We start from the raw sequence: 105388 nt of genomic DNA on the forward strand, positions 1-105388 counted from the left end.
TTGACCACCGTAGTGTATGCGCGGAGTTAAACGTTTGCTTTTTTGCGGCCCCCCTGGCGCTGCGATTCGGTACATGGAGATCGCGTTTAACTGGCAGTGGACGGTCCACCACGCATATCAACGAACGATAAAAATTTTCAGGGGAAGTTTTCTATGTCTACGCCTTCAGCGCGTACCGGCGGTTCATTGGACGCCTGGTTTAAAATTTCGGCGCGCGGCAGCACCGTGCGTCAGGAGATTGTTGCAGGTCTTACTACCTTTCTGGCGATGGTGTACTCCGTCATCGTGGTGCCGGGCATGCTCGGAAAAGCGGGCTTCCCACCGGCCGCGGTGTTTGTCTCGACCTGTCTGGTAGCGGGCGTTGGCTCGCTGGCGATGGGATTATGGGCGAATCTGCCGATGGCGATCGGTTGCGCTATCTCGTTGACCGCCTTCACCGCCTTCAGCCTGGTGCTGGGGCAGCAGATCAGTATTCCGGTAGCCCTCGGCGCAGTATTCCTGATGGGGGTCCTGTTTACGGTGATCTCGGCAACCGGCATTCGCAGCTGGATCTTGCGTAACCTGCCGCAGGGCGTGGCGCACGGTACCGGGATCGGCATTGGCCTGTTCCTGCTGCTGATCGCCGCCAACGGCGTTGGTCTGGTGATCAAAAACCCGCTGGACGGTTTGCCGGTGGCGTTGGGCAACTTTGACAGTTTCCCGGTGGTGATGTCGCTGATTGGCCTCGCGGTGATCATTGGTCTGGAAAAAATGAAGGTGCCGGGCGGCATTCTGCTGACCATTATCGGCGTGTCGATTGTCGGCCTGATTTTCGATCCCAACGTCCATTTCTCCGGCATTTTCGCTATGCCATCCCTGAGCGATGGCCAGGGTAATTCCCTGATCGGCAGCCTGGATATCGTCGGCGCGCTCAACCCGGTCGTGCTGCCAAGCGTGCTGGCGCTGGTGATGACGGCGGTCTTTGACGCCACCGGTACCATCCGTGCCGTGGCTGGCCAGGCGAACCTGCTGGATAAGGACGGACAGATCATCAACGGCGGTAAAGCGCTGACCACCGACTCCCTGAGCAGCGTCTTCTCCGGTTTAGTCGGGGCGGCGCCGGCGGCGGTTTATATCGAATCGGCGGCGGGTACCGCGGCCGGTGGTAAAACCGGTCTGACCGCGGTGACGGTCGGTGTCCTGTTCCTGCTGATCCTGTTCCTCTCCCCGCTCTCTTATCTGGTGCCGGCCTACGCGACCGCGCCGGCGCTGATGTACGTTGGCCTGCTGATGCTGAGCAACGTGGCGAAAATCGATTTCAATGACTTTGTTGACGCGATGGCTGGCCTGATCACCGCGGTGTTTATCGTGCTGACCTGTAACATCGTGACGGGCATCATGATCGGTTTCGCGACCCTGGTTATTGGCCGTCTGGTCTCCGGCGAGTGGCGCAAACTGAACCTCGGCACGGTGATTATCGCTGTGGCGCTGGTGGTGTTCTACGCCGGCGGCTGGGCGATTTAAACCCTTCGTGCTCCTCACGGGCGGCTCAGGCCGCCCGTTTTATTTTTAAGCCACATCCTGTTTCCATTTGCGTTAATCTGGGTAGCGTATGATTCACAGGCACGACGCCTTACAGGTATAAAAGAAAACGCAGCAAACAGGGAACACATGGAAATATTCTTTACCATCCTCATCATGACCCTTGTGGTCTCACTCTCCGGGGTAGTGACGCGCGTACTGCCCTTTCAGGTTCCACTTCCACTGATGCAAATCGCCATTGGCGCGCTTCTGGCGTGGCCGACCTTTGGTTTGCACGTTGAATTTGATCCAGAGCTGTTTCTGGTACTGTTTATCCCGCCGCTGCTATTCGCCGACGGCTGGAAAACGCCAACCCGCGAATTTATTGAACACGGGCGCGAGATCCTCGGCCTGGCGCTAGCGCTGGTGGTCGTGACGGTGGTCGGCATCGGCTTTCTGATCTACTGGATTGTACCGGGCATTCCGCTGATCCCGGCGTTCGCGCTGGCGGCCGTGCTGTCGCCGACCGACGCCGTGGCGCTTTCGGGCATCGTTGGGGAAGGGCGGATACCGAAGAAAATCATGGGCATTCTGCAGGGGGAGGCGCTAATGAACGACGCCTCCGGCCTGGTCTCGCTCAAGTTTGCCGTCGCGGTGGCGATGGGCACCATGGTCTTTACCGTTGGCGGCGCCACCGTAGAATTTCTGAAGGTGGCGATTGGCGGCGTGCTGGCCGGGTTTGTGGTGAGCTGGTCGTATGGCCGCTCGATGCGCTTCCTCAGCCGCTGGGGCGGGGATGAACCCGCCACGCAGATTGTCCTGCTGTTCCTGCTGCCGTTTGCCTCCTATCTGATTGCCGAACATATCGGTGTCTCCGGCATCCTGGCGGCGGTAGCGGCGGGGATGACCATCACCCGTTCCGGCGTGATGCGCACCGCGCCCTTGGCCATGCGCCTGCGCGCCAACAGCACCTGGGCAATGTTGGAGTTTGTCTTCAACGGCATGGTCTTCCTGTTGTTGGGCCTGCAGCTGCCGGATATCCTCTCCAGTTCGCTGGTGGCGGCGGAGGCCGACCCCAACGTTGAGACCTGGATGCTGTTTACCGACATTATCCTGATCTATGCCGCGCTGATGCTGGTGCGTTTTGGCTGGCTGTGGTCGATGCGTAAGCTCAGTCAGCGCTTCCTGAAGAAGAAGCCGATGGAGTTTGGCTCCTGGACTACGCGCGAGCTGCTGATCTCCTCCGTTGCCGGGGTGCGCGGGGCGATTACCCTCGCCGGTGTGCTCTCCATTCCTCTGCTGCTGCCGGACGGGAATGTCTTTCCGGCGCGCTATGAACTGATTTTCCTCGCCGCCGGGGTGATCCTGTTCTCGCTGTTCGTCGGGGTGATTGCGCTGCCGATCCTGCTACGTCACATTGAATCGAGCGATAATGTGCAGCAGCGGAAAGAGGAGCGTCTGGCGCGCGCGGCAACGGCTGACGTGGCGATTGTGGCGATCCAGAAGATGGAAGAGCGTCTGGCGGCGGATACCAAAGAGAATATCGATACCCAGCTGCTGACCGAAGTCAGTTCGCGGGTGATCGGTAACCTGCGCCGGCGCGCCGATGGGCGTAACGACGTGGAAACCTCTATGCTCGAAGAGAGTCTGGAACGCCGCTTCCGCCTGGCGGCGCTGCGCTCTGAGCGCGGCGAGCTGTATCATCTGCGCGCCACCCGGCAGATCAGTAACGAGACGCTGCAGAAGCTGCTCCACGATCTCGACCTGCTGGAAGCGCTGTTAATCGAAGATCAATAACCTGTAATCCGGATAGCGCGACGCTTATTCGGACTACTGGCGAGACTGCAGTAAATGTGTAGCCCCGGTAAGCGTTAGCGCGACCGGGGGAAACCCGGGCAGCGGCGCAAGCGCCTGACCCGGGCTACCCCTTCCCTTGCGGAACGCGTTGTCACCAGGGAATTATTCCAGCCAGAACGCTTTGCTGCACGCCAGCCAGGCCTCAGCGCTGCGCGACATATATACGCCTTCCCGCCAAATCATCCCCAGCTCCCAGCGCAGCTCGCTTTGCAACGGGATCCAGCAAAAATTCTGCCGGTCGAGACGCTGGCAAATCGGTTCCGGCAGGATCGCTACGCCAATGCCCGCCTGCACCATGGCGGCGAGAAAATCCCACTGGCCGCTGCGCACTGCGATACGTGGCTTCACGTCATGCTCGGCAAACAGCCGCATCAGCTGCTGGCTAAGGGCAAATTCCTCGTTGTAGATAACCAGCGGATGCGACGCCAGCTCGGCCGGCGAGAGCGAGGTTTTACCTTCCCACTCCGCGGTCCTTGGCGTCAGGACGCACAGCGGGTGATTGAACAACGGCAGAATGGTGAGGCTGCTATCCTCCTCGACAGGCAGGGCGGTCATCGCCATATCAAGTTCGCCATTGCTGACCGCCTGCTGGACCGTCAGGCCGCCAAACTCGGCGATCTTCAGCTCGACGCCCGGATAGCGCTGGCGGAAGCGACTGATCGGCTCGGCCATCAGCATCCCGACCATCGGCGGAATGCCAAGCCGCAGCACCCCTTTATGCAGGTGGTTGATATCGCTCAGCTCTGACTCCAGCTGGCTGAACTCGCCCAAGATCGCCTGGCCGCGTTCAAAAACGACGCGCCCGGTATCGGTGAGCAGTAGTTTGCGGCCGTCGCGGATCAACAGCGTGCAGTTCAGCTCATCTTCGAGATTCTTGAGCATCTTGCTGATGGTGGGCTGTGTGACAAACAGCTTTTCCGCCGCGCGAGTAAAACTCTGCTGACGAACCACTTCAACGAAATAGCGCAGCGTTCGGATATCCATAATTATTCCCTGAGACTATACCTGCGATGATTTTAATTCATTTCTGTCCGCTTCGGCGGCTCTCTATACTGCTCGCCTGACTTCTTTTTTTCAGGACTATCGCACATGGCCTTCGCGCCAGCTCGCGTTGCCCCCGCCGTGGCGCAACGACTTCAGATCCCGGTACAGGTACTTCTCTACGTCGGGTTATTCATCTTCGCACAATATCTGGTGAACAGGTGGCAGGTACCGCTGCCGGCTAACCTGGTCGGCATGGTGATGCTCCTGCTGCTGATCGTCTGCCGGGTGATACCGGTAAGCTGGGTGCGCGCCGGCGCCCGCTGGCTGCTGGCGGAGATGCTGCTGTTTTTCGTCCCGGCAGTGGTCGCGGTGGTGAACTACGCCCAGCTGTTGATGGTCGATGGTTGGCGGATTTTTCTGGTGATTGCCTTAAGCACGCTGATGGTGCTAGGCGCCACCGCCTGGGTCGTTGACAAGGTCTATCGTTACGAAGTGGGCAGGTTAAAAAAATGAGCGATGCCGTACTGAGTATCCTGTGCCTGGTGGCGACGCTGGTCCTCTATTACGCCAACAAAAAACTGTATCGCCGTTTTCATAAACTCCCTCTGATGCCGCTGGTGTTCACGCCGATCCTGCTGGTGCTGATTCTGGTGGTAGGCCACATCTCTTATCAGAGCTATATGGGAGAGACCCACTGGCTGCTGTGGCTGCTGGGCCCGGCGACCATCGCCTTTGCCGTTCCGGTGTATGAAAATGTCGCGGTGATTAAACGCCACTGGATGTCGCTCAGCGCCGGGGTGGTGACGGCGGTAGTGGTGGCTGTCACCAGTTCCGTATGGCTGGCGCGCGGGTTTATGTTGTCTGATGAAATTCAGCGTAGCCTGGCGGTGCGCTCGGTGACCACGCCCTTTGCGCTGGCGGCGGCGAAACCGCTCGGCGGACAACCCGATCTGGTGGCGCTGTTTGTGGTGATCACCGGCGTGTTTGGCATGGCGGTGGGAGATATGCTGTTCTTACGTCTTGCTATCCGGGAGGGGATGGCGAAAGGAGCCGGGTTCGGCGCGGCTTCCCATGGTGCGGGAACGGCGCGCTCGTATGAGCTGGGCCAGCAGGAGGGCGTGGTGGCCAGCCTGGTGATGATGCTGTCAGGCGTAGTAGTGGTGCTGGCTGCGCCGGTCGTCCGCTGGCTGCTGTTTTAACATTATCGCCAGAGTGAATGTTAATAAATATTGAGGAGAGGAATAGCTATCGGCTATTCCCTGTTTTTGTTATTGATGCATTTAACGGTTCATCATAAAAGATTAAGCCAATTCTTATATCAGCACTGACTTTGTAACTAAATGTTTCTCTGCATGCCCGTATTTAATTATGGGGTAAATATTATATAAATATCCAATTATCTTTGCGAATTTTATAACTTTATAACTATTTGATTTTTATGGTTTTGAGTATGGCCACGCATGCGTTGCGATGTTATGTCGCAAAAAATCAATTTTTACATTAATAATTGAGTTCTTACCTCATGCTAGTTATTATTTTTACGCGAGCTTGTATTATTGAATGGATTCAAATGCTGGTCGTTTATTTATGAATAATATTAATTGTCATAAACCATATGTCATGTAAATACATGCATGACGCCGCGCTGCTTGAATTTCATTCTCTAATATCGCTGCATAAAGCAATTGACGGACTGATTGTCGTTTATAATGGATATGGGAATAAATATGAAGATGAGTAAAAAATTTCTGGCGGGTGCCCTGATTTTCTCTGCCTGCAGCGCGCTGTCTACCGTTGCGCAGGCTGATAACACCATTACCTTTAATGGTATTGTTTCCGATACCACCTGTACGGCGACCATTGATGGCGGTGTAACGGCTATTGATATGGGCACCACCTCAGTGGCGGATCTGAAAGCGTATACCTTCGGCGCTGCCAAGAACTTCTCCTTTAGCTTAGCTGATTGCCCGACCGCGGAAGAAGGTGGCAACAGTATCGCCCGCGTCACTTTTGGCGGTGTTTCCGATACCGCGAACAGCGATTATTTTAAAAACCAGGCAACTGATGAGCCGGCAACCGGCGTCGCTGTGGCCCTTTTCGACGAAGCGGGCAATGTGATGAAGAATAACGAAGAGGGTTCTGATGTTGATATCTCTTCGGGTGCAGCAACCATTCCGTTCACCGTAAAAATGGTGAAATCGGGTGATGCCGATCCGACGAAAGGTACCGTTCAGACAACCGTGACTTATAACGTGACCTATCATTAATTCGGCTTCTTGTTGAATGGAGAAAGGGGAATCGCCTGCTATTCCCCTTAAATTAAACATATGAGATATCCTTTTTTTGCGATCGGTTTATTGCTGTCTTCTTCCTTCGCGCAGGCCAGCGTGGTCGTTGGCGGTACGCGTCTGGTTTTTGATGGTACGAAAAATAACGCTGTAATAACGGTTGAGAATAAAGATCAGAACAGCAATATCGTTCAGTCCTGGCTCTCGGTGGTTGATGCAGCCTCACCCGCCAAAGACGCATTTATTATTACGCCGCCGCTGTTTCGTCTCAAAGCCGGGGAGAAAGGATTTGTCCGCGTAGTTCGATCAGGAAAGAAATTACCCGACGATCGCGAGTCGATGTTTTGGCTCAATATTAAAGGGATCCCGGCAACAGAATATGTACCTGATAAAAATGTCGTACAGTTTGCGATTAATTCGAAAATAAAATTGATTTATCGACCCGCTGCGTTAAAAGGTAATACACCGGAAGCGTACGCTGAAAAATTACAGTGGGGGAAAGAGGGGACGTCGGTGACGGTAAAAAATAACTCACCGCTGTATATGAATTTCTCACAGGTTAGCCTTAACGGTAAAAATATTTCTGGCGCATGGTTTGCTGCCCCGTTTTCCACCTTAAAAATACCCGTGCAGAGTAGCCTGTCGGCGACAGGAAAAAAAGAGATCACATGGAGCGTGATTAATGATTATGGTATGTCAGGGAAGAAATATACCGCTATCATTCAGTAGCGTTGAGCTGCTATTTTCAACTAAAAGTATCTGCGTCGCTATTATTCTGTGCCTAAGTACTCTACCCTCTCGCGCGGAGGCCGGCGAATATTTCAACCCAAATTCACTCGAAGTCGCCGAGAGTCCTGCGGCTTCGGTTGATCTATCCTATTTTTCGCAAGATGGCATACCGCCGGGCACCTATCACCTGGATGTTTACATCAACGATAAGTACGTCAGTTCAGACTCGCTGACTTTTCAGGAAATTAGCCATGACGCAGGCGCGACTGCTTCTCCCTGCCTGTCCGCGGAGTATCTGAATTCATGGTTGATTAATACCACCGGCTATCCGCAGTTGTTCGAGGCAGGGGAAACCTGCGCCCGGCTGTCGGCGATCCCCGGGATGACGTTCTCGGTATCTCTTGCCCAGCAGCGCATTGATTTTACCGTGCCGCAGGCCGCCATGCTGAATCGCCCCAGAGACTATATTCCCGAGAGCCAGTGGCAACAGGGGATCAATGCCGGTCTTCTCAACTATAGCGTCACCGGGCAGCGTAATGCGCCGCGGCATAACGGCGCCACTATCGACAGTCAGTTCGTCAGCCTGCAGCCTGGGCTGAATCTGGGACCATGGCGCCTGCGCAACTACAGCACCTATAGCCACAGCGATAACAACAGCCGCTGGGAGTCGGTTTACTCCTATCTTGCCCGCGATATTCACACCCTACGCAGCCAGCTGGTGGTCGGTAATACGTATACCTCTTCCGGCATTTTCGACAGTTTGAGTTTTACCGGTCTGCAGCTCAGTTCGGACAAAGAGATGCTGCCGGATAGCCTGCATGGCTTTGCGCCGACGATTCGAGGGATCGCGCGCACCACCGCGGAGGTCTCGGTTTATCAGAATGGTTACAGCATTTATAAAACCACCGTCGCTCCCGGCGCCTTTGAAATTAACGATCTGTACGCCACCGGCAGCGCCGGCGACCTGTACGTCAACATTAAAGAGTCTGACGGCAGCGAGCAAAACTTTGTGGTGCCTTTCGCGTCGCTGGCGATCCTGCAACGTGAGGGCCAGCTGGACTATGCGCTGAGCAGCGGCAGGACGCGATCGGGTAGCTCCGACGATAAAGAATATAACTTTATTCAGTCTTCCCTGGCCTATGGCGCCACCAGCAACATCACTCTTTATACTGGTTTCCAGCAGGCGGAAGATAAATACACCAACCTGTTGTTAGGCGCTGGCTTTAACCTCGGTACTATCGGTGCGCTGTCGTTTGATGGCTCTCAGTCGTGGGCCGACGTGAAAACCAGCGATACGGCCTCGTCAACCAGTAAAGAGCAAGGGCAATCGTATCGCGTCCGCTTCAGTAAAAGCTTTCTGCAGACGGGCACCAGCTTTTCCGTGGCCGGTTATCGCTACTCCACCTCGGGATATTATTCGTTTCAGGACTTTGTCGATAACTCTTCCACACAGCGCGACTGCTGTACGCAGAGCGGCAGAACGAAAGGCCGGTTTGACGCATCGTTGTCGCAGACGCTGTTTGGCTATGGTTCGCTCTCGCTTTCGTTGGTCAATGAGACCTACTGGGACAGTTCGCGTATGGAATCGGTGGGCGTGGGCTATAGCGGGTCGATTGGCAAGGCCTCCTACTTTATTAACTATTCCTATAACCGCAATGTGCAAAGCACCGATGACAGCAGCAATAACCGGCCGGCCAGCGATACGGTCGTCTCCCTGACGTTAAGTATTCCGCTTGGCGAGACGCTCTCGGCAAATTACACCATGAACCATGGTCGGCATAACGATACCACGCACAGCGTGGGGCTCAACGGCTCGGCGTTTGAGGATCGTTCCCTGAACTGGAGCGTACTGGAAGGGTACAACACGCAGGATAAAAGCACCTCCGGCAACCTCAGCGTCAACTACCAGGGCTCGAAAGGGGATGTGGCTGGCGGCTATGGCTACGACCGCTACAGCAATCACTACAACTATTCGCTGCGCGGGGGCATGGTCGCCCATACGGGCGGACTCACGCTATCACGCTTTCTTGGCGAGAGTTCTGCGCTGGTCGAAACGCCTGGCGTCAGCGATGTGACAGTGCGCGGTCAGACAAACGTGACGACGGATGCCGCCGGATATGCGGTGGTGCCTTACGTCCGTCCGTACCATCGTAACAGCCTGGCGCTGGATGAACAGGAAATACCTGGCGCTGAAGTGGATAACGTCGCCAGAACGGTGGTTCCGACGCGCAATGCGATCGTCAAAGTGAAGTACGACACGCGAATTGGCTATAAGGCGATGCTCACCCTGCGTACCCGCAATGGCGTGGTGCCTTTCGGCGCGCTGGTGACCCTCGATAATGATCACGGTAGCGCGTCGCGCAGCAATATCGTTGGCGATGAGGGGCAGGTGTATCTAACGGGGCTGCAGAAAAAAGGCCAGCTGTTAGCGCGCTGGGGGGAGAAAAGCAGTGAGCAGTGCACCGTTCATTATGACTTCTCCGGCATGGCCCTTGGCGACGATATTCTGTTCTATCAGGCCGAATGTCGGTAATGGATGCAGGTTTTCAACATGGAAGAGGGGCTGATATGAATATGCGAGACGGCAGCACAAGGGGCCTCCTGGTGGCCATTTTGCTGCTCTCCCTTCCGGCGCTGGCTTATGAGGGCAGCAGCACGGTCAATTTTAACGTCACGGGCACCATCGAAGCGCCTTCCTGTGAGGTGGCCGTGGAGCCGTCGAACAGTATCGATTTAGGCACCGTCTCCTCGCAGACGTTCTCCGGACATGCCGGGGCGAGCGGCGCCAGCGTGCCGGTTAAGCTGGTCTTTTCCAGCTGTTCCGCCGATGCGTCGGCGGTGACCATCGCGTTTAGCGGCACCAGCTTCGATAGCACCCACGCTTCAATCTATAAAAACTTCCAGACTGGCAGCAACGGTGCCAGCGGCGTCGGTTTGCAGCTGCAGAGCATGGCCGACCAGCAGCCCCTTGGCCCCGGCGACCAGTATCTCTATACCTTTGGGGACGATGCGGATATCCATACCTTTAATATGGTGGCACGTATGTTTTCGCCTTATGGCCAGGTAAGGTCCGGGATGGTCGGGTTTACCGCCACGTTCGATGTGGCTTACAAATAACGTTTCGACAGGGATGGGTATGAAAAAACTGATCTTATTGCTCATATTGGCACTGTGTCCCGTCTATAGCTGGGCGGCCTGCACGGGAACCAACTATGGCGATGTCTCGATGACCAACCTGCCGGAAAAGATCCTGGTCAATGCCGGGAGCTATACCGCAGGGACGGTACTGTATGACTCGGGGAAGATTACGCGCTCGCAAACGGAATTGCTTAACTGTGAGGGGAGCACCTACGCGGTTTTTGCCTGGTCCTCGAACAATGCCGGGGCACTGATAGGGGATAATATCTATGCCACCTCGGTGCAGGGGATCGGTATCCGCGTCAAGGTGTGGCTCAATATCAGCGGTGAATATGGCGATGACACCGATGATTTCAGCCCCGACTCGCAGGTGCATTATATTGGTGATGTGAATTATTACCTCGGAAAGCCGACAGGTCTTTTCGACTCTTTCGCGTCGACTCATTATACCCCGGCGTATCAGCTGCAGCTGGTGGCCACCGGCGGCGCCATCGCCAGCAAGAGTCAATTATCGTTCAGCGACCCGGTGGCCACGGTATCGGCCAAGGATAAAAAGGGGACCATCGCTATTTCACAACTGCACATCAGCGGCACAACCAGCATCCAGCTAATCCCGATGGGGTGTATTGTCGGTAGCAATAATCTCAGTTTTTCCATGGGCAGCATCAATGCCAGTGAGTTTAATACCGCGACGAAGGTGGGTAGCGCGCGGCAGTCTCTGAGCCTCTCCTGCGAGCCGGGAACTAACGTTTCGATGCGTGTGGCGGCTGCTTCTGCAAGCGGGGATAACCCTGACAATACGGTGATGGCCCTCACGGCGGAACAGAATGCCGCCACTGGCGTGGGAGTGCAGTTAAATTTGAATGGCAAAGCACTGCCGTTAAATACCGATATCAGCCTCTATACTTCGAGCCGCACGACGGTGACCAACAGCGGCGCGGACGCCAGCTACAGCTATTTCACCAATCCCGACAGCCCCGGAGGCGCAGCGGCCATGCAGACGCTCGCTTTATCCACTAACTATTACAGGACGGGGAGCGCGGTGACCGCGGGGACAGCCAACGCCACCGGGGTGATCACCTTTACTTATAACTGAGGGGAGAATCCCTTCCCCGAACGATGCCGGGGAAGGGAGAGGACGATTAATGCGCCTGGCCGCGTTCGATACCGATCCCGGTTTGTGAACGGATAAACTGGGCGCGGAACTGCTCGCGCTCGCGCATCCCTTCCGGTGAGTTATCGGTGGCGGAGAAGACCCAGATGCCAATGAACGCGATGGCAATGGAGAACAGCGCCGGATATTCATACGGGAACAGCGCTTTCTCATGGCCGAGGATCTGCACCCAAATGGTGGGGCCGAGGATCATCAGAATGACCGCAGTCAGCAGGCCCAGCCAGCCGCCGACCATCGCGCCGCGGGTGGTCAGCTTCGACCAGTACATCGACAGCAGAATAATCGGGAAGTTACAGCTGGCGGCGATGGAGAAGGCCAGGCCGACCATGAAAGCAATATTCTGATTTTCAAACAGAATACCCAGCAGAATGGCCACCACCCCAAGGATCAGCACGGTGATCTTGGAGACCTTCAGCTCCTGACGCTCGGTCGCGCCCTTGCGGAAGACGTTGGCGTACAGGTCGTGCGACACCGCTGACGCGCCGGCGAGGGTCAGGCCCGCCACCACCGCCAGGATAGTGGCGAAGGCTACCGCAGAGATAAACCCGAGGAACAGGTTGCCGCCAACCGCATCCGCCAGGTGCACCGCCGCCATGTTATTGCCGCCGATAAGCTGTCCGGCCGCGTCTTTAAACGCTGGGTTCGCGCCGACCAGCATGATTGCGCCGAAGCCGATGATAAAGGTCAGGATATAGAAATAGCCCATAAAACCGGTGGCGTAGAAGACGCTTTTACGCGCTTCTTTGGCGTCGCTCACGGTAAAGAAGCGCATCAGAATATGCGGCAGGCCAGCGGTACCGAACATCAGACCCAGACCCAGAGAGAGCGCGGATATCGGATCTTTCACCAGTCCGCCGGGACTCATAATCGCCGCCCCTTTCGGGTGGACCGCCATCGCCTCGGTAAACAGGTTATTGAAGCTGAAGCCGACGTGCTTCATGACCATAAAGGCCATAAAGCTGGCGCCGCACAGCAACAGAACCGCTTTAATAATCTGCACCCAGGTAGTCGCCAGCATGCCGCCGAACAGGACATAGAGCACCATCAGCACGCCAACCAGCACTACGGCGACATGGTAATTAAGGCCGAACAGCAGCTGGATTAGCTTGCCGGCGCCCACCATCTGGGCAATCAGATACAGGGCCACCACCACCAGCGAACCGCAGGCGGAGAGGGTGCGGATCGGCCCCTGCTTCAGGCGGTAAGAGGCGACATCGGCAAAAGTATAGCGGCCAAGATTGCGCAGACGTTCAGCAATTAGAAACAGGATAATCGGCCAGCCGACGAGAAAGCCCAGCGAGTAGATCAGCCCATCGTAGCCGGAGGTATACACCAGCGCGGAGATACCGAGGAACGACGCCGCTGACATAAAGTCGCCGGCAATCGCCAGCCCGTTCTGGAAGCCGGTAATATTGCCGCCGGCGGTGTAGTAATCGCTGCGCGAACGCACCCGTTTTGAGGCCCAGTAGGTGATGTACAGCGTTAGGGCGACGAAAATCAGGAACATGACAATCGCCTGCCAGTTGGTCGGCTGGCGCTGTACCGCGCCGGTAATAGCGTCTGCGGCGTGAGCGCCGAGGGGCAGCAGCGTGGCGGCGAGCGCCGTCAGGACTCTCTTGATCATGCTTTTACCTCGTTGAGAACGCTTTTGGTCAAACGGTCGAATTCACCGTTAGCTCGCCAGACATAAATACCGGTCAGGATAAACGAAATGACGATCACGCCAATGCCGAGCGGGATCCCGCGGGTGACGCTGGTTCCGGCGTGCAGCGGGGTGCCGAGCCAGCCGGGTGCAAAGGCGATAAGCAAAATAAAGCCCACATAGATCACTAACATAATCACTGACAGAATGGCGGCAAACCGTTGCCGTGATGCAACTAACTCCCTGAAATGCGCACTATTTTCTATCCGCTGACAAAGTTGTTCATTCATCTTAGCGTCTCCAGAGGTCTCCCTTTCGTCATCCACTCGGCGGACGCTGGCGACAGCAACCCCTCCGGCGACGGAGCCGGGACAGGTGTTGCTGACGGCGTTCCTGCGAGTGAAATCCTGGGGGAGGGACTTATTTTTATCCTCTCCCCGGAAGGGGAGAGGGTGTAGGGAATCGGTCCTTACTTACGATGGCATGGTAATGGCCTGCTTCTCTTCGAGCAGTTTTTCCACGACGCCAGGATCGGCGAGGGTCGAGGTATCGCCGAGGTTGCTGGTGTCGCCTGCGGCAATCTTACGCAGAATGCGGCGCATGATTTTGCCCGAGCGGGTTTTCGGCAGCGAATCGGTCCAGTGCAGCACATCCGGCGTCGCCAGCGGACCGATCTCTTTGCGTACCCAGTTACGCACTTCGGCATACAACTCCGGCGTCGGTTCTTCGCCGTGATTGAGCGTCACGTAGGCATAGATGGCCTGGCCTTTGATGTTATGCGGGATCCCCACCACCGCCGCTTCGGCGATTTTTGGGTGCGACACCAGCGCCGATTCGATCTCGGCGGTCCCCAGACGGTGTCCGGAGACGTTCAGGACGTCATCCACCCGGCCGGTGATCCAGTAATAGCCATCTTCATCACGACGCGCGCCGTCGCCGCTAAAGTACATATTTTTGAAAGTGGAGAAGTAGGTTTGCTCAAAGCGCTCATGGTCGCCGAACAGGGTACGCGCCTGGCCGGGCCAGGAGTCGGCGATGGCGAGGTTGCCCTCGGTGGCGCCATCCAGCGGCAGGCCTTCGTTATCCACCAGCACCGGCTGGACGCCGAAGAACGGACGCGTCGCGGAGCCGGCCTTCAGCTCAATCGCGCCCGGCAGCGGAGTGATCATAAAGCCGCCGGTTTCGGTCTGCCACCAGGTGTCCATCACCGGGCACTTCTCGTTACCGATCTTCTTCCAGTACCACTCCCAGGCTTCCGGGTTAATCGGTTCGCCGACCGAGCCAAGAATGCGCAGCGAGGAGCGGTCTGTGCCTTCGATAGCTTTGTCGCCTTCCGCCATCAGGGCGCGAATAGCCGTCGGGGCGGTATAGAGAATGCTGACCTTATGCTTATCGACGACCTGGCACATGCGCGCCGGCGTAGGCCAGTTCGGCACCCCTTCGAACATCAGGGTGGTGGCGCCGCAGGCCAGTGGGCCGTACAGCAGATAGCTATGGCCGGTGACCCAGCCCACGTCGGCGGTGCACCAATAAATATCGCCCGGATGGTAGTCGAAAACGTATTTAAAGGTGGTGGCCGCATAGACCAGATAGCCGCCGGTGGTGTGCAGCACCCCTTTCGGTTTACCGGTGGAGCCGGAGGTATAGAGGATGAACAGCGGATCTTCGGCGTTCATTTCGACGGGCCGGTGTTCGGCGCTGGCGTTTGCAATCAGGTCGCTCCACCACAGATCGCGGCCTTCCTGCCAGTCGATATTGCCGCCGGTGCGTTTCAGGACCACCACGTGCTCAATGCTTTTCACGTTCGGGTTTTTCAGCGCGTCATCGACGTTTTTCTTCAGCGGGATGGCGCGACCGGCGCGCAGCCCTTCGTCAGCGGTGATCACCAGGCGTGAGCTGGAGTCGATAATGCGTCCGGCCACCGCCTCCGGCGAGAAGCCGCCGAAAATGACCGAGTGGATTGCCCCGATGCGGGCGCAGGCCAGCATCGCCACCGCGGCTTCCGGCACCATCGGCATATAGATAGCAACCACGTCGCCTTTTTTAATCCCGAGGTCGAGCAGCACATTGGCGAAACGGCACACGTCGGCATGCAGTTCACGGTAGGTGATGTGCTTGCTTTGGCTGGCGTCGTCGCCTTCCCAGATGATGGCGGTTTGACCGCCGCGTTCGGCGAGGTGGCGGTCGAGACAGTTAGCGGCGAGGTTCAGGGTGCCATCTTCATACCATTTGATGGAAATATTACCCGGTGCGAAGGAGGTGTTCTTTACACGGGTATAGGGCCGCATCCAGTCAAGGATCTTGCCCTGCTCGCCCCAAAATGTATCAGGGTCGGTTATGGATTGTTGGTACTGCGCCTTGTACTGATCCGGGTTAATCAGGCAACGTTCCGCAATATTAGCGGGAATAGGGTGTTTGTGAATTTGGCTCATGGCTTTTTTTCTCCTTTGAACTTGTTAAATATATGTCAAACAAACGTTAAGAGTAGGGGTTTTGACAGCTTTGTTTGTTAATTGGGGGGCAGATCACGCAATGATTAAACTGGGTGAAATTTCATCAAATGAAACTTTGAAGCGAAATAATTACGCAAATGAATTTATAGAAACGGAAGCTGTGAAATTTTTTTTATTACAAATACTTATGCAATATAACTGGGGGAAATTCGCTGCTTTATGCATAAAAGCAGAGGAAAGCCCTGTTCTTAAAGGCTTGCGCAGCATGCCGTGCAAATGATACTGATATTGCGCGTTAAATAACCCCACAAAGCAACGCAACACAATTCATACCCCCTGCAGTGGGTACCATGACGAAAAGGAATGGTGCCTTTCATTGAGGAAGTCAGTAGTGAAGAAAACAAAAAAAGTCAGTCTGGCCTGGCAAATTTTGCTAGCCCTGGTGCTGGGTATCCTTCTGGGCAGTTATCTGCATTACCACGCTGAAAGTCGCGATTGGTTAATTAGCAATTTGCTGACGCCGGCGGGCGATATCTTTATCCATCTGATTAAAATGATCGTGGTCCCGATTGTCATTTCGACCCTGGTGGTCGGGATTGCCGGCGTGGGTGACGCCAAACAGTTAGGGCGGATCGGTGCCAAAACCATTATCTATTTCGAAGTGATCACCACGGTGGCGATTGTGCTGGGTATCACCCTGGCCAACGTCTTCCAGCCGGGGACGGGCATTGATATGTCGCAGCTGGCGGCAGTTGATATTTCGAAATATCAGAACACCACCGCCGAAGTGCAGAGCCATGCGCACGGCCTGATGGGCACCATCCTGTCGCTGGTGCCGACCAATATCGTGGCATCGATGGCGAAAGGCGATATGCTGCCGATTATCTTCTTCTCGGTGCTGTTTGGCCTGGGGCTCTCCTCGCTGCCGGCGACCCACCGTGAGCCGCTGGTGACGGTCTTCCGCTCTATCTCCGAGACCATGTTTAAAGTCACCCATATGGTGATGCGCTATGCGCCGGTCGGGGTATTCGCCCTGATTTCGGTAACCGTCGCCACCTTCGGTTTCGCCTCGCTGTGGCCGCTGGCCAAGCTAGTGTTGCTGGTTTACTTTGCGATCCTGTTCTTCGCGCTGGTGGTGCTGGGGATTGTCGCGCGCCTGTGTGGTCTGAGCATCTGGATCCTGATCCGCATCCTGAAAGATGAGCTGATTCTGGCTTATTCTACCGCCAGTTCGGAGAGCGTACTGCCGCGCATTATTGAGAAGATGGAAGCCTACGGCGCGCCGGCGTCGATCACCAGCTTTGTGGTGCCGACCGGTTACTCCTTCAACCTCGATGGTTCAACGCTGTATCAGAGCATCGCGGCGATCTTTATCGCCCAGCTGTACGGTATTGACCTCTCTATCTGGCAGGAGATTACCCTGGTGCTGACCCTGATGGTGACCTCGAAAGGGATCGCCGGCGTGCCGGGCGTCTCCTTCGTGGTGCTGCTGGCCACCCTGGGTAGCGTCGGGATCCCGCTGGAAGGGCTTGCCTTTATTGCCGGCGTCGACCGTATCCTCGACATGGCGCGTACCGCGCTGAACGTGGTGGGTAATGCGCTGGCGGTGCTGGTTATCGCCAAGTGGGAGCATAAGTTCGATCGCAAAAAAGCGCTGGCCTATGAACGCGAAGTGCTGGGCAAGTTTGATAAAACCGCCCAATAAAACACAAAGCCCGGCGCGATAGCGCCGGGCTTTTTCTTATCCTTTACTAATCCGGTCAAACTCTTCGCAGCCGGTATCAAACCCCTCCAGGCAACTGACGTTGAGCCAGTGCAGCGCCTTCTGCTTATTCGGTTCGATAAAGCCTTTTTCTCCCTGCTGGAACATCATCCCGGCCCAGTATTCGGCATAGCCGGTGCGGGAAAGTGATGAACTGCCTTTGAAGTATTCACTTGCTTTCACATCATCCTCCGGGCCGTGTACGCCGCTGGCGTAGATCAGCCCCAGCAGCATCTGGGCATCTACCGCCGCATCGCTTTCGCTATCCCGGGCAGCATCCTGCAACAGCGTGATGGCGTGCGCTACGTCGGTGGCGCCAGCCTGACGGTTGACCAGCACCCGCGCGAGGACGATCTCTCCGGATTTACTGCCGGCCTCGACGGCTTTTTCCGCCAGCTGGCGGGCCTGCGGATAGTCCGCCTGTTGGGGGTTACGGATTTTGAGCTGCGCCAGCAGCGCCAGCGCATCGCCATCGCCCTGGGCGGCCGCCTTCTGCGCCCAGTATTCGGCTTTTTGATAATCGCCGGAGCTGACCCAGGTATCGGCAAGGTAATATTGCGCGCGTCGATCGCCGGCTTCGGCCTGCTGTTGATACTGACTGCCAGGTTCGGTGGCCACCGCTGCGCCGCTGGTGAAAACCAGTAGAAATAAAAAGAGGTATTTCATTTGTATTTATTATCAGTAAGGAACATAGCGCGCAGTATAAAGGGAGGCGAAAAAGAAGAAAATGGCAGGTATCGGTAGGTAAGGCCGATTTGCGCTACCTGACCGTAGGCCCGCGCAAGCGCAGCGCCGCCGGGCGACAGACTGTGGACACGGAGCCGTTTATGTGCCGGGTGGCGGCTGCGCCTGACCCGGCCTACGCATCGCGCGAGCCGGGTCAGACCGCCGAACCTTAACCCATCGCGCTTTCGCGCAGGCGGGATTTCAGCTTGTTGTACTCGTCGATCACGTACTGTTCCGCGGCGCGCTGATCGGCAATCCGCTCAACGTTGACCGCGCAGTACTTGTACTCCGGCGTTTTGGTTATTGGACTCAGGTTCTCTGAGACCAGCTCGTTACAGGCGCCGATCCACCACTGGTAGGTCATGTACACCGCGCCTTTATTCGGCCGATCGCTGACCTGCGCGCGGGTGATGATGCGCCCCTTACGCGAATTGACCCATACCAGCTCTTCATCTTCGATGCCTAGCCGTTCGGCGTCGGCGGTGTTGATTTGCGCATAGCCTGGTTCATCCGCCAGCGCCGCCAGCGCCGCGCAGTTACCGGTCATTGAACGGCACGAGTAGTGGCCGACCTCGCGCACCGTCGACAATACCATCGGGTACTCGTCGGTAAGCTTATCGATCGGCGCGACCCAGTCGCAGGTGAAGAACTGCGCCAGTCCGTTCGGGGTATCGAACTTCTCTTTAAACAGATACGACGTTCCCTGATCGGCGTCGGACTCATCGCGGCACGGCCACATGACATAGCCGAGCTCACCCATTTTCTCGTAGGTGGCGCCGTAGAAGTCCGGGCACAGATGCCGCAACTCGTCCCAGATCTCCTGGGTGTTGTTGTAATGCATCGGATAGCCCATCCGGGTGGCGATTTCGCTGATGATCTGCCAGTCGGTTTTCAGGTCCCACTTCGGCTCCACCGCTTTAAAGAAGCGCTGGAAGCCGCGGTCCGCTGCGGTATACACGCCTTCGTGCTCGCCCCACGAGGTGGACGGCAGGATGACGTCGGCCGCGGAGGCGGTTTTGGTCATGAAAATGTCCTGGACGATAACCAGTTCCAGATCGTCGAACGCTTTGCGGACCGCCGAGAGTTCGGCGTCGGTCTGCAGCGGATCCTCACCCATAATGTACGCCGCCCGCACTTCACCGTGCGCCGCGCGGTGCGGCAATTCGCTGATGCGATAGCCGGTATGCGCAGGCAGGCTTTCCACGCCCCAGGCTTTGGCGAATTTCTCGCGGTTCTCCGGGAACTTGACGTACTGATAGCCCGGATAGGTATCCGGTAGCGCACCCATATCGCAGGCGCCCTGAACGTTGTTCTGGCCGCGTACCGGGTTGACGCCGACGCTCGGCTTGCCGAGGTTGCCGGTGAGGATCGCGAGGCTGGTCAGCGACCGCACCGTCTCCACGCCCTGGTAGAACTGGGTGACGCCCATGCCCCACAGGATGGCGGCGGATTTGGCGCTGGCATACATCCGGGCGCAGGCGCGGATCTCCTGGGCGCTGACCCCGGTGATCTCCTCCACCGACTCCGGCGTATAGCCTTCAACGATTTTGCGATACTCCTCGAAGCCTTCGGAACGGCTGGCGACGAAGGATTTATCGTACAGATCCTCTTCAATAATCACGTGGCCAATGGCGTTGAGCAGCGCGATGTTCGAGCCGTTCTTCAGCGCAATGTGCATATCGGCGATGCGCGCGGTTTCAATTTTGCGCGGGTCGCAGACGATAATTTTCGCCCCGTTGCGTTTAGCGTTAATGACGTGATTCGCCACGATAGGGTGGGAATCCGCCGGGTTGTAACCGAAGATAAACACCAGATCGGTGTTATCAATCTCCGTGATGGCATTACTCATGGCGCCGTTACCGACCGACTGGTGCAGACCTGCAACCGAAGGGCCGTGTCAGACGCGAGCGCAGCAGTCGACGTTATTGGTACCAATAACGGCGCGCGCGAATTTTTGCATCACATAGTTGGTTTCATTACCGGTGCCGCGGGAGGAGCCGGTGGTTTGGATCGCATCCGGGCCATATTTGGCTTTAATGGCGCTGAGGCGGGTGGCGACGTAATCCAGCGCCTCGTCCCAGGAGACGGCTTCCAGCTTGCCGCCGCGTTGACGGCGGATCATGGGGGTTTTCAGGCGCGGCGTTAGGATCTGGGTATCGTTAATGAAGTCCCAGCCATAATAGCCCTTCAGGCACAGGGTTCCCTGGTTGGTTTTCCCCTGCGCCGCTTCAGCCCGAACGATTTTGCCGTTATCGACCACCAGGTTGATTTTGCAACCTGATGCGCAATACGGGCAAACCGTGACGACTTTTTTCATCGGTCTTGCTCCAGTTATTCAATGGGCGCGTTTGCGCTATCGCGCCGTCACTATGCATCTTCTATGCCATATTTTCATTGTGGGTATTCCTTGATGATACGCGGGTTTTTTGGGCGGAATGCTGACGAAAAACAGCCTGTCGACAGATTTGACGTGTCGATACCCTGGAGATGTGACGGCGCTTGAAAAAATGTCACCGGGAGAGGAATTTGTCGGCGCAGGCTTGCAGAATCGATCAGACTGACACTAATTCCCGGCGGGCAGAGGCAAAAATGAAACCAGTCATTTTAGTGGTGGATGATGACAGGGCAATGGGCGAGCTGCTCAGCGATGTGCTCGGCGCGCACGCGTTTGAAGTGCTTGTCAGCCAGACCGGCAACGACGCGCTGGCGACGGTGGCGCAGCGGGCGGATATTGCGCTGGTCTTACTGGACATGATCCTGCCGGATACCTATGGCCTGCAGGTGCTCCAGCAGCTGCAGCGCACGCGGCCTGAGCTGCCGGTGGTGATGCTCTCCGGTCTGGGCAGTGAGTCTGATGTGGTGGTGGGCCTGGAGATGGGCGCCGATGATTACATCGCCAAACCGTTCAGCTCGCGGGTGGTGGTCGCCCGGGTGAAAGCGGTACTGCGACGCAGCGGGGCGCTGGCCGGCGAGGCGTCGGGCGCCGGTGCTGGCCTGACGTTTAACGGCTGGCGGCTGGATACCACGCGCTGTGAACTGTATAACCCGCAGCAGCAGGCGATCCCGCTGACCCAGGGAGAATATGGCCTGCTGCTGGCGCTGGCGCAGAACGCGCGCCGGGTATTGAATCGCGAACAGCTGCTGGCGCTGACCCATAACGAAAGCACCGAGGTATTCGACCGGACCATCGATGTGCTGATCATGCGCCTGCGGCGCAAAATTGAGCTCAACCCGCATCAGCCGACGTTGATTAAAACCCTGCGCGGTCTGGGCTATGTCTTTTCCGCCGACGTGACCCACAGCGAGAAGGCGGCGTAGGGCGGGTTTGCTGCCAACCCGCTGTTGACTTTATTTGGCGCAGGGAGTTTACTTTTTTTATTAAAGTGACACTCTGGGTTAATCTATGGCAACAAAATTAAACTGGCTGCTGCAAAACAGCGCTCCCGGAGATGTGATCCTTCAGTCCTGGTTAAGCCAGCATGCCATCTCTCCCTCTCTGGCCTTTAAATACGCGCAAAGTGGCTGGTTAAAAAAAAGAGGCAACGGCGTATATGCGCGTGCGGGACGTGAGCCGGAGTGGAACGATGCATTAGCATGTTTGCAAAATCAGCTTGCCGCTCCGGTGTATGTTGCGGGGCTCAGTAGCTTAGTCTGGCAGGGCCGTTCACACTATCTACAGCTAAAACAAAACCAGTGCTGGCTTAGTGTGGAAAATAAAGCGCTGCTGCCGAAATGGTTCAGGGAATTCCCGGGTGTGGAGTGGATAGTCATATCGGGGAAAAAACTGCCGGTGCTGGATGATAGATACCGTGTAACGCTTGATATAAAAGGGAAAAAACTCATCGGCAGTGCGCCAGAACTGGCTGCTTACGAGTTGCTGAGCGCGGTGCCGGGGACCCTCTCATTTAACCACGCTGCAGAGCTTTTCCAGGGGCTGGTTAATCTTAATCCTCGTAAAGTAGAGTATCTTCTTTCCGTCAGCCAGTCCGTGCAGGCCAAGCGTTTGTATCTCTTCTTCGCCAGTTTTTACGAGCATGGCTGGCTCAAACGAATCGATAGCCAAAAAATCGATCTGGGAGCGGGCAAGCGGCAAATCGTGGAAAATGGAAAGTTCAATGCTCAATACCAAATCACAGTGCCTGAACGCTTTCAAAAGGAATAAAAAATATGGATATACAGGCGCCTTATTATCGGCAGGTTGCTCTGCTAATGCAGGTTTTACCCTATGTTGCTGTCGAACGGGAATTTGCGCTGAAAGGTGGCACTGCCATCAATCTCTTTATCCGCGATTTCCCTCGATTATCGGTGGATATCGACCTCGCCTGGGTGCCCCTGGAAAGCAGAGCCATCGCTTTACCTCATATACGGGATGCGCTTGCACGTATTGCCGCCAATCTGCAACAACAGGCAGGTATGAGCGCTGTATTACAAGCTAATCGTTCAGATGAGATGCGTGTCATTGTTACTACCGATAGCGCGCAAATAAAGATAGAGGTTTCACCGGTCGCCCGGGGAACATTATATCCACCACAGGAGCGAGAAGTGGTGGGGGCGGTAGAGGACGTTTTTGGCTATGCCAGCCTTCCAGTGGTTTCGTTGCCTGACCTCTACGGTGGAAAATTATGCGCGGCGCTGGATCGCCAGCATCCCAGAGATTTTTATGACGTGAAATTACTTCTTGATGCGCAGGAGCTTGACCGTCCCATTTTCAATGGGTTTATCGCGTATTTACTGAGCCATAATCGGCCTCTGGCTGAAGTGCTGAATCCTCGCTGGAAAGATATTGCTGAACCTTTTTACCGTGAATTCAGCGGGATGACATTTGAGACGATAGCCCTGGAGGAACTGACAGCAGTCCCCAACAGGATGATTGCTGCGTTAAAATCCTGTTTCACACAACAGGATGTCGATTTTTTACTGTCATTTAAACGAGGCGAACCAGACTGGCGTTTAGCGCCGGAAATGCGTATTCAGGATTTGCCTGCCGTGCAGTGGAAATTGCGCAATATTCATCAGATGCCAGCGATAAAACGCGCTGAGTCATTAGATAAACTGGAAAAGGTGCTGGCCGAGTGGCGCAGTTAGTTACCTGGCCCGCCCTTGTTGAACTCAGCGTAAAACAGGCGTGATTTGAATAAACCGTATCCCTTTTCTCGCCATGACACGCCGTTCTCCTGTGGCATCGCCCTGATAGCGGGATCTACTCGATCTAAACATTCTGTAACTGAATAAACGCCTGCAGCTCAGGGAGCGTTTTGGCGCCGTCGATCGCATTGGCGGCCTGCAGGCTGGCGCGGGCGCAGGCGTGAGCCAGCTGCAGACTGGCGGTTAACGGCCAGCGTTCGTGGCTGCCGTACAGCAGGCCGGCGCAGAAGGCGTCCCCCGCGCCGACGCTGCCGATAATCTCCTCCGGCGGTAGCCGCCATGACGGTACCCAGCGCCCGGCTTCGGTACGGGAGACGCCCCATGCCCCCTCCGGACAATGGATCACTACCCGCTGGCGTACGCCGGCGTCAAGCAATGCGCTGGCGGCGCGGGCGATATTGGCGACGTGCGGCTCGCCGTTGGGTAGACGAATCTCCAGCCCGCTAAACTCGCTGGCTTCCAGTTCATTGATGGTCAGGTAGTCAAGATGCTTCAGCGCCGGCAGGACCAGCGGCCGGTAGCGCGGGTCGCCCTTGCGCGACACCAGATCGAGGGACACCTCATAGCCTCGCTCGCGCATCTGCGCCAGCAGTCGCGCGCTGCGGGTGCCGTACACTTCATCGGGGCGATCGAGGCTTTCGAGCAGCAGCAGATAGCCGAGATGGAAAATTTTCAGCGGCGCATCCAGCGGCTCAAAAGCCGGGAGATCAAGCAGGCGGTTGGCGCCGGGAGAGTGAAAGAAAGTGCGCTGGCCTTCGGCGTCGGTCATCACCTGGGTCATCGAGGTGGGGGCGGAGCTGGTGCGCTGTACGAGCTGGCGATTGATATGGTACTGATCGAGCATGGCGGTGATGTAGTCGCCATCGTTATCCTCGCCAATCAGGCCGACCGCCTGCAGCGGCAGCCCGGCGTGCATTTTGGCCAGGGTCAGCAGGACATTCAGCGGCGCGCCGCCGGTGGCGCGTTCGCTATGGACAATTTCCACCAGCCAGCCGCGCTCCGGCCACTGCCCGATCTGGTGGACATGATCGACCAGCATGTTGCCTGCGGCAATAATGCCTTTCCGTTCCATGATTGCTACTCCGCGCCGTCATATTCGTTAAGCGTAGCGCACAATCGGCGGAACGATTGTGCGCCTGGTTGCGCTTATTTCACGGTCCAGCCTTTGTAAGAGCTGACGTTATTTTTGTCGATCATCGTCACCGGGATCAGTACCGGCGCGGTCGGCGCAGGTTTGCCCTGCAGGATGTCGTAGCCAATCTCCACCGCCTTCGCTGCCATCACCTGTGGGTCCTGCGCTGGGGTGGCGACGAACAGCGAGTTCTTACGCTTCAGCGCCTCTTCGCCGTCCGGGCTGCCGTCGACGCCGACGATGAAGAACTCGCTGCGCTGCGCCTGTTTCGCTGCCAGATCGGCACCAATCGCCGTCGGATCGTTGATCGCGAACACGCCGTCAATCTTCGGATTGGCCGCCAGCAGGGAGGTCATCACCTCCAGGCCGCCTTCCCGGCTGCCTTTGGCGTTCTGGTTGGCGGAGAGGATTTTAATGTCCGGGTGTTTTTTGAACTCCGTTTCGCAGCCTTCGACGCGGTTTTGTACGGCGGAGACCGGCGGCCCGTTGATGATCACCACGTTGCCTTTGTTGTTCAGGCGGTCGCTAATGTATTTACAGGCCAGCTCGCCCGCCTGGGTGTTATCGGAGGTGATGGTGGCGTCGGCCCCTTCGGCGGCGACGTCAACCGCCACCACCACGATCCCGGCCTCTTTGGCCCGCTTCACCGCCGGGCCAATGCCTTTCGAATCGGCGGCGTTGAGGATGATCATATCGACTTTGGCGGCGATAAAGTTATCGATCTGCGCCACCTGCTGGCCCAGATCGTAGCCGCTGGAGACCAGCGTCACTTTGACGTTATCCCCCGCCAGTTTGCGGGCCTCCAGCTCCGCCCCTTTGGTGATCTGTACAAAGAACGGGTTGGCAAGGTCGCCCACCGTCACGCCAATCGCTTTCAGCTCTTTGGCCGACGCAAAAGGGGAGGCGGCCAGCAGCGCGCCAGCACACAGCGCGGTGACTATCGGTTTTAAACGCATTCGCTTTTCCTCGCAGGTAAGATGTTGTTGTTATGCACTTTGATGATGTCGGGTACGGTATTTGTCGATCAGCACCGCAATGATGATCACCGCCCCTTTGATCACCAGTTGCCAGAAGTAGGAGACCCCCATCAGGGTCATGCCGTTATTGAGGGTGGCGATAATTAGCGCCCCCACCAGCGTACCGGTGATGGTGCCGATACCGCCGACGAAGCTGGTGCCGCCGAGAATGACCGCGGCGATGGCGTCCAGCTCGTAGCCGACGCCGAGGTTGCCGTTGGCGCTGTACAGCCGCGAAGCGCTCATCACCCCGCCAAGGCCGGAGAGCAGGCCGCTCATGCCATAGACAAACAGCAGCACCAGCCAGACTTTGATGCCGGTCAGCCGCGCCGCCTGCATGTTGCCGCCCACCGCGTAGATATGCACCCCAAGGGTGGTGCGGCGCAGGATAAACCAGCACACCGCGATCACCGCCAGGGCGATGACTACCAGCCACGGCACCGGGCCGAGGTAGTCATTGCCGATCCACTCGAAGCTGATATCGGAGTTGATCACCGTGGTGCCGTCGGCCAGCAGATAGGCGGCGCCGCGCAGCGCCGTGTAGGTGCCGAGGGTGACGATAAACGGCGGCAGCCCGGCGAAGGCGACCAGCGCGCCGTTGAACAGGCCGAGCAGCAGGCCGAGCATCAGCGCCGCCGGAATCGACAGCAACGCAAACTCCGGGATCAGCGACACCACCATCGCGGCCACTGCGGTGGTGCCAAGGATGGAGCCGACGGAAAGGTCAATGCCGCCGGTGAGGATGATGAAGGTCATTCCCGCCGCCAGCACAATGTTGATCGAGGCCTGGCGGGTGATATTCAGCAGATTGCTTTCCGTGAAAAAGTTGGGGGCGATAAAGCCGAAAACGGCGACGATCAGGATGAGGATCGGCAGAATGCCGACGGTCTGCATCAGGTCGCCCATCAACATTTTTTTCGCCGAAGCGGATTTCGCGACCGGCGCGGAGTTCTCTTTCGGTATGCTCATAGTTGCCCTGCCTTAAGGTGAGAATCGGTCACGCCGGTGGCCAGCGTCATGATACTTTCCTGGCTAATATCACCGGCCTGTAGCTCGCCGGCGATAACGCCCTCGCGCATCACATAGACCCGGTCGCTCATGCCCACCACTTCGGGCAGCTCGCTGGAGATCATCAGAATGGCGACGCCCTGGCGCGCCATGTCGTTCATGATGCGGTAAATTTCGCTTTTCGCGCCGACGTCGACGCCGCGGGTGGGTTCATCAAGGATTAGAATGCGCGGGCCAATCGCCACCCAGCGCGAAATTAACAGCTTCTGCTGGTTGCCTCCGGACAGTCCGCCGGCGCGCACCTGGGCGTGCGGCACGCGGATGTTAAGCAACTGGATGGCGTCATCGGAGATGGTTTGCGCCTTCCGGCGGTTGAGCATCCCCCAGGTCGCGTCGCGCTCCAGCGTCGCCATGGTGATGTTTTCCTGGGCTGCCAGTTCGAGAAACAACCCCTGTTCTTTGCGGTTTTCGGTCAGAAAGCCGATCCCGAGGTCGATGGCTTCCCGCGGCGAGTGGATCACCACCGGCTCGCCGTCGATCTCAATCACCCCGGCGGTGGCTTTGCGCACCCCGAAGATCAGCTGCGCCAGTTCGGAACGCCCGGCGCCGACCAGCCCGGCGAGGCCGACGATTTCGCCGGCATGCACCACCAGGCTGCTGGGCTTAACCTTGCCGCCATCGGTCAGATCCTCGACCCGCAGGCGCGGCTGGCCGCGGGGAATGTCCCGTTCTTTATTGAAGAGATCGCTGAGCGGCCGACCGACCATCATGCGCACCAGCTCCGGCGCGTTGAGCTTGTCGCGCACCAGGCTGCCGACATACTGCCCATCGCGCAGGACGCTGACCCGGTCGGAGAGCTCATACACTTCCGCCATGCGGTGGCTGATATAGATGATCGCCATCCCCTCATCGCGCAGGCGCAGGATGAGCTCGAACAGGCGCTGGGTTTCCCGCGAGGAGAGGGCGGCGGTGGGTTCATCCATCACCAGAATGCGGCTTTGACGGTGCAGGGCGCGGGCGATCTCCACCTGCTGTTGTTCGGCGATGGTCAGGGTCATCACCCGGTCGCTGGCTTTGAACTGGGCGCCGAGACGGTCGATCACCGCCTGCGCCTGGCTGAGCATGGCTTTGCGCTGCACCAGACCACCGCGCGCCAGCTCGCTGCCGAGGAAAATGTTTTCCGCGACGGTCAGGTTCGGCGCCAGCTGCATCTCCTGGTAGATCAACGTGATCCCGGCGGCCAGCGCGTCCTTGGGGCCGCGGATCGTTTGCGGTTTTCCGTCGATCAGGATCTCGCCGCTGGTGGCGGTATAGGCGCCGGCGAGGATCTTCATCAGCGTGCTTTTTCCGGCGCCGTTCTCCCCCATCAGGGCATGGATCTCGCCGGGCCAGACCGTCAGGTCGACGCCCTTCAGCGCGTAGAATTTGCCAAAAGCTTTGGCGATATGGCGCATTTCCAGTACCGGGGTGGCGGTCATCGCGGCGCTCCTGTCTGTAAGAACAATAGCTGCAGTCCACCACCGGAAAATAAATGCAGAATGTCAGAATCCATTCATATTTGTCATAGTGATAAATAGTTAACCGCGATCACAGTTACGCGGCGTCATTTTCTGCACCGTCACGCTTATCTGCCGACCGATCCTTCACCGGAGTTGTTATGACCGCTCGCCGACACCCGTTTTTCACCAGCGCCCGTGGCCGCCTGCTCTCCTTTAATCTGCTGATGGGCGTGGTCACCCTGTTGGTCAGCGGCGTGGCGGTGTTCGGCTTTCACCACGCCAGCCAGCTGCAGGAGCAGGTGCAGCGCCAGACTCTCAACGACATGCGCGGCAGTATGGATCTGGCGCGGGACACGGCGAATGTCGCCACGGCGGCGGTGCGCCTGTCGCAGGTGGTGGGGGCGCTGGAGTACAAAAGCGAAGCGGAACGGCTGCTGGCGACGCAGCAGGCGCTGAAGCACTCGCTGGCCCAGCTGGCGGCGGCCCCGCTGGCGCAGCAGGAGCAGGCGCGGGTGGCCAATATTATTCGCCGCAGCAACGCGCTGCAGCAGAGCGTGGCGGAGATGCTGGAGCGCGGCCAGCGCCGCCATCTGCAGCGCAATGCGCTGCTGAGTTCGCTTTACCAGAATCAGAGTAACCTGCGCCATCTCGCCGATCTTAACGATCGCGGCGGGGATAAGGCGATCGATCCGCGCCGGCTGGCTGAGATGGACCGGCTGATCGTGGCTGCGATCCATACCGTCACGCCGCGGTCGATCGTCCTGCAACTCGACCAGCTGCGCGGCGCCCTGCCGACACGCAGCGCCGATCCCGCGCTGGCGTTTGTCCTCCCTGATGTGACCCGCGAACTGGCGACGCTGGCCCCGCTGTCGGCCCAGCTGGAGGAGAGCGACCTGACGATCAGCTGGTACATGTATCACATCAAAGCGCTGGTCGCGTTGCTTAACGAAGATATCAATCAGTACGTGACCCGGGTGGCGGAAGCCTCAGAGCAGCGGGCGGCGCAGAGCCATCGGGAGCTGCGCTCCATCAGTATGTTTATTCTGCTTTCCGCGCTGCTGGCGCTGGCGATCACCGGCTGCGCCGGGTGGTACATCTACCGTAATCTCGGCTCGAACCTGACCGCCATCTCGCGGGCGATGTCGCGGCTGGCTCAGGGAGAGCCGAACGTCTCGGTGCCGGCCCTGCAGCGGCGCGACGAGCTGGGGGAGCTGGCGCGGGCCTTTAACGTTTTCGCCCGCAATATGGCGTCGCTGGAGCACACCACCCGGCTGCTGAAAGAGAAGACCAACCAGATGGAGATCGATCGGATTAAGCGCCAGGAGCTGGAGGAGGCGCTGCTGCATAGTCAGAAGATGAAGGCCGTCGGCCAGCTGACCGGAGGTCTGGCGCATGACTTTAACAACCTGCTGGCGGTGATTATCGGCAGCCTTGAGCTGGTGGAGCCGGATGCGCGCGATGCGCCGCGCCTCTCCAGGGCGCTGAAGGCGGCGGAGCGTGGGGCGCTTCTGACCCAGCGGCTGCTGGCCTTTTCACGCAAGCAGGCGCTGCATCCCCAGGCGGCGGCGATGGCGCCGCTACTGGAGAACCTCAGCGAGCTGATGCGTCACTCCCTGCCGGCGACCTTAAGCCTGGAGATTGAGGCGCAGTCGCCGGCGTGGCCGGCATGGATAGACGTTGGCCAGCTGGAAAATGCCCTGATCAATCTGGTGATGAACGCCCGCGACGCCATGGCGGGGCGCGACGGGGTCATCAAAATACGCACCTGGAATCAGCGGGTCACCCGCAGCAGCGGCCAGCGGCAGGATATGGTGGCCCTGGAGGTGATCGATCATGGCAGCGGGATGTCGCAGGCGGTGAAAGCCCGGGTGTTCGAACCTTTCTTCACCACCAAAGCCACCGGCAGCGGCAGCGGCCTGGGGCTGTCGATGGTGTATGGCTTTGTGCGCCAGTCTGGCGGCCGGGTGGCGCTGGAGAGCGCGCCGGGGCAGGGGACGACGGTGCGGCTGCAGCTGCCGCGAGCGTTGACCGAGGTTGAGAAGGAGGTGGCGCCAGCGGTGGACGAGCCGCCCCCGGCGGGCGAGCGGCTGGCGCTGGTGCTGGAAGATGAAGAGGATGTCCGCCAGACGCTATGTGAACAGCTGCATCAGCTGGGCTGGCTGACGCTGGAAACCGCCAGCGGTGAAGAGGCGCTGCAGCTGCTGGAGGCCTCGCCGGATATTGCCCTGTTGATTAGCGATCTGATGCTGCCCGGCGCCCTGAGCGGCGCCGATGTGATCCATACCGCCCGACGCCGCTTTCCGGCGCTGCCGGTGCTACTGATCAGCGGCCAGGATTTGCGTCCGGCGCAGAACCCGGCCCTGCCGGAGGTTGAGTGGCTGCGTAAGCCGTTTACCCGCGCCCAGCTGGCGCAGGCGCTGAGCGCGGCGTACGCGAGGATTTGAGATTCCTCCGCTACCCGGGTTTCATGCGGATGATTAAGGTAGCGGCAGGACTCTGATGAGATTGGCCCCGATGAAACGTTACGCAACCGCACTGCTCTTTTGCACTCTGTCGCTGACCAGCCTGGCCGCTCGCGCCGATATTATCGATGACGCGATCGGCAATATTCAGCAAGCCATTAACGACGCCTATAACCCGGGCAGCAGTCGCTCCGATGACGACGACAGATACGATGACGATGGCCGGTATGATGACGGGCGCTATCAGGGGAGCCGTCAGCAGAGCCGTGACAGTCAGCGCCAGTATGACGAGCGGCAACGCCAGCTGGACGAGCGCCGCCGCCAGCTGGATGAACGCCAGCGTCAGCTCGACCGCGATCGTCGTCAGTTAGAAAGCGACCAGCGTCGGCTGGATGATAGCTACTGATCGCCCCCCCGCAGGCCAGCGTTTAATCCAGCGCTATTTCCATCCCGTCATAGCCCGCTTCGAAACCTGTCGGCAGCGGGTTATCCATCATCCAGACGTCAAACTGGTGGCTGATATGGGTGAGGATCACCCGCTGACAGCCAATGACCTGGTTAAGGCTGCGGACGGTGTTTAGATCGTTATGGTTACGCGGGGTCTGCGCGCGCGGCTCATGACTGCAGTCGATGATCATCGCCTGCGGGCGGTTATTGAGCAAAAACTTCAGCGTCTTGTCCGGCAGCCCGGCGGTATCCGAGAGCCAGGCCAGCCGGCTGTGGGCCGACTCCAGCAGATAACCAAAGGTCAGCTTCGAGTGATTAAGGGGTAGGGGCGTCACCCGCAGCCCCTGCAGGTTAAACATCACAAACGGCGTGACGGTATGGCTAAAGTCAAGCAGACCGGGGTGTTTGAGCAGATCGTCGCAGCCGGCGTCATCCGGCGGGCCATAGACCGGAATCGACGCGCCGACTCCCCAGCGCAGCGGAAACAGCCCCTGCACATGATCCAGATGGTAGTGGGTCAGCAGCACCTGTTGAAAGCTGCCGGCGGGATGATGTTCCATCAGATCCGGTCGTCCGGCATCGAGCAGCGTCACGGCGCTGTTGAACGTGACCACTCCGCTACAGGGGCGGCGGCGGTGATTTTCCTCGCGGCGAGCGCGGCGGCAGGCCGCGCAGTCGCAGCCGAAGACCGGCACCAGCTGAGCGCCGCCGGTGCCGGTTAAGCGGAGGGTCAGGCTCATCGTGTCACCTTTTGTTTATACCAGTTGATCCGCTTCGCGCGCCGCGTGGCTGCGCAGCAGGCGGAAAAATTCATCGACCGATTGTCGGAGACTGCCGTCGTTATTCAATGTCAGGCAGTTGTCCGGCTTATAGCGCGCGGCGCGGTCCAGACGCTGGGCGATTTCCAGCGCATTTTCCCGGCCGCGCTGCTCCAGCCGCTGGCGCAGCACCGGCGGCGAGACGGCGAGACAGATCGGCACCAGCACCTCGCCGTAGCGTTCCCGGGCCAGCGCCAGATGGGCGCGGGAGCCGTTGGCCACCACGTCAAAGCCGGCGTGCAGCCAGAGGTCGATCTCCACGCCAATGCCATAGTAAGTATTGTTGGCGTGCCAGCTGAGAGCAAAAAGATGCTGCTCGGCGCGGGTAAAAAACTCATGTTCGCTGAGGGCGATATGATTCTCGCTGCCCGCGTTAAACGGGCGGGTTATGTAACGATGGGCCACCAGCAGCTGCGGGTGCTCGCGCTGGCGCAGCGCCGCCAGCAGGCTATCTTTACCGGAGCCGGAGGGGCCCACCAGCCAAATCAGTTTTCCTGGCATTAAAAGACCCTCTTTCCCTGGCGCCAGACATGGTCGATCTGGATATGTTCGCCGCGACGGTGCGCCAGCACCAGGTCGGCGCGTTTCCCCTCGGCGATGACGCCGCGATCGTCAAGGCCCAGCGCCTGCGCCGGATGCTGACTGACCAGACGGATCGCCTGTGGCAGGGTGAAGGCATTGTCCTCGGCGTCGGCGATGCGGAAAGCGGCATCCAGCAGGCTGGCGGGGTAATAGTCAGATGAGAGGATGTCCAGCAAACCGTGGCTCGCCAGCTGGTGGGCGGCGACGTTGCCGGAGTGGGAACCGCCGCGCACGATATTCGGCGCCCCCATCAGGACGTGCATCCCGTGCTGACGTGAAGCCTGCGCCGCGGCCAGCGTGGTGGGAAACTCGGCGATCACGCTCCCTAGCTGGTGAGATTCGGCCACATGCGCTTCGGTGGCGTCGTCGTGGCTGGCGAGGGCGATACGGCGGGCGCGGCACATGGCGGCGATGGTCTGGCGATTGGGCTGCGACCAGGTGGCGGCCAGAGCCATCTGCTCGGCTTCAAAACGGTCCATTTCGTCATGCGTCAGATGATATTTGCCCTGATAATAATCGCGGTACTTGCTGCGATCGGCGTACTGACGCTGGCCCGGCGAGTGGTCCATAAGAGAGACCATGCTCACCGACTCGCGATCGATCAGCTTTTCAAACAGCGGCAGCGTGGTGTGATGCGGCAGCTCGCAGCGCAGGTGCAGGCGGTGTTCGGCGCGGTTGAGACCGCGCTTTTGCGTCTCCTCCACGGCATTGACCATCTTCTCCAGATTCTCAAGACGATCGCCGCCATCGCGCACGTCGCCAATCGCCACGGCGTCCAGCACGGTGGTGATGCCGCTGGCGACCATCATGGCGTCATGGCTGCTCATCGCCGAGTGGGCCGGCCAGTCTACCTTCGGCCGCGGGGTAAAGAACTTGTCGAGGTTATCGGTATGCAGCTCGATAAGGCCCGGCAGCAGCCAGCCGCCTTCCCCATCCAGCGCCTGCGGCAGCCGGCTCTGGCTTTCGGCGAAGGCGAGGATGCGACCGTCATGGACTTCCAGCGAACCGTGGACCACCTCGTCGTCGAGAACCAGTTTTACGTTATTGATAATCATGCTGTCATTCCCATAGAGTGCAGTCGGTCGGCGACCTGACGGCGTACCCCTTCGTCATGGAAAATCCCCACGATGGCCGCGCCGCGCGCTTTGGCATCGTGGATCAGGTTGACCACGGCAGCACTGTTTTTGCCATCCAGTGAGGCGGTGGGTTCATCAAGGAGCAGGATCGGATAGTCGACCGCAAAACCGCGGGCGATGTTGACCCGCTGCTGCTCGCCGCCGGAAAAGGTGGACGGCGCAAGGTGCCACAGGCGTTCCGGAACGTTGAGGCGGGTCAGGAGCTGGGCGGCTTTGGCGGCGCTCGCTTCGCGCGGCGTCCCAAGATCGAGCAGCGGCTGCATCACCACCTCCAGCGCCGAAATGCGCGGGATCACCCGTAGAAACTGGCTGACCCAGCCGATGGTGGTTTTGCGCACTTCCAGCACCTTGCGTGGGGTGGCGGTGACCAGGTCCACCCATTCGTCGCCGTGGCGGATATGGATATGGCCGCTGTCCGGCAGATAATTGGCGTACAGCGAACGCAGCAGGGTCGATTTGCCGCTGCCGGAGTGACCGTGGAGCACCACGCACTCCCCGGCGTTAACGGTCAGCGAGGCGTCGGCCAGCACCGGCAGACGCACGCCGTGCTGCTGGTGCAGAACAAAGGTTTTATGGACGTTTTCAACGCGGATCATGTTAGCTCTCACGAGGTTGAGTTGCCGGGTGGCGCTTCGCTTACCCGGCCTACGAATAACGCACCTGTGGGCCGGGTAAGGCGCAGCCGCCACCCGGCAAAACAGCATCAATTCTGCAACACCGACGACACCAGCAGCTGGGTGTAAGGATGGTGCGGATCGTCGAGCACCCGGTCGGTTAAGCCACTCTCCACCACCTGGCCCTGCTTCATCACCAGCAGACGGTTCGCCAGCAGGCGAGCGACGCCGAGATCGTGGGTAACAATCACCACCGCCAGATTCAGCTCCACCGCCAGGCCGCGCAGCAGGTCTAGCAGCCGCGCCTGCACGGACACATCCAGCCCGCCGGTGGGTTCATCCATAAACACCAGCTTTGGCTGGGTGACCAGATTGCGGGCGATCTGCAGACGCTGCTGCATGCCGCCGGAGAAGGTGGTGGGCAGGTCGTCGATGCGCGAGGGCGGGATCTCCACCTCCTGCAGCCACTTTTCGGCGGTGGCGCGAATGTTGCCGTAGTGGCGGGCGCCGGTGGCCATTAGCCGTTCGCCGATGTTGCCCCCGGCAGAGACCTGGCGACGCAGACCGTCCATCGGGTGCTGATGCACCACGCCCCATTCGGTGCGCAACAGGCGGCGGCGTTCGGCTTCGCTCATGGCGTACAGCGAGCGCTGCTGGTACAGCACCTCGCCCTGCTGCGGCGTCAGGCGGGCGGAGATTGCCTTTAGCAGGGTGGTTTTACCGGAGCCGGACTCGCCGACGATGCCGAGCACTTCTCCCGGCCACAGCTCGAAGGAGACATTGCGAAAACCTTTATCCGGGGCGTAGAGATGGGTCAGGTTATTCACAGCAAGTAATGGCTGGTTCATTTTTTCTGCCCCTCGCTCTGCTGGCGGCAATAGTCGGTATCGGAGCAGACAAACATCCGCTGGCCGCTGTCATCCAGTACCACTTCGTCGAGGTAGCTGTGGCGCGAGCCGCAGATGGCGCAGGGCTCATCCCACTCCTGCACGGTAAAGGGATGGTCGTCGAAATCGAGACTCTCCACCGGGGTATAGGGCGGCACGGCGTAGATCCGCTTTTCGCGCCCGGCGCCGAACAGCTGCAGCGCCGGCATCATGTGCATTTTCGGGTTATCGAATTTCGGGATCGGCGAAGGGTCCATCACGTAGCGGCCATTGACCTTCACCGGATAGGCGTAGGTGGTGGCGATATGGCCGAAGCGGGCGATATCTTCATACAGTTTCACCTGCATGACGCCGTACTCTTCCAGGGCGTGCATGGTGCGGGTTTCGGTTTCACGCGGCTCGATAAAGCGCAATGGCTCCGGGATCGGCACCTGGTAGATCAGGATCTGATCCTCCACCAGCGGCGTCTCCGGGATCCGGTGGCGGGTCTGGATCAGGGTGGCGTCTTCGGTACGCTCGGTGGTGGCGACGCCGGTGACGCGCTTAAAGAACTGACGAATCGACACCGCGTTGGTGGTGTCATCCGCGCCCTGGTCAATCACCTTCAGCACGTCATTCTCACCGATGACGCTGGCGGTCAGCTGGATGCCGCCGGTGCCCCAGCCGTAGGGCATTGGCATTTCGCGCCCGCCGAACGGCACCTGGTAGCCGGGAATCGCTACCGCTTTGAGAATAGCCCGGCGGATCATGCGCTTGGTTTGCTCGTCGAGGTAAGCAAAGTTATAGCCAGTCAGTGGGTTAGCCACGTTCGTTCTCCCGTTGCAGGCGTTTCAGCAGCGCCAGTTCGGCCTGGAAATCGACATAGTGCGGTAGCTTCAGATGCGAGACGAAGCCGGCCGCTTCGACGTTATCGGCGTGAGCCAGCACAAACTCTTCATCCTGCGCCGGGCCGGCAATCTCTTCGTCATAGTCCGGCGCCTGCAGCGCACGGTCGACCAGCGCCATGGCCATCGCTTTGCGCTCGCTCATGCCGAAGGTCAGGCCGTAGCCGCGGGTGAAGTGCGGCGGCTCCTCCTGCGGGGCGACGAAGCCATTAACCATCTCGCACTCGGTCAGCAGCAGCTCGCCAATATTGACGCTAAAGCCCAGCTCTTCCGGGACGATTTCCACCTGCACGTAGCCGCTGCGGATCTCGCCGGCAAACGGATGGTTGCGGCCATAGCCGCGCTGGGTCGAATAGGCCAGCGCCAGCAGGTAGCCTTCATCGCCGCGCATCAGCTGCTGCAGGCGCGAGGAACGCGAGCAGGGGTAGACCGGCGGGGTGCGGGTGATATCGTCGGGCGGCGTGCCGCGATCTTCCTCGGTCTTCGCTAGCCCCTGCTGCGTGAGCAGGCTAAAGACGTGCGGCGTCGGCTCTGCTTCGCCATCGGCTTGCTGCACAGACGGCGCTTCGCCGTTGGCCAGCAGGGTAAAATCGAGCAGGCGGTGGGTGTAGTCGTAAGTGGGGCCCAGCAGCTGGCCGCCGGGGATATCTTTATACACTGCGGAGATGCGGCGTTCGAGGCGCATCTCCGCGGTATTAATCGGTTCGCTGACCGCCAGCCGCGGCAGGGTGGTGCGGTAGGCGCGCAGCAGGAAGATCGCTTCGACGTTATCGCCGCTGGCCTGCTTCAGCGCCAGCGCCGCCAGTTCGCGGTCGGCGATGCCGCCCTCGGTCATCACCCGGTCCACCGCCAGGCTGAGCTGGTCGCCTATCTGTTCGACGCTCAGTTCGGGAAGCCGTCCATCGCCCCGTCGTTTCTGTTCCTGTAAGGCGTGAGCGGCGCGGATCGCCTTCTCGCCGCCCTTGACGGCAACGTACATTTAGCACACCTCCACGTGGGTGGTGCGCGGGATCGCCAGCAGGCGCTCGCCGCAGGTGAGGATCAGGTCGATGCCCAGCGGGAACGGGTGCGGGCGTTCGGTTAATTCGTCGATGATGCAGTCCGGCAGCTGCGGCGCGATCATTCGCTCTTCGGCAATGCCTGCCCCGGTCAGGCGCAGCATGCGTCCGCCGCTGAGGCTGGCAAGCTGAACGATCAGTGTGACGCCGGTTTCCGGCGCGGTGACGGTGCCAGCGGAAAGGACGTTGAGCTGCTCGGCGCTGATACCGTCATTGGCGACGGCAAAGACCGCCTGCTGCGGCTGGTCCACCAGCGGCGCGCCGGTATGAAAGCGCAGATTCTGTCCCACCAGATCGTTACGCAGAGCGCTGGCGAGCCAGACCGGTGTTTCATGATCGGCAAGGGTCAACAGCAGGCTGGTGGAGGCCACGTTCAATGGCTGCCAGCCGTGCTGAAGCTGCTGCAGGGAGACAATCACCCCCGGCTCGCTCATCGCTTTCAGCAGGCGACGAAAACTGTGTTGGGCATCCTGCACAGCCAGGGTAAAAGCGGGTTGTAAGGTCATACGTTATCTCCGCGAACCAGGGTAAAGAAGTCGACCCGGCTGGCGTTGACTTCGGCGCGTCGGGCTTCAATGCGCGCGCTGCGTAGCGCTTCCAGCGGGGTTATCAGGGTTTCCATTAAGGTGTGAAAATGGCGGGGCGACTGCAGCAGGGCGTCGATCGCCGCGCAGCGTTCAGCGTGCGGGCGGTCGCGGCCTAAGATCCAGCTGTAACCGAGGGTACCGTCAGCCAGGCGTACCGCTGCGCGGGTAAGGGTGGCGTCGCCGGCAAAGAAGCGGTCGCCGATACCGCCCATGCGGGCCTGGAGCTGTACCAGCCCGGTTTCCGGGGTGCGAATCAATTCATATTCCGGCGCCAGCTGCAGGGACTGCATGCGCGCCAGAAGGTCCTGCGGTTCACTGTGGGCCAGCACGGACATCCAGCGCTGGCGGGTGGCGGTATCGAAGTGCATTCAGTGCTCCATGGTAAATTCAATCATGTCGGCGCGGGTCAGGCTGACGGAGTACTCCGCCGTGAGCGACTCGCCCTCGCGGCTATTGAGCGTGCGGACGCAGAGCAGCGGCGCCATATTGGGGATTTCCAGCAGCTTGCTCTCTTTTGCCTGCGCGCGGCGGGCGCTAATTTTGGTGCGTACGCGGGTCAGTTCGACGTCGAGCCGATCGCGTAGCAGATCGTGCAGCGAGCCGTGGCTGAAGGTCTGTAGCACCGGCCAGAAGCGCAGGTCGGCGAAGTAGTGGTCGATCAGGCACAGGGCGACGCCATTGACCCGTCGCAGGGTACGCAGGTGGATCACGTTCTCGCCCTCATTGATGCCAAAGGCTTCGGCGACATGGGCGCTGGCGGGGCGCAGCACCGACAGCAGCTTTTCGCTGGTGGGATCGCTGCCTTGTTCCAGCAGGTTTTGGCTGAAGCGCGCCTGGGCGTTAAGCGGGTAGTCGATAGGGCGCATCAGCACCAGCACACCCACGCCCTGACGGCGCTGAACCCAGCCGCGCTCAACCAGCTGGTCGATAGCCCGGCGCAGGGTGTGGCGGTTAACGTCGAAGCGCGTCGCCAGCTGCTGCTCGGCGGGCAGATAGTCGCCGCAGCGATAGTGATGGCGCAGCTCCTGCTCAAGTCGGGCGGCGATTTCCTGATAGCGCGTGGGGTAACTGGTCGGATGTCTGGACAGGTGCATAGTCATCAAGCCTCACACAGCATAGGCGAGGAGCTTCCTCGCGTTGTGGGCCGATCCTGACCGGTTTATGTTGCATTTCGGTTAAGTGACGATGACTAAAGGATGAAGAGTTGATGCCAGGCGGATGACAGGGCGGCCGGGCCGCCCTGGGGGCGTCAGCCTTGTTTGACCACGTTGATCATCCAGGGGACGCCAAAGCGGTCGACGACTTTGCCGAAGCCGTGGGCCCAGAAGGTTTCCTGCCAGGCCATCTCAATGCGCCCGCCGACAGCCAGCGCGTCGAACCAGCGCTGGCCTTCAGCGACATCGCTGGGATCGAGGACGAGGGTGAAGCCGGCGTAATGCACATCGGGCCCGAAGGCGCTGTCGCTCAGCATCAGCTCGCCATTATTGATGCGCAGGCTGGCGTGGGCGATAGCATCATCCGCCATCTTCTGGCCAGACGGGCAGCCGTCTGACGCTTCCTGCGCCGGGGGCGGCATTTCGCCAAAGGTCATTTTAAACATCAGCTCTGCGCCCAGCGTCTGCTGGTAGAAGGCGATCGCCTCGGCGCAGTTGCCCGCAAAGGCAAGGTAGGGACTTAAGGACATGGTGAATACCTCAGTGACCGTAACCCGTAAAGCGTAGTCGCCCGGCAGGCGATTGAGCCAGACGGCAGGGCGAAAAGGGGCGCTGAAATATGACGGCAGGCGACAGCGTAAATAGCGGTTGCCGGCGAGGGAAATAACAGGATGCGCCGGGGGACAAACGGCCACCAGGATATCGGGAGCGGCGACGGTTATGTGAAAAAATAATCGCGCCGCCTACCCGAAATTAAATCAGTTCTTTTTCACAAATTCCGATTTGAGCTTCATCGGACCAAAACCGTCAATTTTGCAGTCAATATTGTGATCGCCTTCGACCAGACGGATATTTTTCACTTTGGTGCCGATTTTCAGCATCGAAGAGCTGCCTTTAACCTTCAAATCTTTCACGACGGTAACGCTGTCGCCATCGGCCAGTAAATTGCCATTGGCATCTTTAACGATCAGAATGTCGCTCTCTTCCGTCGCCTCGGCAGGGTTCCACTCATGGGCACATTCCGGGCAGATGTACATGCCGCTATCTTCATAAGTGTAAGTCGAATCGCATTTTGGGCAGTGTGGCAGTTGCATGACGCTCCTCATGATGTCGTCGAAAAACAGGACGTTGGTCCTTTAAACAGCGGCTGAGAGCCGAAAGTGGGTATGATTATAGCGCAATCACCCATTTTTGTCGGGTGTTTTTTTGCTAAAAAATAGCCGTGGTGTTATTCCGGAAAGAAGCGAATAAACGCTGAAATTAACCGCCCGAAGTGGAGCAAAATCGACGAAATAATTTCCGCGCGATCGGCAGGAAATGAACTTATTTATTTTCCGACACTCTGTAATGAGGCGGTAAATTTCTGTGAAGTTGATCGCAGATATAAACACTGTTAGGGTAAAAAAGGGGAGCAGGTCAATTTCATCAAGCATCACGATGAGCCGCTCCATTTATTCACCAGTAGCCAGAGCAGGCGTCAACAGGTTCGGTTGTACATTCTGTCAGCAGACAGTGCAGGCAAACCTGCTACGCTTGAAATGAGGAGCACAGCAATTCACCGCTCCTGACGCACGATGCGAATGGCCTTGCCATTCGGCGAAGAGGCGTGCACTCAAGGCGGAGTAGCAGAGGAAAAATATGCTTAAAAGGAAAAAAATAAAGCCCATCACCCTTAAGGATGTGACCATCATCGATGATGGTAAACTGAAAAAGGCGATCACCGCGGCCTCCCTGGGCAACGCGATGGAGTGGTTCGATTTCGGCGTCTACGGCTTTGTGGCCTACGCCTTAGGTAAAGTCTTCTTCCCCGATGCCAACCCAAGCGTACAGATGATTGCCGCGCTGGGTACCTTCTCCGTACCATTTTTAATTCGTCCGTTAGGAGGCCTGTTCTTCGGGATGCTGGGCGATAAATATGGTCGGCAAAAAATTCTCGCGATAACTATCGTGATCATGTCGATAAGTACTTTCTGTATCGGCCTTATTCCGTCGTATGCCACGATAGGTATCTGGGCGCCGATCCTGCTGCTGCTGTGTAAAATGGCGCAAGGCTTCTCGGTTGGCGGTGAATATACCGGGGCGTCGATCTTCGTCGCGGAATACTCTCCTGACCGCAAGCGCGGCTTTATGGGCAGCTGGCTGGACTTTGGCTCCATCGCCGGGTTTGTGATGGGGGCCGGCGTGGTGGTTCTCATCTCCAGCGTGGTGGGTGAACAGAACTTTCTCGACTGGGGTTGGCGTATCCCGTTCTTCCTGGCGCTACCGTTAGGTATCATTGGTCTCTACCTGCGCCATGCGCTGGAAGAGACGCCGGCGTTCCAGCAGCATGTTGACACCATGGAGCAGGGCGACCGTGAAGGACTGCAGGACGGGCCGAAGGTCTCTTTTAAAGAGATTGCCACCAAGCACTGGCGTAGCCTGCTGACCTGTATCGGTCTGGTGATTTCCACCAACGTGACTTACTACATGCTGCTGACCTACATGCCGAGCTATCTGTCGCATAACCTGCACTACTCGGAAGATCATGGGGTGCTGATCATCATCGCTATCATGGTCGGGATGCTGTTTGTACAGCCGGTTATCGGTATGCTCAGCGACCGTTTCGGCCGTCGCCCGTTTATCCTGATTGGTAGCGTGGCGCTGTTTGCCCTGTCGATCCCGGCCTTCATTATGATCAACAGCAACGTGACTGGCCTGATCTTCGCCGGCCTGCTGCTGCTGGCGGTGGTGCTGAACTGCTTTATCGGGGTGATGGCCTCCTCGCTGCCGGCGATGTTCCCGACGCACATCCGCTTCAGCGCCCTGGCCAGCGCCTTTAACATCTCGGTGCTGATTGCCGGTCTGACGCCAACCCTGGCGGCGTGGCTGGTGGAGACCACCCAAAACCTGATGATGCCGGCGTACTACCTGATGGTTATCGCGGTGGTGGGTATGGCGACGGGCCTGTCGATGAAAGAGACGGCTAACCGTCCGCTGAAAGGGGCGACCCCGGCGGCGTCGGATATCCAGGAAGCGAAAGAAATCCTTGGCGAGCACTACGATAACATCGAGCAAAAAATCGAAGATATCGATCAGGAGATCGCCGATCTGCAGGCAAAACGGTCGCGTCTGGTGCAGCAGCATCCGCGTATCAACGACTAACCGTTTTCGCTGTTAATCATGCCGCCTGGGGAAACCCCGGCGGCATTTTTTATGCCTCCGGCAAGGCCAGGCCGTGACGCCGCTGCTGGCTGAGTTTACGGTACTGCTGCGGCGGCATGCCCACGTAGCGGGTAAAAGTGCTGTAGAAGCGGCTGCTGGAGCGAAAACCGGCGGTAAGGGCAATATCCAGGATGGTCTTGTCGGTATCGCTCAGCAGCGCCCGCACATGATTGATACGCATGGCGGTAATGTACTGCTTCATGGTCTGCTGCATCACCCGCTGAAAGACCCCCATCGCGTAGTTCGGGTTGAGCTTCACGTGCTCGGCAACGGCATTGACGGTCAGCGCCTGGTCGTAGTGGGCAGCGATAAACTCCAGCATCTGGCTGACATAAAACTGCGCGTGGCGCGAGACGCTGTTCTTGTGGGTGCGTGAGGTTTTATTGACCAGAATCGGCTGCCAGCCGGCGAGGCTCAGCCGCTTCAGCATCAAGGCGATTTCATCGATCGCCAGCTGGCGTATCTGTTCATTCTTGTGGCTCAGTTCCTGCTGCCAGCGGCGTACTTCGAAGGCGCTCAACTGCTGCGCGGCGAGGGATTTAATCACCATCCCATGGGTGACGTGGTTGATAAGCTCCCGGTCCAGCGGCCATGAGAGAAACAGATGCATCGGCAGGTTGAATATCGCCATCTGCTGGCAATCGCCGGGGCGGGTCAGCTGATGCGGCGTACAGGCCCAGAACAGAGTGATATAGCCTTTCTCAATGCGCACCACTTCGTTATTAATCAAATACTCCACGTCGCCATCGAACGGCACGTTAACCTCCACCTGGCCGTGCCAGTGGCTGGTGGGCATGGCGTGCGGCGGGCGCAGTTCGATATCCATACGCTGATACTCGGAGTAGAGCGCCAGCGGGCTGCGGCTCTGCTTTTCGTCGCTGCTGCACATAAAGGGATCGGGGGGCGGAGAGGTGAAGCGGTGTTCCATCGTTAGCGTATTCCTGAATTGTCAGAGTGGCTGCATTTTTCGCCAGAACTGACGACAGCTTAGCGGAAGAATCGGCCCATTTTCTCTCCTTTTTGCTCAATCTGTTCCCGAAATCTCAGATTTTGTGGCGCTTAATGGCCGATCTGAGCTTTCGGGAATGCTCCGGCGGGAACAGGGCAGCGCAGCGGGGAGCGGCGTGCCACTCTGCAAGTGTTTAATGACCTGATGGAGAGTGCGTGATGTCTGCCCCAAAAATTACTTTTATCGGCGCCGGTTCGACGGTGTTCGTCAAAAATATTCTCGGTGATGTTTTCCAGCGCCCGGCGCTGAAATCGGCGCATATCGCGCTGATGGATATCGATGAAACCCGGCTGGAAGAGTCGCATATCGTGGTGCGCAAGCTGATGGATTCCGTGGGCGCGAACGGCGAAATCAGCTGCCACCGCGACCGGAAAACCGCCCTGCAGGGCGCCGATTTTGTCGTCGTTGCCTTCCAGATTGGCGGCTATGAGCCCTGTACCGTCACCGATTTTGCAGTCTGCAAGCGCCACGGCCTGGAGCAGACCATTGCCGATACGCTGGGGCCGGGAGGCATTATGCGCGCGCTGCGCACCATCCCGCACCTGTGGGCTATCTGCGACGATATGAGCGAGGTCTGCCCGGACGCCACCATGCTTAACTACGTCAACCCGATGGCGATGAACACCTGGGCGATGTACGCCCGCTACCCGCATATCAAGCAGGTGGGTCTGTGCCACTCGGTGCAAGGCACAGCGGAAGAGCTGGCGAGCGACCTCGATCTCGATCCGGCGGATTTACGCTACCGCTGCGCGGGGATTAACCATATGGCGTTCTATCTGTCGCTGGAGAAAAAGCTCGCGGACGGCAGCTACGTCAGTATCTACCCCGACCTGCTACAGGCCTACGCCGACGGGCGGGCGCCGAAACCGAACCTGCACGGCAACCCGCGCTGCGAAAACATCGTCCGCTATGAAATGCTCAAAAAGCTGGGCTACTTTGTCACCGAGTCCTCGGAGCATTTCGCGGAATACACGCCATGGTTTATCAAGCCGGGCCGCGATGACCTTCTCGCTCGCTATAAAGTGCCGCTGGATGAATACCCTAAACGCTGCGTCGAGCAACTGGCCAACTGGCATCAGGAGCTGGAGAGCTATAAGCGCGGGGAGCGCATTGAGGTGAAACCCTCCCGCGAATATGCCAGCACCATCATGAACGCCATCTGGACCGGCGAGCCAAGCGTGGTGTACGGCAACGTGCGCAACGATAATCTCATCGACAACCTGCCTCAGGGCTGCTGTGTGGAAGTGGCCTGCCTGGTGGACGCCAACGGCATCCAGCCGACCAAAGTGGGCGCGCTGCCGGCGCATCTGGCGGCGCTCATGCAGACCAATATCAACGTGCAGACGCTGCTGACGGAGGCGATCCTCACTGAAAATCGCGATTACGTCTATTACGCCACGATGATGGATCCGCACACCGCCGCGGTGTTGGGGATCGAAGAGATCTACGCGCTGGTGGACGATCTGATCGCCAGCCACGGCGACTGGCTGCCGGCCTGGCTGCACCGTTAATCCTCTTATGCCGCCGGGGGCAACGAACCCGGCGGTGCCTGTCACGCTCTATCAAACGCTAAAGGAGGCGCTGGCGACAGCGACCTGGACCCTATGAGTATTTCAATGACAACAAAGCTCAGCTACGGATTTGGTGCCTTTGGTAAAGATTTCGCTATCGGTATCGTCTACATGTACCTGATGTATTACTACACCGATATTGTTGGCTTATCGGTCGGGGTGGTTGGCACCTTGTTCCTGGTGGCAAGGATCCTCGATGCGATAGCCGATCCGATTATGGGATGGATCGTTAACTGTACGCGGTCGCGATGGGGAAAGTTCAAACCGTGGATCCTGATCGGCACGATAACCAACTCGGTGGTGCTGTATATGCTGTTCAGCGCCCACCATTTCAGCGGCGGGGCGCTGCTGGCGTGGGTGTGGCTAACCTACCTGCTGTGGGGCTTCACTTACACCATCATGGATGTGCCGTTCTGGTCGTTGGTGCCGACCATTACCCTCGATAAACGCGAACGCGAGCAGCTGGTGCCTTACCCGCGCTTTTTCGCCAGTCTGGCGGGATTTGTCACGGCCGGCGTCACGCTGCCGTTCGTCAACGCCGTCGGCGGCGCCGATCGCGGTTTCGGTTTTCAGATGTTCACTCTGGTGCTGATCGCCTTCTTCGTCGTTTCCACCCTCGTCACCCTGCGCAACGTGCATGAGGTTTACTCCTCCGACAGTGGTGTGAGCGAAGACTCCAGCCACCTCTCACTGCGCCAGATGGTGGCGCTGATCTATAAAAACGATCAGCTGGCCTGCCTGTTAGGCATGGCGCTGGCCTATAACACGGCGGCGAACATTATCGCTGGCTTTGCGATTTACTACTTTACCTACGTGATTGGCAGCGCGGAGATGTTCCCGTATTACATGTCCTACGCCGGGGCGGCGAATTTGCTGACGCTGATCCTGTTCCCACGACTGGTAAAAGGGCTATCGCGGCGCATTCTGTGGGCGGGTGCTTCGATCATGCCGGTGCTGGGCTGCGGCGTGCTGTTGCTGATGGCGCTGGGCGGCGTTTACAACATCGCGCTGATTTCGCTGGCCGGGGTGCTGTTGAATATCGGCACCGCGCTGTTCTGGGTGCTGCAGGTTATTATGGTGGCCGATACCGTCGACTATGGCGAATATACGATGAATATCCGCTGCGAAAGCATCGCCTATTCCGTTCAAACGCTGGTAGTCAAAGCCGGTTCGGCGTTTGCGGCCTGGTTTATCGCCATCGTGCTGGGTATCATCGGTTACGTGCCGAATGTTGTGCAGTCGCCCCACACGCTGCTGGGGATGCAGGCGATTATGATTGCGCTGCCGACGCTCTTTTTTGCTCTGACGCTGTTTCTCTATTTCCGTTATTACAAACTGAATGGCGATATGCTGCGACGGATTCAGATTCACCTGCTGGATAAATATCGCCGGGTACCGGAAAATGACGTCGAGCCGGAACGGCCGATTGTGGTACCCAATCAGGTGTAAAAAGCGTGCGAAAACCGCTGACGAAAGAGGGGAGGGATGCTCTCTTTTTGAGCAAAAAACAGTGTCTTAAAAAGACAGAAAGAGAAAACTGTAGTTCTCTATTTTATCTCAATTATTTCTCTTTTTGAGCGTTCTGGACTGTTTGTTTCTCCGATTGTTCTCAAATAAAACTCAGAATTGTCTCTTTTTCGTGCTCTTGCGCTGCTTTTTAACTCTTGCTACTCTTTTTGGGTCTTACATTTTTCTCTTATTTGTCTCAGTGATGGAGCAATGCAATGCGCATTTTTATCGATGATGGTTCAACCAATATCAAAATGCTGTGGGAGCAAGATGGCGAAACTTTCACCCATATCAGCCCCAACAGTTTTAAACGCGGCTGGTCTGCCACCTTCGGTTCGGGGAAGCCTTTTAACTACACGGTGGATGATGAAAAGTACTCATTCGACCTGATCACTCCCGATGCGCTCCCAACCAATAACATTGACTGGCAATACAGCCCGTTGAACTCCATCGCTGTCCATCATGCGCTGCTGACCAGCGGTCTTGAGCCGCAGGATGTTGAAATTGTGGTCACCCTGCCGCTGACCGAATTTTATGATGAAGATGCGCAATATCGCCTCGACAATATTGAGCGCAAGAAAAAGAGCCTGCTGCGCGAAGTTAAACTGAATAAAGGCGTGGTGTTCAATATCACTAAAGTTACCGTGCGCCCGGAATCGATTCCGGCGGGTATCAGCCTGTGTGATGAGCTGAAACCGTCGCATTCGGTGCTGATTATCGACCTTGGCGGCACCACGCTGGATATTTCAATGGTCGCCGGGCAGATGACCTCGGTTTCGCGCATTTACGGCGACCCGAAGCTGGGCGTATCGCTGGTGACCGACGCCGTTAAGCTGGCGCTGGCCCGGGCGAATACCGACACCTCTAGCTATAACGTCGACCAGATAATCATCAACCGCCACGACGAAGAATACCTGACCGACAACATCAACGATCCGGATGCGGTTTCTGAGGTGAAGAAGGTGATCAATAACAGTATCGAACGTCTGACCACGCGTGTCCTGACGGCCATCGATAGCTTTAAAGGCTATTCGCACGCGATCGTCATTGGCGGCGGCGCGCCGCTGGTTGCCGACGCCATTCGTGAACGGATGGGTCTGCGCGAGGATCGTTTCGTGGTGGCTGAAGAGCCGCAGTTTGCCCTGGTGCGTGGTCTGAAAATTATTGGTTAAGGAGCGTCTATGACTCTGGATCGCAGAAAAGTGCTGATTTACCTGCGCCCGGATATCAGCGCCAGCGAGCGCTTCGCGGACGCAAAAATTGAGGCCCATCACCGTGGCGACCGCGGCGATATGTCGCGTACCGCGCTGCTGGCGGGGCTGGCGTTAGGGGAAGTCGATAGCCGCTTGCCGTCGATGCTGGCGGCGCTGCTGGCGGAAGATACTAAACCGGAAACGCTGCGTAAGATGCTGGCCTCGTTCCTTGAGATCCAGCCGGCCTCTCCCGCCCCGGCAGCCGCGCCAGCGGCCGCTCCGGCTAAGGCGCCGGAGCCGCCCGCGCCGGTGAGCGAGAGCGTCTCCGCGCGTAATCTCGCCGGTTCGTTACCGGATTAAGCGCTATTCCCGGTTTGCGCGACCCGGGAAACTCCCCGGCTTGCGCTGCGCTTAGTTTGTAGGCCGGGTAAGGCGTAGCCGCCACCCGGCATACAGGCGGCTCCCTGGCTGAGGCCATGCCCGGCGGCGCTACGCTTGCGCGGGCCTACGGATCCAGTGCAATGGTGGGTCCAGTGCCATTTGTAGGCCGGGTAAGGCGTAGCCGCCACCCGGCATACAGGCGGCTCCCTGGCTGGGGCCATGCCCGGCGGCGCTACGCTTGCGCGGGCCTACGGATCCAGTGCAATGGGTGGGCTCGATGTCATTTGTAGGCCGGGTAAGGCGTAGCCGCCACCCGGCGCGAAGACGGAACGCCACGACCCAGGATGGCACCCCTATCCGTGGGCGAGGAAGCGCGCCAGGCGCTGCTGCAGCAGGCGATTTTCGCGGGTCAGCCGCGCGTTCTCATCCAGCAGGGTCAGCGCCACCGCAATTCCCGGCCAGTCCAGCTCCAGCTCGTTACGCAGGCGTACCGCGCGATGCACGATCGTCACCGCGCTGTCGTCGAACAGCCAGGTGTCCGCCTGCGGCTGGTGTGGCTCAATCATCCCTAAGCCGACGATCTCCGTCAGCTCCTCTTCCGACACCCCGGTACGCAGGCACAATTCGGTAATGGCAAACGTCACTGTTACTGTAGCCATCAGGCTTTCCCCCATGTCTTACGCGGATCGAAGCTGGCTTCGGCGGCGGCCAATTGTTGCCAGAGCTCACGCGCTTTTTCATCTGGTTTTGGCGGCATCACTATTTTAATAACGGCGAACAAATCGCCGGTGTGGGTTTTGCTCACGAGTCCTTTCCCTTTGATACGCAGTCGCTGCCCTGCCTGACTGCCCGGCGGCACCGTCAGCAGAATGCTCTCTTTCAGGGTGGGCACCGTCACTTTCGCGCCCAGCGCGGCCTCCCATGGCGCCAGCGGCAGGACGATCTCCAGGTTATGACCGACAATATCGAATAGCGGATGCGGGGCGATGTGGATAACCAGCCACAGATCGCCGTTCGGGCCGCCATTCTCCCCCGACGTCCCCTGGCCTTTCAGGCGGATACGCTGACCATCGACTACCCCGGCGGGGATCTTCACATTCAGCGTTTTCGGCGTTTCGCTTTCGATCATGCCAAACACGTTGTACACCGGTAGGTTATAGCTGATAGTGCGCGTCTGCTCGGCCAGCGTCTCTTCAAGGAACACCGCCACTTCGATCTCCAGATCGTGGCCGCGCGCCGCGTGTTGACGACGACGCTGATGCGCCTGCTGGCCAAACATGGAGGAGAAGATGTCGTCGAAATCTTGCTGACTGTAGCTCTGCTCGTGGGTCTGTCGCTGGCGACCGAAGCCGGGATCGTTGCGATGCTGCCAGAGCTGATCGTATTCGGCGCGCCGTTGCTCATCTTTCAGGACTTCCCAGGCTTCGGCGAGATCCTTAAATTTGGCTTCGGCATCGTTTTCTTTACTGACGTCGGGGTGATATTTGCGCGCCAGGCGGCGGTAGGCGGTCTTGATGGTTTTCAGATCGTCGGTTGGTTGCACCCCGAGAATGGCATAATAATCCTTCAATTCCATGATTTTATCTCATCTATGCTCAGTGCGGTGGTTACATATTCCCTGGAACAGGCGTCAGTATAAAGCGTAGGGCAAATGCGCCCTGACGGGGAAGAAAAGTGGCGGAAACTTGACGCCGTCGGGGTAGACGGCGCCGTGGATAAGATTAGTCTTTCGCCTGCGGCCGTGGGCGGCGGCGCCATCCGGTGAATAGCACCAGCAGCGCGCCGACGGCGCCAGCCAGGCGCGCGGTGCCCTCGCCGGCGCTGGGAAACAGCTGGCGAATGGTAGGGTCGCTGACCAGCATTGACCCGGCAATCCAGCCGATGAGCATCCCGCCCAGCAGCACCACCGCGGGAAAGCGGGTGAGCAGGACCAGCACCAGCTTGCTGCCGGCGACAATAACCGGAATGCTGATCGCCACGCCGAGGGCGACCAGCGCAATGTGCCCTTTCCCCGCAGCAGCTACCGCCAGTACGTTATCCAGCGACATAATCACATCGGCAACAGTGATGGTGATCGCGGTGCGCCACAGGCTGCCAGAGCTGCTAACCTCGCTCTCTTCTTCCTCATTCCTGACCAGCTTGATGCCAATCCACAGCAGGAGCAGCGCGCCGACTATTTTCAGCCACGGCAGCGACAGGAGATACAAAGCGATCGCCAGCAGCAGAACGCGCGCCAGGATGGCGCCCACGGTACCGATGATGATCGCTTTGGTGCGTTTCTGCGGCGGCAGTTTGCGGCAGGCCATGGCGATCACCACGGCATTGTCGCCACCCAGCAGTAAGTCGATGGCGACAATCTGCAGCATAATCACTGCCATGTCCCATTGTTGAAGAAATGCATACATATCGAGAGAAACCACCTGAAAAAAGAGCAAGAAAAACCGCTGCGCAGGGTACTCCGCCTGGGCCGCGTTGACCACTGGCGCAGACCTGCGCTATCGCGCGGGAAAGAGAGAGCCTGAAAAATAAAGTTACGAATCAAGGCGCCGTTGGGCAAGGCTTCGGCGAAAAAGGGTGATATTTTGTCACCCAGACTCACCTGCCGTTCACTTATCGCAAGGATCCCCACTATGTCTGGCCACAAGAAATACCTCTCTGTCGCCCTGCTGAGCGCTGTCTTACTGCCGGCGATGGCCTCTGCCGCTGACGCGCCGGCGACTTTCACCCCGGAACAGGAGGCGAAAATCGGCAAAATCGCCGCCGACTATCTGGTCGCTCACCCGGAAGTCCTGCTGCAGGCGAGCCAGAAACTGCAGCAAATTCAGGCTGAGCAGCAGGCCAGCGCGGCCACTCAGGCGGTGCTGAAGAACGCCGCCGTGTTGACCCAGGATAAAAATACCCCGACCTACGGCCCGGCCAACGGCAAAGTCACGGTGATCGAATTCTTCGACTACCAGTGCGTCTACTGCAGCCGTCTGGCGCCGGTGATGGAGCAGGTGATTAAAGCGCACCCGCAGACCCGCTTCGCCTTCAAAGAGTGGCCGATTTTCGGCGGCCGCTGGGAAAGCTCGCTGGAGGCGGCAAAAACCGGCCTGCAGATCTATCAGCAGAAAGGGGCGGATGCCTATCTGGCCTACCATAACGGGATTTACGCTACCGGCCATAACGAAGGCAAGCTGACGACGGCGGATATCCAGCAGCAGGCGAAGAAAGCCGGCTTCGATGCGAAGAAGGCCGCCGACGTCGAACCGGTGCTGCAGAGCATAAACGATCTGGCGCAGGAGATTGGTCTGAGCGGCACGCCGGGCGTGATCGTGATGCCGACCACCGGCGCCACGGAAGCCAGCATCACCGTCTTCCCGGGGCTGGCAGACAAAGCCTCGCTGGAAGCCGCCATCAAAAAAGCCGGCGGCTAATCCCCGGCGTATTACCTGTCCAGGCCGCCGACGGCGGCCTTGCTCTCATGCGTCATCGCTCTCTTCCTGCGGCGGCGGTAACGCGTGGCTTTTTAAATCAATAATCTGCCCGATTTGATCGTGGTAAACGGTGAGCAAATTATAGCGGCTCATCTCCGAGATAATCTGTGGCGCGACGTTAAAGCTGCTCGCCAGCTCATCGTCGCGCAGAGCGAGCACCGCGGTATGACGCCGGGTACGGGCGCGGCGCCGGTTGTAGTGATACCAGAGGATCAACAGCCAGCCGTTCAGCGCGGCAATCAGCAGATACACCAGCGCCGTATTCAGGGAGTCCATCAGCGATTCCCAGCGCGGAGAGGGCGGCGCGATGAACTGCATCAGCAAATTGGCGTACAGAAAGAACAGAAAACCGAGCCAGGCCAGCAGCGTTAAGCCGGCGTCGACCAGCCGGGGCAGCACCCGATGTTCGGTTAAGATGAGCGTATTTTCATTCATCACAGGCTTCCTTTTCCCCGGTCCGGACTCACCCAGCGCGCGCGGGAACGTTGACGTTTCACCATCACTTTCGGAAAAGCGACCAGCGTGGTCAGCAGGCCGATCATCCAGTAGACCATCGGGAACCAGATCACCCAGAACAGCGATTTGGCGACCTTTTTCTCATAGCGCCGCTCGATATACAGACTGGCGACGAACTGCAGCAGGCACATCAGGCCGAGCAGCATGCCGGTGAATTCCGGTGGAAACAGGCTATGCACCGCCAGATTGTCAGGCAGCGGCATCAGGCGGCTGAGGATAAACAGCAGAATGGTGATCGCGTAGGCAAAGGCCCACAGCGTGGAGCAGGCATACTCCAGAAACAGCGGCCACATCCGGTGATGCTGCCAGTGAAACAGGCGGCGCAGATTGACCAGAAAGACTTCGGCGCCGCCCTGGGCCCAGCGCAGACGCTGCTTCCATAACCCTTTGAGGGTCTCCGGCATCAGGATCCAGCACAGCGCTCGCGGCTCGAAAAAGATGTCCCAGTGGCGGAGCTGAAGCTTCCAGCTGATATCAATATCTTCAGTGATCATATCCGGGCTCCAGTAGCCGACGTCCGCCAGTGCCTGGCGCCGGAAGGCGGCGATTACGCCGGAGACGGTAAAGACCCGGCCATAGATCCGCTGCGTCCGTTTGATAAGCCCAATGATCGACGAGAACTCCCCAACCTGAATGCGGCCGATCAGCGTGGATCGGGTGCGGATCCGCGGATTGCCGGTGACCGCCCCGACGTGCGGATAATGGATCAACGGCGCGACCAGCCAGGCCGCGGTATCCCGGTCCAGCAGGGCGTCGCCATCGATGCAGACCAGCAGATCGCCGCGGGCGGCGGCGGCGCCCGCTTTGAGCGCCACCGCTTTTCCCTGATTGGCGGCCAGATGGATCACCCGCAGCCTCGGCTCCTCCTGCGCCAGCTGCTGGAGCACCTGGGCGGTGTTGTCCGAAGAGCCGTCGTTAATCGCGATCACTTCAAGGTTGGCGTAACGCTGGGCCAGCGCTGCGCTGATGGTTTCCCGGGCGTTTTTCTCCTCGTTAAAGCAGGGGATCAGGATCGAGATCAGTGGATTGCCCGGCAGCGTCGGCGGCGGGGTATCCTCCCCCCACGGCCAGTGACGTTCCAGCTGAAACCAGAAGTAGAGACCCCCGGTGATCCACAACACTGACATAAACAGCGGCCAGAAAAAGACAAAGTCGAGGATAAGCTCGCCGGTAAATACCGCTGCGACACCTAACGGCAGCCCGAATACGAGGCATAAAATGCACAATGCGATAATGCGATCAGTCATGGTCAGGGTACCACCAGGAAGAAAATTGCGGCCTGATACGAGAGATATCAGGCTGGTTGTTAATAAAATCGTCAGGGTAGTAGCCGTAGTTTTTGACGCCGTTCAGCCGCAGCAAACGCATCCAGTCCGCCAGCTGCTGGTCGGGAATGGCGTTTTGCTGGCGTCGATTCCAGTCTCTGGCCTGCAGTTCAAAGATGGTTTTCTTCAGCGCACCCGGGTGGCGGGCGACGGCCTGCACCAGCCGCGTCAGCCAGGCCTGGCTGGCGTCGATCGGCACGGACTCCATCAGCGGCATCGCCATGGGGACCGTCCAGTCATAGGCGGCAAGGAAGTCATCCAGATTCTGCGCAAACCAGGCTTCGCTTTGCGGCTCCAGGATCGGCAGGGCGAAGAGATTACGCGCCGTTTTCACCTGCGGGCCGCGGATGGCCTGCACTGCCTGGCGTAGATCCAGAGTGAAGCGGGTCAGGGTTTGGCTTTTGAAACGCATCCATGCCTGGCGCTCTTGCGGACGTTGGGGCACCGGGGCGGCATCGTGCCCCAGACCCGTCTGCCGCCAGGCGGCGACCGCCTCCGGGCTCACGTCTTCAAAATCGGTCAGCACGGCGTCGTCGTGAAACAGAATCCCGCTGAAGCTGGCGTGTCGGGCCAGATCTTCGTAGATGTCGGTGATCTGCTGGCGAACCCGGGGATCCCAGGGCGACAGACGGACGTACGGCTGGCGGGCAAGTAACGCCTTCCCGGTTTGCGGATCCCAGCGCTGAACGCGCGGCAGATCTGAGGCAAGATCGAAGGCCAGCACCGGCATCCAGGCATAAACCTTCACATTGCCGCGGGTCTGCAACTGCCAGGAGACGAAGTTAAACAGGTCGGCGCGCATCGGCAGCCAGCGGTTGGGGAAATAGAGCGACTTGACCGTGCCGTCGCCCTGCGGGTCGGAAAAGGCCTGCAGAAAGACATGGCTGATTTTCATGTCATAGACGCGCTGCACCAGCTTATCGATATTCTTCGCCTGCTGGACGGGATTGGGGTCATAGACATAGTCCATATCCACATGCATCACCCGAACAGGATCGGCTTCCTGAATCTGGGTCACGGCGCTGGCAAAGGCCTTGAGCGACGGGTTACCGGCGATCAGCAGGCGTGGAATATTGTCCAGATCCTTCACGTTGCCCAGGCCGTCGTTCAGCGTAAACGCCAGCTGATACCCTTGCTGTTTGGCGATGGCCAGGGTGCTGCCGCTGGCGGCGCCGTAGGGCCACACCCAGGCGCGCGGCGTTTTCCCGGCAACCTCATGGATTTTCGCCGTTACTTTCTGCACGTCATCGGTCATTCGCCGGGTAAACTGCGCGTCGCTTTCATAGCGGCCGGTGGTTTTATCCCAGCCGCGGTTGGCGGCGGCAGGCTCGCGGCTGCCCTGCGGATTGGCCGGCAGACCGTAGTGCGAGGCCCAGGTGTGAGCGCCGATCTCCACCAGCGGCGAGCGGCTGAGCTCGCGCACCATCTCCCAGGTAGCGAAGCGCTCGCGCGGCGTCATCAGGCCGCCAAAATTAACGGGCTGACCAGCGGGAGTGTCCACCCAGCTGCCCACCGGCGCCCACAGCGCCGGGACGTTCCAGGCTTTAAGCAGCGGCCATACGCGGGTGTAAAAGCTGCTGTAACCATCGTCAAAACTGAGGAGAAAAGCCTTGGGCGGCAGCGACTTTAAGCCATAATGTGCATCGAGAATGTCCTGAACGCTAATCGCATGGTAGCCGTTATGCAGCAGCCAGGCGATCTGCTCATTGAGTGCGCTGGTGCGCACCGAAAGATAACGCTGGTCGGCGGCATCGTCTTCGACGTCATGGTAGGCCAGCACCATAAAGCGATCCGCCGGCCAGGGTTGATTGGCCTCCAGTTGGGGGCGCTGCTGCGGGGCGAGGAAGGGGACTTCCTCAGCACGCACGCTGAAGATAAGGCACAGCCAGATGAGAAGCATCAGGCCGTTGCGCAGGGTCGTGTTCAGCATGGTCATCCTTAAAACCGTATATTTGCATCAAGAGTGATGGCGAGGTTGTTTTCACGTTTGCCGTCGTAGGGGCGCTTATCCCAGTTCAGCATCACCCCGGTGTCGACGACGTTGTTCCAGCGCAGGCGCTGCCCGTAACCCAGCACCGTGATCGCCCCGGCGGCGTGATTTTTTTGCCAGTAGCTGCCGCCGCCGGCCAGTAACTGCTGGCTCCAGACGGTGTCATAGCGCTGGTAAAGCGTGTGATCGACGGCCAGCGCCGCGGTGGCGGCGAGGTCCCGTGCCGGACTGTAGTAGGCGGTGTCGGTGCGGCTATTGGCGCTGGCCGACAGACCGGGCTGCAAATCCAGCGTTAACCATGGGGTTTGCCAGAGGCGTTCTTTACCGGAGAGGGTGTACTCCTGGCGGCGGTTGCGATCGGTAAACCGGCTGGCGGCCGCGCTGAAGCGGTACTCCCGGCGTTCGTTTGGAGACCAGCGCAGCCAGCCTTCGCCGCGGTTGGCGCTGACGCCGTTGCGTAACGCGCGCAGCGGCGTCTGCTGCGAAATCCGCTCCAGTTCGCCGCCCAGCTGCCAGCGATCGCTAACGTCATGGGCGGCGGAAAGGCGGACGCCGGGCTTGTTCTCGCCGTGAAAATTGACGCTGGAGAGCTCAAGCTCGCCCCAGTAGTCGCGCGGACGCCATTCAATACCGGCAAACAGCTGGCGACGGCTGCCTTTCCCCTCTTCAAAATTGCCTTCAGCGAAGCGGTGCCCGCCGAACAACCGCCAGCTGTCGGCTAGCGGCGGGCTGTAGATCGCCGTCTCAAAACTGAGGTCGTGCGTGCCGCTCACCGGGTTGTCGGAATGCAGCCCTTTGCCAACGCTCAGGCGCAGCTCGGAGAGATGATGGATCTCGCGCGCTCTGGCCAGGCGCTGGGTGTTCAGATCCCGTGGCGAGCGGGCGACGACGTCGTCAGCCAGCAGATCCATTTGCCGCCACTCCTGCAGATCGAGGGCGACCCAGGCCTGCTGGCGCTCCAGCTGCAGGCTGGCGGGTTCCAGAGATTCCGCCGCTTTTAGCTGGCGTTCGGCTGCCCGTGGCAATCCTCTCTCCTGCAGAAGGGCGGCATAGTCTATCTGCAGGCCCTGGTTTCCAGGGGCCGTCGCCGCCAGGCGCTGCATTCGGGCTTCGGCCTGCGGCAGGTCGTTGGTAGCCGCTAAATAGTGCACGTTAAGCGACTGTGCGGTGAGCCAGTCGTCGTTCGGCTGCGGCGTTGGCGAGCCGTAGAGACGACGGATGTAGGGCGCATTCCTGGTGAGGCGGGCGACATACCGTTGCGCCTCCGGGTACTGACCGGTGTCCAGCAGAGCGTAGAAAAGCTCGTGTTCCTCATTCTGTTGGCTTGTCAGCCACGAAGGATGCTGGTGGATAAGCGTCAGCGCAGGCTCAATTTGCTTAAGGGCGATAAAAGAGGAGATGACCCAGCCGATGGCCCAGTCGGGAACGGTCTGCTGCTGGGCGATCAGGCTTTGGTATTCGCGGATGACCTGCGCGTACTCGGCGCTGGCGTACAGTGCGCCCAGACGATCAATACGCGCCCGGATGATGTCGGGCGCAGCCTGTGGGTCGGGGTGCCAGGCGGCGATCATCGCGTCATACTGCGTGAGCGCCGTGCGGGACAGCGCGTAACGCGCCTTTTCTTCGCGGGAAGGGGTATCGGCAAGGCGCACCAGTTCGGCGGCGGCGTTCAGCTGCAAGTTACGCTTTTCCGCAGGCGTCAGTTCGACGCTATTCGCCAGGCCGAGAGCAGGGGAATCAATCCGGTTGCGGGTCAGGGTCGCCATCAGGCTGGCCAGCGCAGTTTTGTTTTGCGGTTCACGATCGAGGATCTGCGTGTCCACCAACAGCTGGTCCCAGCTTTTGCCCAACCGCAGGTAGACATAGGAGAGCGTCTGCAGGTGCGCAACGCTCGCCTGCTCCGCCACCAGGCGACGCGCTTCGCTGAGCGCCTCGCCGTCCTTGCGGGCATCGGCGAGCGTTTTGATATAGCCGATACGATAGTCGTCGCTGCCAGGGGCCTGGCTGAGTGCCTGCTGCCAGAGGGTGAGCGAGGTTTGCCACTGCTTCTGGTTGCGCAGGGCCTGCGCCGCGGCGGCGGTGCCCCGTGCGGGAATCGGCATATAGACCTGGTAGCGTCGCCAGACTTTCACCACTTCATCGTCCTGACCGGCCCAGAGGGCCACCTGCAGCCAGTCCGCCACCTGAGAAGGGGTTAAGGCATGCCGCAGCTGGTACTGCTGAAGGTAACTGAGAAAGGGGGCGTACTGGCCTTGGCGCGCTTGCAAGATTTGCTGGTCATAGAGCGAATCCGCTCCCTGAACCAGCGCCGGGAAGAGCAAAAGCAAGCCGATTGATAGCGAGAGTTTCGTGTTGCGATTAAACAATAACGTATTTGAATAAGGTGATCTTTCCATTTCTATTTGCCATATGTTCATCAAGAATCCATTGCACAACACGACCGTCCTTTGACGGTGAGTTAAAGGATGAGGATGGTCCCATTTAGCTGACTGGCACTGCAGGTGAATGACCTATTGCAAACTAATAAACATATCTCCTGTTGATAAATGAATGGGTAATTTATACCCGATACGGCAACCGATAAATATGGATAAATTATGGTCTGCGTTTTAAGATAATTCTGTAAAATCGACTTCATTCGAACGGAAGTGTTCAAGTTGATTTCTTTAACCTACTGATATAAATAAAAAAGAAAGTCAGGTGGAATTTTGTTTCAAAATGGCGGTGTGACTTATATTTAGTTGGGGTTAGAGTTTTTTAGGCAATATTTAAGATGATTTCTGACAAAAATTCTCAATAGCAAAAAAAGCATCTTTTCTGTGGATTTTTTTTATTTATAATCAATCTGTTTATTTCCTGTCAGAACGCAAGGAGGGTTTTCACAGCCAGATTCAGATGCCGCGCTAATGATAAATCACAGGTCTCGTTATTTTCACCGCCATGCGAAGCGTTCCATAGGGGGAGGGAAAACGTCTGGTTGACGAGAATTTGTTGATTAAATGTTAAAGGGACGATTTGTGGCAACTTTAATGATATTGGTTACCCAGGATTACTATCTTTTTCAAGGTGTTAAGAATTTTTTTCCTGATATCATTCAGTTAGATTCTAGCGGAAAAGCGATTTTAGATAATGAGGTTGATGAAGTCTCTCTGCTGGTTGATAGCCGCTCGCCGCTTTGCCATTACGATTATCTCGTGCTGGCAGCGGCGAAATCCAGAAAGCGAATATGTTGTATCGTCCTCGATATGCGCCATCGGGAAGAGCATTTACTGAGCCTGAAATCGTTTTTAAACATGTCATTATCACCCGCGGATATGGCGACATTATTTGGTCTTTTTCTGGAGATGAATAGCAAGCGTCTGACCAAAGAGTGGTTTGACGATCTGCGCTTAAGTTTGTCTGAACAGTTAATGTTACGTTTACTCATGGCGGGGATGACCATGGAGGAGGTGGCCGTCAATCTCAATACGTCACTAAAAAGCCTTTACCGCAAGCGTACTGCGCTTTATGAGCGGTTGGGGTTAGATAATTTTAATGAAGCTTGCTTATTTATCTTTCGAAATAAGCTGCTGGAGCAGACCGAACGTTCGTTATGAAGCTTCGCTGTACAGAGAATGGATGTTATCGCAAGGTATTTGTTGACGAAAATCTAATAAATTAAATAGATATTGATAGGTACAACCGTCGATACCCGGCGGTATCGATGATGGCATTCGGCATATAATTCCGGAGCTCTTTGGAAGTATTTACCGCCAATGCGGTTTGCTATGCACAGCGATTATTATAATGAATATATTCCTTGCGCCGCACAGGAATAGTTTTGTCATAAATTAACACTACCATGGTATTCCGACTCACGCGTCGGAATACCATGAGATATCGTGAAAGCATCAGAGGAGCGAGGTGGATGAGAATAAGGGACAGTATTGCTGAGCGGTTAGAGGCATGCGGGCTCTACCGTCGGGCGGCATCCAGATGGATTGAGGTGATGCAGCGTTGTCTGGACGATGAGGACCGAGAGTGGATCCGTCACCATCGCAATCAGTGTCTGAAAAAGGCGCAACGTCCGCCGGCGCCGAAAGAGGAGTTTGCCGACCTCCACCAGGCGGCGAAAGAGACTCAATATCGTATGGGCATTGCGAAGCCCTATGGCGAAGCATTCAGGCTGCCCGGCAAAGGGAAAACGGCCGCCGAGTAATGCCTTTCTTCACGACGTTTGCCTGACGGCTTCGCCTTATCCGGCCTGCGGGTCCTCCACAGGTTCAAACAGCGTAGGCCCGCGCAAGCGCAGCGCCGCCGGGCGATACACATCAGACACCGTACCCGCGGTTGTGCCGGATGGCGGCATAAATGCCTTATCCGGCCTACGAGTCCTCTGCTGGTTCAAACAGCGTAGGCCCGCGCAAGCGCAGCGCCGCCGGGCAGCGGGTGATAGAACGGAGTTCGATGAAGAGTCCGGATGCAGAAAAGCAAAAACCCGCCTTTTGGGCGGGTTCTTTAAATAGTGGTGCCCGGACTCGGAATCGAACCAAGGACACGGGGATTTTCAATCCCCTGCTCTACCGACTGAGCTATCCGGGCAACGGGGCGCATTAAACCGTAATCCGCCCACCCCGTCAACCAAATTTCTTAAATTACTTATCGATTGCTTATCTTTGCGGCAATTCTGCGTTCAAAGGCGTGTTTTGGCTTAACTTCACTGCATGCCGTTATCGCCCTCGCGGGTTTTCCAGCCGCTGGTAATGGCGATAACGTGGCGTAGTCCGGAGATGAGATAATCGCCAATGACCTCCTCGTCCTCACGCGGCGAGCTCAGGGTAATTTCCGCATCCACGCCGTGGCGATAGGCGCCATGATGGCTGAAAATGGTGCCGATATAACACTTCCCGTTCAGCCAGACCGGAATATAGGCCACCGTCTCATAGATATAGTTAACGGCGACGCCGCTGTAGTAGTTATCCGCCTCGTCAGAGGAGGTGCCCGGCGGGATGGGGCAGATCGGCGCGTCGTTGTCGCTGGCGGGTCTGTCTTTCAGCAGGCTGCCCTGCATTACCTCCAGCGAGCGCAGCAGGTCCGCTTTATCGCCGTCGCTCAGGCTGGGGGTCAGCGGCTGATCTTTCTCCGGGGAGCGGATGCTGTTCAGCGTATAGCGATAGCGAACCGTCACCGCGGGCGTCTGGCTGGTGGTGCTGAACGGGCGTAGCAGGTAGAGGTTATCTTCGCCAAACTGGCCGTTGTACCACAGGGCATACACCTGGCCGTTGATTTTGACCCAGTGGTTCCACTGGTTAGCCCCGCGGCCATTAATGGAAAAGAGGGCGCCGGGCACCCCGGCATCGAAATCATCACCATTATCACTGTCGCTGCCGTTGACGGCGGCAAAATCATCATCACCTCGCTTGAGCACCCCGGTGTAGCTGAAGAGCCCGGTGCCGCCCACGTAGCTGTCGATGATCAGGTCGCGTTTGCCGTCGCCGTCGAGGTCGATAAGGGTAAAGCTGACTTTGCCGTTTTCTGAATCCGCGCTAATCGAGGAGCGCAGAAACGCCTGCCACTCATCATCGCTGATATCCGGGGACGGTTTACTGGTCGTGATCAGCGTATCGTCGGCGTAAGTGAGCGTGAAGTCGGTAATATGGCCGGTTAACGGAAACTGCTCGGCGACCTTATTCAGAGACAATTCTGGATCGCTTTTTTGCGCTTTCAACACTGCGTAATACAACGTGCGCAGAGCCAGGTTATCCGCCTCTTTCTGCTGCCTGGGGATCACCTGGCTGACAAAGGTCGGCAGCATCCAGGTGCCACCCGGGGTGATTTCCCGACACATACCGGTGCTGTACTTCAGGCTGGGGGTAAAGGTTTTACCATCCCAAACGCGCGTCTCGCCGGTGACGCAGTCGGCCATGCCCCGTTCTTTGTGCAAAAAGACGATAGCGCCGTCGGCGTAGCTGGAGGCCTCGGTAGTGAGCAGCCGCGGTTTGCTCAACTGGGCGTTATCGACCAGCCACAGGGCGTAACCGTCGTTATAGGGCGCTCGCCAGCAGAGCGCCTGAGCCAGAGAATGGGTTTTATCCAGCGCGGTCAGCGTGATCTGGCGATCTGCCGCCGGAATGGCCTGATTCTGCCAGTCGTCGCAGCGCTGGTTCAGCAGCGGCGTCAGGATGGGCAGCAGTTTCTGGCGCTGAAGCATACTCAACGGCACTGGCTGCGCGTTATGGAGAACCGGGGCGGCGATAATTTCCGGGGCGGGAGTGGCTGGCAAAATGGCATCGTCGCCGGCATCGCCTTTATCCAGCAGCGCATCGGCGGTGCCGGTGCGTCGCTGAAACGCATCCATTTTACCCAGCACCTCGCGGCTGCCGGCGCTGGAAAGCGGCAGGTGCTGGCCGTTAAGGGTGAATTCGATTTTGCGCTGATTCGTTAACGCCTGTAGCAGGGCGGTGGTCTGATCGCTGTCGAGGCGAAAGTGGCTGTCGTCGAGAGCGTCCAGCGCGCCAAAATCCCGGTCGTCGATCAGCAGGCTGGCGGTGGAGTCGGCGGGGATATCGTGCTCGATTTGCGCAAAGGTTACCGTGGCGGTGAGGTGCTGTTCGCTGCCCGCGTTGCGGGTCAACAGCACGCTGACCTCACCCATGCGGACGCCGTAACCCGCCGCCCGGCAGGCGCCGGTATTATCGCAGGCGAGCTCCCAGTCTTTTTGTGCAAAGGAAAAACCTTGCAGGGGAGCCGCCAGCAGGGGCGTAGAGCAGAGGCCCAGCCAGGCAGCCCAGAAGAACGCGCGCATATCAATCCCTGTCAGCAATCAGTGAGGGGGAAATTATAGGCGCGACGTGGCGGTTAGGATATCAGAATCAGGTCAAGGCGCCGCCCATACGGCACTGGGCGAAGCGTAGAATATCTTCAGCCAGCCGCCGGGCGGTATCCACATCCGTCTGGCTACGTTTGACCAGCAGACGGCTCAGACAGCCCTCGACAATCAGCTCCATCTGCTTGGCGACCATTTCCGGGTCATCCACCTCCAGCTGAGTCAGCAGCTCGTGAGTGTAGGCCAGCGAAGCCTGCTTCTGCTGTTCCGCCAGCTGGTGAATGGGGTGCTGAGGATCCGGGTAGAAGGTGCAGGCGGCGATAAACAGGCAGCCCGGGTACCGCTGGTTGCTTACGCAGGTGGTGAGTGCGGCATAGCGTGCCAGCAGCTTTTGCTCTGCGCTTAAGGTCTCGTCCAGCAGGAGCTGACGACGCCAGGCATCCACCTGCTGGCTCAGATAGCGAAGCGCGTCGTACAGCAGCGCTTCGCGGTCAGGCCAGAAGCGTTTCAGGTCGCTCGTCGGGCAGGACACGCGCTCAGCGACCATCTCCAGCGACGTGTTGGCGATACCTTCAATTTCAAGAATCTTAATGGCTTCTGCCAGGACGTCTTCACGTAGCACGGTGTTCTCCTCCATCTTTCCTCCTAAAGTGTCGCTCACGCTTGCCAATCGCGCAAATGGGCGCTGAATGCCGCGGCATCCATAAAGCCGGTGACTCGCCGCTCACGCTGTTCCTGACCCTCAGCGTTGAAGAACAGGATCGTCGGCAGACCCAGCACCTGCAGGTGTTTCAGCAGCGCGACGTCTTGCGGGCTGTTCTTCGTCACATCAACCTGTAATAACACGGTGCCTTTCAGCGCCTGCTGCACGTCAGGTGAACTAAAGGTGTATTTTTCAAACTCTTTGCAGGCCACGCACCAGTCGGCGTAGAGATCGAGCATCACCGGTTGACCTTTCGCCTGCGCCAGCGCCTGGTCAAGCTCGGCCACCGAGCTGACGCGGGTGAAGGCCAGGTGCGCCTGCTGCTCGACCGCCGGGGCGCCAAACGCCCAGTCCTGCAGAGGCCGCGCGCTGACCAGCGCGGCGGCAAGCAGAATGATCTGTACCAGCCGCATCCACGGCCGGGTAGCGCCCAGCGAGGTGATAAACGCCCAGCTGAAGAAGGCGACACCGAGCATTGACCACAGCCGTAACCCCCACTGGTCGCCGAATATGCGTTCCAGCAGGAAGACGGGCAGGGCAAGGATCACAAACCCGAAGGCGGTTTTCACATGGCTCATCCACGGGCCGCTTTTCGGCAGCAGGCGATTGCCAAACACGGTCACAAGGATCAACGGCAGACCCATGCCCAGCGCGTAAAGGTACAGCGTGCCGCCGCCCAGCCACAGATTACCGCTCTGGGCGATATACAACAGAATGGCGCTTAGCGGCGCGGTGGTGCAGGGGGAGCAGATCAGCCCGGCAATAGCGCCCATCGCAAAGACCCCGCCGGGCGAGCCGCCCTGGCGCTTATTGCTGAGCAGCGTCAGCCGGGTCTGCAGCGACGACGGCAGCTGCAGCGTGAACAGGCCGAACATGGAGAGCGCCAGCAGTATAAACACCGCCGACAGGCCGACCAGGACATATGGGTGCTGCAGGGCTGCCTGGAACTGCAGCCCGGCGGCGGCTACCACCAACCCCAGCGCGGTATAGGTCAGGGCCATCCCCTGGACGTAAATAAAGGCCAGCAGCAGGGCGCGCACGGTGGAAAGCCGCTGTTTTCCGCCCAGCACGATGCCCGAAATCAGCGGGTACATCGGCAGCACGCAGGGGGTGAAGGCGATACCAATGCCAATCAGCAGCGCCCACAGGGCGGTGAAGGGCAGACGAGCGGGGACGTCTGCTGGCGGCGCCATGGCAGGCGCCTGCGGCACGGCGTTCTCCTCCATCGGGCGCGGTTCAACTGGCAGCGGCGGATTGAAGGCCGGGCGATGGTTCAGCGACGACACGGGCGCGGCGGCGGTTGGCTGAGCGTCGTTTGAGGCCGCCCGCACGGCGCTCAGCGGGATCACTTTAGTCTCCGGCGGATAACAGAATCCGGCATCGGCGCAGCCCTGCCAGGTGACGGTGAGAGTAGCCTCTTTGTCCGCCTCCTTCACCGTCACCGGCACGGTCAGGCGTTGGCGAAAGATCTCGCTTTTGCCGTAAAACTCATCTTCATGCCACTCTCCCGCCGGCAGCGCCGGTTCGTCGATCGTCGCCCCGGCGGCGCTGAAGGTAAACTGTTGACGATAAAGATAATAACCATCCTTGATTTGCCAGCTCAGGTTGACGTCATGCTGTTGCTGCTGAAAGTCAAAGGCGAAAGCTTGATCAGCAGGCACGAAGTTCGAGCGCCCCGGCGCGTCGAATAACCCGGCGGTGGCTGATGTGCTGCACAGCAGCAGGATCAGCGTAATGATGCGGTAAGCCATGAGAGGTAATCGTTGTCTCCATGCGTGACGGGTAGAACCAGCAGTTCTGGGGTTTGATACGGGTGGTGTGACTTCAGGCAATCCAGCAGCGCCTGCTGATGGGCAAGGTCAGTTTTGAGTAGCATCTGCACTTCATACTCCTGCTCGAGTTTCCCTTCCCAGTAATACAGAGAGGTGGCTCCCGGCAGCAGCGTAGCGCAGGCTGCCACCTTTTCCGCCAGCGCTTTTGCCGCCAGATCCTGGGCGGTCGCTTCGTCCGGCGCGGTACAGAGCACAACAACAGCATCAGGCGTAGTCATCATGAACCTCGTATCAGCGAAAAGAGGCACTATAACACGCAAGATGCGGGGATATTAGCGTAACGAGCGGGGAAAGTGAGGGCAACGGAAGGCGGGCCCGTAGTGGGCCCGCCGCCAGCGGTATTTACAGCATAATCCCGCCAAAGATAAAGCCAAGGATCACGCACAGCGTGATAGCGATAACGCCGGGGATCAGGAAGGCGTGGTTAAAGACATATTTACCAATGCGGGTTGAGCCGGTGTCGTCCATCTCTACCGCCGCCAGCAGGGTTGGGTAGGTCGGTAGAACGAACAGCGCCGAGACCGCGGCAAACGAGGCGATAGCCGTCAGCGGGCTAACGCCCAGCAGCAGCGCGGCAGGCATCAACGCCTTGGTGGTGGCTGCCTGCGAGTAGAGCAGCGTGGCGGCGAAAAACAGTACCACCGCCAGCAGCCATGGGTAATTATGCAGCAGATCGCCGGCCACGGCCTGGATGTCGCTGATATGCGCTTTAACGAAGGTATCTCCCAGCCAGGCGACGCCGAGGACGCAGACGCAGGCGCTCATCCCGGACTTAAAGGTGCTGGCGTTGAGCACTTCGCCGGTGTCGATTTTACAGGTGATGCTAATCAGGGTGGCGATGGTCAGCATAAATACCACGATCGCCTCGTTACGCGGCAGCACCGGGTTCTTAATCAGGCCGACGGTATCGCTGATGGCCGTGGCGTAGAACATTACCGCCACGATGCCGATCAAAAACAGCAGAACGGAACGTTTGGCGTGCGGCTGCAGCTCAAATACCTGGCTGCCGCGCAGTCTGACTTCCCCCTTGGCCAGCCGCTCCAGGTAAACCGGATCGTCTTTCAGTTCGCAGCCGAGGAAGTTGCAGACGATAGCGGTGAGCATCACCGCCAGCAGCGTGACCGGAATACAGATGGCCAGCAGCGTCAAATAGCTAACGCCCAGCGGTTCAAGGATACCAGCGAAAAAGACCACTGCGGCGGAAATGGGCGAGGCGGTGATCGCTATCTGGGAGGCCACCACCGCAATCGACAGTGGACGAGACGGACGAATGCCTTGCTCCTTGGCAACTTCGGTGATCACCGGCAGCGTGGAGAAGGCGGTATGGCCGGTGCCAGCGAGCACGGTCATAAACCAGGTCACCAGCGGGGCAAGGAAGGTAATGTACTTCGGGTGGCGGCGCAGCATCCGTTCGGCGAGGCTGACCAGGTAATCCATCCCGCCGGCGACCTGCATGGCGGCGATAGCGGCAATCACCGCCATAATGATTTCAATAACGTCGAAGGGGATCGCACCCGGTTTAATTTGAAAAATAAGCGTCAGGACAAGGACGCCAAGGCCACCGGCAAAGCCGATACCGATGCCGCCAAGCCGGGCGCCGAGATAAATCGCCAGCAGGACAATAACCAGTTCTGCACCAAACATATATGCCTTCCTTGTTTTTTAACAAGTTGATATTGAATTGTTGTATTTTAGTAAAACCAAAAAGCAAAAAAGGCATGTCATCGCTGACATGCCTTTGAATGACTAACCTGAAAGATTACTGTTCGCTTTCATCGGTATAACGCTTTGCTTTATAAGCGGGATGCATCAGGTTTTGCGCAGAGAAAATATCATCCAACTCCGCCGCCGTCAGCAGTCCGCGCTCCAGCACCACTTCCCGTACGCTCTTGCCGGTTTCGGCACAGATCTTGCCGACGATATCGCCATTGTGGTGGCCGATAAACGGGTTGAGGTAGGTGACGATGCCGATGGAGTTGTAGACGTAGCCTTCACATACCGCTTTATTGGCGGTGATGCCGTTAACGCATTTCTCCAGCAGGTTGTAGCAGGCGTTGGTCAGGATATGAATCGACTCGAACATCGCCTGGCCGATTACCGGCTCCATCACGTTCAACTGCAGCTGACCGGCTTCGGAGGCCATGGTCACAGTGGTATCGTTGCCGATAACTTTGAAGCAGACCTGGTTGACCACCTCCGGCACCACCGGGTTAACCTTCGCCGGCATGATTGAAGAGCCAGCCTGCAGCTCAGGCAGGTTGATTTCGTTGAGGCCCGCGCGCGGACCGGAAGAGAGCAGGCGCAGGTCGTTACAGATCTTGGACAGTTTCACCGCCAGGCGTTTCAGCGAGCTGTGAACCATAACGTACGCTCCGCAGTCCGAGGTGGCTTCAATCAGATCTTCCGCCGGGACGACAGGTAAGTTGCTTACTTCAGCCAGCTTCTGCACCGCCAGCTGTTGATAGCCGTCCGGGGTGTTGAGGCGAGTACCAATGGCGGTGGCGCCGAGGTTCACCTCCAGCAGCAGCTCCGCAGTGCGCAGAATGCTTTTGGTCTCTTCATTAAGCAGCACATTGAAGGCATGGAACTCCTGGCCGAGGGTCATCGGCACCGCGTCCTGCAGCTGGGTGCGGCCCATTTTGAGGATGTCCTGGAACTCCACGGCTTTCGCCTGGAAGCCTTCGCCCAGCTGTTTAATCGCATCGATTAACTTAAGGATGGAGGCATACACCGCAATGCGGAACCCGGTGGGGTAAGCATCGTTGGTGGACTGGCATTTGTTGACATGATCGTTTGGGTTCAGGTACTGGTATTCGCCTTTCTGGTGGCCCATCAGCTCAAGGCCAATGTTCGCCAGGACTTCGTTGGTGTTCATGTTTACGGAGGTACCGGCCCCGCCCTGGAAGACATCGACCGGGAACTGGTCCATGCATTTGCCGTTATTCAGGACTTCGTCACAGGCGGCGATAATCGCATTTGCCGCGCTTTTGGGAATGGTCTGCAGCTCCTTGTTCGCCAGCGCGGCGGCTTTCTTAACCATGACCATGCCGCGCACGAATTCTGGTATGTCACTGATTTTGCTGTTGCTAATGTAGAAGTTTTCAATCGCTCGCAGAGTATGAACGCCGTAGTAAGCGTCCGCGGGAACTTCCCTGGTGCCCAACAGATCTTCTTCGATACGAATGTTGTTTAACATGTGAACCTTCTTTTCAAGCTGCCAATGAATTCACCAAACACACAGAATATCCAGTATTCAGTATATTTTCTGGCCGACGATTATTTCCTTAACCGGCCCGGTGCCCAAGATCATATGCTGATGATAGCGAATATCAGTAAGCTTGATCACTTATTACATTGCGGGTATGAGAAGATTTATTAATCTGTGAAATGGGTCACCGCTTTCTTATTCCTGAGAAAAATAAGCCTTTCCGCTAATTGAAAAGCCGCTCAGCATCCCCATGTTAGTGGGATGCGATCAGCAAATTGATGATTACGGGCGCTGAACGCAGCGCCCGTTGATGAAGGAGACGCCGGTGCGTTGGATTCCGTTTATTGCTTTTTTTCTTTACGTTTACATTGAGATATCGATCTTTATCCAGGTTGCGCACGTGCTGGGCGTCTTTATGACCCTGATCCTGGTGATCTTTAGCTCGGTGGTAGGGATGTCGCTGGTGCGTAACCAGGGCTTCAAAAACTTCCTGCTGATGCAGCAGAAGATGGCCGCGGGCGAGAGCCCGGCGGCGGAGATGATCAAGAGCGTATCGCTGATTATCGCTGGTCTGCTGCTGTTGCTCCCGGGGTTCTTTACCGACTTCCTCGGCCTGCTGCTATTGCTGCCGCCGGTGCAAAAGCATTTGACGATGAAGCTGATGCCGCACCTGCGCTTCAGCCGGATGCCGGGCGGCGGCTTTAGCGCCGGAACTGGCGGCGGAGAGACCTTCGAAGGGGAATTCCAGCGCAAAGATGAGCAGCGCGACCGTCTGGACCATAAGGACGATCGCCGCGATTAACATTCCCCCGGCCCGGTCAGCAGATGCGACCGGGCCGCTTTCTTTGCAGGCCTACACGCTTCCCGTCGCCAGCTTGCGCCTGGGTAAAAACAGCCACAGCCCCGCCAGCATCACCAGCGCGTACAGGCTTTTCCAGCCGACCATCGCCAGCAGCAGCAGACAGAGAATGCTGCCCACCACCGCCAATAGCCGATAGCGACCGCGAAGCAAACGACAACCCGCCAGCATGCACAGCAGATAGATCATGATGAAAATGCCATTGGCGTAAACGATCAGCGCGTCCAGATTGATATCGAGCAGATAGATGCCAAGGGTGCTAACTACGCAGGATCCCAGCACGGCGTTGAGGGCGTTGCGCGGGATCTGCCGTGGCGACAGCCTTGCGAGGTAGCTGTGTGGCTTATGCTGCGCTTGCGACCAGACCAGGCGGGCAAAGCTTTGAATATAGATGTTGAGGCTGGCGAAACAGGCGAGATAGCCGATGACGCAGGCTACCCACAGCGCTTCGACGCCGAACAGACGGACCACGATATTCGGTAATGACGCCGCCGCCGCCATCTCCTCGCCAAAGGCGTGGAAGTGCAGCACCAGTACGGTGCAGGCCCAGTAGACCGAGCCGGCAAGCAGCAGGCCTATCATCAGCGCCCTGGGGAAATCACGCTCGGGATGTTTAAACTCCGAGGCGAGATGCGCGAAGGCTTCCAGACCGACAAAGCACCAGAACATCACCGACAGCGCCGAAAAGAGCTGCCCGCGGTCAATCTCCGCCGGGGCCGGGAAGGGGATCTGCGCCGGGCTTATCCCGCCGCGCCACCAGACTACGACGATCAGCGCCACAATCAGTACGGCAACCAACGTCTGCAGGTTGGCGCTGGAGCTGGCGCCACGCGAACCGACCCACCAGACGATGGCCAGGGTGCCCAGCTCCGCCAGCAGCAGCTGCGCATCATGCCAGCCGAACAGCGCCTGGCCAAAACCGGTGGCGATGTGCAGGGCGGCGGGGAGTCCGACCGGGATAACCGATAAAAACAGCCAGCCGGTGACGCTGGCCAGACGTGGCCCAAAGGCCATATCGACAAAGTGGGCCACGCCGCCCGCGCTGGGAAAATGGCGGCCGAGCAGGGCGAAGACGATGGCAATCGGGAAAACAAGGAGAATGAGCAGCGGCCATGCCCACAGGCTGTTATCGCCAGCGACCAGCGCCGCCAGCGCCGGGACGGCGAAGACGCCGGTACCCAGCAATGAGGTGGAAAGCAACCCAACTCCCTGTCCCAGCCCTAACTCCTGTTTTAAACCACTCATGATTCAATCCTGCGCCAGTGAAAAAAAAGAGAGTATCACAATCGCTTTTCCTTATGACCGATTGCCTGACATGGCCGCTTTTTGTGCGCCAGCGCAAAGGTAAAAATTTTTTTTAATTTTGCCCTTGAAGCCGTAAATGGCCATCCCCATCTCTCTCTGCACTAGCCGGTAAACCGCGTTCGGCCCGGCGTCACCCATAACTGATAATGACTTTCTCGAAGGAGAGCTATCAATGAGTATTCGTCCGTTACATGATCGTGTGATCGTCAAACGTAAAGAAGTTGAAACCAAATCTGCGGGCGGCATCGTTCTGACCGGTTCTGCAGCAGCTAAGTCAACTCGTGGCGAAATCATCGCTGTCGGTAAAGGCCGCATCCTGGAAAACGGGACCGTGCAGCCGCTGGACGTTAAAGTTGGTGACATCGTGATTTTCAACGATGGCTACGGCGTGAAGACTGAAAAGATCGACAACGAAGAAGTACTGATCATGTCCGAAAGCGACATCCTGGCAATTGTTGAAGCTTAATTCGCACGACCCTGAACGAATTTGAGGAATAAAAGAAATGGCAGCAAAAGACGTAAAATTCGGTAACGACGCTCGTGTAAAAATGCTGCGCGGCGTAAACGTACTGGCAGATGCAGTTAAAGTGACCCTGGGCCCGAAAGGCCGTAACGTGGTTCTGGACAAATCCTTCGGCGCGCCGACCATCACCAAAGATGGTGTTTCCGTTGCACGTGAAATCGAACTGGAAGACAAATTCGAAAACATGGGCGCGCAGATGGTGAAAGAAGTTGCCTCTAAAGCGAACGACGCAGCAGGCGACGGTACCACCACCGCAACCGTACTGGCTCAGGCTATCGTGAACGAAGGCCTGAAAGCTGTTGCTGCAGGCATGAACCCGATGGATCTGAAACGCGGTATCGACAAAGCGGTACTGGCTGCAGTAGAAGAGCTGAAAGCGCTGTCCGTTCCGTGCTCTGACTCCAAAGCTATCGCTCAGGTAGGTACCATCTCCGCTAACTCCGACGAAACCGTCGGTAAACTGATCGCGGAAGCGATGGATAAAGTTGGTAAAGAAGGCGTGATCACCGTTGAAGACGGTACCGGTCTGGAAGACGAACTGGACGTAGTTGAAGGTATGCAGTTCGACCGCGGCTACCTGTCTCCGTACTTCATCAACAAGCCGGACACCGGTGCCGTTGAGCTGGAAAGCCCGTTCATCCTGCTGGCTGACAAAAAAATCTCCAACATCCGCGAAATGCTGCCGGTTCTGGAAGCCGTAGCGAAAGCTGGCAAACCGCTGGTCATCATCGCTGAAGACGTTGAAGGCGAAGCGCTGGCGACCCTGGTGGTTAACACCATGCGCGGCATCGTTAAAGTGGCTGCGGTGAAAGCACCGGGCTTCGGCGACCGTCGTAAAGCTATGCTGCAGGACATCGCTACTCTGACTGGCGGTACCGTTATCTCTGAAGAGATCGGTATGGAGCTGGAAAAAGCGACTCTGGAAGACCTGGGCCAGGCGAAACGCGTGGTTATCAACAAAGACACCACCACCATCATCGATGGCGTTGGCGAAGAATCCGCAATCCAGGGCCGCGTAGCTCAGATCCGTAAGCAGATCGAAGAAGCGACCTCCGACTACGATCGTGAAAAACTGCAGGAACGTGTCGCTAAACTGGCTGGCGGCGTAGCAGTAATCAAAGTCGGTGCGGCTACCGAAGTTGAAATGAAAGAGAAAAAAGCACGCGTCGACGACGCCCTGCACGCAACCCGTGCTGCGGTTGAAGAAGGCGTGGTGGCTGGCGGCGGCGTAGCGCTGGTTCGCGTTGCGGCGAAACTCGCTGGCCTGACCGGTCAGAACGAAGATCAGAACGTCGGTATCAAAGTTGCGCTGCGCGCAATGGAAGCGCCGCTGCGTCAGATCGTGTCCAACGCCGGCGAAGAGCCGTCTGTTGTGGCTAACAACGTGAAAGCTGGCGACGGTAACTACGGTTACAACGCAGCAACTGAAGAATACGGCAACATGATCGACTTCGGTATCCTGGATCCAACCAAAGTCACCCGTTCTGCTCTGCAGTACGCGGCTTCCGTGGCTGGCCTGATGATCACCACCGAGTGCATGGTGACCGACCTGCCGAAAGGCGACGCGCCTGACTTAGGTGCTGCTGGCGGCATGGGCGGCATGGGCGGTATGGGCGGCATGATGTAATCGTGCGCTCTACGGCATAAAAAAGCAGAAACCCCTGGCCAGCAATGGCTGGGGGTTTTTTATATAGATCTCATCCCCTTCAAAAGATTGTAATACTGTCAGGCACTATGACAATCTTCGACTTTCAGAAGGAGGCAATGGTGTAAACTATTTTTGGTTGAGAGAATACTTTGTCAAGTTGCAGATAGGGAATCATACAGATGATGTGTGAAGTATTGTGTGAAAACAGACCATACACATATCCCATAAAAGATAATGCAACTGCAGTCAACTTTCTTCATACAATCTGTAGCAGATGCTAATTATGAGTAAAGACCTCTTCATGAAAACATTCATGTAGGTTAGGTCCACCTGATATTAGTCGCGTAGTTCATTAATAAAACATTTATTAACTAACTCATACGTAGAATATCCGGGTGATGACCTGGAAGTCGTGGAATCACCATCCTCTTAGTCTGCTGTTTGCATTTTATTACCAGAGCATAACATGATACGTGGTTATGGTCGGTCCTGACTGCAACGAAAAGCCGTATCGATACACTAAAAGCAGAAATACCTAAAAAATAAATATTAGCGATTAACTGCCAGACCAGTGATACGAACGCACCAACAGGTATCAGTTGCATGACAAAAAGGTTATAGATTATAAACCCGTAGCCTAAAAGGCCCACGAGGTGATACGACATATTAATTTTCAGATGACTTATAGTCGTCAGAGCCAGCTTCCAATGGAATCTAAGAGACATCATTGCCGCTAACGTTTGAATAAAATCCCCTCGGGATTAAATGGTTTGTAGTAAATCTGTTGGATAAAATTCTAAATTTAGCTTTAGAAAACTATGTTGACTATTAGTTCATCGAAAACAAATATATCGATAGTATGTTGATGTTGTAAGGGGAAAATTATTATTTCAATTAATAGCGAGGAAAAATATCAAAATTCACTTTATTTTTATGTGATTATTTAAAAAGGCCACCCCCACAGGAGGCGGCCTGTTTTACAAATTCGAATTAATAAATGCCATGCGAACCAGAAGAGAAAGAATCCCACATCTTAGTAGCTTCAGCACTTGCTGCATCCCAGCCATACATCAAACCAGAAATTGCACCGGTAATGGCTCCAGCAATAAGACCATAAAGCCCACCAATTGCCATACCCAGCGTACCCACACCAAACAGGCCGCCGTTATCACTACCATGCGTTCCACCAATAGTACTTCCCAGTGCTGCAGCTGCAGAACCAAGCAGGAGGGCCGATGCAACGGCCTCTGCTGAGTTAGATAAGATACTGGTTAAAGCTGAACTAAAAGAGGAAAAATCCCAGCTGTAAGCGCCTGCGATAGATTCCATTTCGTTGATAGTTAACTCTTTCATTTTATTTCCTTGAGTAGTTAGTGTATTACATTCATTATTTTATTGATTCCAGCTATTATTCTAAAAAATTAGAAAATAAATTGATACCGCATATTAGATATTATATTCGAATAATCGAATACACACTTTCGTACCAATTAGTGGAAGCAGTTACATCTTATTCATTACTTTTTCTTTTTCAATAGCTATTTTACTGTTTTAGAAATAATTCATCAATTCATCAATTCATCAATTCATCAATTCATCAATTCATCAATTCATCAATTCATCAATTCATCAATTCATCAATTCATCAGTTTATATTCAATGATAGATAACCAGGTAGTAATTAGTACTGGTTGATTACAAACGTCATTGCTGCATTAGCAGTGCCTGCTTTTACAGTCCCTGTACGCTTGTAGTGCGCAATTAATGGAATCTCAATTGATGATTCACTTGCCGTATGATATTTCTTTTCACTGGAAAAAACGAGTTTCGAACGATCGGCAGCATTTAAAATCTCAATGGCGATACCTGATGCAGCATCAGCATTACTAGTATCTAAATTTAACATTCCATTACCGGTGCTGCCGGTAGAAGGTTCAAATGAGACATAAACGGGAATGTTATCTTCTTGGCATTTTAATTTAACTGAAAAGTTCACATCAGGCGATGTACTGCCGATAGAGGTAAAAGATGATGCCAGTGGTTTCCCCAGTTGAATATTCTGTATCCTGGAGTTCGGTTCAGCTACGCAACTTTTGGTTATCCAGGCCACCTTGGTCTTTATAGATATCTTGGCAACAACCCAGGAATCTAACTTGAACTGAGCTGCTAAGCCAGTGTAACTTGTGCCAGTTCCAATTTTTCCTGTTTTGATAAACTGGATTTGTGTCTTTTTATCTGTGCTCCAGTAGTAGAGTGCACCAGAATCCATACTGGTTTCATAGGGAACAGCTTTTGCAGATTGTTCCAGATCTCTTATTTGGATGCCGATGCCGTCTATGCCGGAGGCATAGATATTGCCATAAGCGTTAGTACCCACTAATGTTTGAAAAGAACCAAGCATTTGAGAGGAATATTTTCCCCTTGCTGTATTTAATGGACAAGTCAGTTTAGGACCTGAAGTATCAACCCTCGCCGTATACAAAACAGTTCCAACATCCACATCAGGATCAATAGGCATAGATGCTAGATTCAACTCATAAGTTTTTCCATCAATAACCACGCACCCGCTGGCGGCGAAAATGCTTGGGCTATAAATTGCAGCAAAAGCAGTACTAATGGCCAGGAAGTAATTACGCATAAATGAAGTCCTTTTGCTTTAATTAGCGGCAGATAAACTGGCCCTGTTTGATACCATTGACCTTTTCAGACCCAGGGAACTGATAATTTACCGTACACTGTTTAGATATACTATTTCCCCATTTGACAAGCAGTACTCCCGTTGTCGGTAACCCAGCCAGATAAACTTGACCATTGTCGCTAACGATCCCGCTGTTATTATTCGTCGAATTTTCGGAAGCAAGATTTACCATTGCACCAAAAGGTATAAACTTATTATGTGTATCCACTAGCTGCAGCAGCGCGCGTATCCCTTTTTTCCCTGAATATTCTGCTCGTACGATCGCACCTCGGGTTGGGACAACAGTGGCTACCGTAGTGTCAAGGTCAACATCATTAGGCATCGTTTCAGTATCTAATACCACATCATTTCTACGATACATTGTAATATTAGGTACGATAGCGTAGCCACGATAGTCAGTTTTTACGCCGGTGTTACCCACTACTCGAGTACCATTAACACCAGGGGCTTTAACGAGAGCACTGGTATCGCTGAATGATTGCCCTGCGGTGATACCATCACGATGAGCGACAATTCCACCGTTTATACCATAATTAAGGCGCTGCCAGTTATGATCATAATTATAACTACCAAAAATCTCTCCATAGGTGCCTTTATAATCAACACCAGCGGTTCCGCTACTATAATCGCGATTATCGTATTGTTGCTGAAGGTTCCAGCTTAAATTATTATCGGCCAATGCAAGACCTGAAAGCCCAACACTGTTGCTTGTCGAACCAGGATCGCTGGTATTTAAACCATAAGTAGCCCAGGTGTTAGGCATCCAGAAATTCAATGGCACATTGATATTGAACGAAAAGATATTATCAGTAGAATAGTTTCTACCGTAACCCTCATAGTCAGTTGAGGAGCGGGAGTGGGAATAGTTAAAATTATATGTAATACCGCTCCAGCTATTGCTGTAAACTACGTTAAGTGAGTTATTCCTGCGACGCTGATTCCAGTAATCCTCCATTACACCGCCGATGTTAAAATAGCCTAACTTATCACCGAGGCTTTGACTTACGGTAATTTCAGTTCTATTTTTAACGCGATCGTTGTAGTAGTATTTATAGTCATCACGATATGTTTCAAGAACATCTGAAAGGGTATTAAAGCCGCTCGTTGAGTAACGATAGCCTGCAATAGCTATATTTGTGCCTATATCGTTCAGGTTTTTGCTGTAGCGTATACGCACGGATTGACCCGATATCTTATCTTGATCTTGCTTCGTCGACCAGGCCTGTGTTACGTCTAAAGAAACAGCGCCAAGTACGCCCAGGTTGTTACCGACGCCAATGGCCACTGATTGATATTTCGAAGCAGCCTGGAATCCCCCGTATAGGGTGGTGTTGTATGGTAAACCATAGCTGGCCGTTGCTTGTGAATACGGAGTATAATCAACGCTACCGTCGGAGGAGCGGTATTGGCCGGATGTAATGCTGTATTTTAAGCTACCTTCACGACGTAATACTGGAAGTGAAGCATAAGCTACAACAAAATTTTGTTGAGTGCCGTCAGCTTCTTCGATCGTGACATTGAGGTCCCCATTGCCACCTGTCGAATACAGATCAGTGATCTCAAAGGCCCCTGGAGGAACGAAAGATTGATAAATAACATATCCACTTTGTTTAATAATAACTTTTGCGTTACTTTTCGCAATTCCTCGAACTACAGGTGCATATCCCTGGATACTTTCCGCATCCATGTAATCGTCTGAGTTTAATTGCGCACCACGATATGGCACACTATCAAAAATATCAGCATCCGAAGTGCTTTCACCCAATGTCAACATGCTTTTCAGTGAAATAATATTTCGTTCAGCATAGGTATAGATAGTATCCCATTTACCATTGCTATCATTATCATAACTATCTTTATTCCACGTAGTGTAGTTTTTAATACGCCATGGCCCGATATTTAAGCCTGGCAGTAAATTGACACTATGGTTCTCTTGATCTGATAATCCGTTATCTCGTGCGTAGCTACTGGTTCCATTATATCTATAATTTAAATAGAACGCGTTAATACCATTGTCAAATTCATCAGGTGAAACATACCCACGAACCGTCGAGGATACTGCGGCCTGCGGAACACTCAACTCAAGTTTCTGTAAGTTAAAGTTAAAATCAACAGAGGCTTCTGGAATGGAACTGATAATGACGCAACCATTAGCGTTTGTTTTTAATGAAGAGATTGCTTTTACCTTAATACCATAATCACTTAATTCCTCTGTTGATAAGCATGGGTATAGTTTAAGCTCTTCTCCCGCCTCGTTAAGATAGCTTGCTTTTTGTTCTGCCGTAGAAAAAAAATCGACGTCTTTGGTATCGACAACGGTACCATTGATGATGATGTCAACCCGATATTTCCCAGGGGCCTGAGAATTTGCTACCTCAAAAGCCGAAAGGTCCGGACTCACGTCTGAACCGTTTAGATCGGTAAGAAATGCTGGGTTAAAAAATTCTCTTGCATATAGCTCGGAAGATATGGTTAACACACCGATACTTATAAGAGCTAAACAGCATGGAGATAATTTGAATTTTGTAATCATTACCTCGTCCTTGGGTTTTGTATAATTATATTTTATGCATCAAGCTCAACTATAAACTGCTTTGATAAAGGTCGCTTTGGCCGCCCATATCGTTGATGATTTTCCATTCTACTTTTCCACCATTTGTTGACGGTAACGCGTAACTAGCAGAGGAAAACGGTGCTACAAAGTTTTTATCTTTCATTATTAGCGACTGACCGTTCACCTTAATAAACATAAAGTTGATGTAGAAAGGAGAAGGGTTTTTGACGATGACTTGGTTACCGCTTCGTGACCAGGACAGTTCTTTAGCATGGTTTACGGGCACGTCGTCGCTCAAGCTTTTCGGACGAAAAATGAGTTTAAGTTTGGTACGAACCGCAATTTGTAATGTATTACGATCGGCCTCTGTTGAACTAGCAGGAATTGAGGTTGTATTAAAAAAGAAAAGTGACTCTCGGTCGGTTGGTAACTGACCGTCAAGCTTAAAAATTCTGACTACGTTTTTTTGCTTACCCTCTAGGCGAAAAAGTGGCGGGGTAAGCAAAAAATGAGTGCCGACATTTTTATCATTCTCGATCCATGACTTTATCAAATAAGGCGTTATATCCTGGTTATCAAGAGAAACACTTACTTCCTTTTTGCCTTCAGCATAAATTATGCGAGTCGTTCCGACCTGTACTCCCGCGTAGCATGCAAAAGAGGCAGAAAGGAGAAGTATAATAGATAGCAATGAATTTAAGATTCGCATAAAGCACCGTCAATAAAAATGCCTCTCATCGAGATGAGAGGCATTGATAATTAGTAAGTTACCAGCAGAGTTGCGACGCCATTTGCAGTACCAGCGTCAACAGTGCCTTCAACCTGCGCATAAGTTGCTTTAAATGCAACATCTGCTGCGCCAGCTGTCAGCGGAATTGCTGCAGATTTCTCACCCAGCTTCAGATGATTGTTGTTGGAATCCATCAGCTTGATTGCAACACCTTTCGCAACACCAGTGTTACCGTAACCAGTCAGTTTCAGATAGTCATTCAGACCATTGTAATAGTCACCGTCGAAAGTCACATAAGCGTCGGTTTTAGTGGTAGGGCAACCTGACAGGGAAATAGTGATTGCTGCCAGACCAGAACCGTTACCGGCAGTCGAACCGACGCCAGAAAATGCTGATTTTGGTACAGAGCCGAGAGTAACCTGACCGGTAGAAAAACCAGTATTTTGTACATCGACAGTACATGCGCCATCAGTAATGTCACCAATAAAATTAACGGTGCCATCGTTAGCGCTAGCATTGAATGCTACCAGGCCGCTTGCGGCGATCAGTGCTGCGATAATACGTTTATTCATTTGAAAATTCCTTGTTTCATTTCTAGATAATAGTTTTAAAAACCAGTTAACTTCTAAAGCGCAGGAGTTTTAAGCATACTTACACAACACACTTATTTTCCCTTTGCCTGCAGTGGACCTTCGCGTTGGTAAGAGTTCCACAGCGCAACGAAAATAATGCACAATGGGCTAAGTCACGTAATGAATTTGATGTGACTTTTACTATGTGAGAGTGTGAAATTTATCGAATCTATTTGTTCATAGAACACAATGCTTTGATTTATTATTGATGAGATGATTTTAATTTGTTTGCATCATTTTAATGATGTATCTTTATTCGCTTAAGAAAGCATAAAATATTTTAGTCATGCACATTAAATAACAAAGATTATGTGAGTTCTCAATATTTGGTGTTTTGGAAAAATTCAAAATGCCAAGTTTTAGAAAAAACAATATGTTTTACAGTGGGTTATAGCACGAAAAGTATGCCAGGTATCAAGCGATATCGCCTATCTTTACGCGCAGGGGGCTGCCATACACCGCGACAGGTGTCCGGAAGGCACACACCACACTTTTCGATGGATTAATAATTTCAATTTGATCATCTTTTTAGTATAAGTTGTAGATGTGAGGCTAGTGTGCCCAACTAAATGATTATGGGGAGCAACATGCAGGTGAAATATTTTGCAGTGATAATTGGGGCTTCGCTACTGCTGGCAGGGTGCAGTTCGAGCAGTGATTTGACCGCTGGGGGGGAGGCGGTACGTTTCGTGCAGGATAAACCAGGAGCTGAATGCCAGTTGTTAGGCACCGCGACGGGTAAACAAAGCAACTGGCTCTCAGGGCAAAATGGTGATGAGGGGGGCTCAATGCGGAGGGCTGCAAATGCGCTGCGAAATCACGCTGCCGAGATGGGGGGGAACGTGATTTATGGAGTGAGTAGTCCAACACAAGGGCTACTTTCCAGTTTTGTACCGACAGACAGTGAGATGAATGGTCAGGTTTATAAGTGTCCGAACTGATCGTTTTGATAAGGCTCTCCTTCTTAGAAGGAGAGCCTTATCCTTAGAAATCTAGTTTTGCTTGTTCTTCAAGAAAAAAAGCCTTTAAAGGTTGCAAGCAGGCATCTAAAGTGTCCATGTTATCTGATGATGGTATAACTTTACTGAATATCTGACATAATGGATATTTTTCCTGCGTTGATTTTAATTTAGGAAATCTTTCGTTGATGCGAATAGCAATGCCATTTTCTAATTCAGAGGGATGGGGTGCATTTGTTTTAATAACGGCTCCGGAGAGAATTTGTTTCCCTTTCTCTGTTTCATAGCAATAAAGAATAGCCAGATGATGAGAAAATAAACCTCTCTTCCAGCTTTCATGATCAAACTGCTCGTAGCTGAAACGTGAATTTTCTATGATTTCTACGGCATATAGCATTAAAAAATCAGTTGTAGACTCTAAAACGGATATAAATTCCTCAGTTCCAGCATGTAAAAAGGCCTGACGTATTGCCAATAGCATTAACTCTGCCTGCATATCATCAATTTTGATAATATCAATTTGTTCAGATTGAAGCATGGCTATTAAAGTGGATTCCGTTTTCCCTGTTTTGAGGGTTAGCGATATAATCCTCCGCCCGGGTTCCGGTGATTGCACTTCGGCTGCCTCGATTTGCGGAGTGGTTTTAATATAGCTCTCAACTTGTTCGCGGAATTGTTCTCTATAGCTTTCTCCCTGCTCTATTAATCGATGAGCCACACGCTGCATTTGGTTGTTTAGAATTATTAATAAATCATTTAAGGTTGCATACTGTAAGTAGTATGTCTGACATGTGTTGTCTCCTCTTTTAATTTTCAGCGCCAGAGCAAGAAAATTATCATTTTGCTTTATGATTGCGGTGTTAAAACCTAACGCGGTACTTATCATATGGTTATCCTTTTCCATTATTCAGTTTATGATGCTTGCTTTCCATATTGAGAAAGATCAATTATCCGGTCTGCAGACGCTATCGTTGAAGGACGATGCGCGACAATGATTCGAGTTATACTTAAACTGGCAATAGATTGGTTTATGGCAGACTCATTCTTCAAATCAAGATGACTTGTTGCTTCATCCATAAACAAAATGCTCGGCTTGCGGTAAAGCGCTCTGGCAATTAAGAGTCTTTGTTTTTGCCCACCTGAAATACCCAGCCCTAACTCACCTATCATTGTTTCATAACCCATTGGCATTTTCATAATTTCATCATGAATATTACTGCGTCGAGCACACTCAACAATTAATTCTTCATCCGCATTATCTTCAAATCCGCTGATATTATCGCTAATTGACCCTGAAAAAAGACGATCTTCTTGCAGGACACATGCTGTCCCCAGTCGGTAGTTATTAAGCCCTATTTTATAAATGTCAAGATTATCGGCAATTACCTCACCTGACGTTGGAGATAACAAACCACACATCACTTTCAGTAAAGTCGTTTTACCGACCCCTGAAGGTCCAACAAGCGCAATAGATTCTCCTGGCTCAACCTGCAGGTTAAAGTTAGAAAAAATAGGTTGCGAGAACGGGTCATATTGATAACTGAGATTTTTAATCTCCAGCTTCACTCCACTATTCTCATCGAAAACTCGACGTGCTGGGAGCTCTTTCTCGGGTTCGCTGAAAACAATCTCAGATAGTCTCTCGTTATGTAATGATAACATCCGCAGTTGCATAAAGAGATCGATCAAATTAGATGCTCTTTGAGAAAACTGGCCACGATAAGAGTTAAACGCCATAAACATACCTAACGTCATGTTGTTATCAATCACCATAATGGCGCCTAACCATAGGATAGCAACTTGATCTATAGATGATATGAAGGTGTTTATGCCACTGAACATCATATCAAAGCGAGTTTGTTTAATTCCTGCATTACATGCATCAATGTTAATATTAAGCCAATGCTGCGAACGGCGCTCTTTTAAATTAAGAGCTTTAATCGTTGATATTCCATAAAGTGACTCCATGAAATGAGAGCTCGAGCGGGCTCCTTTAATGACTTGCTCTTCTGCTACCCGACGGTAAAAACGGTATGTCGCCAGGCGCATAATGGCGTAGCAAAGCGTAAATCCTACGACCACCCATACTAGCCAGCCGCCGTAAAGGGTTAACATAATTAACAGACCAATTGTCATGATCGAGTCAATGATGCCACTGACAATACTATTAGTGAACGTTGAGCGGATAGTATCCAATGAAGTAAAACGTGACTGGATATCACCAAGATGCCGTTTTTCAAAAAAGGATAACGGCAAGCTTGTCAAGTGATCAAACAATGTCGTTTTCCATTGAATATTAGTCAGAGTATTGAGAGTCAGTGAGGTCCATGCCCTTAGCATACTGACAAAGGTACGGAAGAGAGTGAAAAAGACCAGTCCTATACAAATGACGGATAACAGACTCTGGTCATGGGCCATGATGACATGGTCTGTGACCAGTTGGGTACCAATGGGGAGTAAAAGGCCAATGGCTTCGATTATGACAGAGAATGCGAAGATTTTAATTAATGCAGACTTTAATCCGACAATGTTTCGCATCAGGTCTAATAAACGTAAGCGTGCTTTTGCCTTTTCTTGCTGAAAGTTCTGATCGGGCCAAAGTTCCAGAGCCACGCCGGTGAAATTATTAGACATCTCCTGCAAACCAATTATACGTTTACCCAAAGCAGGATCATGCACAACATAGCTAGATTTTCGTACTTTCGTTAGAACGACATAATGATTCATTCCCCAGTGGAGAATACAAGGGAGCTTAAGCTGTTTTATTTCATCTAAATCTAATGAAAGCGCGCGATTTTTAAGGCCAGCACGCTCGGCGGTTTTGCTCAAATGCAGCAGTGAAGCACCTTGCGATGGACTGCCGAAGCGTTGGCGGAAATTGAATAAGTCTATATCTAATCCATAGTGTCCGCAGATCATTGCCAGGCTGGCGATACCACATTCCGCTGATTCTGATTGTAAAATTACCGGTGTTTTCTTAATTAGCGAAAAATTTAACTTTGCAATAATCGTTTCAAAGAGTTTGTTATTCATTAATTGGGCCGCTCACACTTTGAGAAATTTTATAAAACGGAGTAAACATCCACATATATAACGGACGCTCTTCAAGAAAAACAACAGCTTCGGCTTTTAACCCATTAGATAAGTACAATGTTTTTCCATTGTAACTAAAGGATTTTTGCTTGATTTTTACAATCGTTTTATATAGTGCAAGCTCTTGTTGATTCGTGCCATTATTAACGTTAGTATATTCTGACATTTCCTGTCGTGAAGCAGGCATAGATGATATCGATATTACCTCTCCTGGAAATTGACCAAATTTATCTGCCGGAAAGGCATCGTATCGGATGTTGATAGTATCCCCCGGTTTTACGTAAGGAATACTATTATTGGGTAACCATAAAATAAGATAGTACTCAACATTACCGGTGGGCTTTATTTGTGCCAAACTACTCCCATTATCAACCATTTGCCCTTTGGTTACGGCTAGCGATTCGATTCTTCCATCCGTTGTCGCCTTGATGATGACATTGCCTTTTGCATCGGACTCAACTAGTTGATTTTTATAATCATTAATTTGATTTTGTTGGTTTGATATTTGATTATCAAAATCTGCCGCTTTGGTGACTTTATCACTAGTGAACTGGGTTATCTGAGATTCCAGTTGCATCTTTTGGCTTACCAGAGATTGATACGCACTTTGCTGTTGAAAATAAAGTGAGTGCTGATAGTTGTACTGATCTTTTGTAATGAGGCCTTCTTTCAGATACTTATCGTAACTTGAAAGATTCTGATGCATTTTATTTAACCCTGCCTGTGTGTTGGCAAGCATTGAGGTTGTTTCGCTAAGAGATTTTTTAATCGTATTTAGTTGTGTGTTTAATGCATTCAATGTTTCATCTTTGTTGCGAATTAGTTTTGTAATAATGCTCTCAGCATTAATGATCTTTTCATTTATGACGGCAGTTTGAGCAAGACTCACATTACCGTTAGTGGTATTACGAGAAATATCTATTTCATATAATTTTTGACCTTTTTTGACTATATCTCCGACCTTAACATATTGATTTAAAACAAAGCCTTGCTGCGGTGCAAAGACGTTAACGGAATGCGGTAATGTGATGACTTCCCCCCGTACATCTATACGTTGGGTGAATGTACATAGGATAAGAGTCGAGATGAGTGCGATGAGAAAACAACTTGACAGAATAACGATAAGCCATGCTGGCATACCTGCCAGTAATAAAGCTTTTCCTTTCCAGTGTAATTTCTTATATTCAATCGCTTCCTTGCGATAGAGCTTTCGTGCCATGAGTTTCCACTTTTGTTATTGATTCGAAGATAATTTTCTGACAGTAATGGAAAATTATATGATGTTTGTAACATGCCCGCTGGACTTTACATCTTGGCGGACGTTGTATTAATTTACTGTTTTTAACTATGAAGTGCATATGAATTATGCATAAATTTACATTTCTTTTGTATTGAATGAGATTAGATCGTAAAATGACGTGAGCTTGTGAAGCTCTTATCATGGGCGTATATATTTTTCAGATTTATATTTTTAATGGGTAACATAGGGATTCTGAAGAAGATTAGTTTTTTATATGGATTGGCGCATCTGTTTTTTTCTGTGAATTATACGAGAATAATTGGTTTCTCCGATAAATAAAGAATATGGAAATGCTTTATGACATTTAATTCATACATCATTAATGATGAGGTTATTTTTAATATGGACGTGAATGAGCTTCAGCCAGTAGCGGGGAAAGACCATGAAGCCATTACGTTAAATACCCCCACAGCCCGATGTTTACAACTACTTTTAGAAAGTAATGGAAACATTATTTCCCGAGATGAATTTTTATCCGCTGTGTGGAAAGAGCGTGGTGTCGTTGTTTCGCAAAATACTTTTTATCAAAATATCTCCTTGCTAAGGAAATCGTTGCTCAGAGCGGGACTGACTCAGGATGTTGTTGTTACGGTTAGACAACGTGGCTTCGTCATTGCTACCGGAACCGTAATTCGACAAGTTACACTGCAGAACGAGTTCAATAGTGCTCAACCGTTAAGTACCGACGCAAGCATGCGAATAATAAATGATAAATATATAGCCAAAATTGATGATGCAGAAGTACAAAATAGCGTGAGGAAAACTTTCAGGATCAATGGGTTAACTTCACGACAACTATCATGGTGGACCTTTATTATTGTAGCCATAATGGCCATAATCAATATAATTTTTTTATGCTTCAAATATTTTTGATTTCTATTGAAGTATAGCTGGATTAAGTTGGATAAATGAATACTCATTATCATTTATCATCATTTAAATCTTCTTATTACCCAGCCTCCAGTACGCCTGGAGACTGGGTATATTGTTCTTCTTTAAAACAGAGTTACTGCTTTATCCTTATTCGGAAGCACTAACGTTGCTTCAGCCCTAAATCCAGCGGCGTCTTGCTGGGTTCCCCGCCGATCTCGCGCGCCAGCTTCGGCACCATATAGCCGGAGATGAGGGTCAATAGTTCACGCATGATTTCACGGGCTTCATCATCGCTGACCATGAAGTGCGCCGCCCCCTGCACCCGATCCAGCACATGCAAGTAGTAGGGCATTACCCCGGCGTCAAACAGCGCATTGCTGAGGTCGGCCAGGGTTTGCGCGTTGTCGTTCACCCCGCGCAGCAGCACGCTCTGGTTGAGCAACGTGACGCCCGCCTGACGCAGCATGGCCATCGCCGCGCGAAACTCACCGTCAATTTCATTCGCGTGATTGACGTGGTTAACCAGGATTACCTGCAGCGACGAACGCTGGAAGCGACTGGCCAGCGTCTCGGTGATGCGCGCCGGGATCACAATCGGCAGGCGGCTGTGAATACGCAGGCGCTTAACGTGCGGAATAGCTTCCAGCTGGGTCATTAGCCAGTCAAGCTCATGGTCCTTTGCCATCAGCGGGTCGCCGCCGGAGAAGATGATTTCATCAAGCTGCGGATGCGCCGCGATGTAGTCCATCGCTGTCTGCCAGTTGCGCCTGGTGCCCTGATTTTCGGCGTATGGGAAGTGGCGGCGGAAGCAGTAACGACAATTTACCGCACAACCGCCTTTCACCAGCAGCAGGGCCCGGTTGCGATATTTGTGCAACAGACCGGGCACCACGCTGTGCTGTTCTTCCAGCGGATCGGTGGAGTAGCCGGGGGCGACGATAAATTCTTCCTCAGCGGTAAGTACCTGACGAAGCAGTGGATCGTTAGGGTTGCCTTTCTCCATGCGGGCGATAAACGCGCGCGGGACGCGCAGCGGGAACAGGCGTCTGGCCTCGCGTCCGGCCAGCAGTTTTTCATCAGCGTCTACATTTAAAAGACGCAGCAGTTCATCAGGACTGGTCACAACATTGGCAAGTTGCGTTATCCAATCTTCTCTGGATGGGGTATTTAGGGTTACAATATGCGCCATTTTGTGGCTTAGCTACCAGTTAAACAATTTCAGAGGGCCTTATGGCGACTTACTATAGCAACGATTTTCGTGCTGGTCTTAAAATCATGTTAGATGGCGAACCTTATGCGGTAGAAGCCAGCGAATTCGTTAAACCAGGTAAAGGCCAGGCGTTTGCGCGCGTTAAGCTGCGCCGTCTGCTGACCGGTACCCGCGTTGAGAAAACCTTCAAATCTACCGATTCCGCAGAAGGCGCGGACGTTGTCGATATGAACCTGACTTACCTGTACAACGACGGTGAGTTCTGGCACTTCATGAACAACGAAACCTTCGAGCAGCTGTCTGCTGACGCGAAAGCGATCGGTGACAACGCTAAATGGCTGCTGGATCAGGCTGAGTGCATCGTGACCCTGTGGAACGGCCAGCCGATCGCGGTCACCCCGCCGAACTTCGTTGAGCTGGAAATCATTGAAACCGATCCAGGCCTGAAAGGCGACACCGCGGGTACCGGCGGTAAACCGGCGACCCTGTCTACTGGCGCGGTGGTTAAAGTTCCGCTGTTCGTTCAGATTGGCGAAGTGATCAAAGTGGATACTCGCTCTGGCGAATATGTATCCCGCGTGAAGTAATTTCGCGTCATGATGACCGGCGTAGCCTCCGTGCTGCGCCGCTCTTTTCGTACAGGCACAACGAGCACGATACATGAAGCGCAGCGTTAAACTCCTGGTGTTACTCTTTCTGAGCAGCGCGCTGTTGGCTGGCTGCAATACCGCCCGCGGTGTGGGTGAAGATATTCAGGGCCTGGGCCACGCTATCTCTCACGCTGTGAGCTGAATTTCCCTGCCGTTTCGTTAATGGCGCTTGCCTCCCGGTATGTCAGCCTCCTCCACGCATACTCCTTTTCTCTTAAAAATCGCAAAGATCCCTTCATCTTTGGACGGTTTGTCTATGCTTATAGGGCATGAAAACAAAACTGACACTAAGGATGACATTATGGTGAAAAAAACGATTGCAGCGTTCTTTACGGTTTTGGTCCTCTCTTCAGCACTGACCGCTTGTAACACCACGCGCGGTGTCGGTGAGGATATTTCAGACGGCGGCAACGCAATCTCTGGCGCGGCAACCAAAGCTCAGCAATAAACGCCGTCAACGGTACGGTTTAGCGCCGTACCGTTCTTCACTTCTCTCATTCCGTTGGATATACTCACCACGACTTTTCATCCACCTTACGGGACGACCCGTAAGCGTTTCTCATCCGGGGACGGCCCCAGCAAAGGAGCCTTATGTCCTGGATAGTCTTGTTTATCGCTGGCCTGCTGGAAGTGGTGTGGGCCGTCGGCCTGAAATATACCCATGGCTTTAGCCGCCTGGTTCCCAGCGTTATCACCATCGTGGCGATGGTGGCCAGCATGGCGCTGCTCTCATGGGCGATGAAAACCCTACCGGTAGGTACCGCCTACGCCGTCTGGACCGGGATCGGCGCCGTGGGGGCCGCCGTGACCGGTATTGTGCTGTTAGGGGAATCCGCCAGCGCCATGCGTATCGCCAGCCTTGTCTGTATCGTGATTGGCATCATTGGCCTGAAGATCAGCGCGCACTAATCATAGCGCTGATTGACCCAGACCAGTTTGCCGACATCAAAGCCCTGTCGGGTGGCAATGTTCAGCATCTGCTGCCTGACCTCCGGGGCGATGGTCGGCGCCCGGGCCAGCAGCCAGAGATAGTCGCGATCGGGGCCGCAGACCAGCGCGTAACGATACTCCTTATCCAGAGCAATGACGTTATAGCTGCCGTAGAAAGGGCCGAAGAAGGAAATCTTCAGCGCGGCGCGGCTGGGCTCCCCGGTAAAGTACGCTACCCCGTCCGTTTTCTGCCACATGCCGCGGTCGGGGTTATAACCTTTATTCACCACATCCAGACCGCCGTCATCACGTGGGTGCCAGGCGATCGTGACTTTTTCCAGCCCGCTTTCAAAAGGGTGGTCAAAGCGGGCGATTTCATACCAGGTACCCAGATAGCGCTGAACGTCGAAGGGACTGACCACGGTGACGCCCGGCGGCGGGGTGGGCGTGCTGCAGGCGACAGACAGGAACGAGACGGCAATCGCGGTAATTATCGGCAGGATACGCATGGCATGCTCCTTGCTGGCTTTTAAGCTAAGTGTAGAGTCCAGCAGGGAAAAGGCGGCAAGATTTTTCTATGAAGCGAGCCCGGTAGCAGAAATGCGACCGGGCTCTTGCAGGATCAGATAAACAGTACGCCAACGAGGATGATGACGCTGAGGATTGCCGCCAGGCCGTAGAAGACCCATTTACCGTTTGGCACATGGATTTTCAGATCGTGCATGGCGTGGTGAATACGATGCAACCCACACCACAGCGGCAGGACAATCATCAGAAAGATGAATGCGCGGCCGATAAAGCTTTGGGCAAAAGCCAGCACACGCTCATAGCTGAAGGCGTCGGCCGGGGCAAGCCCCAGCGGCAGCAGGATGCCGACCAGCAGCACCATCACCGGCGCGACGATCGCGCCCCACATGCCACCTGCGCCAAACAGCCCCCAGAATACGGGTTCATCGGAACGTTTCGGATTGGGATTAATCATCTCAGCCTCCTTACCAGAACAGGGCGACAAACAGGATCACCACGGTGACCACCGCCGTCACCACCCAGAGCCCTTTAATGACCGGCTCTGGCCCCATTTTTTCGCCTTTGATGATGACGTTGGCGGCTTTCGGCGCCAGCTCAAACCAGGTTTTGGTGTGCAGCAGCGCCGCCGCCAGGGTAATCAGGTTGAGGATCACCACCACCGGGTTTTGCAGGAATCCGATATATCCCGCCCAGCTCTCGGCGCCGTGCTTGAGGGCAAATAGCCCATAAATCAGCACAATGCTAAACCATACCGTCGGTACCGCCGTGCCTTCCCGTACCATGTAGAAGCGATAAAACGGCAGCTTTTTCCACCAGGTGGAGGTCATTGGCCGCACGTAGGGTTTGCGTTTCGTCGTCATAATGCACTCCTTAGCGTGGTTTCAGGGTGGCGATAAGAAAGTCTTTCGAGCTTTCCACCTTGCCCTGCTGGATCGCGGCCGCCGGGTCGACGTGCTTCGGACACACTTCCGAGCAGTAGCCCACGAAAGTGCAGGTCCAGACGCCATTCTGGCCGTTAAGCTGCGCCATGCGTTCCTTTTTACCGTGGTCGCGGCTGTCTTCGTTATAACGGTGGGCGAGGGTGATCGCCGCCGGGCCGATAAATTCCGGGTTCAGGCCGAACTGTGGACAGGCGGCATAGCACAGCCCGCAGTTGATGCAGCCGGAAAACTGATGGTATTTCGCCATCTGGGCCGGGGTCTGCTTGTTTGGCCCCTGGTCAGGCGTGCGGTTATTGCCGATGATATACGGCTTAATGGCTTCCAGGCTTTCGATAAAGTGGGTCATGTCCACCACCAGATCGCGCTCGATCGGGAAGTTGGCCAATGCCTCCACCTTGATGCCTTTGGTGTAATCGCGCAGGAAGGTTTTGCAGGCCAGCTTCGGCACCTTGTTGACCATCATGCCGCAGGAACCGCAGATTGCCATTCGGCAGGACCAGCGGTAGCTCAGGTCTGGCGCCAGGTTGTCTTTGATGTAGCCCAGCGCGTCCAGCAGCGAGGTCTGTTCATCGTAAGGCACGTCATAGAACGCGCTGTGCGGTGCGGTGTCGACCTCCGGATTGTAGCGCACCACTTCGACTTTCAGGTTTTTCATCTCAGCCATGGGTGGTCTCCTTCTTCTCAGCCGCGTCCGCTTCTGCGCCATAGACACGTTTTGCCGGCGGCAGCGTGGTGATCTTCACATCGCCATATTCCAGACGGGTAGTGCCATCGGCCTCGCGGAAGGCGAGAGTGTGCTTGAGGAAGTTGACGTCGTCGCGTTCGGTACAGCCTTCATCCAGACGCTGGTGCGCCCCGCGCGATTCTTTACGGGCGATGGCCGAGTGCGCCATACATTCGGCAACGTTTAAACCGTGCCCCAGCTCAATGGTGTAAAGCAGATCGGTATTGAACACGCTGGAGTTATCAGTAATGCGCACGCGCTTAAAGCGTTCCTGCAGTTCAGCCAGCTTGTCGATCGTTTTCTGCATCAGCTCCGGCGTGCGGTAGATGCCGCAGCCTTCCTCCATCGACAGCCCCATTTCATCGCGAATTTTCGCCCAGTTTTCGTTACCTTCCTGGTTGACGAGATCTTTCAGGCGCTGCTCCACATCGGCAGCCTGCGCATCGAGGGCGGCGCCGTTTGCCTCGCCCGCCTGAGCGGCGTGCTGCATGGCCTGCTCCCCGGCCAGGCGGCCGAAGACCACCAGCTCGGCCAGCGAGTTGGAGCCCAGACGGTTGGCGCCATGTAAGCCAACGGACGAGCATTCGCCCACGGCAAACAGCCCTTTGATCCGGGTTTCGCACTGCTGATCGGTTTCAATACCGCCCATGGTGTAGTGCGCGGTCGGGCGCACCGGGATCGGCTCTTTCACCGGATCGACGCCGACGTAGGCTTTCGCCAGTTCACAGATAAACGGCAGACGCTCCAGCAGTTTTTTCTCGCCGAGGTGGCGGAGATCGAGGTAGACCACGTCGCCGCGCGGCGTCGGGATGGTGTTCCCTTTCCGCCACTCGTGCCAGAAGGCCTGGGACACTTTGTCGCGTGGGCCCAGCTCCATATATTTATTCTTCGGTTCGCCGAGCGGGGTTTCCGGGCCCATGCCGTAATCCTGCAGATAGCGGTAGCCGTTTTTGTTGACCAGAATCCCGCCTTCGCCGCGGCAGCCTTCGGTCATCAGGATCCCGGATCCCGGCAGGCCGGTCGGGTGATACTGAACGAATTCCATGTCGCGCAGCGGCACGCCATGGCCCAGGGCCATCCCCATCCCGTCACCGGTGACGATGCCGCCGTTGGTGTTGTAGCGGTAGACGCGCCCGGCGCCGCCGGTAGCCAGCACCACGGCGTTAGCGCGGATCTGCACCAGGGTGCCTTCCATCATATTCATCGCCACCAGGCCGCGGGCCTGCCCGTCATCGACCAGCAGGTCAAGGACGAAATGTTCGTCAAAGCGCTGAATTTGGGGAAACTGAAGGGAGGTCTGGAAGAGGGTATGCAGCATGTGGAAGCCGGTTTTGTCGGCGGCAAACCAGGTGCGTTCGATTTTCATGCCACCGAAGCGCCGGACGTTGACGCTGCCGTCGGGGCGGCGGCTCCATGGGCATCCCCACTGCTCCAGTTGGGTCATTTCCGTCGGGCAGTGATGAACAAAATAGTCGACGACATCCTGCTCGCACAGCCAGTCGCCTCCCGCGACGGTGTCGTGAAAATGGTACTCAAAGCTATCGTGATCCTGGGCAACGGCTGCGGATCCCCCTTCCGCAGCGACCGTATGGCTGCGCATCGGATAGACTTTAGAAATCAGGGCGATTTTAGCGTTGGGGTTGGCCTGAGCGGCGGCGATAGCGGCACGAAGGCCTGCCCCGCCGGCGCCAATTACGGCGAGATCGGCTTGAAAAGTTTGCACGACATTCCTCCAGTTTTAGTGTATTTCGCCGCCGGGCTGGCGAAAAAGTATCACTGCTCCTTTATAGGTACAGGAGTATAGCCTTAGGGTCAGTATGGAAAATTGACGTGTTCGATTTTTTTATCGATATGTGCGGTTATTTATCAGTGGTATTTATGCGTCAGGGTTAACGATAGATTAATGGCATGTAGTCTGCCGGAGATTGCACAAAATTTGTTTCACTCGCCGGTTGCGAGTAGACTTCGTGCCCTTAATTTGCAATCGGAGAAAGTACCATGAGCGAGACGGCAACCTGGCAGCCGAGCGCACCCATTCCCAATCTGTTGAAGCGCGCGGCGGTGATGGCGGAAATCCGCCGTTTCTTTACCGATCGTGGCGTGCTGGAGGTGGAGACGCCTTGCATGAGTCAGGCGACGGTAACGGATATTCATTTGTTCCCGTTCGAAACCCGTTTCGTCGGCCCGGGCCATTCTCAGGGGCTTAACCTGTACCTGATGACCAGTCCGGAGTACCACATGAAGCGCCTGCTGGCGGCAGGTTGCGGCCCGGTCTTCCAGCTGTGCCGCAGCTTCCGTAATGAAGAGATGGGGCGTCATCACAATCCGGAATTCACCATGCTGGAGTGGTATCGTCCATGCTATGACATGTATCGCCTGATCAATGAGGTGGACGATCTGCTGCAGCAGGTGCTGGAGTGCCAACCGGCGGAAAGTCTCTCCTATCAGCAGGCGTTTCAGCGCCATCTGGAAATTGACCCGCTCTCTGCCGATAAAGCACAGCTGCGTGAAGTCGCAGCGAAGCTGGATCTGAGCAATATCGCCGATACTGAAGAAGATCGCGATACCCTGCTGCAGCTGCTGTTCACCATGGGCGTGGAGCCGCACATCGGCAAAGATCGACCAACGTTCATTTATCATTTCCCGGCGACTCAGGCCTCTTTAGCGCAGATCAGCCCGGAAGATCATCGGGTCGCTGAGCGCTTTGAGGTCTATTACAAAGGTATTGAGCTGGCGAACGGTTTCCACGAGCTGACCGACGCCCATGAACAGCGCCTGCGGTTTGAGCAGGATAACCGCAAACGCGCCGCGCGCGGCCTTCCGCAGCAGCCCATCGATAACAACCTGCTGGCAGCGCTGGAGGCGGGTCTGCCGGACTGCTCCGGCGTGGCGCTGGGCGTTGACCGCGTGGTCATGCTGGCGCTGGGCGCTGAAAGCATCGGCGAAGTGATCGCCTTTACGGTAGACCGCGCCTGATCGCTTTTTCACCTCCCTCCGCCGGCGGGTGGGGGAGGTGAAAGACGACTCTGAACCTGACACCCTCGCCCCGGCTTTAGCCCGAATACCCACAATTTCCCTCCGTGATTTTGCTACTATCCGCGCTCTTTTTATGAGGTCAGGCGTCGCTCGTCGGGGCGATGCCCACGTTTGGATAGATTTATGCATCAACAACTCAAGAAGATGAGCCTGATCGGGCTGATTCTGATGATCTTCACCTCGGTATTTGGCTTTGCCAACAGCCCATCGGCGTTTTATCTGATGGGCTATAGCGCGATGCCGTTTTACCTTTTTTCCGCCCTCTTTTTCTTTATCCCGTTCGCGCTGATGATGGCGGAGATGGGCTCAGCTTATCGTCGCGAAGAGGGCGGGATCTATTCCTGGATGAACCACAGCGTCGGGCCGCGCTTTGCCTTCATTGGTACCTTTATGTGGTTTGCCTCGTACGTAGTGTGGATGGTGAGTACCGCCGCTAAGATCTGGGTCCTGCTCTCTACTTTTTTGTTTGGCACGGACAAAACCCAGACCTGGGCGCTGGGTAGCCTGACGCCGACGCAGACGGTCGGTATTCTGGCGGCCTGCTGGATGGTCGTGGTGACCTTTATTGCCGTCAAAGGGATCAATAAAATCGCTAAAATTACCGCCGTCGGCGGTATCGCGGTGATGGGGCTTAACCTGGTGCTGCTGCTGGTGAGCGGGGCGATCCTTCTGCTTAACGGCGGTCATTTCGCCCAGCCGTTAAACTTCACCCTTTCGCCTAATCCCGGGTATCAGTCGGGCATGGCGATGCTGTCGTTTGTGGTATTTGCCATCTTTGCCTATGGCGGAATTGAGGCGGTTGGCGGCTTAGTGGATAAGACCGATAAGCCGGAAAAGAACTTTGCCAAAGGTATTATCATCGCGGCGATCGTTATCTCGATCGGTTACTCGCTGGCGATTGTGCTGTGGGGCGTGAGCGCCAACTGGCAGCAGGTGCTTGGCGCGCGTTCGACCAACCTCGGCAACATCACCTATGTGCTGATGACCAGCCTCGGGGCGACGCTGGGCCAGGCCCTGCACCTGACCCCTGCGGCGTCAGCCCTGACCGGGGTCTGGTTCGCCCGTATTACCGGCCTGTCGATGTTTCTCGCTTACACCGGCGCGTTCTTCACCCTCAGCTATTCTCCCCTGAAAGCGATTATCCAGGGCACGCCAAAAGCGCTCTGGCCGTCGGTGATGACCCGTCTCAACGTCAACGGAATGCCCGCCGCGGCGATGTGGCTGCAGTGTCTGCTGGTCGGGGTGTTTATCGTACTGGTATCGTTCGGTGGGGATAGCGCTTCCGCGTTTTATAACAAGCTGACGCTGATGGCCAATGTCTCTATGACCTTGCCTTATCTGTTCCTGACCATCGCCTTCCCGTTCTTCAAGGCGAAAACCCATCTTGACCGGCCGTTCGTGATCTTCAAAAACCGTCCGTCGACGCTGCTGGCGACCGGCGTGGTGCTGCTGGTGGTGACCTTCGCCAATATCTTCACCATTATCCAACCCGTCATCGACAGCGGGGACTGGAACAGCACCCTGTGGATGGTCGGTGGGCCGATCTTCTTCTCACTGCTGGCGCTGGGGATCTACGAAAGCTACCGTCGGCGCATGGCGTCCGGCGCGCTGGTGATGGAGAGTTAAAGAGCCTGCCCGGCGGTGCCGCCGGGCAGGGGATGGTTTACAGGCTACCAGCCGTACGGCGGCTGGTTTTTCCGGCCGAGGTCATGGTTTTACTGCTTTGCCTGCCGTCAATACTTTCCAGACGCATCTGGAACGGAGGGAACGGCATATCAATGCCATGCTCGCGGAAGCCCGCCAGGATCAGCTGATGCATCTCATGGCGCAGCGGCATGCGGTGCCCCATCTCCGCGGCAAAAATACGTAGCTCGAAAATCTGGATCCCCTGCTGCAGGTCGACGAGAAACGCCTCCGGCGCCGGGGTATCGATGACCAGCGAGCAGCGATGCGCCGCGGCGATGAGAATTTTCGTCACCTCTTCGGTATCGGCGTCCACAGGCGCCGGCACCGTCAGCACCACGCGGGTAACCGAGTCCGACAGCGACCAGTTGATAAACTGTTCGGTAATGAACGCCTTGTTCGGCACGATAATCTCTTTTCGGTCCCAGTCGCTGATGGTGGTCGCACGGGTATTAATGCGGGTGACGCTGCCCGTCAGGTCGCGAATGGTGACCGTATCGCCGATGCGGATCGGCTTCTCAAACAGGATAATCAGGCCGGAGATAAAGTTGGCGAAGATCTCCTGCAGGCCAAACCCGAGACCCACACCCAGCGCGGCGACCAGCCACTGCAGCTTCGACCACTCGATACCGATCATCGAGAAGCCCACCAGCCCGCCGACCAGCATCAGCAGATACTTAGTGATGGTGGTGATGGCGTAGCCGGTGCCGGGGGTTAAATCGAGATGCTGGAGGATCGCCAGTTCCAGCAGCGCGGGCAGGTTGCGTACCAGCTGAGTGGTGATGATCAGCACCAGAATGGCAATCAACACCGCGCCAAGCGTAATAGGCTCAAGGCTTTCCACCCCTTGTACCGTCGAGGTCACGTCCCACAGCGAGATATTCTCAAGGAAGCCAAACGCCGAGTGAATTTCCGACCACAGCACGATGACCGATAGCAGCGCGATCAGCATCAGCAGGGAGCGGACAAGCCGCAGCGACTGGGTACTGATGGCATCGAGGTCGACCTCGCTGACCTCCGTCTCCACCGACCCTTCCGGGCTGCTGACGTGAACGGGCTCATCTTCGCCGCGGGCGCGCTGAGCGAGAATTTCCGCGCGACGATGGCGGGCCCGGTCGAAGGCCAGCCGGCGGCGCTGGATCAGCATCCAGCGGCGGATGATGTGATAGACCACCAGCAGCAGGAACCAGATGGCGACCGAGGTTTCCAGACGCGCAAGCAGCGCCTGGGCGGTGGCGAGGTAGCCGACGGCGGCCGCCAGCATGGCCACCAGCGGGGCGCCAAGCATCAGGTTCCACAGCAGGCGGTTCACCATATTGTCGCCATTCCCCTCTTTATCCAGATAGAGCGGAATACCGGCGTGCTTAAGGCTCAGGGTGACCACCGCCAGCGCGCCGCAGATCAGCAGGAAGCACAGTCGGCCCAGCGAAGCGGAGAATTCGCGGTCGTTAAGATTATCGAACATGATCAGCGCCATAATCAGCGGCACAATCAGCCCGATGCTCATCAGGTAGTAGCGCATCGCCTTCGCCACGCGGCTACGCGGCCAGCCGAAGTGGGCGATAAACAGCCCGTTTGGCCGGGCGAAGGTGGCGCAGATCATCACCACCCACAGCAGAGGCACCGTCGCGGTGACTCCATCGCCAATCGCCACCGCCAGCGGGAACGGCCAGGCGGACTGCAGACCATAGCCGAGCGTCATCCACAGCACCGGCAGCGGCGAGGCCACCAGTATCGACCAGAAGACCGTGCGCAGCGTCAGCCAGAAGTGATCCTGGGTGACTTTCCCCACCCGGGCGCTGGAGCGCTCGAGAAAGCGGGTGAAATGGCGCCGCGAGCTGATGCTAAAGCCAACCAGCAGCAGGGCGGCAAACAGCGGTAGCAGGGTCTCTTTGCTGGTGAGCATCATCGCGATGGCTTTACCCAGTTCGCTGATGGTATCCAGGGAGATCAGGCGCCGCAGATCCTGGACGATCTCCAGCGGCCAGGAGAAGCCGATGGGGCTGACGTCCGAAGTCCAGAACAGATAGCGGTGGGTGGCTTCGTTGATCTCTTTCAGCGCGTCTTCCAGCTGGCCGTTGGCGACCTTCAGCTTGGTGAGCTCCAGCATCAGGGTGTCGCCGCCGCGCAGCAGCGAGTTCAGCAGCTCGTTCTGCGTGCGCAGCTGCGCCTGCAGGATCTTGTTCTGCTCGCTGGTAAGCGGTTCGCCGTCGGCCTGGCGGATCTGCCGCAGCTGCGGCTGCTTACTCAGCAAATCTTCAAAGCGCAGACGCTGCACGCGCAGCTGCGCCATTTCCGTATCCAGCTGCTGCGGGCGAGGGCGCTCCGGCAGCCGCGCCACCTGGGCGCGCAGGGCTTCGCCCAGCAGATTGGAGGAGCCCAGCCACTGCGACTGCTCGCGCAGAGTGTTTAACGCCTGGCGCACCTGCAGCGTTTGATTCGTCGCCTGCCGCTGCTGGGACGCCACCAGATCCATGCGCTGCGCCTGCTGGTTCAGCGCCTGGGAGAGCTCACGGTTGACCTTAAACTGGGCGGTGATGTCCGGCGGCAGGTTTTCACTGTTCTCCGCCAGCAGTTCGGTACTCTCCAGCGCCTTTTCCGCCTCCCGCTGGCGCTGGCTGTTTTGCAGATTGCGCAGCGCCTGCAGATAGGCATCCAGCTGCTCGCTCTGTTTTTGCGCCAGCTCGGAACGGGCGCGCGACAGCTCCTGGCGGTTGTTGGCGGAGAGCTGGGCGAGGTCGAGTTCATCCACCAGCGCCTTCAGACGCGCTGATTCCGCCTGCAGAGCAAGATTTTGCGCCTGGGCGAGAGCATTGTTGCCGGTTTGCGTGCCGATGCGGCGCTCAACCTCATTGAGCTGACGACGGGCATCGGTTTGCTGCTGCGGCAGCTGGTTCAGGGAGTCGGCGATTTCACGCGCGCGATCCTGCTCCTGCTGCGCCTGGCGGCTCGATTCCAGCAGCTGGCTGCTGACCTGCAGGATCTCCTGGTTCAGCGCATCGGCGGTCAGGCCGGTTGGCACCTGGCGCGGCTCTTCGCTCAGATTATTGAGCTGGGCACGCAGGCTTTGAAACAGTTTGGGGAAATTGTCGATAACGTCCTGATACTGACGGGCGCGCTCGAGGGATGATTTTCGCTCCTCAAGCGCGTTCAGCGCGGACTGCAGAACTTCAACGGTTTCAGGCTGGGCGGGCTTTGCCGCCTTCGCCTGTTCCAGTTCCTGGGTTATCTGTTTAGCATCCGGGGCTGTCGCAGCGTACGCCCCGAAACTGAGGCTCAAGGCCAACAGGAAAGTGTATATCAGGCGCACGGCATAACCCTTTTGCTGAAGAATTAACCTTGGTCTTGTTTATCGTCAACCAGCGGGCTGGCGCGGTGTTCGGCGCGGATCTCTTCTTCCGGTAACGGCGCGGGTTCAGCGGCGGCGGTCGCTTCCACTGCTGTCGCCAGCGGTTGGCCGATCTTGGTCACGGACAGGCTTTGCAGCGTGTCGACCAGCTTCACCTGGCCCGGGGCAAACAGGTTGATCACGGTGGAACCCAGTTTGAAGCGGCCCATCTCCTGGCCTTTCAGCAAGGCGATGGAGCCTTCGTTGTCGCCAGCGGGCCAGGTCCAGCGTTTAATAATGCCTTCGCGCGGCGGGGTCACGGTGCCGGACCACACGGTCTCGATGCTGCCGACGATAGTTGCGCCCACCAGAATTTGCGCCATCGGGCCAAACTCAGTATCAAACAGGCAGATGACGCGCTCGTTACGGGCGAACAGGTTCGGCACGTTCTGCGCCGTCAAGTGGTTAACAGAGAACAGGTCGCCAGGAACGTAGATCATTTCGCGCAGGATGCCGTTGCACGGCATGTGTACGCGGTGATAGTCGCGCGGCGACAGGTAGGTGGTGGCGAAGCTGCCGTTACGGAACAGGTCGGCCATCTGATAGTTGCCGGCCAGCAGGGCTTCCAGACTGTAGTCATGACCCTTAGCCTGCAGGATTTTATCGTTCTCAATGGCGCCAAGCTGGCTGATCACGCCATCGGCCGGCATCACCAGCACGTTTGGATCGGTATTCAGCGGGCGAACGTCGTCGCGCAGCGGGCGCACGAAGAAATCGTTGAAGGTGCGATAAGCCGCGGTATCCGGCTTCTGCGCCTCTTTCATATCGACCTTGTAGTATTTCACGAACAGATCGATGACCAGCTTCGTCAGCCAACCTGCGCGTTTGCTCGCACCCCAGCCTGCGAGGCGGGTGAGCCACAGTTTAGGCAGAATGTATTGCAGTGAAAGTTTAAGATCGTTTAACAAAGTAGCCTCCAGGCCATGATATGTCGTTCCTGACCCCGCCTGCGGGCGGGGACCTGAAAAAAGGGGACGATTCTATACGTAAAACTCGCCAAATGGCATCCGCGTAAGCTGCGTCATCATCGCTGCCCGGCAGCGCCTTACGTGATGCTCAGCTTAATGATCAGTCATCGGACGAGGAAAAGTTTTTACGCGTTTTTACCTGTACCTGCGCCATGCTTTCCAGGATGCGGTGGTAGTTCTCAAAACGGCTTTCGGCGATCTTGCCGTTCTCTACCGCTTCGCGAAGCGCACAGCCAGGATCGGTATCGTGTTTACAGTCGCGATATTTGCAACGGCCTAAATAATCATGGAATTCGACAAAGCCGTTGGTGATTTGTTCCGCTTCCAGATGCCACAGGCCGAACTCACGTACCCCCGGTGAATCAATCACATCGCCGCCGTGCGGGAAGTGGTAGAGGCGTGCCGCGGTGGTGGTGTGTTGACCTAAGCCGGAAACGTCCGAGACATCATTGGTGAGGATCTGATCCTCGCTCAACCCGAGCAGGGCGTTCAGCAGGCTCGATTTACCGACCCCGGACTGCCCGGCGAAGATACTGATGCGGTCGGTCAGGGCCGCTTCCAGCGGCTTAAGGCCGTCCTGAGTCCGACTGGAAACCAGCAGCACGCGGTAACCGATGTTGCGGTAGATATCCATTTGCTCATTGACGAAGCGCAGACCATCATCATCCAGCAGATCGATTTTATTCAGCACAATGAGCGGCTCGATATCCTGCGCTTCGCAGGCCACCAGATAGCGATCGATAATATTCAGCGACAGCTCAGGCAGGATCGCGGAAACCACCACGATCTGGTCGATATTGGCGGCGATAGGCTTCACGCCGTCGTAAAAATCCGGACGCGTCAGGACGGAGGCGCGATCGTGCACCGCCTCGACGATCCCTTTGACGCTTACGCCGTCGGCGGCGTCTTTACCCGGCCGCCAGACCACGCGGTCGCCGGTGACCAGCGAGCGGATCGTCCGGCGGATATTGCAGCGATGCACGCTGCCGTCAGCGGATTCGACGTCGGCATGCATACCAAAGCGACTGATGACAATGCCTTCCGACGTTTCGCCAAACAGGTTGTCATCGTAGTCGGCCTTCTCCGCAGTGGTTTTCAGACGGCGCTGGTGGTTGGCTTTGACGCGGCGCTGCTGGCCTTTGGAGAGTTTATTTTTACTCAATCGAACTGGCTCCTGGTCGCCCTGATGGGGCAAAACCTCTATGATACACGCTATTTTAGATGAATATAGTCACGCGAGAAGGGTGGAAAATAGCATGAGTGCAAATGAAAACAACCTCATTTGGATCGATCTTGAGATGACAGGGCTGGATCCGGAGCGCGATCGCATTATCGAAATCGCCACCCTGGTGACCGATGCCAACCTGAACATTCTGGCTGAGGGCCCGACCATCGCGGTGCATCAGTCGGACGCTCAGCTGGCATTAATGGACGAGTGGAATGTGCGGACGCATACCGGCAGCGGTCTGGTGGATCGCGTAAAGGCCAGCACTGTCAGCGAGCACGATGCCGAACTGGCGACCATTGAGTTTCTTAAGCAGTGGGTGCCGGCGGGCAAGTCGCCGATCTGCGGCAACAGTATCGGCCAGGATCGTCGCTTCCTGTTTAAGTACATGCCGCAACTGGAAGCCTATTTCCACTATCGCTATCTGGACGTTAGCACGCTGAAAGAGCTGGCGCGCCGCTGGAAGCCGGAAATTCTCGACGGTTTTAAAAAGCAGGGCACTCATCAGGCGATGGACGATATCCGCGAGTCGGTCGCCGAGCTGGCTTACTACCGCGAACACTTCATTAAGCTGTAAACCGCGACCGGGCCCTGTGCGCGGCCCGGTACACTTTTCTGCGTTATTTAAACCACTTCTGCTGCATCTGCTGGAAGTCAGGTGTCGCCATGACCGCGGCCAGGGCATCGTTGATGGCGTTCAGCAGCTCCGGATCGTCTTTGCGCACCGCAATCGCATACTGCTTACCGTAATAAGCCGGGTCGGTGGCCCGTTCATCCATGATGGCGTAGTCAGGGTTCTCCTGCTGCCAGGCGTCGAGGGTGGCGAAGTCGCCCATGACGCCGGTTATTTGCCCGGCTTTCAGCGCGGCCAGGGCGCTGGCGACATCGTCGTAAGGGACAGCCTGTACGGCTTTCTGTTTATCACGCAGGTAGCGCTGATGCAGCGTGCCTTTCACCACGCCGACTTTTTTAGCCTTCAGATCGGCAAAGGTATGGGCGACATCTTTGTTGACGATCACTACCCCGGAGAGCGCCTGGCGATAGGGTCGGCTGAAGGCGACCTGCTTCTCACGCATCGGGATCACTTCCATGCCGGCAATCACCGCGTCAAATTTCTTAAAGCGTAAAGCCGGGATCAGGGTATCGAAACGCTGCGCCGTGAACTGGCACTGCGCCTGCATCTGCTGGCACAGGGCGTGCGCGAGATCGATATCGAAGCCAACGGGCTGATTTTTGCCGTTGGCGGTGACAAACGGTGGATTGGCCGTGGTGGTGCCAAAATGGAGCGTCTCGGCTGACGCGGTTCCGATGGCCAGCGTGCTCAGCAGCAGGACGGTGAGGACTTTTCTCATGCTAATTCCCTGTTTGGCGTCGGGGTGGCCTCGTTATACGTCGCGCCACCGCTGTATGATGCGAGCGATTTTGCGTCATTCAGCCGGGCGGAAAAAGCGATTTTGCCCGTTATGACGCTTATTTATACAATTCAGCGGCGTAGATGGCGAGAAAATGTCCATTTAAACAAAAAACGCAAAAAAGTGATCGTCAGGGGGTTGCAGGGGCATCGAATTCTCGTATAATACGCCTCCCGTAACGACGCAGAAATGCAAATTACGACGCCATCGAAATATGGCAAAAAATGCAGTAACGCGGGAATAGCTCAGTTGGTAGAGCACGACCTTGCCAAGGTCGGGGTCGCGAGTTCGAGTCTCGTTTCCCGCTCCAAATTTTCTTCCATCTCTTATTTATCCACAGTGCAATCCAGCGCCGGGGATGATTTTCGTTTGGTCCGCAGAAATACTGTGAACAGAGTTATCCACAGGTTGTCGTTCCGTCACTGGCGGCGCAAATGCTTCGCTTTGTAAATAGTATCTTTGTATGTGATTGAAATTTAACAAATAAATTTCATTTCAAAATGTTAATCCGATCACTTGACCTTGGTCTGCGCCTTGAAACGCAATGTGTTTTAGATTTTATTCACAGCCTGTGAATGAATCAGGCGTCGCGCGGCAAGCCTTTCTCTACCACTCTGACCAGACGTAATTTTTTCGGCAGCTGTACTTCAACGGCGTCGGCGTTCCGCTTTTTCAGTTGCTGGGCAATCGCCCACTCAATGTGTTCGTCGAGAAGCGGGTGCTCGCCCCGGCGGCTCTCCAGGGCGCGAAGATGGGCTTCATCCCAGGGCGCATTGCCCAACGCGACGGCGATATTGCGCAGCCAGCGCAGGTGGCCAATGCGACGAATCGCCGACCCTTCGGTCACCTTCAGAAACCACGCTTCGCTCCAGGCGAACAGCTCCACCAGCGGCGGGGCATGCAGCGCTTTGCGTGGGCTGAAATCCTCTTCATCGGTGAGCTGTGAGAAACGGTTCCACGGGCAGATCAGCTGACAATCATCACAACCGTAAATACGGTTGCCGATTAGTGGACGGAACTCCTCGGGGATTGCACCTTCCAGTTCAATGGTGAGATAGGAGATGCAGCGCCGGGCGTCGACGGTATAGGGCTCAACGATGGCCCCGGTGGGACAGATGGTCATGCAGGCGACGCAGCGCCCACACTCCTCCGCAACCGGGCTGTCGACCGGCAGGGGCAGATCAATCAGCAGTTCGCCGAGGAAAAAGAACGATCCGGCGTCGCGGCTTAATATTAGTGAGTGCTTACCTGTCCAGCCAAGGCCCGCTTTTTCTGCGATTGGCCGTTCCAGGATAGGCGCGGAATCGACAAAAGGTCTAAAATTGAGCGAAGCACACTGTTCCTGAATCTTCTCCCCCAGCTTTTTCAGGCGATTACGTAGCAGCTTATGATAATCACGCCCGAGGGCATAACGGCTGACGTAACCCAGCGTGGGATCTTTCAGGGTGCGGGCAAAGGCGGCGTTAGCGGGCAGATAGTTCATCCGCACGCTGATGACGCGTAACGTACCGGGCAGCAGTTCGTGGGGACGGGCGCGCATCATACCGTGACGGGCCATCCATTCCATTTCGCCGTGGTATTGTTTATCCAGCCATGCCTGCAGTTTGGGTTCACTGGCGCTGAGGTCGGTATCGGCGATCCCCACCTGCTGGAACCCAAGCTCTGTGCCCCATTGTTTGATTTGTTGCGCTAACTGAACGAGATCGAGGGGCTGTGACATGATGGACCATACAATGACGAAAAACCCTGACAGTATACCATACAACATTTGGCCTGCGGAGGCGCTGCGCCTGGCCGAACGAGAGGCGGCGGACAGCCTGGGGCTGACGCTGTTCGAACTCATGCAGCGCGCGGGCGAGGCGGCGTTCCAGCTGGCCAGCTGTGCTTATCCTGCCAGCGCGCACTGGCTGATCCTCTGCGGACATGGCAACAACGGCGGCGACGGATATGTCGTTGCGCGTCTGGCACAGGCCGCGGGGCGGCGGGTGACGCTGCTGGCGGTGGAGAGTGACAGCCCGCTGCCGGAAGAGGCGCAGGCGGCGCGGGAGGCGTGGCTTAACGCCGGCGGTGTGATCCATGCGGCGACTATCCCATGGCCCGACGATATCTCACTGATTATTGATGGCCTGCTCGGCACCGGTCTGCGCAGTGCGCCGCGCGATCCCGTTGCGGCGCTCATCCACCAGGCGAACCACCACCCGGCGCCGGTGGTGGCGCTGGATATCCCTTCCGGCCTGAATGCGCAGACGGGCGCGACGCCAGGTGCAGTGGTACAGGCCGACCATACGCTGACCTTTATCGCCCTCAAGCCGGGGCTGCTGACCGGCAAGGCGCGGGATGTCGTCGGGCAACTCCACCATCATGCGCTGGGGCTCGAACGCTGGCTCGCCGGACAAAGCACTCCTCTGACGCGGTTTTGCGCCGCCCACCTCGCCGACTGGCTTCCGCCGCGGCGGGCCACCTCCCATAAAGGCGATCACGGTAAACTGGTGATTGTCGGCGGCGATCGCGGCACGGCAGGCGCTATCCGTATGTGCGGTGAAGCGGCCCTACGCAGCGGCGTGGGACTGGTGCGAGTACTTACTCACCCGGAGAACGTGGCGCCCATTGTCACCGTGCGGCCGGAATTAATGGTAGATGAACTGACGCCGCAGACTCTGAAAGCCGCGCTGGAGTGGGCTGATGTGGTGGCGATTGGCCCTGGCCTGGGGCAGCGCGAATGGGGGCGCAGCGCCCTGCGCACGGTGGAAAGTTTTAACAAACCGATGGTCTGGGACGCCGACGCGCTGAACCTGCTGGCATTCAATCCCGATAAACGTCACAATCGCGTGCTAACGCCGCACCCCGGCGAAGCGGCCCGTCTGCTGAACGTCAGCGTGGCAGAAATTGAAAGCGATCGCTTACTTTCTGCGCAGCGTCTGGTAAAACGGTATGGCGGCGTGGTTGTGCTGAAAGGCGCGGGCACGGTGGTGGCCAGTGAAAGCGGGGCGATGGGCATTATCGATGCCGGCAATGCCGGGATGGCCAGCGGCGGGATGGGCGATGTGCTCACCGGCATCATCGCCGCGTTGTTAGGACAGCACCTGACGCCGTATGATGCTGCCTGTGCCGGGTGCGTCGCTCATGGCGATGCCGCCGACCGACTGGCCGCCCGCGAGGGCACCCGCGGCATGCTGGCGACCGATCTCTTTTCCACGCTCAGGCGTGTTGTTAACCCGGATGTGATTGACGTAGACCATGATTAACCGAGTGATTCCTTTACCCGATGAGCAGGCCACGCTGGCCCTTGGCGACCGCATCGCGCAGGCCTGTACCGGCGCCACCGTGATTTATCTGTATGGTGATTTAGGCGCGGGGAAAACGACCTTCAGTCGCGGCTTTTTGCAGGCGCTCGGTCACCGCGGCAATGTCAAAAGCCCAACTTATACCCTGGTGGAGCCCTATACCCTCGAGAACCTGATGGTGTATCACTTCGATCTTTACCGTCTGGCGGATCCTGAGGAACTCGAATTTATGGGGATCCGTGATTATTTTGCCGACGATGCCATCTGCCTGGTGGAATGGCCGCAGCAAGGCGCAGGTGTCCTGCCTGACCCGGATGTTGAAATTCACCTTGATTACCAGGCACAAGGGCGTGAGGCGCGTATTACCGCGATCTCCTCACGGGGTGAATCTTTACTGGCGCGTTTAGCCTTTTAGCCTGAAGGATGACGGGATGAAGTATCGCATAACCACCTGGCTTGCCGCTGCGCTGATGCTGTCGAGTCTTCACGCCACTGCGGCGAGTTTATCCGATATCCAGGTCTCTAACGGAGACCAGCAGGCCCGTATTACCCTAAGCTTTGTCGGTGAGCCGGAGTACTCCTTTACCCCACAGGGTAAACGTCTGGTGGCGCTGGATATCAAGCAGACCGGCGTATTGCAGGGACTACCGCTGCAGTTTAGCGGCAGCAACCTGGTGAAGAGTATTCGCGCCGGCACGCCGCAGGATACGCAGACGCTGCGTCTGCTGGTGGATCTGACGGAAGATGGCAAAACCCGGGCGGTGAAGCAACAGAACGGGGCGAATTACACGGTGGTCTTTACCATCAACGCCGACGCGCCGCCGCCGCCGCCTC

98 protein-coding genes, 2 tRNA genes and 1 pseudogene are annotated in these 105388 nt (G+C 56.0%); 42 read left to right on the forward strand and 59 right to left on the reverse strand.

Annotated features, from left to right (window positions below):
- The first annotated feature begins 153 nt into the window (after positions 1 to 153).
- Positions 154 to 1503, forward strand: a complete 1350-nt coding sequence (locus tag BHE81_RS24380) for an NCS2 family permease (protein ID WP_002885079.1) — start codon at positions 154 to 156, stop codon at positions 1501 to 1503.
- Positions 1504 to 1650: 147 nt separating this feature from the next.
- Positions 1651 to 3297, forward strand: a complete 1647-nt coding sequence (locus BHE81_RS24385) for a Na+/H+ antiporter (RefSeq protein WP_002885082.1) — start codon at positions 1651 to 1653, stop codon at positions 3295 to 3297.
- Between the two features lie 162 nt (positions 3298 to 3459).
- Here the strand turns inward: BHE81_RS24385 and BHE81_RS24390 are convergent, their stop codons facing one another.
- On the reverse strand, positions 3460 to 4341 hold the full coding sequence (locus BHE81_RS24390) for a LysR family transcriptional regulator (protein ID WP_004177821.1): 882 nt from the start codon (positions 4339 to 4341) through the stop codon (positions 3460 to 3462).
- Between the two features lie 105 nt (positions 4342 to 4446).
- Here BHE81_RS24390 and BHE81_RS24395 point away from each other — a divergent pair, with 105 nt between their 5' ends.
- The 7 genes from BHE81_RS24395 to BHE81_RS24425 all read left to right on the forward strand — a co-directional run bounded on the left by BHE81_RS24395 (position 4447) and on the right by BHE81_RS24425 (position 11592).
- Positions 4447 to 4854, forward strand: coding sequence for a CidA/LrgA family protein (locus tag BHE81_RS24395; protein WP_002885086.1), 408 nt, complete (start codon positions 4447 to 4449; stop codon positions 4852 to 4854).
- Positions 4851 to 5540 carry an LrgB family protein gene (locus tag BHE81_RS24400; RefSeq protein WP_002885088.1) on the forward strand — a complete coding sequence of 230 codons (690 nt, stop codon included), beginning with the start codon at positions 4851 to 4853 and terminating at the stop codon, positions 5538 to 5540. The genes BHE81_RS24395 and BHE81_RS24400 overlap by 4 nt, the downstream gene beginning before the upstream one ends.
- A gap of 510 nt (positions 5541 to 6050) precedes the next feature.
- Positions 6051 to 6608, forward strand: coding sequence for a fimbrial protein (locus BHE81_RS24405; RefSeq protein WP_004192602.1), 558 nt, complete (start codon positions 6051 to 6053; stop codon positions 6606 to 6608).
- Positions 6609 to 6668: 60 nt separating this feature from the next.
- Positions 6669 to 7358 (forward strand): fimbrial assembly chaperone, encoded by a 690-nt coding sequence (locus BHE81_RS24410; RefSeq protein ID WP_004210006.1) that lies wholly within the window; start codon positions 6669 to 6671, stop codon positions 7356 to 7358.
- Positions 7312 to 9891, forward strand: a complete 2580-nt coding sequence (locus BHE81_RS24415; protein WP_110246480.1) for a fimbria/pilus outer membrane usher protein — start codon at positions 7312 to 7314, stop codon at positions 9889 to 9891. Before BHE81_RS24410 ends, BHE81_RS24415 begins: the two co-directional genes overlap by 47 nt.
- A 35-nt stretch (positions 9892 to 9926) precedes the next feature.
- Entirely contained in the window at positions 9927 to 10475 is a 549-nt protein-coding gene (locus BHE81_RS24420) for a fimbrial protein (protein WP_004151734.1), read from the forward strand.
- A gap of 19 nt (positions 10476 to 10494) precedes the next feature.
- The gene (locus BHE81_RS24425; protein WP_023280745.1) at positions 10495 to 11592 is read left to right on the forward strand and encodes a type 1 fimbrial protein; all 1098 of its coding nucleotides are present in this window, start codon (positions 10495 to 10497) and stop codon (positions 11590 to 11592) included.
- Between the two features lie 46 nt (positions 11593 to 11638).
- Here BHE81_RS24425 and actP read toward each other — a convergent pair whose 3' ends face one another.
- The 3 genes from actP to acs all read right to left on the reverse strand — a co-directional run bounded on the left by actP (position 11639) and on the right by acs (position 15744).
- A complete protein-coding gene (actP, locus tag BHE81_RS24430; protein WP_024623073.1) occupies positions 11639 to 13291 on the reverse strand; it encodes a cation/acetate symporter ActP in 1653 nt (550 codons plus the stop codon).
- Positions 13291 to 13602 (reverse strand): DUF485 domain-containing protein, encoded by a 312-nt coding sequence (locus BHE81_RS24435; protein ID WP_004177812.1) that lies wholly within the window; start codon positions 13600 to 13602, stop codon positions 13291 to 13293. Before BHE81_RS24435 ends, actP begins: the two co-directional genes overlap by 1 nt.
- Positions 13603 to 13785: 183 nt before the next feature.
- Positions 13786 to 15744, reverse strand: coding sequence for an acetate--CoA ligase (gene acs / locus BHE81_RS24440; RefSeq protein WP_023280746.1), 1959 nt, complete (start codon positions 15742 to 15744; stop codon positions 13786 to 13788).
- A 100-nt stretch (positions 15745 to 15844) separates the two neighbouring features.
- Between acs and BHE81_RS24445 the strand changes: the two genes are divergently transcribed.
- Both BHE81_RS24445 and gltP read left to right on the forward strand, forming a co-directional pair.
- Positions 15845 to 16045, forward strand: a complete 201-nt coding sequence (locus BHE81_RS24445; RefSeq protein ID WP_004146658.1) for a hypothetical protein — start codon at positions 15845 to 15847, stop codon at positions 16043 to 16045.
- A gap of 111 nt (positions 16046 to 16156) precedes the next feature.
- Complete coding sequence (gene gltP, locus BHE81_RS24450; RefSeq protein ID WP_004146659.1) at positions 16157 to 17470, forward strand: glutamate/aspartate:proton symporter GltP; 1314 nt, start codon at positions 16157 to 16159, stop codon at positions 17468 to 17470.
- A gap of 36 nt (positions 17471 to 17506) precedes the next feature.
- Here the strand turns inward: gltP and BHE81_RS24455 are convergent, their stop codons facing one another.
- Together BHE81_RS24455 and BHE81_RS24460 are read right to left on the reverse strand one after the other, a co-directional pair.
- Positions 17507 to 18193: a tetratricopeptide repeat protein gene (locus tag BHE81_RS24455; protein ID WP_004151733.1), complete on the reverse strand. Its 687-nt coding sequence runs from the start codon at positions 18191 to 18193 to the stop codon at positions 17507 to 17509.
- Between the two features lie 229 nt (positions 18194 to 18422).
- Positions 18423 to 20570 (reverse strand): formate dehydrogenase H subunit alpha, selenocysteine-containing, encoded by a 2148-nt coding sequence (locus BHE81_RS24460; protein WP_012737173.1) that lies wholly within the window; start codon positions 20568 to 20570, stop codon positions 18423 to 18425.
- Between the two features lie 272 nt (positions 20571 to 20842).
- Between BHE81_RS24460 and BHE81_RS24465 the strand changes: the two genes are divergently transcribed.
- The 3 genes from BHE81_RS24465 to BHE81_RS24475 all read left to right on the forward strand — a co-directional run bounded on the left by BHE81_RS24465 (position 20843) and on the right by BHE81_RS24475 (position 23338).
- Complete coding sequence (locus tag BHE81_RS24465; protein ID WP_004177810.1) at positions 20843 to 21571, forward strand: response regulator transcription factor; 729 nt, start codon at positions 20843 to 20845, stop codon at positions 21569 to 21571.
- Between the two features lie 85 nt (positions 21572 to 21656).
- Positions 21657 to 22415, forward strand: coding sequence for a type IV toxin-antitoxin system AbiEi family antitoxin (locus BHE81_RS24470; RefSeq protein WP_004177809.1), 759 nt, complete (start codon positions 21657 to 21659; stop codon positions 22413 to 22415).
- Between the two features lie 5 nt (positions 22416 to 22420).
- Entirely contained in the window at positions 22421 to 23338 is a 918-nt protein-coding gene (locus BHE81_RS24475; RefSeq protein WP_004146663.1) for a nucleotidyl transferase AbiEii/AbiGii toxin family protein, read from the forward strand.
- A 124-nt stretch (positions 23339 to 23462) separates the two neighbouring features.
- Here BHE81_RS24475 and BHE81_RS24480 read toward each other — a convergent pair whose 3' ends face one another.
- The 4 genes from BHE81_RS24480 to BHE81_RS24495 form a co-directional block, all read right to left on the reverse strand.
- The gene (locus tag BHE81_RS24480; RefSeq protein WP_004178300.1) at positions 23463 to 24470 is read right to left on the reverse strand and encodes a carbohydrate kinase family protein; all 1008 of its coding nucleotides are present in this window, start codon (positions 24468 to 24470) and stop codon (positions 23463 to 23465) included.
- A 74-nt stretch (positions 24471 to 24544) separates the two neighbouring features.
- Complete coding sequence (locus tag BHE81_RS24485) at positions 24545 to 25486, reverse strand: ABC transporter substrate-binding protein (protein ID WP_002885156.1); 942 nt, start codon at positions 25484 to 25486, stop codon at positions 24545 to 24547.
- 30 nt (positions 25487 to 25516) lie between these two features.
- On the reverse strand, positions 25517 to 26515 hold the full coding sequence (locus BHE81_RS24490; protein ID WP_012737175.1) for an ABC transporter permease subunit: 999 nt from the start codon (positions 26513 to 26515) through the stop codon (positions 25517 to 25519).
- Complete coding sequence (locus BHE81_RS24495; protein WP_004210021.1) at positions 26512 to 28032, reverse strand: sugar ABC transporter ATP-binding protein; 1521 nt, start codon at positions 28030 to 28032, stop codon at positions 26512 to 26514. Before BHE81_RS24495 ends, BHE81_RS24490 begins: the two co-directional genes overlap by 4 nt.
- A 179-nt stretch (positions 28033 to 28211) precedes the next feature.
- On the opposite strand from BHE81_RS24495, the gene BHE81_RS24500 reads away from it, so the two are divergent.
- Together BHE81_RS24500 and yjdP are read left to right on the forward strand one after the other, a co-directional pair.
- Positions 28212 to 30497 (forward strand): ATP-binding protein, encoded by a 2286-nt coding sequence (locus BHE81_RS24500; protein ID WP_020802928.1) that lies wholly within the window; start codon positions 28212 to 28214, stop codon positions 30495 to 30497.
- Between the two features lie 70 nt (positions 30498 to 30567).
- A complete protein-coding gene (yjdP, locus tag BHE81_RS24505) occupies positions 30568 to 30921 on the forward strand; it encodes a DDRRRQL repeat protein YjdP (protein WP_004151729.1) in 354 nt (117 codons plus the stop codon).
- 22 nt (positions 30922 to 30943) lie between these two features.
- Here the strand turns inward: yjdP and phnP are convergent, their stop codons facing one another.
- From phnP to BHE81_RS29050, 13 genes are all read right to left on the reverse strand, one after another.
- On the reverse strand, positions 30944 to 31702 hold the full coding sequence (gene phnP, locus BHE81_RS24510) for a phosphonate metabolism protein PhnP (protein WP_023285715.1): 759 nt from the start codon (positions 31700 to 31702) through the stop codon (positions 30944 to 30946).
- Between the two features lie 15 nt (positions 31703 to 31717).
- Entirely contained in the window at positions 31718 to 32281 is a 564-nt protein-coding gene (phnN, locus tag BHE81_RS24515) for a ribose 1,5-bisphosphokinase (RefSeq protein ID WP_015959271.1), read from the reverse strand.
- A complete protein-coding gene (gene phnM, locus BHE81_RS24520; protein WP_004151726.1) occupies positions 32281 to 33417 on the reverse strand; it encodes an alpha-D-ribose 1-methylphosphonate 5-triphosphate diphosphatase in 1137 nt (378 codons plus the stop codon). Before phnM ends, phnN begins: the two co-directional genes overlap by 1 nt.
- A complete protein-coding gene (gene phnL, locus BHE81_RS24525) occupies positions 33414 to 34094 on the reverse strand; it encodes a phosphonate C-P lyase system protein PhnL (RefSeq protein ID WP_002885196.1) in 681 nt (226 codons plus the stop codon). Before phnL ends, phnM begins: the two co-directional genes overlap by 4 nt.
- Before the next feature lie 107 nt (positions 34095 to 34201).
- Positions 34202 to 34960 (reverse strand): phosphonate C-P lyase system protein PhnK, encoded by a 759-nt coding sequence (gene phnK / locus BHE81_RS24530; protein WP_004177787.1) that lies wholly within the window; start codon positions 34958 to 34960, stop codon positions 34202 to 34204.
- The gene (locus BHE81_RS24535) at positions 34957 to 35805 is read right to left on the reverse strand and encodes an alpha-D-ribose 1-methylphosphonate 5-phosphate C-P-lyase PhnJ (RefSeq protein ID WP_002885202.1); all 849 of its coding nucleotides are present in this window, start codon (positions 35803 to 35805) and stop codon (positions 34957 to 34959) included. The genes phnK and BHE81_RS24535 overlap by 4 nt, the downstream gene beginning before the upstream one ends.
- Positions 35798 to 36862: a carbon-phosphorus lyase complex subunit PhnI gene (locus BHE81_RS24540; protein WP_004177786.1), complete on the reverse strand. Its 1065-nt coding sequence runs from the start codon at positions 36860 to 36862 to the stop codon at positions 35798 to 35800. Before BHE81_RS24540 ends, BHE81_RS24535 begins: the two co-directional genes overlap by 8 nt.
- Positions 36863 to 37447, reverse strand: a complete 585-nt coding sequence (phnH, locus tag BHE81_RS24545) for a phosphonate C-P lyase system protein PhnH (RefSeq protein WP_002885207.1) — start codon at positions 37445 to 37447, stop codon at positions 36863 to 36865.
- Positions 37444 to 37896: a phosphonate C-P lyase system protein PhnG gene (phnG, locus tag BHE81_RS24550; protein WP_002885214.1), complete on the reverse strand. Its 453-nt coding sequence runs from the start codon at positions 37894 to 37896 to the stop codon at positions 37444 to 37446. The genes phnH and phnG overlap by 4 nt, the downstream gene beginning before the upstream one ends.
- Complete coding sequence (gene phnF / locus BHE81_RS24555) at positions 37897 to 38622, reverse strand: phosphonate metabolism transcriptional regulator PhnF (RefSeq protein ID WP_004177785.1); 726 nt, start codon at positions 38620 to 38622, stop codon at positions 37897 to 37899.
- A 155-nt stretch (positions 38623 to 38777) separates the two neighbouring features.
- Complete coding sequence (yjdN, locus tag BHE81_RS24560; protein ID WP_002885221.1) at positions 38778 to 39212, reverse strand: VOC family metalloprotein YjdN; 435 nt, start codon at positions 39210 to 39212, stop codon at positions 38778 to 38780.
- Positions 39213 to 39440: 228 nt separating this feature from the next.
- A complete protein-coding gene (locus BHE81_RS24565) occupies positions 39441 to 39776 on the reverse strand; it encodes a zinc ribbon domain-containing protein YjdM (RefSeq protein ID WP_004177783.1) in 336 nt (111 codons plus the stop codon).
- An 87-nt stretch (positions 39777 to 39863) separates the two neighbouring features.
- Entirely contained in the window at positions 39864 to 40133 is a 270-nt protein-coding gene (locus BHE81_RS29050; protein WP_149888841.1) for a hypothetical protein, read from the reverse strand.
- 187 nt (positions 40134 to 40320) lie between these two features.
- Between BHE81_RS29050 and proP the strand changes: the two genes are divergently transcribed.
- Positions 40321 to 41823: a glycine betaine/L-proline transporter ProP gene (gene proP, locus BHE81_RS24575; protein ID WP_004177782.1), complete on the forward strand. Its 1503-nt coding sequence runs from the start codon at positions 40321 to 40323 to the stop codon at positions 41821 to 41823.
- A gap of 49 nt (positions 41824 to 41872) precedes the next feature.
- Here proP and melR read toward each other — a convergent pair whose 3' ends face one another.
- Entirely contained in the window at positions 41873 to 42811 is a 939-nt protein-coding gene (melR, locus tag BHE81_RS24580) for a transcriptional regulator MelR (RefSeq protein WP_023302358.1), read from the reverse strand.
- Positions 42812 to 43050: 239 nt separating this feature from the next.
- On the opposite strand from melR, the gene BHE81_RS24585 reads away from it, so the two are divergent.
- The 5 genes from BHE81_RS24585 to BHE81_RS24600 all read left to right on the forward strand — a co-directional run bounded on the left by BHE81_RS24585 (position 43051) and on the right by BHE81_RS24600 (position 47525).
- Positions 43051 to 44403: an alpha-glucosidase/alpha-galactosidase gene (locus BHE81_RS24585; RefSeq protein WP_023302359.1), complete on the forward strand. Its 1353-nt coding sequence runs from the start codon at positions 43051 to 43053 to the stop codon at positions 44401 to 44403.
- Between the two features lie 93 nt (positions 44404 to 44496).
- On the forward strand, positions 44497 to 45912 hold the full coding sequence (melB, locus tag BHE81_RS24590; protein WP_004218080.1) for a melibiose:sodium transporter MelB: 1416 nt from the start codon (positions 44497 to 44499) through the stop codon (positions 45910 to 45912).
- 5 nt (positions 45913 to 45917) lie between these two features.
- Positions 45918 to 46040 carry a hypothetical protein gene (locus BHE81_RS28385; protein WP_004146677.1) on the forward strand — a complete coding sequence of 41 codons (123 nt, stop codon included), beginning with the start codon at positions 45918 to 45920 and terminating at the stop codon, positions 46038 to 46040.
- 147 nt (positions 46041 to 46187) lie between these two features.
- Positions 46188 to 47144, forward strand: a complete 957-nt coding sequence (gene parM, locus BHE81_RS24595; RefSeq protein ID WP_004177778.1) for a plasmid segregation protein ParM domain-containing protein — start codon at positions 46188 to 46190, stop codon at positions 47142 to 47144.
- Between the two features lie 9 nt (positions 47145 to 47153).
- Complete coding sequence (locus tag BHE81_RS24600; protein WP_004186571.1) at positions 47154 to 47525, forward strand: plasmid partitioning/stability family protein; 372 nt, start codon at positions 47154 to 47156, stop codon at positions 47523 to 47525.
- A 374-nt stretch (positions 47526 to 47899) separates the two neighbouring features.
- Here the strand turns inward: BHE81_RS24600 and cbpM are convergent, their stop codons facing one another.
- Together cbpM and cbpA are read right to left on the reverse strand one after the other, a co-directional pair.
- Positions 47900 to 48205 (reverse strand): chaperone modulator CbpM, encoded by a 306-nt coding sequence (cbpM, locus tag BHE81_RS24605; RefSeq protein WP_110246478.1) that lies wholly within the window; start codon positions 48203 to 48205, stop codon positions 47900 to 47902.
- The gene (gene cbpA / locus BHE81_RS24610; protein ID WP_021441050.1) at positions 48205 to 49122 is read right to left on the reverse strand and encodes a curved DNA-binding protein; all 918 of its coding nucleotides are present in this window, start codon (positions 49120 to 49122) and stop codon (positions 48205 to 48207) included. Before cbpA ends, cbpM begins: the two co-directional genes overlap by 1 nt.
- A gap of 75 nt (positions 49123 to 49197) precedes the next feature.
- On the opposite strand from cbpA, the gene BHE81_RS28390 reads away from it, so the two are divergent.
- Positions 49198 to 49311, forward strand: coding sequence for a hypothetical protein (locus tag BHE81_RS28390; RefSeq protein ID WP_020316611.1), 114 nt, complete (start codon positions 49198 to 49200; stop codon positions 49309 to 49311).
- On the opposite strand, the gene BHE81_RS24615 is transcribed toward BHE81_RS28390, so the two are convergent.
- Complete coding sequence (locus BHE81_RS24615; protein ID WP_004221988.1) at positions 49268 to 49951, reverse strand: TerC family protein; 684 nt, start codon at positions 49949 to 49951, stop codon at positions 49268 to 49270. The genes BHE81_RS28390 and BHE81_RS24615 overlap by 44 nt on opposite strands.
- A gap of 225 nt (positions 49952 to 50176) precedes the next feature.
- On the opposite strand from BHE81_RS24615, the gene BHE81_RS24625 reads away from it, so the two are divergent.
- Positions 50177 to 50962 carry a DsbA family protein gene (locus tag BHE81_RS24625; RefSeq protein WP_002885391.1) on the forward strand — a complete coding sequence of 262 codons (786 nt, stop codon included), beginning with the start codon at positions 50177 to 50179 and terminating at the stop codon, positions 50960 to 50962.
- Between the two features lie 45 nt (positions 50963 to 51007).
- Here BHE81_RS24625 and pgaD read toward each other — a convergent pair whose 3' ends face one another.
- Genes pgaD through pgaA form a run of 4 tightly spaced genes read right to left on the reverse strand, consistent with a single transcriptional unit; the run spans position 51008 to position 57249 of the window.
- Positions 51008 to 51457, reverse strand: a complete 450-nt coding sequence (gene pgaD, locus BHE81_RS24630; RefSeq protein ID WP_004177775.1) for a poly-beta-1,6-N-acetyl-D-glucosamine biosynthesis protein PgaD — start codon at positions 51455 to 51457, stop codon at positions 51008 to 51010.
- The gene (gene pgaC, locus BHE81_RS24635; protein WP_002885393.1) at positions 51457 to 52785 is read right to left on the reverse strand and encodes a poly-beta-1,6-N-acetyl-D-glucosamine synthase; all 1329 of its coding nucleotides are present in this window, start codon (positions 52783 to 52785) and stop codon (positions 51457 to 51459) included. The genes pgaD and pgaC overlap by 1 nt, the downstream gene beginning before the upstream one ends.
- Positions 52778 to 54793 carry a poly-beta-1,6-N-acetyl-D-glucosamine N-deacetylase PgaB gene (gene pgaB / locus BHE81_RS24640; protein WP_023302360.1) on the reverse strand — a complete coding sequence of 672 codons (2016 nt, stop codon included), beginning with the start codon at positions 54791 to 54793 and terminating at the stop codon, positions 52778 to 52780. Before pgaB ends, pgaC begins: the two co-directional genes overlap by 8 nt.
- Before the next feature lie 8 nt (positions 54794 to 54801).
- Positions 54802 to 57249, reverse strand: a complete 2448-nt coding sequence (pgaA, locus tag BHE81_RS24645; protein ID WP_172622150.1) for a poly-beta-1,6 N-acetyl-D-glucosamine export porin PgaA — start codon at positions 57247 to 57249, stop codon at positions 54802 to 54804.
- A gap of 633 nt (positions 57250 to 57882) precedes the next feature.
- Between pgaA and BHE81_RS24650 the strand changes: the two genes are divergently transcribed.
- A complete protein-coding gene (locus BHE81_RS24650) occupies positions 57883 to 58449 on the forward strand; it encodes a helix-turn-helix transcriptional regulator (protein WP_002885396.1) in 567 nt (188 codons plus the stop codon).
- On the opposite strand, the gene BHE81_RS28395 is transcribed toward BHE81_RS24650, so the two are convergent.
- Positions 58444 to 58566, reverse strand: a complete 123-nt coding sequence (locus BHE81_RS28395) for a hypothetical protein (RefSeq protein WP_004146686.1) — start codon at positions 58564 to 58566, stop codon at positions 58444 to 58446. The genes BHE81_RS24650 and BHE81_RS28395 overlap by 6 nt on opposite strands.
- A gap of 194 nt (positions 58567 to 58760) precedes the next feature.
- On the opposite strand from BHE81_RS28395, the gene BHE81_RS24655 reads away from it, so the two are divergent.
- Positions 58761 to 59051: a PerC family transcriptional regulator gene (locus BHE81_RS24655; RefSeq protein ID WP_004153693.1), complete on the forward strand. Its 291-nt coding sequence runs from the start codon at positions 58761 to 58763 to the stop codon at positions 59049 to 59051.
- Between the two features lie 307 nt (positions 59052 to 59358).
- On the opposite strand, the gene BHE81_RS24665 is transcribed toward BHE81_RS24655, so the two are convergent.
- The 7 genes from BHE81_RS24665 to aspA all read right to left on the reverse strand — a co-directional run bounded on the left by BHE81_RS24665 (position 59359) and on the right by aspA (position 67389).
- A tRNA-Phe gene (locus BHE81_RS24665) sits at positions 59359 to 59434 on the reverse strand.
- 115 nt (positions 59435 to 59549) lie between these two features.
- Entirely contained in the window at positions 59550 to 61637 is a 2088-nt protein-coding gene (locus tag BHE81_RS24670; RefSeq protein WP_023317427.1) for a DUF1176 domain-containing protein, read from the reverse strand.
- A gap of 67 nt (positions 61638 to 61704) precedes the next feature.
- Positions 61705 to 62280, reverse strand: a complete 576-nt coding sequence (locus tag BHE81_RS24675) for a transcriptional regulator (protein ID WP_004218175.1) — start codon at positions 62278 to 62280, stop codon at positions 61705 to 61707.
- Positions 62281 to 62315: 35 nt separating this feature from the next.
- Positions 62316 to 64112 carry a protein-disulfide reductase DsbD gene (locus tag BHE81_RS24680; RefSeq protein WP_023343010.1) on the reverse strand — a complete coding sequence of 599 codons (1797 nt, stop codon included), beginning with the start codon at positions 64110 to 64112 and terminating at the stop codon, positions 62316 to 62318.
- Positions 64088 to 64411, reverse strand: coding sequence for a divalent cation tolerance protein CutA (gene cutA / locus BHE81_RS24685; protein ID WP_002885422.1), 324 nt, complete (start codon positions 64409 to 64411; stop codon positions 64088 to 64090). Before cutA ends, BHE81_RS24680 begins: the two co-directional genes overlap by 25 nt.
- A gap of 124 nt (positions 64412 to 64535) precedes the next feature.
- A complete protein-coding gene (locus BHE81_RS24690; protein WP_149888842.1) occupies positions 64536 to 65837 on the reverse strand; it encodes an anaerobic C4-dicarboxylate transporter in 1302 nt (433 codons plus the stop codon).
- A 115-nt stretch (positions 65838 to 65952) separates the two neighbouring features.
- Positions 65953 to 67389, reverse strand: coding sequence for an aspartate ammonia-lyase (gene aspA / locus BHE81_RS24695; RefSeq protein WP_002885424.1), 1437 nt, complete (start codon positions 67387 to 67389; stop codon positions 65953 to 65955).
- Between the two features lie 337 nt (positions 67390 to 67726).
- Between aspA and BHE81_RS24700 the strand changes: the two genes are divergently transcribed.
- Positions 67727 to 68203, forward strand: coding sequence for an FxsA family protein (locus tag BHE81_RS24700; protein ID WP_002885425.1), 477 nt, complete (start codon positions 67727 to 67729; stop codon positions 68201 to 68203).
- Positions 68204 to 68254: 51 nt separating this feature from the next.
- On the opposite strand, the gene yjeH is transcribed toward BHE81_RS24700, so the two are convergent.
- Positions 68255 to 69505, reverse strand: coding sequence for an L-methionine/branched-chain amino acid transporter (gene yjeH / locus BHE81_RS24705; RefSeq protein WP_009485424.1), 1251 nt, complete (start codon positions 69503 to 69505; stop codon positions 68255 to 68257).
- Positions 69506 to 69737: 232 nt separating this feature from the next.
- On the opposite strand from yjeH, the gene BHE81_RS24710 reads away from it, so the two are divergent.
- Positions 69738 to 70031 (forward strand): co-chaperone GroES, encoded by a 294-nt coding sequence (locus tag BHE81_RS24710; RefSeq protein WP_004152420.1) that lies wholly within the window; start codon positions 69738 to 69740, stop codon positions 70029 to 70031.
- A 37-nt stretch (positions 70032 to 70068) separates the two neighbouring features.
- Positions 70069 to 71715: a chaperonin GroEL gene (gene groL / locus BHE81_RS24715; protein ID WP_002885441.1), complete on the forward strand. Its 1647-nt coding sequence runs from the start codon at positions 70069 to 70071 to the stop codon at positions 71713 to 71715.
- 1011 nt (positions 71716 to 72726) lie between these two features.
- On the opposite strand, the gene BHE81_RS24725 is transcribed toward groL, so the two are convergent.
- The 5 genes from BHE81_RS24725 to BHE81_RS24745 form a co-directional block, all read right to left on the reverse strand.
- On the reverse strand, positions 72727 to 73089 hold the full coding sequence (locus BHE81_RS24725) for a hypothetical protein (protein ID WP_004186597.1): 363 nt from the start codon (positions 73087 to 73089) through the stop codon (positions 72727 to 72729).
- 328 nt (positions 73090 to 73417) lie between these two features.
- The gene (locus BHE81_RS24730) at positions 73418 to 74374 is read right to left on the reverse strand and encodes a fimbrial protein (protein ID WP_004186599.1); all 957 of its coding nucleotides are present in this window, start codon (positions 74372 to 74374) and stop codon (positions 73418 to 73420) included.
- 22 nt (positions 74375 to 74396) lie between these two features.
- Positions 74397 to 76967 carry a fimbria/pilus outer membrane usher protein gene (locus tag BHE81_RS24735; protein WP_110246476.1) on the reverse strand — a complete coding sequence of 857 codons (2571 nt, stop codon included), beginning with the start codon at positions 76965 to 76967 and terminating at the stop codon, positions 74397 to 74399.
- Positions 76968 to 77016: 49 nt separating this feature from the next.
- Positions 77017 to 77697, reverse strand: a complete 681-nt coding sequence (locus tag BHE81_RS24740; protein WP_004186605.1) for a molecular chaperone — start codon at positions 77695 to 77697, stop codon at positions 77017 to 77019.
- A 50-nt stretch (positions 77698 to 77747) separates the two neighbouring features.
- Positions 77748 to 78290: a fimbrial protein gene (locus BHE81_RS24745; RefSeq protein ID WP_110246475.1), complete on the reverse strand. Its 543-nt coding sequence runs from the start codon at positions 78288 to 78290 to the stop codon at positions 77748 to 77750.
- A gap of 647 nt (positions 78291 to 78937) precedes the next feature.
- Between BHE81_RS24745 and BHE81_RS24750 the strand changes: the two genes are divergently transcribed.
- Positions 78938 to 79291 carry a DUF4156 domain-containing protein gene (locus BHE81_RS24750; RefSeq protein WP_019725218.1) on the forward strand — a complete coding sequence of 118 codons (354 nt, stop codon included), beginning with the start codon at positions 78938 to 78940 and terminating at the stop codon, positions 79289 to 79291.
- Between the two features lie 43 nt (positions 79292 to 79334).
- Here BHE81_RS24750 and yjeJ read toward each other — a convergent pair whose 3' ends face one another.
- Genes yjeJ through BHE81_RS24765 form a run of 3 tightly spaced genes read right to left on the reverse strand, consistent with a single transcriptional unit; the run spans position 79335 to position 83621 of the window.
- A complete protein-coding gene (gene yjeJ, locus BHE81_RS24755) occupies positions 79335 to 80195 on the reverse strand; it encodes a YjeJ family protein (RefSeq protein ID WP_149888843.1) in 861 nt (286 codons plus the stop codon).
- A 26-nt stretch (positions 80196 to 80221) separates the two neighbouring features.
- Positions 80222 to 82342, reverse strand: coding sequence for a peptidase domain-containing ABC transporter (locus BHE81_RS24760; RefSeq protein ID WP_023343012.1), 2121 nt, complete (start codon positions 82340 to 82342; stop codon positions 80222 to 80224).
- On the reverse strand, positions 82335 to 83621 hold the full coding sequence (locus tag BHE81_RS24765) for an HlyD family secretion protein (RefSeq protein ID WP_023302371.1): 1287 nt from the start codon (positions 83619 to 83621) through the stop codon (positions 82335 to 82337). Before BHE81_RS24765 ends, BHE81_RS24760 begins: the two co-directional genes overlap by 8 nt.
- 378 nt (positions 83622 to 83999) lie before the next feature.
- Between BHE81_RS24765 and BHE81_RS24770 the strand changes: the two genes are divergently transcribed.
- The gene (locus BHE81_RS24770) at positions 84000 to 84575 is read left to right on the forward strand and encodes a winged helix-turn-helix domain-containing protein (protein ID WP_004186619.1); all 576 of its coding nucleotides are present in this window, start codon (positions 84000 to 84002) and stop codon (positions 84573 to 84575) included.
- Between the two features lie 160 nt (positions 84576 to 84735).
- Here BHE81_RS24770 and epmB read toward each other — a convergent pair whose 3' ends face one another.
- Positions 84736 to 85764 (reverse strand): EF-P beta-lysylation protein EpmB, encoded by a 1029-nt coding sequence (gene epmB, locus BHE81_RS24775; RefSeq protein WP_002885500.1) that lies wholly within the window; start codon positions 85762 to 85764, stop codon positions 84736 to 84738.
- Between the two features lie 41 nt (positions 85765 to 85805).
- Between epmB and efp the strand changes: the two genes are divergently transcribed.
- From efp to sugE, 4 genes are all read left to right on the forward strand, one after another.
- The gene (efp, locus tag BHE81_RS24780; RefSeq protein WP_002885506.1) at positions 85806 to 86372 is read left to right on the forward strand and encodes an elongation factor P; all 567 of its coding nucleotides are present in this window, start codon (positions 85806 to 85808) and stop codon (positions 86370 to 86372) included.
- A 73-nt stretch (positions 86373 to 86445) separates the two neighbouring features.
- Positions 86446 to 86577 carry an entericidin A/B family lipoprotein gene (locus tag BHE81_RS24785; protein ID WP_002885511.1) on the forward strand — a complete coding sequence of 44 codons (132 nt, stop codon included), beginning with the start codon at positions 86446 to 86448 and terminating at the stop codon, positions 86575 to 86577.
- Positions 86578 to 86736: 159 nt separating this feature from the next.
- Entirely contained in the window at positions 86737 to 86883 is a 147-nt protein-coding gene (ecnB, locus tag BHE81_RS24790; RefSeq protein WP_002885518.1) for a lipoprotein toxin entericidin B, read from the forward strand.
- A 143-nt stretch (positions 86884 to 87026) separates the two neighbouring features.
- Complete coding sequence (gene sugE, locus BHE81_RS24795; RefSeq protein WP_002885521.1) at positions 87027 to 87344, forward strand: quaternary ammonium compound efflux SMR transporter SugE; 318 nt, start codon at positions 87027 to 87029, stop codon at positions 87342 to 87344.
- Here the strand turns inward: sugE and BHE81_RS24800 are convergent.
- The 5 genes from BHE81_RS24800 to frdA all read right to left on the reverse strand — a co-directional run bounded on the left by BHE81_RS24800 (position 87341) and on the right by frdA (position 91281).
- Positions 87341 to 87874: a lipocalin family protein gene (locus BHE81_RS24800; protein ID WP_023302372.1), complete on the reverse strand. Its 534-nt coding sequence runs from the start codon at positions 87872 to 87874 to the stop codon at positions 87341 to 87343. The genes sugE and BHE81_RS24800 overlap by 4 nt on opposite strands.
- Before the next feature lie 113 nt (positions 87875 to 87987).
- Positions 87988 to 88347 carry a fumarate reductase subunit FrdD gene (gene frdD, locus BHE81_RS24805; protein WP_149888844.1) on the reverse strand — a complete coding sequence of 120 codons (360 nt, stop codon included), beginning with the start codon at positions 88345 to 88347 and terminating at the stop codon, positions 87988 to 87990.
- A 10-nt stretch (positions 88348 to 88357) separates the two neighbouring features.
- On the reverse strand, positions 88358 to 88753 hold the full coding sequence (gene frdC, locus BHE81_RS24810) for a fumarate reductase subunit FrdC (protein WP_002885530.1): 396 nt from the start codon (positions 88751 to 88753) through the stop codon (positions 88358 to 88360).
- A 10-nt stretch (positions 88754 to 88763) separates the two neighbouring features.
- Complete coding sequence (frdB, locus tag BHE81_RS24815; protein ID WP_004177729.1) at positions 88764 to 89498, reverse strand: fumarate reductase iron-sulfur protein; 735 nt, start codon at positions 89496 to 89498, stop codon at positions 88764 to 88766.
- Positions 89491 to 91281, reverse strand: coding sequence for a fumarate reductase (quinol) flavoprotein subunit (gene frdA / locus BHE81_RS24820; protein WP_023302373.1), 1791 nt, complete (start codon positions 91279 to 91281; stop codon positions 89491 to 89493). The genes frdB and frdA overlap by 8 nt, the downstream gene beginning before the upstream one ends.
- Before the next feature lie 275 nt (positions 91282 to 91556).
- Here frdA and epmA point away from each other — a divergent pair, with 275 nt between their 5' ends.
- Complete coding sequence (gene epmA, locus BHE81_RS24825) at positions 91557 to 92534, forward strand: elongation factor P--(R)-beta-lysine ligase (RefSeq protein WP_004146714.1); 978 nt, start codon at positions 91557 to 91559, stop codon at positions 92532 to 92534.
- A 183-nt stretch (positions 92535 to 92717) separates the two neighbouring features.
- Positions 92718 to 94220, forward strand: coding sequence for a glutamate/gamma-aminobutyrate family transporter YjeM (gene yjeM, locus BHE81_RS24830; RefSeq protein ID WP_110246474.1), 1503 nt, complete (start codon positions 92718 to 92720; stop codon positions 94218 to 94220).
- A 37-nt stretch (positions 94221 to 94257) separates the two neighbouring features.
- On the opposite strand, the gene mscM is transcribed toward yjeM, so the two are convergent.
- The 3 genes from mscM to rsgA all read right to left on the reverse strand — a co-directional run bounded on the left by mscM (position 94258) and on the right by rsgA (position 99795).
- On the reverse strand, positions 94258 to 97587 hold the full coding sequence (gene mscM, locus BHE81_RS24835; RefSeq protein WP_023302375.1) for a miniconductance mechanosensitive channel MscM: 3330 nt from the start codon (positions 97585 to 97587) through the stop codon (positions 94258 to 94260).
- Between the two features lie 23 nt (positions 97588 to 97610).
- Complete coding sequence (gene asd / locus BHE81_RS24840; protein ID WP_002885536.1) at positions 97611 to 98573, reverse strand: archaetidylserine decarboxylase; 963 nt, start codon at positions 98571 to 98573, stop codon at positions 97611 to 97613.
- A 160-nt stretch (positions 98574 to 98733) separates the two neighbouring features.
- Positions 98734 to 99795 (reverse strand): small ribosomal subunit biogenesis GTPase RsgA, encoded by a 1062-nt coding sequence (gene rsgA / locus BHE81_RS24845; RefSeq protein ID WP_002885537.1) that lies wholly within the window; start codon positions 99793 to 99795, stop codon positions 98734 to 98736.
- 94 nt (positions 99796 to 99889) lie between these two features.
- On the opposite strand from rsgA, the gene orn reads away from it, so the two are divergent.
- Positions 99890 to 100435, forward strand: a complete 546-nt coding sequence (gene orn, locus BHE81_RS24850) for an oligoribonuclease (RefSeq protein WP_002885538.1) — start codon at positions 99890 to 99892, stop codon at positions 100433 to 100435.
- Positions 100436 to 100478: 43 nt separating this feature from the next.
- Here the strand turns inward: orn and BHE81_RS24855 are convergent, their stop codons facing one another.
- Complete coding sequence (locus tag BHE81_RS24855; protein WP_004177719.1) at positions 100479 to 101210, reverse strand: transporter substrate-binding domain-containing protein; 732 nt, start codon at positions 101208 to 101210, stop codon at positions 100479 to 100481.
- 294 nt (positions 101211 to 101504) lie between these two features.
- On the opposite strand from BHE81_RS24855, the gene BHE81_RS24860 reads away from it, so the two are divergent.
- Positions 101505 to 101580: transfer RNA gene (locus BHE81_RS24860), tRNA-Gly, on the forward strand.
- Positions 101581 to 101850: 270 nt separating this feature from the next.
- Here the strand turns inward: BHE81_RS24860 and queG are convergent.
- Positions 101851 to 102990, reverse strand: a complete 1140-nt coding sequence (gene queG, locus BHE81_RS24865; RefSeq protein ID WP_004178333.1) for a tRNA epoxyqueuosine(34) reductase QueG — start codon at positions 102988 to 102990, stop codon at positions 101851 to 101853.
- Positions 102991 to 103003: 13 nt separating this feature from the next.
- Between queG and nnr the strand changes: the two genes are divergently transcribed.
- The 3 genes and pseudogenes from nnr to BHE81_RS28865 form a co-directional block, all read left to right on the forward strand.
- Positions 103004 to 104515 carry a bifunctional ADP-dependent NAD(P)H-hydrate dehydratase/NAD(P)H-hydrate epimerase gene (gene nnr / locus BHE81_RS24870; RefSeq protein WP_023302377.1) on the forward strand — a complete coding sequence of 504 codons (1512 nt, stop codon included), beginning with the start codon at positions 103004 to 103006 and terminating at the stop codon, positions 104513 to 104515.
- Positions 104508 to 104969 (forward strand): tRNA (adenosine(37)-N6)-threonylcarbamoyltransferase complex ATPase subunit type 1 TsaE, encoded by a 462-nt coding sequence (gene tsaE / locus BHE81_RS24875; protein WP_002885589.1) that lies wholly within the window; start codon positions 104508 to 104510, stop codon positions 104967 to 104969. Before nnr ends, tsaE begins: the two co-directional genes overlap by 8 nt.
- Positions 104970 to 105027: 58 nt before the next feature.
- Positions 105028 to 105388, forward strand: a pseudogene (locus tag BHE81_RS28865) (AMIN domain-containing protein); the annotation flags it as partial.

Origin of the sequence: Klebsiella sp. AqSCr (assembly GCF_008452795.1) — a bacterium.
Taxonomy (GTDB): domain Bacteria; phylum Pseudomonadota; class Gammaproteobacteria; order Enterobacterales; family Enterobacteriaceae; genus Klebsiella; species Klebsiella pneumoniae.

Excerpts from the sequence above, each read along its gene's own strand:
- BHE81_RS24670 (WP_023317427.1), bottom strand. The coding sequence starts at position 61,637 with ATGCGCGCGTTCTTCTGGGCTGCCTGGCTGGGCCTCTGCTCTACGCCC.
- BHE81_RS24540 (WP_004177786.1), bottom strand. The coding sequence starts at position 36,862 with ATGTACGTTGCCGTCAAGGGCGGCGAGAAGGCGATCCGCGCCGCTCAC.
- BHE81_RS24395 (WP_002885086.1), top strand. The coding sequence starts at position 4,447 with ATGGCCTTCGCGCCAGCTCGCGTTGCCCCCGCCGTGGCGCAACGACTT.
- BHE81_RS24765 (WP_023302371.1), bottom strand. The coding sequence starts at position 83,621 with ATGGCACGAAAGCTCTATCGCAAGGAAGCGATTGAATATAAGAAATTA.
- BHE81_RS24655 (WP_004153693.1), top strand. The coding sequence starts at position 58,761 with ATGAGAATAAGGGACAGTATTGCTGAGCGGTTAGAGGCATGCGGGCTC.
- BHE81_RS24690 (WP_149888842.1), bottom strand. The coding sequence starts at position 65,837 with ATGTTTGGTGCAGAACTGGTTATTGTCCTGCTGGCGATTTATCTCGGC.
- BHE81_RS24420 (WP_004151734.1), top strand. The coding sequence starts at position 9,927 with ATGAATATGCGAGACGGCAGCACAAGGGGCCTCCTGGTGGCCATTTTG.
- frdC (WP_002885530.1), bottom strand. The coding sequence starts at position 88,753 with ATGACGACGAAACGCAAACCCTACGTGCGGCCAATGACCTCCACCTGG.
- parM (WP_004177778.1), top strand. The coding sequence starts at position 46,188 with ATGCGCATTTTTATCGATGATGGTTCAACCAATATCAAAATGCTGTGG.
- BHE81_RS24650 (WP_002885396.1), top strand. The coding sequence starts at position 57,883 with ATGATATTGGTTACCCAGGATTACTATCTTTTTCAAGGTGTTAAGAAT.
- sugE (WP_002885521.1), top strand. The coding sequence starts at position 87,027 with ATGTCCTGGATAGTCTTGTTTATCGCTGGCCTGCTGGAAGTGGTGTGG.
- BHE81_RS24475 (WP_004146663.1), top strand. The coding sequence starts at position 22,421 with ATGGATATACAGGCGCCTTATTATCGGCAGGTTGCTCTGCTAATGCAG.
- proP (WP_004177782.1), top strand. The coding sequence starts at position 40,321 with ATGCTTAAAAGGAAAAAAATAAAGCCCATCACCCTTAAGGATGTGACC.
- yjeJ (WP_149888843.1), bottom strand. The coding sequence starts at position 80,195 with ATGATAAGTACCGCGTTAGGTTTTAACACCGCAATCATAAAGCAAAAT.
- BHE81_RS24425 (WP_023280745.1), top strand. The coding sequence starts at position 10,495 with ATGAAAAAACTGATCTTATTGCTCATATTGGCACTGTGTCCCGTCTAT.
- pgaA (WP_172622150.1), bottom strand. The coding sequence starts at position 57,249 with ATGGAAAGATCACCTTATTCAAATACGTTATTGTTTAATCGCAACACG.
- BHE81_RS24625 (WP_002885391.1), top strand. The coding sequence starts at position 50,177 with ATGTCTGGCCACAAGAAATACCTCTCTGTCGCCCTGCTGAGCGCTGTC.
- BHE81_RS24785 (WP_002885511.1), top strand. The coding sequence starts at position 86,446 with ATGAAGCGCAGCGTTAAACTCCTGGTGTTACTCTTTCTGAGCAGCGCG.
- ecnB (WP_002885518.1), top strand. The coding sequence starts at position 86,737 with ATGGTGAAAAAAACGATTGCAGCGTTCTTTACGGTTTTGGTCCTCTCT.
- BHE81_RS28390 (WP_020316611.1), top strand. The coding sequence starts at position 49,198 with ATGCGCCCTGACGGGGAAGAAAAGTGGCGGAAACTTGACGCCGTCGGG.
- tsaE (WP_002885589.1), top strand. The coding sequence starts at position 104,508 with ATGATTAACCGAGTGATTCCTTTACCCGATGAGCAGGCCACGCTGGCC.
- BHE81_RS29050 (WP_149888841.1), bottom strand. The coding sequence starts at position 40,133 with ATGGAGCGGCTCATCGTGATGCTTGATGAAATTGACCTGCTCCCCTTT.
- yjdP (WP_004151729.1), top strand. The coding sequence starts at position 30,568 with ATGAAACGTTACGCAACCGCACTGCTCTTTTGCACTCTGTCGCTGACC.
- BHE81_RS24445 (WP_004146658.1), top strand. The coding sequence starts at position 15,845 with ATGATTAAACTGGGTGAAATTTCATCAAATGAAACTTTGAAGCGAAAT.
- cutA (WP_002885422.1), bottom strand. The coding sequence starts at position 64,411 with ATGACTACGCCTGATGCTGTTGTTGTGCTCTGTACCGCGCCGGACGAA.
- BHE81_RS24470 (WP_004177809.1), top strand. The coding sequence starts at position 21,657 with ATGGCAACAAAATTAAACTGGCTGCTGCAAAACAGCGCTCCCGGAGAT.
- pgaD (WP_004177775.1), bottom strand. The coding sequence starts at position 51,457 with ATGAATGAAAATACGCTCATCTTAACCGAACATCGGGTGCTGCCCCGG.
- BHE81_RS24710 (WP_004152420.1), top strand. The coding sequence starts at position 69,738 with ATGAGTATTCGTCCGTTACATGATCGTGTGATCGTCAAACGTAAAGAA.
- BHE81_RS24725 (WP_004186597.1), bottom strand. The coding sequence starts at position 73,089 with ATGAAAGAGTTAACTATCAACGAAATGGAATCTATCGCAGGCGCTTAC.
- BHE81_RS24760 (WP_023343012.1), bottom strand. The coding sequence starts at position 82,342 with ATGAATAACAAACTCTTTGAAACGATTATTGCAAAGTTAAATTTTTCG.
- aspA (WP_002885424.1), bottom strand. The coding sequence starts at position 67,389 with ATGTTAAACAACATTCGTATCGAAGAAGATCTGTTGGGCACCAGGGAA.
- BHE81_RS24435 (WP_004177812.1), bottom strand. The coding sequence starts at position 13,602 with ATGAATGAACAACTTTGTCAGCGGATAGAAAATAGTGCGCATTTCAGG.
- BHE81_RS24745 (WP_110246475.1), bottom strand. The coding sequence starts at position 78,290 with ATGAATAAACGTATTATCGCAGCACTGATCGCCGCAAGCGGCCTGGTA.
- BHE81_RS24415 (WP_110246480.1), top strand. The coding sequence starts at position 7,312 with ATGATTATGGTATGTCAGGGAAGAAATATACCGCTATCATTCAGTAGC.
- phnN (WP_015959271.1), bottom strand. The coding sequence starts at position 32,281 with ATGCCAGGAAAACTGATTTGGCTGGTGGGCCCCTCCGGCTCCGGTAAA.
- BHE81_RS24490 (WP_012737175.1), bottom strand. The coding sequence starts at position 26,515 with ATGAGCATACCGAAAGAGAACTCCGCGCCGGTCGCGAAATCCGCTTCG.
- phnL (WP_002885196.1), bottom strand. The coding sequence starts at position 34,094 with ATGATCCGCGTTGAAAACGTCCATAAAACCTTTGTTCTGCACCAGCAG.
- BHE81_RS24680 (WP_023343010.1), bottom strand. The coding sequence starts at position 64,112 with ATGGCTTACCGCATCATTACGCTGATCCTGCTGCTGTGCAGCACATCA.
- BHE81_RS24485 (WP_002885156.1), bottom strand. The coding sequence starts at position 25,486 with ATGCGTTTAAAACCGATAGTCACCGCGCTGTGTGCTGGCGCGCTGCTG.
- BHE81_RS24455 (WP_004151733.1), bottom strand. The coding sequence starts at position 18,193 with ATGAAATACCTCTTTTTATTTCTACTGGTTTTCACCAGCGGCGCAGCG.
- queG (WP_004178333.1), bottom strand. The coding sequence starts at position 102,990 with ATGTCACAGCCCCTCGATCTCGTTCAGTTAGCGCAACAAATCAAACAA.
- BHE81_RS24380 (WP_002885079.1), top strand. The coding sequence starts at position 154 with ATGTCTACGCCTTCAGCGCGTACCGGCGGTTCATTGGACGCCTGGTTT.
- melR (WP_023302358.1), bottom strand. The coding sequence starts at position 42,811 with ATGGAACACCGCTTCACCTCTCCGCCCCCCGATCCCTTTATGTGCAGC.
- BHE81_RS24735 (WP_110246476.1), bottom strand. The coding sequence starts at position 76,967 with ATGATTACAAAATTCAAATTATCTCCATGCTGTTTAGCTCTTATAAGT.
- cbpM (WP_110246478.1), bottom strand. The coding sequence starts at position 48,205 with ATGGCTACAGTAACAGTGACGTTTGCCATTACCGAATTGTGCCTGCGT.
- phnG (WP_002885214.1), bottom strand. The coding sequence starts at position 37,896 with ATGCACTTCGATACCGCCACCCGCCAGCGCTGGATGTCCGTGCTGGCC.
- BHE81_RS24600 (WP_004186571.1), top strand. The coding sequence starts at position 47,154 with ATGACTCTGGATCGCAGAAAAGTGCTGATTTACCTGCGCCCGGATATC.
- efp (WP_002885506.1), top strand. The coding sequence starts at position 85,806 with ATGGCGACTTACTATAGCAACGATTTTCGTGCTGGTCTTAAAATCATG.
- pgaC (WP_002885393.1), bottom strand. The coding sequence starts at position 52,785 with ATGACTGATCGCATTATCGCATTGTGCATTTTATGCCTCGTATTCGGG.
- yjdN (WP_002885221.1), bottom strand. The coding sequence starts at position 39,212 with ATGTCCTTAAGTCCCTACCTTGCCTTTGCGGGCAACTGCGCCGAGGCG.
- BHE81_RS24730 (WP_004186599.1), bottom strand. The coding sequence starts at position 74,374 with ATGCGTAATTACTTCCTGGCCATTAGTACTGCTTTTGCTGCAATTTAT.
- phnH (WP_002885207.1), bottom strand. The coding sequence starts at position 37,447 with ATGACCTTACAACCCGCTTTTACCCTGGCTGTGCAGGATGCCCAACAC.
- frdB (WP_004177729.1), bottom strand. The coding sequence starts at position 89,498 with ATGGCTGAGATGAAAAACCTGAAAGTCGAAGTGGTGCGCTACAATCCG.
- cbpA (WP_021441050.1), bottom strand. The coding sequence starts at position 49,122 with ATGGAATTGAAGGATTATTATGCCATTCTCGGGGTGCAACCAACCGAC.
- acs (WP_023280746.1), bottom strand. The coding sequence starts at position 15,744 with ATGAGCCAAATTCACAAACACCCTATTCCCGCTAATATTGCGGAACGT.
- BHE81_RS24465 (WP_004177810.1), top strand. The coding sequence starts at position 20,843 with ATGAAACCAGTCATTTTAGTGGTGGATGATGACAGGGCAATGGGCGAG.
- epmA (WP_004146714.1), top strand. The coding sequence starts at position 91,557 with ATGAGCGAGACGGCAACCTGGCAGCCGAGCGCACCCATTCCCAATCTG.
- yjeM (WP_110246474.1), top strand. The coding sequence starts at position 92,718 with ATGCATCAACAACTCAAGAAGATGAGCCTGATCGGGCTGATTCTGATG.
- groL (WP_002885441.1), top strand. The coding sequence starts at position 70,069 with ATGGCAGCAAAAGACGTAAAATTCGGTAACGACGCTCGTGTAAAAATG.
- BHE81_RS24410 (WP_004210006.1), top strand. The coding sequence starts at position 6,669 with ATGAGATATCCTTTTTTTGCGATCGGTTTATTGCTGTCTTCTTCCTTC.
- BHE81_RS24750 (WP_019725218.1), top strand. The coding sequence starts at position 78,938 with ATGCAGGTGAAATATTTTGCAGTGATAATTGGGGCTTCGCTACTGCTG.
- nnr (WP_023302377.1), top strand. The coding sequence starts at position 103,004 with ATGACGAAAAACCCTGACAGTATACCATACAACATTTGGCCTGCGGAG.
- orn (WP_002885538.1), top strand. The coding sequence starts at position 99,890 with ATGAGTGCAAATGAAAACAACCTCATTTGGATCGATCTTGAGATGACA.
- frdD (WP_149888844.1), bottom strand. The coding sequence starts at position 88,347 with ATGATTAATCCCAATCCGAAACGTTCCGATGAACCCGTATTCTGGGGG.
- BHE81_RS24615 (WP_004221988.1), bottom strand. The coding sequence starts at position 49,951 with ATGTATGCATTTCTTCAACAATGGGACATGGCAGTGATTATGCTGCAG.
- yjeH (WP_009485424.1), bottom strand. The coding sequence starts at position 69,505 with ATGAGTGGTTTAAAACAGGAGTTAGGGCTGGGACAGGGAGTTGGGTTG.
- BHE81_RS24800 (WP_023302372.1), bottom strand. The coding sequence starts at position 87,874 with ATGCGTATCCTGCCGATAATTACCGCGATTGCCGTCTCGTTCCTGTCT.
- phnF (WP_004177785.1), bottom strand. The coding sequence starts at position 38,622 with ATGCACCTGTCCAGACATCCGACCAGTTACCCCACGCGCTATCAGGAA.
- BHE81_RS24740 (WP_004186605.1), bottom strand. The coding sequence starts at position 77,697 with ATGCGAATCTTAAATTCATTGCTATCTATTATACTTCTCCTTTCTGCC.
- BHE81_RS24400 (WP_002885088.1), top strand. The coding sequence starts at position 4,851 with ATGAGCGATGCCGTACTGAGTATCCTGTGCCTGGTGGCGACGCTGGTC.
- BHE81_RS24565 (WP_004177783.1), bottom strand. The coding sequence starts at position 39,776 with ATGCAACTGCCACACTGCCCAAAATGCGATTCGACTTACACTTATGAA.
- BHE81_RS28395 (WP_004146686.1), bottom strand. The coding sequence starts at position 58,566 with ATGCCATCATCGATACCGCCGGGTATCGACGGTTGTACCTATCAATAT.
- BHE81_RS24385 (WP_002885082.1), top strand. The coding sequence starts at position 1,651 with ATGGAAATATTCTTTACCATCCTCATCATGACCCTTGTGGTCTCACTC.
- melB (WP_004218080.1), top strand. The coding sequence starts at position 44,497 with ATGAGTATTTCAATGACAACAAAGCTCAGCTACGGATTTGGTGCCTTT.
- BHE81_RS24855 (WP_004177719.1), bottom strand. The coding sequence starts at position 101,210 with ATGAGAAAAGTCCTCACCGTCCTGCTGCTGAGCACGCTGGCCATCGGA.
- BHE81_RS24405 (WP_004192602.1), top strand. The coding sequence starts at position 6,051 with ATGGATATGGGAATAAATATGAAGATGAGTAAAAAATTTCTGGCGGGT.
- BHE81_RS24500 (WP_020802928.1), top strand. The coding sequence starts at position 28,212 with ATGACCGCTCGCCGACACCCGTTTTTCACCAGCGCCCGTGGCCGCCTG.
- BHE81_RS24770 (WP_004186619.1), top strand. The coding sequence starts at position 84,000 with ATGACATTTAATTCATACATCATTAATGATGAGGTTATTTTTAATATG.
- BHE81_RS24585 (WP_023302359.1), top strand. The coding sequence starts at position 43,051 with ATGTCTGCCCCAAAAATTACTTTTATCGGCGCCGGTTCGACGGTGTTC.
- BHE81_RS24480 (WP_004178300.1), bottom strand. The coding sequence starts at position 24,470 with ATGGAACGGAAAGGCATTATTGCCGCAGGCAACATGCTGGTCGATCAT.
- phnK (WP_004177787.1), bottom strand. The coding sequence starts at position 34,960 with ATGAACCAGCCATTACTTGCTGTGAATAACCTGACCCATCTCTACGCC.
- phnP (WP_023285715.1), bottom strand. The coding sequence starts at position 31,702 with ATGAGCCTGACCCTCCGCTTAACCGGCACCGGCGGCGCTCAGCTGGTG.
- BHE81_RS24390 (WP_004177821.1), bottom strand. The coding sequence starts at position 4,341 with ATGGATATCCGAACGCTGCGCTATTTCGTTGAAGTGGTTCGTCAGCAG.
- BHE81_RS24495 (WP_004210021.1), bottom strand. The coding sequence starts at position 28,032 with ATGACCGCCACCCCGGTACTGGAAATGCGCCATATCGCCAAAGCTTTT.
- epmB (WP_002885500.1), bottom strand. The coding sequence starts at position 85,764 with ATGGCGCATATTGTAACCCTAAATACCCCATCCAGAGAAGATTGGATA.
- pgaB (WP_023302360.1), bottom strand. The coding sequence starts at position 54,793 with ATGCTGAACACGACCCTGCGCAACGGCCTGATGCTTCTCATCTGGCTG.
- phnM (WP_004151726.1), bottom strand. The coding sequence starts at position 33,417 with ATGATTATCAATAACGTAAAACTGGTTCTCGACGACGAGGTGGTCCAC.